Origin of the sequence: Kitasatospora saccharophila (assembly GCF_039529925.1) — a bacterium.
GTDB classification, from domain to species: domain Bacteria; phylum Actinomycetota; class Actinomycetes; order Streptomycetales; family Streptomycetaceae; genus Kitasatospora; species Kitasatospora saccharophila.
Window position 1 is genome coordinate 54,620 of record NZ_BAAANS010000001.1, and the last position, 109,825, is coordinate 164,444.

Sequence of the window (109,825 nt, forward strand, 5' to 3'; positions counted from 1 at the left end):
AGCGCGAGGAGACCGCCGATGTCACCGCGCGACTGTTCGCGGCGCTGATCACCAGCGACGAGGGTGCGCGCGCGGTCCTCCTCGCCCTCCCCGAGGTCTTCCCCTGGACCCGGCACCTGTCGGCCGAGGAGGTACGGGAGTTCGTCGTCGACCTCGTGGACGCCACCCGTGACGTGGTGGAGCTGGACGTCCACGGCAACCTGCACCGGGTGATCGTCGAGTGGCGGGCAACCGCGAGAATCCTGGCGGACCCCGAACTGAGCGCCCAGCTCACCGAGCCGCTCTCGGGCGAGGACCACGGCGAGGTACTCGCTCCATGAGCCCCAAGCGCGGGGACGACGTCCCGCCGCCACCGGTCGGTGACGAGTGGCGGCTGCGGTTCGCCACCAGCGAGGCCGCCAAAGGGTGGGGCGACCTCTGCGCGGAAGCGCCGGGGAACACCCGACGCTGCTTCGAAGCCCTCCGCGCCGACCCCCTGTCCGCAAGTGACCCCGATCGGCAGCACCGGCTCCGAGGCCGCCTTTCGACGCGCGTTCTCGGCGGGGACGAACTACCGCAGTGGGAGTACGAGGTGACCGCCGGCGGGCGCGTGCGCTACCTCGTCGACGAGCCGGGCCGGACCGTCCACCTCGTCTACGCCTCACCCTGGCATCCCAAGGACACGGACAGCTGACCATCAGCGGAGCGGATCGGTCCGGCTGTGGGCATCAGGCGACGTGGTCTCAGTTCTGGTCTCATTCACCACCGTCCGGGCAGGTTCAGCCATCGCCCAGTCGGTTACTCCGCCGCAGGTCAGGACGGGCGTGAACCCCGGCGGACGGCGCTGAGGAGAATTGGAAAGCGTGTTGGGGGCAACCCCTCACGAGTTCGAATCTCGTATCCTCCGCCTGATCGAAGGCCCGGACCGCTCAGCGGTCCGGGCCTTCGGCGTTTCCCGAGAGGCCAGGCCACCCTGGGATACGGCGAGTATGGTGGCTTGTATGGCATCCAAGAAGGTCACCGTCACCCTCCCCGAGGAACTGCTGGACGAGATCCGCGCGGACAGTGCCGACCGCGGCCTCTCCGCCTACGTCGCCGACGCCCTCCGGGCCAAGCGGGACCGTGACCGCCTGCAGGAGTTGGTCGTGTGGCTGGAGGAGGAACACGGTCCGGTCGGCAGCGATGAACGGGCTGCCGCCTACGCAGAACTGGACGACCTGGACGCGGAGCACGACCGACGCCGGGCGGCCCGCGGCAAGGGCAGCGAGGCGGCCGCGTGAAGAAGCGCGCCGAGGAGCTCCGGCGGCTGCGCGTCTTCGTGCTGGACAGCGAGGCGTTGTCGCTCGCGGTTCGCGGCGACCGAGTGATGATCGCCCGGCTCGATCTCGCTGCCCGCGGCGAGGCGGAGATCGTCACCTCACCCATGACCCTGGTCGAGGCGTACGACGCGCGCACCACGGAGCAGCGCTGGGACTGGGTCCTGTCGCGGGTGAACGTCACCGAACTCGGCAAGGACGAGGCGCGCCAGGCGCGTCGACTGCTGGCGGACGCCGGCCTGCACGGGCACAAGTACGCGATCGACGCCGTGCTCGCGGCGGTGGCACTGCGGCAGCGCGGGCAGGTGACGGTCTTCACCTCCGACCCGGAGGACCTGGAGAGACTGCTGCCGAACCACATCGTGGTGATGAAGGTCTAACTGCGCTTCCCTACCCCGTGGCACGGTGGAACGATCAGCGAATCTTCCTCTCGGCGGCCCGAAGTAGCGACCGATGCACCCGTGAGACCAACGAATACTGCGCCGGGTCCATCACTTCGACCGGGCGCGGCAGGAGAGGCAACGATGCAGCCAAGAAGCGCTGCTGCTGCGGGCAGGGACTTCCCTTACACAAGCCGAACCACCTGCTATATCGAGATTTCGGAAGACGGCACCGTCTCCCACGGCATCGACTCCGGAACCTACGAACGAGCGCGGAGCGGCAAGTCCTCCCTGTATGCAGTCTGGCCGGGCGAGTGGAGCAGCCACCTGTTCGTCATAGACGACCTGGACGAGTACGCCCGGGCCCACGGCATCATCCACGACCAGGGCCGCACCGGACTGGCCGAGCACGAACACCTGGTCCGCTGGAAGCTCTCACCCGACGAGACGAAGCCCAACGCCAGCTACGTCGACATCGAACTCGAACTGGACTGTGGTTGCGCCATCGAAGACCTACGGGCCTTTGCCAACCAGATGCGAACCCAACGCGGCTGGGACATCGCCACCTCCGGCAGCTGGAGCAGCAGCACCCGGCAGGGGCACAACACCACCTACTCCCTACGCGCCCGCCGGAAGAGCTTGAGCTAGATCGGGATGGGCGCCGGAGGACGATCCCTGGTCTCAGTTCTGGTCTCATTCACCCCCGTCCAACCGGGTTCAGCCGCCACCCAGCAGTGCGCTCCGCCGCAGGTCAGAACGAGCGTGAACCCCGGCGGACAGCACTGAGGAGAATTGAAAAGCGTGTTGGGGGCAACCCCTCACGAGTTCGAATCTCGTATCCTCCGCCTGATCGAAGGCCCCGACCGGTTTACCGGGCGGGGCCTTCGGCGTTCAGCCCCTGGCCCGCTCGATGGACGTACGCTATTCTGTACGCCATGAAGACGATGAGTGCTACCGAGCTCCGCGGCAACCTTGCCGCCGCGCTGGACGCCGTCGAGAGTGACGCCGAAGAGCTCGTCATCACCCGTGCCGGCCACGAGCCGCTGGTCGTCGTCTCGCTGGCCGAGTACGCCTCGCTCCGCGAGACCGACTACCTCCTACGGTCACCGGCCAACGCCGAGCACCTTCGCCACTCCCTGCAGGAGTACCGGGAAGGCCGTACGGCGACCCGCGAACTGATCGACCCCGAGGACCTCACCGAGCAGAGCGCGTGAAAGTCCAGTTCACCGAACGCGGCTGGGCCGACTACCTGTCCTGGCAGACGGACGACCGTCGACTCCTCAAGCGCATCAACCTGCTGATCGACGACATCCGTCGAAACGGCAACGAGGGCATCGGCAAACCCGAGGCCCTGCGGCACGAGCTCGCCGGCGCCTGGTCCCGCAGAATCGACCAGGAACACCGCCTGGTCTACGTCCTGGACGAGCAAACCGACACCTTGTGTGTCATCGCGTGCCGCTACCACTACGGCAAGTAGGTCGCGAGGTGCCGTGGTCTCATTTCTGGTCTCGTTCACCCTGGTCCAGCCGGGTCCGGGCGCCGTCCAACGGGTCACTTCACCGCAGGTCAGGACGACCGTGGACCCCGGCGAACGACACCGAGGAGAGTGGGAAAGCGTGTTGGGGGCAACCCCTCACGAGTTCGAATCTCGTATCCTCCGCCTGATCGAAGGCCCCGACCGGTTCGCCGGGCGGGGCCTTCGGCGTTCCGTCTCCGGTCCGCTCGGTGGACGTACGTCATTCCGTACGTCGTGAAGACGATGAGTGCCACCGAGTTCAGCGGCAACCTCGCCGCCGTCGAGCGCGATACCGAGGAGCTCGTCATCACCCGTGCCGCTGGTCGTGGTCTCGCCGGCCGCGTACGCCTCGCTCCGTGAGACCGACTACCTGCTGGCCGGACGCCTTCGCCGCTCCCTGCAGGAGTGCCGGGAGGGCCGTGCGGTGGCACGCGAACTGGGCGACCCCGAGGAGACCGCCGAGCAGGGCGCGTGCAGGTCCGGTTCACCGCACACGGTCGGATCGACTACGTGGCCGGCTCGGGCGACGCGACCGTCCGCGCGGTCAGCCGGCTCGCACTCGATGCCCGCTGCCTCCACGCCTGGCGCCACCTGCGGAACGACGAGCGGGTGTTCGCCCTCTCCCGCATCCACGCGGTGGTGCCGGTGGTGTCCTCGTATCCCGCGACGCGCGCCGTCGCGGTCGGAGGCCCGGGCCGCGGGTGCGGTCCGGGCCTGTGGAGGTCGTGGCGTGGCGGGTGCGTCGGGGGCCGGGTGGGGCGGTCAGAGGGGGAACATTCCGCGGTAGGGCTCGGCGATGCGTTCCTGGTGGGATCCGAAGTCGACCAGGACGGCGCTGTCGCCCTCGGCGGCGATGACCCGGCCGAGGCCGTAGGCGTCGTGGGTGACGCGGTCGCCGACGGCGAAGTGCTTCCGGGGGGCTTCGGCCTTGGCCTTGAAGGGGCTGGTGGGCAGGTGTCGGCGGACTGCTTCAGGCTTTTTCATCCAGTCCAGTATGCGCCGCGGAGCGGGGGTGGCGCCCCTTTCTGACGGCTCGAATTCTGGATGCCCGATATGCCGGATGTGTCGAACGGCACTCTCCGGCGGGGTGGCGGGCCGGTCGGGTGACGGAGGGTGGCCGCCGCGTCCGGCAGGCGGATGATCGGATCAACTATCTTGAGGGGACGGCGGGTTGGCGGCGGAGGCGGGTTCGGTCCGCCGAGGCGGCGCGTGACCCGGTCGAAAACTGGGGGGAAATGTCCCCCCACTACGGACTCCGGGCTGCTACAGTCGAAGGAGTTGCAGTAGTGGTTCCCATGAACTTGTGTGCGCCTGCTGATGAATCGCGGGCGCATTTTTGTTTTCCGGATGTTTTCCGGGCGGGCGCTCATCGCGGTGACTCGGTGCCCGTAACGTGCGGGTTCCGGAAGGTCCCTTGAAGGAGATTTTTTACATGGCTAATGGCACCGTGAAGTGGTTCAACGCGGAAAAGGGCTTCGGCTTCATCGAGCAGGAGGGTGGCGGCCCGGACGTCTTCGCCCACTACTCGAACATCAACGCCAGCGGCTTCCGCGAGCTGCTTGAGGGCCAGAAGGTCGAGTTCGACGTCACGCAGGGCCAGAAGGGCCCGCAGGCCGAGAACATTCGCCCGCTGTAGTTCCCACTGCCGCGGCGACCGCCCGGCAGCGAAGGGCCCGTACTGCGCACATCGTGCGCGGTGCGGGCCCTTTTCGGCTCTGGCAGCGGGAAAGGGCCGAGCGGGTCGGTCGGGTCAGTCGGGTGGGGTCAGGGGGCCGGCCGGTGGGGCGGGGTCTCCCGGGCGCCGACCCAGCCGGCGAAGTCTTCGATGCCGTCGATGAGGGCTTCGAAGCGGAAGGAGTGGAAGAGGTCGAAGGCGTGGTGGGCGCCGGGGAGCTCGGCGTAGACGACGGGGGAGGCGGAGACGGCGCGCAGGGCGTCGACGAGGGCTCGGGGGTTGTCCGTCTCGACCAGTTCGTCCAGGTCGCCGTGGGCGATGAGGAAGGGGGGCGCGTCCGGGCGGACGAGGTTGACCGGGGAGGTCGCGGGATTCCCGTCGAAGTAGGTCCCGAGGTAGCCGTTGAGGACGATGGCCGCGGTCACCGAGGTGTCCGCCCCCTCGAAGCCGGGCTGGTAGGCGGGGTCGTCGGCGGTGAGGGCGGCGAGCGCCGCCATGTGGCCGCCCGCGGAACTGCCCGAGACGTACACCGCGGCCCCGGGGTGCGCGCCGTACTCGGCGGCGTGCTCGCGGGCCCAGGCGATGACCTTCTTCGCGTCGATCAGGTGGTCCGGGTGCGAAGAGGCGGGCCGCAGGCGGTAGTTGGCGCTGATGCAGACCCAGCCCCGGCTGGCGAGGCGGTACAGCAGCGGGAGGGACTGGGTGTCCTTGCGGCCCTGGTCGTAGTGGCCGCCGTGGAAGTGGATCAGCACCGGGCCGCCCTCGGGGCGGGCGCGGTGGTGGTAGACGTCCAGCAGGTTGCGGACGCCCGCGTCGCCGTAGCCGAGGTTCGCCACCCGCCTGACCTCGCGGCGGCGGCGGAAGACCGGCCGGAGCAGGATGCGGGCCAGCGGCGGCCGGTGCCGGGTGGCCGCGCCGGCGCCGAGCGCCTCGTCCAGGGCCCCTTTGACCACGGCCGCGGTGCGCAGGCCGCGTCGGGCGACCACGGCGAGTCCGACGGCGGGGACGACGGCCAGGGCGACGGCGGCCCAGTCGGCCGCGGTGGTGATGTCGCCCTCCGCGAAGGCCAGGGCGGTGGCCGCCGCCAGGCCGTAGAGGGCGAGGAAGGGCAGCTCGTTGAAGACCAGCCCCAGCCGGTAGCTGAACCAGAACAGCGGGGCCGGCCCCCGGACCGGAACCAGGCAGAACACCGTGATCACGGTGGCCAGCACCACCGTCGTCAGATAACCCGCGGCCATCCGCGCCACTCCCCGTTCGACACTCGGTTCGTCCCACCCCGCCCGTGGTATCCCGTCCGTCCTATCACGGGCGGGCACCTCCGGACCGGGGAAGGGGAGAAGACAGGGGTGGGTGGGGAAGAAGGGGATGGGGGTGGGACGGGGGCGGAGGGACTGGGTGGGGAGGGCCGGGTCAGTGGCGCAGGGCGCGCCAGCCGAGCAGGGTGGTGGCGGCCAGGGCGGCGGCCGCCAGGGCGAAACCCGCGCGGGGGCCGGCGAGCTGGATGGCGGCGGAGAGCAGCAGGCCGGTGAGCGGGAGGGTGCCGGGCAGGGCCATCGACCAGGCGGCCATCACCCGTCCGCGCAGGGCGTCGGTGGAGCGGAGCTGGACCAGGGTGTTCGCGGCGGTGATGAAGCGGATGCCGGTGAAGCCGGCCGCCGCGATGGCGGCGAAGGCGACGGGCGGGTCGGGGCTGGCGGCCAGCAGGAGGACGGTCAACGCGGTGGCCAGGGCCAGGTTCCTGACCTGGCGGCCGGTGGGGTCGCCCCGGCCGGCGGCGAGGACCGCGCCGGGCAGGGCGCCGAGGCCGAACGCGGCCATCAGGGCGCCGTAGCCGCCGCCGTCCAGGTGCAGGGTGCGGGAGGCGAAGAGCGGGAGGGCGACGCCGAGGTTGAAGAGCATCCCGGCGGCGGCCGCGATCGGCAGGCAGGCCCGGATCGGTGGGTCGTCCCGCACGTAGCGCAGCCCCGCCCGGAGCGCCCCGGCGGTGCGGACCGCGGGGGCGGCGGCAGGGGCGGCCGCGGCGGTGGCGGGGGCCGCGGGGGCGGCCGCGGAGGCGGCGGGGCGGACGGCCAGCAGGACGGCCAGCGGGGGGAGGAAGGCCAGCGCGTTGGCGAGGAAGCAGGCCCAGGCGCCGACGGTGCCGAGCAGCAGGCCGCCGACGGCGGGGCCGAGGACCCGGGAGGCGTTCATCGTCACCTCGTACAGGCTCACCGCGCCGGCGATCCGTTCGGCGCCGACCAGGTCGACCACGTACACCTGGCGGGCCGGGGCGTCGAGGGCGGTGACCACGCCGCTGAGGGCGGCGGGCAGCAGCAGGACGGGCAGCGGGGGCCGCAGCGGGGCGAGCGCGGCGAGGGCCAGCCCCAGGGCGACGAAGGCGAGTTGGGTGGCGATCAGGAGCCGGCGCCGGTCGGTGCGGTCCACCAGGACGCCGGCCCAGGGGCCCAGCAGCAGGAGCGGACCCCAGGTGACGACCGTGATCACGCCCAGCCACCACGCGCTGTGGGTGCGCTGCAGGACGAGCCAGGACATCGCCACGGCCTGGGTCATGGTGCCGGAGGCGGACAGCACCTGGGCGCCGAACCACCAGCGGAAGGCGGGGGCGCGCAACGGCTGGCCGATCCGGGCCAGGGCGCCCCGGCGGGTGGTGGTGTCGGTGTGCCGCGGGGCGGAGCGGGTGTTCACGTGTCCTCCCTCGTCTCGGGTCGCCGCGCGTACGCATCGGCGGGGCGGATCGGCAGGGGGCGGTGCTGGGCGAGGTGGTACCTGGCGGGGGTGCCAGCAAAGCAGCGCCGGGGCGGGGTGCGCACGGCCTCCGGGGAGCGTCCGGGCGAATTTCGGCCGTGCGGTGGTCCGGCCGGGAGGCGCGGTCCCGCGACCGCCGCAGCCCCGGTTCGGCGTGCGCCCGGCGTGGACGGCCGTCGGCCCGTACGTCCGGGGGAAGGACGGACGGGCCGGTGGAACGGGCGTTGCCCGCGGCCGGTCAGGCCGTGTACGGGGTGTGCTCGCGGCCGGCCCGCAGGGTGCGGGCCCACCAGGTGAGCTGGTCGAGCATCCGCTTGGCGGCGCCGTTCGCGGTGGTGGCGTCGTGCGGCTGCCCGTCGGCGTCGAACTTCTCCCAGGCCATGTGGAAGCTGAGGCTGTCGCGGACGGTCGCGGCGTGCAGCTCGGCGAAGACCTGCCGCAGGTGCTCGACGGCGCGCAGGCCGCCGCTCATGCCGCCGTACGAGACGAAGGCGACCGGCTTGGCCTGCCACTGGCTGTAGTGCCAGTCGATCGCGGCCTTCAGCGAGGCCGGGTAGGAGTGGTTGTACTCGGGGGTGACGACGACGAAGGCGTCGGCGGCCGCGATCCGCGGGGTGAGTGCCGCGACCCCCGGGGTGGGTTCGCCCCCCAGCCGGTGCGGGACGTCTGCGTCCGCGAGGTCGATCAGGTCGACGCCGAACTCGCCGTAGCCGCGGGCCTGTTCGGTGAACCAGCGGGCGACGGTCGGGCCGAAGCGGTTCTCCCGGGTGGAGCCGATGATGACGGCGAGCTGCAGGGGGGCGGCGGTGTCGGTCATGGCGGTGTCGGTCATGGCGGGTGTCCCTTCGCGGTCGGGCCGCTCGCTGCGGCCTGGCTGACGTCGGGAACGCTACGGAGCCGGGTACCGGGCGCGCATCCGTCGGATGACCTGGTCCGGTCCGGGGGCGGTCCCCGGTCATCCGACGGATGCGCGGGGCCGCGGCCGGTTCCTAGCGTCGACGGCATGGATGACACGACGCAGGCCAGGCGGTCCGGGGCGGCCCGGAACGGGACGGAGCGGGGCGGGCGGCGGGCGCTGACCCTCGGGGTGGTGCTGCTGGGCATGCTCACCCTGGCGATGTCGATGTCGGGGACGACCGTGGCACTGTCCGACATCGGGGCCGAACTCGGCGCCTCCGGGCCCGCGTTGCAGTGGGTGGTGACCGGCTACTTCCTGACCGCGTCCAGCTTCATGCTGGTGTTCGGGGCGCTCGGCGACCTGTTCGGGCGGCGGCGCACCTACCGGGCGGGGGCCGCGGTGTTCGCGGTCGGGCTGGGGTTGAGCGCGCTCGCGCCCGGCGCCTGGTTCCTGGACGCGGCCCGGGCGCTGGCCGGGCTCGGCGCGGCGGGCGTGATGTCCGGCGGCGGCGCGCTGCTCGCCTCCGCCTTCGAGGGACCGGCCCGGACCAGGGCGTTCGCGGCCTTCGGCACCACCGGCGGGGTGGGCCTGGCACTCGGCCCGACGCTGACCGGCGCGCTGGTCGGGTCGGTGGGCTGGCGGGTCGCGTTCGGGCTCTTCGCGGCCGTCGGGGCGCTGGTCGCGGGCGGGGCCGGACTGCTCGCCGAGCCGCGCCCGGCCGGCCGGGCCCGACTGGACGTGCCGGGCGCGGCGCTGTTCGTGGCGGGCCTCGGCCTGCTGATGGCCGGGGTCACCCAGGGGCCCGCCAACGGCTGGACCAGCCCGCCGGTGCTCGGCGCGTTCGGCACCGGCCCGGTGCTGCTGGCGGCCTTCGCGCTGCGGCAGGCCCGGGCCGCCCACCCGGTGCTCGACCTGACGCTGGTGCGCGACCGCCGCTACCTGGCCTGGACGGTCGCGGGCCTGGCCTCGTCGGCCGGCTTCGCCGGGTCGCTGACCTACCTGCCGACGTACTTCCAGGGCGTCGACGGGGCCTCGGCCGGGCGGGCGGGCGCGACCATGCTGTGGCTGACCGCGCCGGTCCTGGTCGTGCCGCTGCTCAGCGGGCGGCTGCTGACCCGGGGCGTGCCGGCCCGGGTCGTCATCGCGGTGGCGCTGGCGCTGGTCGCGGCGGGCAACGCCTGGCTGACCGTCCTGGCGCCGGGCGCGGGCAGCGCCGTCCTGGCCGGGCCGCTGCTGGCCGTCGGCACCGGCACCGGGCTGGCCAACGGCATCGTCGACGGGCAGGCCATGAACCAGGTGGGCCCGGCCCGGGCCGGGATGGCCGCCGGGTTCCTCAACACCGTTCGCAGCGGCGGCCAGGCGATGGTGATCGCCGGGCTCGGCGCCGCCCTGCTCACCCTGGTCACCTCCCGGGTCGGCTCCGCGCGGGTGGCCGCCGAGGTGGTCTCCGGGCAGCTGACCGGCGGCGAACCCGCCTTCCTGGCCGAGCAGTTCACCTCGGCCTGGCACGTCGTGCTGTGGACCGTCGCCGCCCTGGTCGGCGCCGCGCTGGCCGCCGTCACGGCCCTGCTGCGCACCGGCCCGGCCCGGAGGACGGCCCCGAGCCGCCCGGCAGCAGCGGAGGCGGGGACGGAGGCGGAGGCAGGGGCAGGGACGGGGGCTGCGGGGGTCGTCCAGCAGGCGGGGTGAACTCCTGCCGCCAGCAAGGAATTTGGCCGATTCCACTGCCTGGATGGGTAGTTGGGCGACCGTCCGGGATGCGGTTCGCCACCCGGGCCCGGAGCGGGACGCCAACTAGGCTGGTTCGCATGCTGCATGGACGCACGACGGAGACCGCCGCGATCGACCGGCTGCTGGACGGGGCCCGGGAGGGGCGGGGCGGGGCCGTGGTCCTGCGCGGGGAGCCGGGGATCGGGAAGAGCGCCCTGCTGGCGTACGCCGCGCGGCGGGGCGAGCAGCGGGAGATGCGGGTGCTGCGCGGCGCGGGCGTCGAGGGCGAGGGTGAACTGCCTTTCGCCGGGCTGCACTTGCTACTGGCGGGGGTGCTCGACCGGCTGGGGTCGCTACCCGGGGCGCAGGCCGCCGCGCTGCGCGGCGCGCTCGGGCTGCGAACGGAGGCCGCGTCCGGCGACCGGTTCCTGGCCGGGCTCGGGGTGCTCACGCTGCTGTCCGAACTGGCCGCCGAACAGCCGGTGTTGGCGGTGGTGGACGACGCGCACCTGCTGGACGCGGAGTCGCTGCGGGTGCTGCTGTTCGCGGCCCGGCGGCTGGGCGCGGAGCGGGTGGCCGTGCTGCTGGCGGTGCGCGGGGGCACCGGCGACGGCGACGGCCCGGACACCCCCGGGCTGCCCGAACTGCCGGTCGGACCGCTGGACGCGGCCGCCGCCGAACTGGTCCTCGCCTCGGCCGCGGGGGCCGACCGGCTGCCCGGTCCGGCCCGGGCGCTGGTGCTCAAGGAGGCGATGGGCAACCCGCTCGCGCTGCTCGAACTGCCCGCCGCCCAACGGTCGTCGGAGCACTACGCGTCCCCGTACGGGGTGGCCTGCCTGCCCGCGCACAGCCGGCTGCTGCGCACCTTCACCGACAGCGTGGCGACGCTGCCGCCCGCCACCCGGACGGTGCTGCTGGTCGCGGCGACGGACGAGCGGGGGCGGCTGGACACCGTGCTGGCCGCGGCCGGACGGCTGGGCGCCGGGCTGGACGACCTGGAGCCGGCCGAGCGGGCCCGGCTGGTGCGGGTCGAGGACGGACGGGTCCGGTTCCGGCACTCGGTGATCCGGGCCGCCGTCTACCAGGGGGCCGGCACCGCCCGGCAGGTCGCCGCGCACCGGGCACTGGCCGAAGTCCTGGCCGAGGCGCCGGGCGGGGCAGCGGGCGGGGCCCTGACGGGCGGCGGCGGGAGCGACGGGAGCGGCGAGGACTGCGGGGCCGACCCCGAGCTGGCCCGGCAGCGGGCCTGGCACCTGGCCTCCGCCGCGACCGGTCCCGACGCCGAGGCGGCCCGGCTGCTGGAGCGCAGTGCCGAACACGCCCGCGCCCGGGGCGGGTTCGACGCCGTCGCGGCCGCCTACCAGCGGGCCGCCGCGCTCACCGCCGACCCGGCCGAGCGCGGCCGCCGGCTCTTCGAGGCGGCGTCGGCCGCCGCCGACGCCGGGCGGCTGGAGCAGGCCGACGGGCTGGCCCGGGAGGCCGGGCCGTACCTGGCCGACCCGGTGCGGCGGGCCCGGGCGGCCCGGCTGCGGGCCGCCGTCGCCGACGAGCAGGACCGCTCGCGCGACGCCCACGCCATGTTCACCGAGGCCGCCGGGGAGGTGGAGAGCGCCGACCCGGAACTGGCCGGGGCGCTGCTGTTCCAGGCCGCGCAGGCCGCCTGGCACGCGGGCGACCAGCAGGCGATCGAGCGCAGCGCCGAGCGGGCCGCCGCGCTCGCCCTGCCCGGCGCCGAACGGATCACCGCGCTGGCCCGGGTGGCCGCCGGCCAGCACCGGTTGGAGCCCGCCGCGCTCGCCGACGGCGCCGGTGCCGTCCGCGAACTCCTGTCCTCCGCCAGCGGGTCGGACTCCCCGACGGCGCTGCGCGAGCAGGTCCGGCTGGGCTGGTGGCACCTGTTCGACGGCCGGACCGACCAGGCCCACGAGCTGGCCGCCGCGGTCGAGCGCCGCTGCCGGGAGACCGGCGCGCTCGGCGTCCTGGCGGTGGCCCAGATGCTGCTGGCCCGCACCCAGCTGATGCTGGGCCGGCACCGCGACGCGCTCACCACCGCCACCGACGGGCTGCGCTCCGCCGAGGACAGCGGGCAGGCCCGGGTCCGGATCCACCTGGCCACCGTGCTGGCCCAGTTGGCCGCGCTGCGCGGCGACGAGGACGCCTGCCGGGCCCACACCGAGGAGGCGCTGGCCCGCGGCATCGCCCCGTCCACCGTGCACGCGGGCACCGCCCTGGCCGTCCTCGACCTCGGTCTGGGCCGCACCGAGGCCGCGCTGGACCGGCTGACCGCGCTCGCCGCGTCCCCCGACCGGCAGGGCATCATCGCCGCCCTGCCCGACCTGGTCGAGGCCGCCGCCCGGCTGGAGCGGCCCGAACGCGGCCGCACCGCCGAGGGCTGGTACCGGGAGCACGCCGCGCTCGGCGGGCAGCCCTGGGCCCGGGCGCTCGCGCTGCGCTGCCGCGCCCTGCTCACCGAGGACCCGGACACCGCCGCCGCCCACTACGAGGAGGCGCTGCGGCTGCACCAGCAGGACGGCGGCTCCCCGTTCGACCTGGCCCGCACCCGGCTGCTGTACGGCGAACGGCTGCGACGCCGGCGCCGCACCGCCGAGGCCCGCACCCAACTGCGGTCCGCCCTGCACGCGTTCGAGCAGCTGGGCGCCGCGCCCTGGGCCGAGCGGGCCCGCGGCGAACTGCGCGCCACCGGCGAGAGCACCGCCCAGGCCGCCGGTCCCGGCCCGCTGGACCTGCTCACCCCGCAGGAGCTCCAGGTGGCCCGGCTGGCCGCGGAGGGCCTCAGCAACAAGGACATCGGCAGCCGCCTGTTCATCAGCCCCCGCACCGCGGGCTACCACCTCTCCCACACGTACGCGAAACTCGGGATCACCTCCCGCACCGAACTGGCCCGGATCGCCTTCTGATCCGGCCGGGCGCGGGAGGACGGACACAGGAGGCGGCATGGCGACGGACAGCGGTCCCACCGAACGGACGGGGGCGCCCGGGCAGCCGGCGGGAGCCCCCGGGCAGCGGGCGACGGCGCCCGGGCAGTCGGCGGCGGTACCCGGGCAGCGGGCGGCGAGCGGGCGTCCCGCCGGGCCGCCGGTCGGGCGGCGGGTGGACCGGCGGCTGGCGATCCTGGTCGGCGTCCTGCTGCTGCTGTGCCTGCCGCCGTGGTGGACGCTGCTCGCGGCGGGCACCGGCTGGCCGCTGCCGGTGGTGCTCGCGGGCACGGCCGTGCTGCTGGCCTGGGCGGTCGGCTTCCCGGTCCTGATGGTCCGGGGCCACAGTCCGCGCAGCCGCGACGACCGGGCGGCCCGGATCGCGGACACCAGTCTCGGCGTGGTGTGGGTGCTGTGGACCTGCTCGGTGCTGGGCGCCCTGGCCGACCTGCTGCTGGCCGCGGCCGGCGTCGGCGGCACCGGCCGGGCCCGGCTGGTCGCGGCGGCGGTCGTGCTGCTGGCGGCCGGAGTGCTGGCGTGGGGCCACCACGAGGCGATGCGGGTGCCCCGGGTGCGGCGGCTGGACGTCCACCTGCCGCGGCTCGGCGCCGGGCTGGACGGCCTGCGGGTGGTGCTGCTGGCCGACACCCACTACGGGCCGATCGACCGGGCGGCCTGGTCGGCGGGCGTCACCGCGGCGGTCAACGCGCTGGACGCGGACGTGGTGGTGCACGCCGGTGACATCGCGGACGGCACGCCCGTCCAGCGCCGCGCCCAGTCCGCGCCGCTCGGGGCGGTCGAGGCCCGGCTGGCCCGGGTGTACGTGACCGGCAACCACGAGTACGGCAGCGAGGCCCAGGGCTGGCTGGACCGGATGACCGAGCTGGGCTGGGAGGCGCTGCACAACCGGCACGTGGTGGTGGAGCGCGGCGGCGACTCGCTGGTGCTGGCCGGGGTGGACGACGTCACCGCCGAGTCCTCCGGCCTGGCCGGGCACCGGACCGACCTGGACGGCGCGCTGGCCGGGGCGGACCCCCGGCTGCCGGTGCTGCTGGTCGCCCACCAGCCCAAGTACGTCCCGCAGGCGGCGGCCGCCGGGATCGACCTGCAGCTGTCCGGGCACACCCACGGCGGCCAGATCTGGCCGTTCCGCTACCTGGTCCGGATCGACCAGCCGGTGGTGCGCGGCCTGAGCCGGCACGGGGAGCGGACCTGGCTCTACACCAGCGGCGGCACCGGCTTCTGGGGGCCGCCGTTCCGGGTGTTCGCGCCGAGCGAGATCACCGTGCTGACGCTGCGCGCGGGCACGGGTAGCGCGGGCGCGGGCGGGTAGCGCGGGCGCGGGCGGGTCGCGGGTGGCGCTACCGGGTAGCGCGGGTGGCACTGCCGGGTGGCCGCGCGGTCGCTCAGCCCGCCGGGGTCCGGGACGGGGTCCGGGCGGGCGTCCAGGACGGCGTCCAGGCCCCGGCCGGGGTGGGGGCGGCGGCGGTCGCGGCGGCGAGGTGGGCGTGCAGGGCGGGCAGCGCCGGGTGCGGGTTGTCCCGGTGGTGCAGCAGCGAGTGCGGGTAGACCGGGACGGGGTCGGTGACCGGGACGCGGCGCAGGCCGTGGCCGGTGGGCCAGACCAGTCGGGTGTCCTCGCCCATGAAGGTGGCCAGCGCGGGGGTGTCGGCGATGGTGTCGAGCAGCACGTCGGAGCCGAAGTTGGGCCCGGTCGACTCGATGGTCAGGCCGAACTCGCCCGCCAGCGCCTCGTAGTAGGCGGCCCACTCGCTGCCGGGCAGCAGGCCGGGCATCCAGATCCGGTGCCCGGCGAGCTCGGCCAGCGGCACCGCGCGGGCGGCGGCGAGGGCGTGCCCCGGGCCGGTGAGCAGGTGCAGCGGTTCGTCCAGGACCCGGGTGGCGGTGAGGTCCTCGGGCAGCGGGCGGCCGGGCGCGCCGACGGCCCGGAACGAGGCGTCGACCGTGCCGGAGCGGATCGCGGCGACCGCGCTGTCGATGTCGAGCAGCATGACGATGTCCAGCTCGACGCCCGGGTGGGTGCGGTGGAAGGCGCGCATCAGCCGGGAGGCCGCGCCGCGCGAGTTGATCACGTCCACCCGCAGCGGCCGGGCGCCGGGCCGGACCGAGGCGGCGGCCCGGTCGGCGGCCCGCAGCAGCTCGCGGGCGTGCGGCAGGAACGCCTGCCCGTCGACGGTGGGTTCGGCCCCGCGCGGGGTGCGGGCGAACAGCCGGACGCCGAGGTCCCGTTCGAGCCCGGCGATCCGCTTGGAGACGGCCTGCTGGGTGATCGCCAGGTCGGTGGCGGCCTTCTGGAACTGGCCGGCCTCCGCGACGGCGACGTAGGTGCGCACGGCTTCGAGATCCATGACGGGCCACCCTACCGAACAATGGCTGGTTGTCGATGCGGCACATCAGCCCTGGTTCATGTGCCCCACCAGGGCTCCTCACACAACGGATGGTTGTGTGGTGGCCCGTTCGCGATCGTGCGCGGCACCGCGCCCGGCCGCCTCGGCGGCGATCCGCTGCAGGGCGGCCAGGTGCCCGGCCAGTGCCGCCCGGCCCTGCGCGGTCAGGCCCAGCCAGGTGCGCGGCCGCTTGCCGACGTAGCCGCGGCGGACCCCGACGTGGCCGACGGCCTCCAGGGCCGAGGCGATCTTGCTCAGTCCCGACTCCGACAGCCCGCAGCCCTCCCGGACGGCCCGGAACTCGGCCTCGGCGCAGCCCGACAGGAACCCCACCACGGCGAGCCTGGTGGGGTGGTGGATCGACTCGTCGAACCCCGGGAGCAGCCCGCCCCGCCCCGCCGCAGGCGTGCTGCGAGCCGCTTCGACCTCGTCTTGGTGCCGTTCCATCAGTGCTCCGAACCTCCCGACCCGGTAAGAACATTGCCAGCCTGGCAGGTGCTTTCCGCCGGGGCAATCACCCGCGCGGCGCGCCACCTCGCGCAGTGGCCGAACAGCCCCGGACCGGGGCGGCGTGAACCTGGCGTTCCGGCGGGAAGGGCCCGGGATTCAACCCGCGTACACGCTGTTTCCACGTCGTGTCGTCAGAGTTCCGGCCCGTGCCCACTACACACTCGCGTGTCGGCGTCGCCTCCGTGTGCGCCGCGTCCCTCACCTTCTCCGGCCTGATGGTCACCGGCCTGTTCGTCGCGCAGTCCGCGGCGGCGGCCGACCCGGTCGGCTACCAGAACGTGCGCGTCAACGAGGTCACCTCGGCCGGCAACGACACCGTCGAGCTCTACAACGCCGGTTCGGCGGCCGTGAGCATCAGCGGCTGGAAGATGTCCGACGACGGCTTCTCGCCGCAGACCTTCAGCCCGTCCGCGAGCAGCATCCCGGCCGGCGGCTTCGTCACCTTCAACTCGCCGAAGGGGCTGGGTGATTCGGACAAGGTGGTGATCTACACCGCCGACGGCACGGTGGTCGACCGGGTCGACTGGGCCACCGGCAGGGCCAAGCCCGCGATGGCCCGCTGCGGTGGCGACGGCACCGGCGCGTGGGTGACCACCACCACCGCCACCACCTTCGGCGCGGCGAACGCGGCCGGCTGCCCGTCCCCGCTGCCCGCCGCCGGCAAGGTCGTGGTCAACGAGGTCAGCTCGGACGGCTCGGACACCGTCGAGCTGTACAACGGCGGCACCGGCGCGGTCAGCATCGGCTCCTGGAAGTACGTGGACAACGACACCTCGCACACCGCGGCCACGATCTCCGCCTCCTCGCCGAGCGCGACCAGCATCCCCGCGGGCGGCTACGTCACGTTCAACTCCACCATCGGACTGGGCGGCAACGACTCGCTGTTCCTGATCGACGGCAGCGGCAACACCGTCGACTCGACCACCTGGGCCGCCGCGGGCGCCTCGCCCTCCGACGAGCGCTGCGCCACCGGCTTCCGGACCTCCGCGAGCGCGACCTTCGGCGCCGTGAACTCCTGCTCCGGCAGCACCCCCGGCGGCGGCACCGGCGGTACGGGCGGCACCGGCCAGCTGCTCGGCGGCGGCGGCTCGCTCACCAGCGGCTGCACCCCCGAGGCGCCCGGCGGCACCGGCGCCACCCCGTCCGGCACCCTGGCCTGGCCCGGCGGCCCCGACGTCACCATCGCCGACAACGTCTGCGCGTTCACCACCTCCACCGGCCCCGAGGGCCGCGACGTCAGCGGCCTGGCCTTCGACCCGGCCAACCCGTCCGTGCTGTGGGCCGCCAAGAACAAGAACTGGCTGTACAAGCTGGTCAAGAGCAACGGCAAGTGGATCCCGGACGCCACCTGGAGCGCCACCGGCAAGCAGATCCGCTTCGCGGGCGGCACCGGCCAGCCCGACTCCGAGGGCCTGACCGTCGGCGGCAACGGCCACCTCTACGTGACCTCCGAGCGCGACAACGGCAACAACACCGTGCCGAAGGACACCGTCATGGAGTTCGACCCGGCCGCCACCGGCAGCACCCTCACCCCGCTGCACCAGTGGGACATGACCGCGCAGTTCCCGCAGCTCAACACCGGCAACAAGGACGACGCCAACCTCGGCTTCGAGGGCGTCGGCTACGTCCCCGACAGCTGGCTGACCGCCAACGGCTGGACCGACCCGCTGACCGGCGCCGCCTACGACCCGGCGAACTACCCGCTGCACGGCTCCGGCCTGTTCTTCGCCGGCCTGGAGTACGACGGCACCCTGCACGTCTACGGCCTCAACTCGGACGGCACCTTCACCACCTTCGGCACCGTCTCCACCGGCAAGCCCGGCGTGATGGACGTGACCTACGACGCCGGCACCCAGCGGATCGTCGCCACCTGCGACAACACCTGCGGCGAGACCCACACCTTCCTGAAGGTCAACGCCGCCGGCGCGATCGTCCCGGACGTGACCTACACCAACCCGGCCGTCATGCCGGTCGACAACCTGGAGGGCTTCGCCCTCGCGCCGACCTCCACCTGTGCGGGCGGCTTCCGCGAGGCGGTCTGGAGCGACGACGGCATCTACGGCTTCGGCTCCGGCACCTCCTCGTACGGGCACGCCCTCTACAGCGGCACCTTCCCCTGCTGATCCCCGCTCCCGCCCGGGCCCCGGCCGCGCACCCCGCGCGACCGGGGCCCCGGCCGTCTCAACGCCGGGCCACGTAGTAGACGTTGAGGATGTCGCCCTCGACCCGCCGGGCGTCCACCCGGCCGAAGCCCGCCTCGGCGAGCATCCGGCGGGCGGTCTGCTCGCCCCAGACGGTGCCCAGGCCCTCACCGCCCTCGCCGAGCGAAACGCTGAGGCAGTAGAACACCGAGAAGGTGTAGAGCGCCGGGCCCAGCGGGTGGTCGACGTTCTCCTCCAGGCGGCTGGAGGCCGCGATGTCGCCCATCAGGAAGACGCCCTCCGGGCGCAGCGCCCCGGCGATCGCCGCCAGGGTGCGGGTGGGGCGGGCCAGGTCGTGGATCACGTCGAAGGCCGTCACCAGGTCGTGGGCGCCGGACAGTTCGGCGCTGTCGCCGACCTCGAAGCGGGCGTTCGACAGGCCCCGTCCGGCGGCCTCGGCGCGGGCCGCGGCGATGCCCTCCGCGGAGCGGTCCAGGCCCCGGAAGCGGCTGGCGGGGAACGCCTCGGCGAGCACGTTGACCGCGTGCCCCTGCCCGCAGCCGACGTCGACGGCGTCGATGCCCGCCCGCAGCCGCTCCGGCAGGCCCGGGACCAGCGGCACGATCCCGTCCACCAGCGCGAGGTCGTACACCTCGCCGGACTCCTCCGCCTGCAGCGCCTGGAAGCGCGGGTACGCCTCGTACGGCACCCCGGCGCCCGTCCGGAACGCCTCCACCACCCGCTGCTCGACCTCGGCCAGCATGCCGAGGTCCTGGGCGATCCGGGCCAGGTTGTCCGGCCCGGCGGCCCGGGTGAGCGAGGCCGCGTGCTCCGGCGGCAGCCGGTACGCCTCCCGCCCGGGGTCGTAGTCGACCACCCCGCCCGTCACCATCGCGCCCAGCCACTCCCGCACGTACCGCTCGTTCAGCCCGGCGGCCCGCGCGACCTCCCCGGCGGTGGCCGGCTCCAGACCCGCCATGACGTCGAACAGGCCGCTCTCGTGCCCGACCCCGGCCATCAGCCCCAGGCAGGCGTCGTTCAGCACCTGGACCATCCGGCCCGCGAACGCCTCCTGCTTCGCCCGGTCCGGTTCCACGGCGACAGCCATGACTCCTCCTTCCGCCACCGCGGCGGCCGGTCGCGGCCGCGCTCCGCACCGCGACGGGAACGCGCCGCGACGGGAACGCGCCGCCCCGAGGGCGCGTCACCACGGGAACGCGTCACCACGGAGGCCGCGCCACGGACCGCGGCCACGGCCGGCCGCCCGGTGGCTGCGCAAGCACCCCTTCTCCCGTCACGCTAGTCCTCCCGCCGCCGACCGCCCTGTTGAACGGGCCACCCCGCTCCCCCTCGCCCCGGATCCTCCGGAACGCTGCGGAACCCGCCCCGGGCGGCGGAGGATGGGCGCCATGCAGATGGACCGGACGGGGCTCGCCGACTTCCTCCGCCGCTCCCGCGAGCGGCTGCGCCCGCAGGACGCCGGACTGCCCGACGGGCCCCGGCGCCGCACCCCCGGCCTGCGCCGGGAGGAACTCGCCCAACTCGCGGGCGTCTCCGCCGACTACGTGGTGCGGCTCGAACAGGGCCGCAGCTCACAGCCCTCGCCGCAGCTCCTCGCCGCGCTCGCCCGCGCCCTGCGGCTGAGCACCGACGAGCGCGACCACCTCCACCTGCTGGCCGGCCACCGCCCGCCCGAAGGCCCCACCGCCGGGCCGCACGTCCGCCCCGCCCTGCGCTACCTGCTCGACCGGCTCGGCGACACCCCCGCCCAACTGCTCACCGACCTCGGCGACCTGCTCGCCCAGAACGCCCTCGCCGAGGCACTGTTCGGCTGCGTGTGCAAGGTCGCCGAACCCGACCGCAACATCGTCTGGCGCTGGTTCACCGACCCCGCCGTCCGGGAGGCGTACCCCGCCGAGGAACGCGACCCGCTCGGCCGCCTGCACGTCGCCGAACTGCGCGCCGCCGCCACCCGCCGCGGCTTCGACCCGCCCACCCGCGCCCTGCTCGACCGGCTCACCGCCGCCAGCCCCGAGTTCACCGCCCTCTGGCAGCGCCACGAGGTCGCCGTCCGCCGCACCAGCCGCCTCCGCGTCCTGCACCCGGCCGTCGGCCCGATCGAGTTCGACTACGAGCTGCTCCAGACCCAGGCCGCCGACCAGCGCCTGCGCCTGTTCACGCCCCCGCCCGACTCGACCGACCCCGGCCCGCTGGAACTCCTGCGCCGGCTCGGACCGGGGACGGCGCACCGCAGCCACCGCTAGCCTCCGCGGCGGCCGCCCGAACTCCCGGCGGCTCCCGGCAGCCCGCCCGGATCACCCCCGGGAGCCGCCGGCCCCGCCCCTCGCGTTCACCCTTGCCTTCACCCGGCCCCGAACTCCCCCGCCCGCACCCCCGCCACGAACACCGACCAGGCCCCGGCCGCGAAGACCAGCGCCGGCCCCTGCGGGTCCTTCGAGTCCCGGACGGGAACCACCCCGGAGAAGCCGTCGGCCACCTCCACGCAGTTGCCCTGGTAGCCGCTGAAGCTGCTCTTCCGCCACGCGGCGCGGCTCAGGTCCGTGTTGTCCCGGTCGGTGTGCATCACTCGAATTCCTTTGCCATCCGTGCGCCCGCCGAAGCGCGGCCCGCAGCGTCCTGCCCCCGTCCGAAAGGACACCCTCCCCTCCCCCGCCGCGCCGCACACCCGCAAAGCCCCTTCAAACATGGGAACTTCAAGATCGTCGGGCCACGACGGCGACCCGCGTTCCGGCCGGGAAGTCCTACGGCGTGTACTCGTAGCCGATCGTGAACCGGGCGGGGAGACAGGACTCCGTGTACTCGATCAGCCCCTCCTCGTCCGACCAGCGGTGCACGAGGGCGAGGATCGGACTGCCGACGGGAACGGCCAACGCCGACGCCTCACGCTGGTCGGCCTCCCGGGCGTGCATGTCGTCGCGCGCCGCCGTGACGGTCCGCCCGGTGGCTTCGAGGACCTTCGCGGTGATGCCGTCGTTGCGCCCGGGCGCCGTGTTGAGCAAGTCCGGTACGAGCGCCGCGAAGTGGGCCGGGTACCACGACACCGCGAAGAGGGTCCGCGACTTGCCCCGGCCCGCGACGTACTCGCGCCGGACGAGTTGCGCCCCGTGTTCGAGATCGAACAGGTCGGCCACGTAGAGCGGGGGAACCACCAGGCCCGCAGCCGTCACGCGGCTGGTCTCCCCCTCCATCAGGCTCGACCGCACACGCTGGACCCGCTCCAGCCGGTCGCGGCTGCTGGCCGTCACTCGGGGATCGTCCGCGACGAAGGTCCCCCGGGGAGACGTCCGGAGGTAGCCCTCCACCTGGAGGTGCTGGAGCGCCCGGCTCACCGTCGCGACCGCGACGTTCCACCGCCCGGCGATCTCCTTGTTGCTGGGGAGCTTGGAGCCGGGTTCGAGCTCGCCCGACAGGATGCGCTGCCGGTAGTGGTCCGCGATGACGGACCAGGTCTTCGGAGTCCTACTGGGCATGAGTCCTCACCATCGCACATGGGGGGCAAGTTCCCCTCAGAGCAGACTAGTTCACTCGAAACCGTTGCGGGAGAACTAGGCCACTCAACATGCTGGACTAGTTCACTGACTGAGCGTCACGAAGCGTTTCCGGATCGGCACCGAGGACGGCCCCGACTGGAACCTGCCGACCCGACTCCACGCACCCATCTCGCACGCACCACCACGGAGCACGACCCATGACGACACACCAACCCTTGCCGGAAAAGCCTTGCTCAGCAGCCAGGTTGACGATCCGGGTCTACCGGGTGGGGCCCGACGGGGTTCGGGTGCAGGTCTCCTCCTGTTTCTCGGACGAGGACCTGCACCTGCCGTTGGTCTCGGCGCTGACCTGGCCGCCCTGTGCGTGTCCGCGTTGCGCCGTCGCCGCCGACGCGGCCTGAACGCACCGCACCATCGAGGAGAGGAAGCACGTGCTGTACACCGGACAACCGCTGGTGGCCGTCGACGTCCTGCAGCGGTTCCTGCGCGGCGGGTTCACCGACTCCGAGGGGGCGGCGGACTCGCTGGAACGCGCCTTCCATGCCGCCCGCCTCGACCCGCCGACCGGGCTCTCGCCGGTCTACCGCGACGACGTCCCGCCGGAGCTGGCGGGCCTCGCGCTGGGGTGCGTCGGACTGCCCTGGGCGCAGCAGCTGGCGGAAGCGCTGCTCGAACTGGCCTTGCTGCGCAGCGAGTTCCCTCCCGCCGTCCGGCTCGCGACCCCGGAGCTGGGCGCCGAGAGCCGCTCCGCGCTGGGGGTGACCTGGTGAGTGGTGACGTGTTGCGGCAACGTGCCTGGGAGATCGCCGAACAGCTCGCCGAGGCGGGTGGCGGGGAGGCCCGACTGACCGTCATCCCCGACGGCTACCGCGTCGAACTACGCATCTTCCGACCCGAGGACGGCTCCCCCAGCCCCGAGGACCACCTGGCCGTCCTCAAAGCCCTCGCCCTGGGCGACCGCTGGGGCCACCGCTACTCGCCGCCCTCCCGCAACAACGGCACCGCCCGCGAAACCGTCTGGAGCGAAGTCCACCACAACCCACCCACCGAACAAGGAAGTTGAGCGAGGTCGAACCGGCGGAGGCCCGCTCCCCCGCCCGGGTGGACGAGAGAGCGGGCCTCGCAGTGGGATGGCGGGGGTCAGGCCGTGGGGGTCATCAGTGGTCGGCCTTGCCGCCGCGCACCACGCAGGAGGCGCTGTTCTCCCAGCCCCAGCCGTCACCGTCCGGGTCGGACGAGGCGGAGGCGCAGTACGGGTAACCGTTCGGCGCGGTGGTGGCGGTGGCGCCGGTGTCGGCCTTGCCGCCGCGCACCACGCAGGAGGCGCTGTTCTCCCAGCCCCAGCCGTCACCGTCCGGGTCGGACGAGGCGGAGGCGCAGTACGGGTAGCCGTTCGGCGCCTTGGACGCGGTCGCGCTCGGGGACGGGGAGGACGAGGCGGAAGCGGAGGCGGAGGCGGTCGGAGTGGTGTCGGCCTTGCCGCCGCGCACCACGCAGGAGGCGCTGTTCTCCCAGCCCCAGCCGTCACCGTCCGGGTCCGAGGAGGCGGAGGCGCAGTACGGGGAGCCGTTCGGCGCGGTGCCGGTGCCGGTGGAGGTGGACGGGGAGGCCGAGGTGGTGGGCGTCCCGCCGGTGTAGACGGTCGCGGGGCGGGCCGTGGCGGCGATGCCGTTGGCGCCGTTGAAGAAGCGGTTGCCCCAGGCGGTCAGCGAGTTCTTGTCGAAGTTGTTGACCAGGTCGAGGTACTCGACGCCGCCGCCGTTGCCGCTCCAGGACCAGCCGAGGTAGCCGATGCCCCGGGCCTGGGCGGTGGCCATGATGGCGTCCTCGTCCGGGTCGCCGTCGCTGTGCTGGGCACCGAACTCGCCGACCACGATGGGGAGTCCGGCCGAGGTGTAGGCGTTCAGGTAGTCCTGGACCTTGGCGGCGGTGTTGTAGACGCCGTACATGTGGATCGAGAAGATCGTGTTGCGGTCGGCGTCGGAGGCGAACACCGAGGCGGCGTTGTCGCGCATGGTGCCGGACCAGTCCTGGCCCCAGTTGGGGCCGTCGACCATCAGCGCGTTGTGGATGCCGGCGGCGCGGACCTTCGCGATCGCGCTCTTGGTGGCGGCGGTCCAGGCGGTGTAACCACTGTTGCCCCAGGGCTCGTTGGCGATGTTGACGACGACGTGGTTCTCCTGGCCGATGATCGCGCTCTTGTTGTCGACCCAGAACTGGGCGGCCGCGTCCAGGGTGCCGGCGGCGGCGTCCTCGCCGTAGCCGGTGGCGTCGTGCACCTCCAGCACGCAGATGACCTTGGCGGCCTTGCACTGGGCGATCAGCGCGGAGACCTGCGCGGTGCTGGTGCGGGTCCACCGCTGGCCGTCGCTGAGGACGACGCGGACGGTGTTGGCGCCCTTGGACGCGATGTCGGCGATCGCGGTGGTCTGGCTGGGGTACCAGGCGTACGCGTGGTTGACGCCGCGCATGACGAACTGGTTGCCGTTCGCCTCGTAGACGCGGCCGTTGCTGACGTGGATGCCGGAGGTGGCGGCTTCGGCGCTGCCGGGGGTGAACCCGAAGACGGAGAACAGCAGACCGAAGACGGCGGCGACTGCCGCGCCGACAGCCGTGAGCGCCCTGCGGCTCGGCGGCTTTTCCATGACTCTCCTCTGGGTGGGGGTAGGGAACGCGACCGGCCCGACACCCCGCCGCGGGCGGCCCCTCCGAGGGGGCGGGGTGGCCGGGCGGGTGGTGGAGGGAGTACGGGCGGCTGCGGCGACAAGGTCCTGGCAACGTTGTCTGCGGGATCCTGGCATGCCGCACCAACCCGGTCAATGCTTTGAACTTAACCGATTAATTTGCCATCGCAGCTGGCAATTACACCGAACATCGAGGTACGTGAAGTAAAGCGGTCAAGCTAAACCGAACTGACGCTCTGTCAAGTCGCTCCGCCTCGCTAGGCTGCCAGTGTGACCACGACCTTCAGCGAACCCTTCCTCCGCACCGCCGAACACCACGCCGCCTGGGGCGCCGAGCAGTTGGAGGCCCTGGGCCGTGTGCTGCCGGACGCTCCGTGGACGGCCGACCTGGAACAGGGCCTCTACCGGACCGGCGAGCTGACCCTGCGGGTCGGGCTGCTCGGGACGTTCGACCCGGTGGACGGGTCGTGGCTGTGGGGCTGGGCCAACCCGGGGTTCGCCGAGGCGCCGGTGGCGGCCGCCTCCGCCCGGATCGCCGAGTTCGGACGGGCGTACGGCGTACCGGAGTTGGCGGAACCGGGGGTCGACCTGTCCGACTTCGCGGACCCCCGGCACGCGGCCGAGGCACTGGCCTTCACCGGCATGGGCGTGCTCGGCGCGCCGGGCTACATCGGGCAGGCGGCCGGGCCGGACACCCGGGTGTACTTCGTGCCGCAGGACCCGGCCCTGCGCCCGGCGCCGCTCGACCCGGTCACCGTGCCGCGGATGCTGCTGACCGGCGCCGGACTGTTCGGGCGCGACGCCCGCGCCGTGGTGCGCGGCTACTTCGGCCACCACGGCGCGCCCGTGACCGAGGAGCCGGACGCGATCAGCGCCGGGCTGCCGGGCGGGCACAGCGTCCGGGTGTCGTTCGACCCGCAGGGGCGGATCGCCTCCGTGGACGGGGTGCTCGGCGGCAACTGAGCACCCACGAGGGGATGGACCACCCCCGGACCAGGACGGCCGCCGTGCTCGGCGGCGACTGAGCACCCCGCCCAGGGGGTTCACCGCTCGCCGGGTGCTCCCCCGTCGGCCTCGACCGGTCGACTGAGGAGCACCTCGCGCGCCTGCTCGGCGGCGCGCAGCAGCATCTCGGAGAGGTGGTCGAGGAACCGGGCGACGCTCTCCAGCCGCGCCCCGGCGGGGGTGGCCGAGCCGAGGACGGCGACGCCCTGCCGGGCGGTGGCGGCCACCGTGGCGTTGGCGTGGGCGCTGGCCACCGCCGACTGGTACCAGATGTCGTCGTCCACCGCGTAGCTCTCGCGGCGCCGCTCGTCGCGCTTCCGGCGGATCATCGACTGCTCGTCCAGGAAGGCGACGGCCTTGGAGACCGAGGCCGGACTGACGTCCAGTCGGCGGGCGAGTTCGGCGGCGCTCAGGCAGCCGGAGTCGGTGAGCAGCAGGGCCGCCAGCACCCGGGCGGGCATCCGGCTGAGGCCGGACTGCATGAAGACGGTGGTGATCGCCTCCTCGAAGCCGGCCACCGCCTCGGGGTCGCGCCCGTCGGCCGGGCGGTCGGCCGGGCGCGGGCCGCGGGCGGGGGCGTTCCGGCGGTGGGCGCGGTGTTCGGTGGCGCGGTGGGCCAGGTCGGCCCGGTAGCCGGACGGGCCGCCGTTGCGCATGACCTCGCGGGTGACGGTGGAGGTCGGCCGGTCGATCCGGCGGGCGATCTCCGCGTAGGCGAGGTCGTCGGCCAGTCCCAGGGCGATCTGCTGGCGTTCCTGCTGGGTGAGCCTGCCTCCCGGCATCGGGGCCCCCTTCTGCGATGTGCGGCGCGTGCTGTTTCCGCGCCCAGCATAGCGTTCACCCTCATTTCATTGCAACGAACGATCGGGCTGACGTTGCGTTAGGCGCAGAATCATTGCAACGATTTTCCCACCCCAACCTGTAGTGATGCACTTCGATTGCAACAAGTACGTTGCCTGATCCTTGAACGCAACGTAGCGTTTCCATCATCAGAAACAAGGCGGCGCACAACAGGGCGCCGCCCCCGACCCAGGGAGCGCACCATGCAGAAGTTCGCCACCCCCACCCCGGTCACCGTCGTCCTGGACGTCCCGGCCGGCCTGGTCCGCTTCATCGCCGCCGACCGCACCGACACCGTGGTCGACCTGCGGCCCGCCGACCCGGCGAAGAACCGCGACGCCGAGGCCGTCGCCCGGACCGAGGTCGGCTACGCCGACGGCGTGCTGCGGATCGTCACCGGCCCCGCCGCACGCCGCCTGCTCGGCCCGTCCGGCGCGCTGGACGTCACCGTGCAGCTGCCCGCCGGCTCGAAGGTCGAGGCGAAGAGCGCGGACGTCCAGCTCCGGGGCGTGGGGCGGCTCGGCGACGTCACCTTCGAGAGCGCCCGGGGCACCGTGAAGCTCGACGAGGCGTCCGCCGCCAGCCTCACCCTGCAGGACGGCGACATCGAGGTCGGCCGCCTCACCGGCCCCGGCGGGTTCAGCACCCGGCGCGGCGACCTGACCGTCACCGAGGCGGTGCGCGGCGCACTCGAACTGACCACCCTGTCCGGCTCGATCTCGGTCGGCGTGGCCCGCGGCGTCTCCGCCTCGCTGGACGCCGGCACCGCCCACGGCCGCGTCCACAACGCGCTGCGCAACGCCGACGACATCCCGGCGGTCACCATCCGCGCCACCACCTCGAACGGCGACATCTCCGCCCGCACCGCCGCCTGACCAGCCGTCCCTCCGCCGGCCCCGCACCGCCGCACCGCCCCGCACCGACCCCCACACCCACAAGGGAGCACCTCATGACCGGCCTGGCCATCGCGGCGAACGGGCTGCGCAAGTCCTACGGCGACAAGACCGTGCTGGACGGCATCGACCTCGCCGTCCCGAGCGGAACGGTCTTCGCCCTGCTCGGCCCGAACGGGGCCGGCAAGACCACCGCCGTCAAGATCCTCTCCACCCTGGTCCGCCCCGACGCCGGCCGGGTCACCGTCGGCGGCCACGACCTGGCCGCCGCACCGCAGCGGGTCCGCGCCGCGATCGGCGTCACCGGCCAGTTCTCCGCCGTCGACGGACTGATCACCGGCACCGAGAACATGCTGCTGATGGCCGACCTGCACCACCTGCCCAAGGCCGAGGGCCGCCGGGTCGCCGCCGAACTCCTCGCCCGCTTCGACCTCACCGACGCCGCCGACAAGCCCGCCTCCACCTACTCCGGCGGCATGAAGCGCCGGCTCGACATCGCCATGACCCTGGTCGGCGGCCCCCGGATCATCTTCCTCGACGAGCCCACCACCGGCCTCGACCCGCGCAGCCGCCACGGCATGTGGCAGATCGTCCGGGAACTCGTCGCCGACGGCACCACCGTCTTCCTCACCACCCAGTACCTGGAGGAAGCCGACCAGCTCGCCGACCGGATCGCCGTCCTGCACGACGGCGTGATCGCCGCCGAGGGCACCGCCGAGGAACTCAAGCGCCTCGTCCCCGGCGGCCACGTCCGGCTCCGCTTCACCGACCCCGCCGCCTACCGCGCCGCCGCCACCGCGCTCACCGAAGCCGCCACCGACGACGACGCCCTCACCCTCGCCGTCCCCAGCGACGGCAGCCAGCGCGCCCTGCGCTCCGTCCTCGACCGCCTGGACGCCGCGGGCGCCGAAGCCGAGGAACTCACCGTCCACACCCCCGACCTCGACGACGTCTTCTTCGCCCTCACCGGCGCCCCCGCCGTCCCCGCCCAGAGCACCGCCACCACCGCGCGGACCGCCACCGCCGGTACCGCCACCGCCGCTGAGGAGAACGCCCGATGAGCAGCCAACTCGCCCTCGCCGTCCGCGACTCGTCCACCATGCTGCGGCGCAACCTGCTGCACGCCCGCCGCTACCCCTCGCTCACCCTGAACCTGCTGCTCACCCCGGTGATGCTGCTCCTGCTCTTCGTCTACGTCTTCGGCGGCGCGATGAGCGGCGGCCTCGGCCGCTCCGCCTACGTCACCTACCTGGTGCCCGGCATCCTGATGATGACCATCGGCTCCACCGTGATCGGCACCGCCGTCTCGATGGCGACCGACATGAACGAGGGCATCGTCGCCCGGTTCCGCACCATGGCGATCCACCGCGGCTCGGTGCTGTTCGGCCGGGTGGCCGGCAGCGTGCTGCAGTCGGTGGCCAGCGTGGTGCTGGTCGGCGCGGTCGGGGTGGCGATCGGGTTCCGCTCGCACGACGCCACCGCCCTGGAGTGGCTGGCCGCGTTCGGACTGCTCGCCCTGGTCGCCCTGGCGCTCACCTGGATCGCCGTCGGCATGGGCCTGGGCAGCCCGAACGCGGAGGCGGCCAGCAACGCCGCGATGCCGCTGATCCTGCTGCCGATGATCTCCAGCGCCTTCGTCCCGCTGCACTCGATGCCCGGCTGGTTCCAGCCGATCGCCCAGTACCAGCCCTTCACCCCCGCCATCGAGACCCTGCGCGGCCTGCTGCTCGGCACCCACATCGGCAACAACTGGTGGATCGCCCTGCTCTGGTGCCTCGGCCTCACCGTCCTCGGCCACCGCTGGTCCCGCGCCCAGTACGACCGCGACCCGAAGTAGTCCGATCGGCGCCCCGGACCCTTTCGACGGCACGTCAAACCGCCTCGCCGCCACCGGATGCCGGTGCGCGGGACGAGGTGCGGGGATGACGGGCCGTCGAAAGGGCCGTTCCGCGTGCGCGCCCTCGAACCTCCGAGCCGCCGGACCCTCGCGCCCGGCACGTGCCGCGCCGACCCGACCGGAGCGGGAACGGTGGGCTGCGGGTGCCGTGCAGGCGGGCACGGTGAAGGCGGGCGCGGTGGAGGTGGGTGGCGCTGCGGCGCCGGGAGTCGGCCGCCCGGGCGCCCGGGCGCGGACCGCCGCCGCCGTTCCCACCGGGACCTTCGCGGGGAGCCGTCCGGCTGCCCGGCCCCGCGGGAGCGCGGGACGTCCTGGAACGGTCGGTGCGTACGCCGCCGACTCGTACTACGGGTGAACTGCTACTGCTGGCACGGGTGTTGGACGAGGAGACCCCGCCGCCACCGGTACCCGGCTCCGGCCGTCGGGCCGCCCCACCGCCGGTGGGGGTCGGGGCACCGACCGGTCCGGTTCAGGTTCAGTGGGCGGCTCCCTGGGTCCAGACCGGGTCGAGGGCGAGCGCGGTGAGCAGCTGGCCGTCCAGCGCGGGCGGTCCGGCGTACAGCTGCTGGCCCTGACCGGGCAGCGGGACGGTGCCCGACTCGGCCGTGATCGTGACGCCGTCGGTGCGGTAGAGCAGCGCCTGCCAGACCTGCGGGACCTCCGGCCCGTACGAGGGGAGGGTGACCACCAGGGTGCTGCCGTCCGGCTGCTTGGTGACGCTGCAGTACGGGATGGTGCACTTGGTCGGCGGCTTGACGACCGACCCGTGGCCGATGGTGATCTGCACGGTGCTGGTCTTCGACCCGTTGGCGATGGTGTACGCGGCGCCGATCGGGCCGCCGCTCCGGTCCTGCTCGGTGAGCAGCTTCCGCACGTCCTCGGGGAGGTTCGGGTTGGCCAGGCGCGGGTCGTCGCCCCGGGGGTCGACCAGGAACGGCTCGCCGACCGCCTGGTAGCCCTTCGGGAAGCGGCTCTTGAGCAGCGCGGCGACCTCCGCCCCGGTGGTCGGCCCCTGCCGGACCGCGCCGTCGGACGTCGCGGAGGCGGACGCGGAGGCGGAGGCGGACGCGGACGCGGTGCCCTGCGCGGCCGGCCCCGTGCCGGTCTCCGCCGGCCCGCCCGAGAGGGCGATCCCGCCGAACACCGCGACCGCGGCAACGGCAGCGACACTGCTCGTGACGGCGGCGGTGCGCAGCCCGCGACGGCGGCGGCCGCGGTGCATCAGCTCGGCGACCGGGGCGGGCCCGGCGGGACCCTGGCTGTCGACCAGGTCCCGCAGGACGCGGGACATCTCCTGGTGCTCGGTGTCGTTCATCGGGTGACACTCTCCTGGTTCTTCGTAGGGTCGTTCGACTGGTCCTGCGCGTACTCCCCCGCCCGTTCCTCGGCCCGGCTCCGGGCCAAGGCGGTGCGCAGCCGGGCCATCGCCCGGGAGTGGTGGCTCTTGACGGTGCCGACCGAGCACCCGAGGATCGCGGCGGTGTCCTTCTCCGTCAGGTCCTCGAAGTGCCGCAGCACGATCACCGCCCTTTGCTTGAGCGGGAGTTCGCGCAGCGCGCGGTACAGCTCGTCCGCGGCTTCGATCCCCGCCGCACCGCCGGAAGGCCCGTCCGGCGGTTCGGCGATGAGCAGTTCCCGGCGACGACGCCGCCACCAGCTGATGTGGTTGTTGACCAGCATCCGCCGCAGGTACGCGTGCGGGTCGTCGGTCCGCGCCCGCCGCCAGCGCACGTACAGCTTGACCAGGCAGTCCTGGAGCAGTTCCTCGCCCCGGTACCGGTCGCCCGCGATCAGCGTCGCGGTGCGCAGGTGCCTGGGCCAGGCGGCCGCAACGAACTCGGCGTAGGCGTCGTCCTCGGTTTCTCGGCTCACACCGACCAGACGTCCGGGTCCGGCGAAAGGTTGTCAGCGATTCCCCCGCCCGAACCGACCCGCGGGGCCACGGTGGGTGCCCATTAGCTTCGGGGTGCTCGGCGACCGGAAATGACCCTTCCGTACCGGTGTTGAGCTTCACCGTCCAAGAGCCGTGCTGTGCACCTACTCTGAGTGAGCATCAGATTCCGTTGCCGGTCATGCCACCGGAAGGAGCCACAGTGAGCCGTCGGGAAGCCACCCGGACGCGAGCCTTCTGTTCGCCGGAGTTCTTCGCCGGAGAGTTGACCCTGGCCCGCGAACGGGCCGGGCTGTCGCAGGGCGACCTCGCCCAACTGACCCACTGTGACAGGTCGTTGATCAGCCGAATCGAGTCGGGCGAGCGCGTGCCGCAGGAGGACTTCGTCCGGGCCTGCGAGCAGTTGCTGAACACGGACGGCCAACTGCTGCGCTTCTGGCGGCAGGTTCCCTGGCACCAGGAGTCCGACCATCCGGACTGGTTCCAGCGCTTCTTCAAGATGGAAGCCGAGGCGACCATGCTCCGCGAGTACCACGTCTCGCTGGTGGGCGGCCTGTTGCAGACCCCTGCCTACGCCCGCGCGCTCTTCACCCACAACATGGTGGTGCCCGACCCGGCCCAGATCGAGGAGCGGGTGCAGGCCCGGCTCAGCCGCCAGCGCCGGTACCTCGAAGACCCCAACGGGCCGATGCTGATCGTCGTCCTCAACGAGGCGGTGATCCACCGGACGATCGGCGGACCCGCCGTCATGGCGGAACAACTGCGCCACCTGCTGGACGTCGCGCAGCGCCCGAACATCATCCTCCAAGTAGCGCCGTTCTCCCTGGGCGAGAAGACTCCGGCGAACACGTCGATGACCCTGATCAGCCTGCCCGGCGGACGGGAATACCTGTACTCAGAGAGCCTGAGCAAGGGGTACTTCATCAACGACGAGCAGACGGTCGCCAAGCACTCCCGACGTTATGATCGGGTCCGAGCCGACGCCCTGTCATCCTCGGAGACAGCCCGACTGATCCAGCGCGTCTTGGAAGGACTGCCGAACCATGAGCCCGAAGATCTCCCTGTCCTCCGCCCAGTGGATCAAGTCGTCCCACAGCGACGGCGACGGCGGCCAGTGCGTCGAAGCAGCGTTCAACTTCACCTCCGCCGGGGTCGTCCCGATCCGGGACAGTAAGGACCCGGCGGGCCCCGCGCTGACCGTCCCCGCCGATGCCTGGCAGGCGTTCGTCACCGGCGTCAAGGCCGGAATCTTCCCCACCCGCTGACCGTCCGCACCGACGCCCGGCAGAGCCCGTGGCCGTGGGCCGAGGGCAGCATGGTCTCCACCGCGCCCGACCTGGACCGCTTCCTGTCCGCCCTGCTGCGCGGCGAGCTGCTGCCGCCCGCCCAGCAGGCCGAGCTGTTCGCCGTCCCGGACGTGCCGAACTTCCACAACCAGAACTGCGACATCGGCCCGACCGTCGGCCGGGCCTGCTTCAGCACCGGCCTGATGCGCTTCACCCCGGCCCCGGGCATCGAACTGTGGGGCAAGACCGGCAGCCGCCCGGGCTACACCAGCGCGGTGTTCGCCACCCGGGACGCCTCCCGCGAGCTGGTGTACTCCTTCACCCCGACCTCCCGCCGGGGCGCGTCGTTCGCCGCCCAGTACCGGGTCGCCGCCGCCGCGTTCGACCTGCCCGCGCTCTGACGCACGCGGCGGGGCCCGGACCGGTGAACGGCCCGGGCCCCGCCAGCGCGGCGTCAGCTCGCGGCGAGCAGCTCCAGGGTGTCGATCACCCGGTTGGAGAAGCCCCACTCGTTGTCGTACCAGGCGACCACCTTGACGTGGCGGCCGTCGACCCGGGTCAGCTCCGAGTCGAAGATCGAGGAGGCCGGGTTGCCGGTGATGTCGGAGGAGACCAGCGGGTCGTCCGAGTACTCCAGCACGCCCGCCAGCTTGCCGGCCGCGGCCTCGCGGTAGGCGGCGAGCACCTCCTCGCGGGTGACGTCGCGGGCGACGACGGTGTTCAGCTCGACGATCGAGCCGACCGGCACCGGCACCCGGATCGAGTCGCCGGACAGCTTGCCGTCCAGCTGCGGCAGCACCAGGCCGATCGCCTTGGCGGCGCCGGTGGTGGTCGGCACGATGTTGACGGCGGCGGCGCGGGCCCGGCGCGGGTCGCGGTGCGGGCCGTCCTGGAGGTTCTGCTCCTGGGTGTAGGCGTGCACGGTGGTCATGAACCCGTGCTCGATGCCCGCGAGTTCGTCGAGGACGGCGGCCAGCGGGGCGAGCGCGTTGGTGGTGCAGGAGGCGTTGGAGACGATGGTGTGCGCGGCCGGGTCGTACGCGTCGGTGTTGACGCCGTAGGCCAGCGTCACGTCGGCGCCGTCCGAGGGGGCGGACACCAGCACCTTCTTGGCACCGGCGGTGAGGTGGGCGCGGGCGGCCTCGGCGGAGGTGAACCGGCCGGTGGCCTCCAGCACGATGTCGACGCCGAGCTCGGCCCAGGGCAGGTCGGCCGGGTTGCGTTCGGCCAGGACCTTGATCCGGCGGCCGTCGACCACCAGGGTGTCGCCCTCGACGGTGACCGGGCGGCCGAGCCGGCCCGAGGTGGTGTCGTAGGCGAGCAGTCGGCCGAGCGCGGTGGGCTCGGTCAGGTCGTTGACGGCGACGACCTCCAGCTTGCTGTCGCGCTCCAGCAGGGCGCGCAGCACGTTGCGGCCGATGCGGCCGAATCCGTTGACGGCGATGCGGGTCATGGGTGGTGCCCTTCTCTGCGGCTCTCCTACGGGGTGGTGCTTCCACTCTCGCTCGCCGGGAGGGCCGTCGGCAGTGGCGTCAGTGCCACGGTTCGCAAGGATCGTGCCAGCCGGTCACCGCCCCCTGGTGAACGTCCTGCGGTACTCGCTGGGCGTGGTCCCGAGGATCTGCTGGAAGTGGGCGCGCAGGTTCGTGCCGGTGCCCAGGCCGGTCTCGGCGGCGATCCGCTCGACGCTGTACTCGGAGCGTTCCAGCAGCTCACGGGCCAGGTCGACGCGGGCCCGGAGCACCCACTGCATCGGCGTGTAGCCGGTGTCCTCGACGAAGCGGCGGGAGAAGGTGCGCGGCGAGACGGCCGCGTGCCGGGCCAGGGCGCGCACCGTCAGCGGCCCGTCCAGCCGGTGCAGCGCCCACTCCCGGGTGGCGGCGAACCGCTCGCCGACCGGCTGGGGCAGGCTGCGCGGCACGTACTGCGCCTGGCCGCCGCTGCGGTACGGCGCGGCGACCAGCCGGCGCGCGGTGTGGTTGGACGCGGCCACCCCGAGGTCGCCGCGCAGCACGTGCAGGCACAGGTCGATGCCGGACGCGGCGCCCGCCGAGGTGAGCACGCTGCCCTCGTCGACGAACAGCACGTTCTCGTCCACCCGCACCTTCGGGTACTTGGCGGCCAGCGCCCGGGTGTAGTGCCAGTGCGTGGTGGCCCGGCGCCCGTCCAGCAGCCCGGTCGCGGCCAGCGCGAACGCCCCGGTGGAGATCGCCGCCAGCCGGGCCCCGCGGGCGTGCGCGGCGCGCAGCGCCTCGACCACGGCGGGCGGCGGGTCGTCCCGGTCCGGGTGCCGGTAGCCGGGCACGAACACCGACTCCGCCCACTCCAGCGCCTCCAGCCCGTGCGCCACGTGGTACGACAGGCCGTCCCCGCCCGCGACCAGCCCGGGCGCGGCCCCGCACACCCGCACCTCGTACGGCATGCTGCCCCGGGTGGAGAACACCTGCGCGGGGATGCCGACGTCGAGCGGTTTGGCGCCGTCCAGGACCAGCACGGCCACCCGGCGCAGGCGAGGGGCTGACATCCCTTCAGCGTAGGCGCCGTCCGTGCCGTGCCGTAGCCTCACCGGCAGTCTCACCGGCAGCGCAGGAAGGGAACAGGCATGGCCAACGCCGCACACCCCGAGCAGTCGTCCGAGCAGCCGCCCGAGCGGCCGTCCCGGCTCGACCCGGAGCAGCGCCGGTTCGCCCCGGAGACCGGCACCGGCCTGGCCGCCCTGCGCGTCCTGGTCGAACCGCCGGCCCGGCCCTACCTCGGCAGCGGCCGCACCTGGGCCGACCTCGCCGCCGACCTCGGCACCGAACTGCCCACCGAGTACCGGGCGTTGATGGAGCTGTACGGCTCCGGCCAGTGGGGCGGGCACCTGCGCTTCCACACCCCGCTGCGCAAGGGCGGGCAGGACTTCGTCGAGCACCAGCGGGGCACCTGCGAGGACTACCCGATCCTCCGCGAGGACTTCCCCGAGCAGTACCCGCTCGCGGTCTGGCCGGAGCCCGGCGGCTTCCTGCCCTTCGCCACCTCCACCTACGGCGACGAACTGGGCTGGCTCGCCGAGGGCCCCGACCCGGACCGCTGGCCGCTGATCGTCTACCCCCGGAACGTCGACCAGGGCCCGCCGCTGGAGGGCGGCCTGGTCGACGTCCTGCTGGCCTGGCTGCGCGGCGCCCTCGAAGCCCCCGGCCTGCCGCGGTTCGGCCCGGACGACGACCCGGCCGAGTACGCGGTCTTCGAGCCGTTCGACGACAACGCCTACTGGTGACGCACCCCCGGCGGGCCCGCCGTCGGTCCGCCGGCCCACCGCCGGCCCGCCGGTCAGTCCGCGGGCCCGCCGCTCAGTACGCGATGCCGAGGATCCGCCCGGCGGTGTCCGGGTCGCCGACCGAACGCAGCATGCAGTGCGCGACGTCCGCCCGCGACACCTTCGAGCCGCCGCGCAGGTTCTGCCCGTACGCCACCCGGTAGTCGCAGGTCAGCGGCCCGTCGGTGAGCCGGGGCGGGCGCACCACCGTCCAGTCCAGCCCGCTGCCCAGCACCGCGTCCTCCATCCGGGCCAGGTCCGCGTAGTGCGCCCGCAGCACCCGCTTCACCGCCGGTGTCAGCACGTACCGCATCACCGGCCCCTCCCCCGGGTCGTGCCGCGGCGGGTGCGGCCGCTCCGGTGAGGCCACCGTCCCGATCGGCGCGGCGCTGACCACCACCAGCCGCCGCGCCCCGGCCTCCCGCATCGCCCCCACCACGGCCCGGGTGCCGGCCTCGGCCACCCCGAGCCCGGCCTTCCCCACCGCCCCGAGCCCGGACAGCACCGCGTCCGCCCCCGCCACCGCCTCCCGCAGCTCCGCCGCCCCGGCCCGCGCCAGGTCCGCCCGCACCACCCGGACCCCGGCCACGTCCCCCAGCTTGCCCGGATCGCGCACCACCGCCGTCACCTCGTGCCCGGCCCCCACCGCCTGTTCCAGCACCTGCCGCCCGATCCCTCCGGTGGCGGCCACCACGGTCAGCTTCATCGCTCTCGCCTCGTCTCTCTCAGTTCTCTTCTGCGGCAATGGAGTTCACGCCCTGCAGCTTGTCGGGGTTGGTCACGAAGTAGATGTCCGTGACCTGCTCGCCGTCCGCCGCGAGGTCCAGCACCAGCACCGCGAACGGGGCCTCGCCGAGGAACAGCACCGCCGACGGATCGCCGTTGGCGGTGGCCCAGCGCACCCGCACGCCCCGCGCCCGCCCGGCGCTGCCGACCAGCAGCCGGGCGACCTGCCCCCGGCCGTGCACCGGTCGGGCCCCGGCGGCGGTCGCCTTGCCGCCGCCGTCCGCCCAGAGCGTGACGTCGGGGGCGAGCAGCCGGAGCAGCGCGTCGAGGTCGCCGCCGCCGACGGCGGCGGCGAAGCGTTCGGTGGCCTGCCGCCGGACGGCCGGATCGGCGCGGTAGCGGGGCCGTCGGGCCTGGACGTGTTCGCGGGCCCGGTGGGCGAGTTGGCGGACGGCGGCGGGGCTGCGGCCGAGGATCGCGGCGGTCTCGGGGTGGCTGTACCCGAAGACCTCGTGCAGCACGAAGACGGCGCGTTCCAGCGGGGTGAGCGTCTCCAGCACCACCAGCAGCGCGATCGACACCGCCTCGGCCCGTTCGCCCGCGTCCTCCGGCGTCTCGGCGCCCGCCGTCCCGGCCGGGGCCCCCGCCGGGGCGAGGAGCGGTTCGGGCAGCCAGGGCCCGAAGTAGCTCTCTCGCCGCCGGCTGATCTCGGCGCGCCGGGCGAGCGCGGTGTTCACGGCGGTGCGCACCAGGTAGGCGCGCGGGTGGAGGACCGGCCCGGCGTCGGCGGACCGGTGCCGCCCGGACCAGGCGAGCCAGGTCTCCTGCAGGACGTCCTCGGTGTCGGCGACCGTGCCGAGCAGGTTGTAGACCATCGAGAACAGCAGTTCCCGGTGCCCGGTGAACACCTCGGTGGCCTCGTCCGTGCCGTCCGCCTCGTCCATGCCGTCCGCCTCCTCCGCCGCCCGCTTTCCGGGCCGTCCGCTTCCGTCCGCATCCCGAGAGTGGCGGATCCCCCGGGGTGTGACACGGATCCGGGGGAGAACGAGAAAAGGGGCCCGCACCGCCACCGGCGGCACGGACCCCTGCGCGAACGGACCGGGCGGTCAGCCCATGCTCTTCTGCCCGTCCAGGGACTCCCGGATGATGTCGGCGTGCCCGGCGTGCTGGGCGGTCTCGGCGATGATGTGCATGGCGGTGCGCCGGGCGGACCAGCTCACCCCGGCGGCGAACCAGGGCGCCGCGGGCAGCGGGTGCGAGACGCCCAGGTCGTCCAGGCCGGCCAGCAGCTCGTCGGTGCCGCGGGCCACCGCCTCGTACGCGGTGAGGACGCCGAGCAGGGTCTCGCCGGGCAGCAGCCGGAACTCGTCGGCGCGGGCCTGGATGTCGGCCTCGGTCATCGCGTTGAAGTCGGGCATCGCCGAGGTGCCGACCGCGATGAACGCCGCCCAGGTCCGCTCCACCGAGGTGACGTGCTTGATCAGGCCGCCGATGGTGAGCTCGCTGGCGGTGGTGCGCTGCCGGGCCTGCTCGTCGGTGAGGCCACGGGCGGTGAACCGCAGGAAGTGCCGACCGGCCCGGAGCTGCGCGATCAGGTCGGCGTGCTCGGGGGTCGGGCCCTCGGCGGGGGCGACGGGGTACATGCCCTCCTCGGTCTCGACGCTCCCGGCGGTCTCGACGGTCTCGACGGTCTGGGCGGTCTCGATGCTCATGGCGTGCCTCTCTGTTCCCCGGTCACGGTGCGCTGTCCTGCTCGCTTCGTGTTCCACGTTACGGACCATTGCGGCCACTTTCCGTCCGCAATTGCGGAAGGATGGGAGCCATGGCCGACACCAGCGCCCGCACCCTGCGGCTGATCACCCTGCTGCAGTCCCACCGCTTCTGGCCCGGCGAGGAGCTCTCCGCCCGGCTCGGCGTCTCCCCGCGCACCCTGCGCCGGGACGTCGACCGGCTGCGCGAGCTCGGCTACCCGGTGGAGGCCCGGCGCGGCGTGGACGGCGGCTACCAGCTGGCGGCGGGGGCCGCGCTGCCGCCGCTGGTGATCGACGACGAGGAGGCGGTCGCACTGGCCGTCGGCCTGCAGGTGGCGGCGGACCACGCGGTCGAGGGTCTCGCGGAGGCGTCGGTCCGGGTGCTGGCCAAAGTGGTGCAGGTGATGCCCGCCCGGCTGCGCCGCCGGGTGGAGGCGCTGCGCTCCGTCACCGTCCCGATGAGCTGGCGCACCGACACCGCCGCCCGGATCGACCCGGACGCCCTGACCGCGGTGGCCCTGGCCTGCCGGGACACCGAACGGCTGCGCTTCCGGTACGAGTCGGCCGACGGGACCGCCACCGAACGGCACACCGAGCCGCACGGCCTGGTCCGGCTCGAACGCCGCTGGTACCTGGTCGCCTACGACCTCACCCGGCAGGACTGGCGCACCTTCCGCCTCGACCGGCTGGCCGCCCCCGCGCCGACCGGCGCCCGCTTCCTGCCCCGCGCCCTGCCGACCGCCGACGCCGCCGAGTTCGTCCGGGCCGGCCTGCAGGGCCAGTCCCACCCGTACCGGGTCGAGGCGCTGGTCGACGTCCCGGCGCCGACGGTCCGGCAGCGGATCGGCAGCTGGGCCGAGGTCGAGGAGGTCGCCCCGGGCCGCAGCCGGGTGCGGATGAACGCGGACTCGCTGGAGTGGCCCGCGATGGCGCTCGGCTCGCTGGGGGCCGACTTCCGGGTCCTCGCCCCGCCCGAACTCACCGCCCTGCTGGCCGCCTGGGGCGAACGCTTCACCCGCTGCACCACCCCCGGCGACGACGGCGACGGCGGAGGCGATCCCGGCGGGCCCAACCAGCGGGCAGAATCGGAACGGTGACGACTCAGCAGCTGCTCACTCCCGCCGAGGCCGCCGAACGCTCGGGGTTCAGCCTGGACACCCTGCGCTACTACGAACGGATCGGCCTGCTCACCTCCATCACCCGCGCCACCAGCGGCCACCGCCGGTTCAGCCCGGACGACATCGGCTGGCTGGGCATCCTGCGCTGCCTGCGCGACACCGGCATGCCGATCGCCGACATGCGCCGCTACGCCGAACTCGCCCGCGTCGAGGGCCCGGAGAGCCTGCTCGGCCGGATCGAACTGCTGGAGCGGCACGACACCGCCGTCAACGACCGGATCGCCCTGCTGGAGCGCCAGCGCTCCCACCTCCGCGACAAGATCGACTACTACCGGAGCGTCCTCCCCGCCGACCCGACCCCCGACCCGGCCCCGGCCCCGGCCCCCGACCCGATCCCGGCCCCGGACCGCAGCACCGCTCGCAGCACCGCTCGCAGCACCGCTCGCAGCACCGCCCCCGGCACCGCCCGCCGCGCCGACTGAGCAGCCGCGCGGGGCTCCCGTCCGGAAGCCCCGCGCGATCGCCCCGCCCCCGCCCCCGCCCCGCCCCTACGGCGTGACCATCGGGAAGTTCGGGTCGAACTCGTCCAGCAACTCCCAGTACCGGTGCAGCAGTTGCCCGTCCCCGTCCAGCTCGGCCGCCTTCGCCGCCGCGGCCTGCCCGAGCAGCACCCCGGCCAGCACCGCCTTCGACCCGGAGACCGTCAGCCCCGCCGCCCCCCAGGCCCCCGGCCGGGCGTTCAGCACGCCGTGCCGCACCCGCATCGCCCAGGTCTCGTCCAGGTCGGTGAACCGGAAGTCGACGGCCAGGTCGACGGCGGCCGCCCGGTCGCCGACCACGTGCACGGCGGCGAAGTCGAACAGGATGTCCACCGGCATGGCCAGCACCGTGTCCTGGCTGGCGGTGGCGAACCGGGCGGGCTGCACGCCCTCGCGCAGCTCCTTCGCGGCGGTCAGGTAGATGCCGCGCCACTGCGGGCCCTCCGCCTGGTAGCCGAGCTGCTCGTACGCGTCCGCCTGGAGCTCGCGGGCCTCCCGGTGCTCCGGGTCGGCGAACACCAGGTCGTGCAGCAGCTGCACCGCCCACCGGTAGTCGCCCGCCTCGAACGCCTTCCGGCCCTCCGCCAACACCTTCTCCGGGCCGATCAGTTCGACGTACCGGCGGGCGGTCTCCACCGGCGGGTGCGGGTGCAGCGAGACCGGGTCGCCGTCCCACAGGCCCAGTTCCTTGTGGAACACCGCCCGCACGTCGTGGTGCAGCGTCCCGTGGTAGCCCCGGTTGTGCCAGCGCCGGCCCAGCGCCTCGGGCAGCTCGACCTGCTCGGCGGCCTCCAGCGGCGTGGCGCCCTTGTTGGCCAGCCGCAGCGCCTGGTCGTGGATGAACTTGTAGGTGTCGCGCTGCGACTCCAGCAGGTCGACCACCGCGTCGTTGCCCCACACCGGCCAGGTGTGCGGCCCGTAGTGCACCTGCGCGGCGTCGCCCCAGCGCTGCAGCGTCTCGTCCAGGTAGCGGGCGAAGTTGCGGGCGTCCCGGGTGCGGGCGCCGCGCAGGGTCTGGATGTTGTGCAGCGTGTGGTTGGCGTTCTCCGCGCAGGTGAGCGCCGCCAGTTCGGGGATCCAGATGTGCATCTCCTCCGGCGCCTCGGTGTCCGGCGCGTACAGGAACTCGAACTCCAGGCCGCCGAGTTCGCGCTTCTCCCCGGTCCGGGTGATCCCGTCGGTCGGCGACAGGTACGACACCGTCACGCCCGGCACGGTCTGGATCCCGATCCCGCAGGTGACGTGCCCGCACGGGTCCAGGTCCAGCAGGCTCCCGAACGCGTACGCGGCCCGCCGCGACATCGCGTTGCCCGCGATCACGTTCTCGCCCAGCGCGTGCTTGTCGAAGGACTTCACCGTCCCCGGCGCGACGATCGGCACCCGCCCGGACGCCACCTCCTCGGCCGTCACCACGCCCTTCACCCCGCCGTAGTGGTCGATGTGGGTGTGGGTGTAGACGACCGCCGCCACCGGCTTGTCGCTGACGTGCTCGCGGATCATCGCCATGCCCTGGGTGGCGGCCTCCACCGAGGCCATCGCGTCGATCACCACCAGGCCGGTCGGCCCCTCCACCACCGTCAGGTTGGCGATGTCGTTGTTGCGCACCTGGTAGATCCCGTCCACCACCCGGTACAGCCCGCCCCTGCGGATCACCTGCGACTGCCGCCACAGGCTCGGGTTCACCGTGTCCGGCGCCTCCTGCTGACCCTCCAGGTAGTCGAACGCCGCCGGATCGAAGATCACCTCTCCGCCCCGCCCGTACAACTTGTCCGGCAGCGGCGCGATCAGCCCCCGGTCCGCGTCCGCGAAGTCCCGCCGGTCCTCCATCGGGTAGCGCCCCACCGCCGCCCGGTTGACCGCCGCCGTCTCCCCCGTGGCCCCCTTGCCCCGGTACGCCATGCCCGTCACCCTCCGTCGCTCGGCACCCACGCCTCCCGCCACCCTCACCACCCCCGCCGTCCCCCGGCAAAGCCGCCTACGCCGTCCGGGTGACCCGTTCCCGTGCCGCCGCGGTCCCCCGCCGCTCCCAGCTCTCCGCCCGGGCCATCACCTCACCGACCCGGTCGATCGCCCGGGCGATCTCCTTGGCCGGCTGCCGGAGCGGCGCGCTCATCCCGGCGAGCACGGCCAGCAGCGCCCGGAACTGCTCCAGCACCGCCAGCCCCTCCCGGATCGAGACCGCCATGCCCACCAGTTCGCCGACGAACGAGTCCGCGCCCGGCAGGTCGCCCAGCTCCGACGCGCGCTGGAGCAGGTCCAGCGCCGCGCCCACCGCCTGGTCGATCTGCTCCATGTGGGTGGCGAACCGGTCCGCCCGCACCCGCAGTTCACCGGCCGGCGCGTTCAGCGCCGCCGCCATCCGCTTGGTCACCGCGAGGTTCGCGGACGCGGGCGTGCCGGGGCTCCACGCCTTCTGGATCTGCGGGCCGAACTGCTCCATCACCTCGGCCAGGTCGTTGATCGAGCGGGTCATCGCGTTCATGTCCTCGCCCATCAGCTCCATGTCCGCCTCCACCGCGGCGAACCGTTCGAACAGCCCGGGGGCGTCCGGATCGCCCTGGTCGTCCGGGTCGTCCGGGCCGGTCCCCGGCCCGTGGTCCGCGGGCGCCCACGACGCGGTGCCGCTGAGCACCCGGGCCGGAGTCGGAAGGCCGAACCCGTCCCGCAGACCGCTGCGCAGCGCCTGTTCCAGCTCCTTGCGCGCGTCGACCAGTCCGCTCCTGGAGCGTTTGAACTGGATGGTCCTGATCAACGAGATGTCGAACGGCAGCCGTCCGTGCTCGCCGAGCTGGACGGTCGGCCGTCCCAGCAGGTGCCGGATGCCGAGCTCGTACATGACGTTCGGGTTCCCGCCCGTGACGTCCGCGATCACCACGTCGGCGTGCATGACGTGCCGGCAGACCTGTTCGGTGATCTCGCCGGGCTGGGCGATCAGGTCGGCCCGGGTCGGCTCCAGGCCCACGCTGCCGCAGGCCGGCAGGACGACCTTCTCGTAGATCTCCAGCGCCTCCTCGTACGAGAGGCGCTCCGGGCTCCCGTCGTCCTTGTGGCGGTCGCCGATCGGGCCGATGACGAAGCAGCTCAGCGCGGGCGCGCCCTCCTGGGCGGACCGGCCGGGAACGGGGGCGTTCATGTCCGGTCCTCCGGATCGGCGTCCTCGGCGGCCGCGTACCCGGCGCCGCGTTGCAGGTCCTCGGCGTGGACCGGGACCTCGTCGATGCCCATCGCCCGGAGCATGCCGGCGGTGGGGATGCGGTACTGCCGTCCCGGGCGCAGCACCGGGCAGGGGAAGTCGTCCTCCTTGAGCCGGCGGTACACGGTGGCCGGGCAGAGCCCGAGCATCCGCGCCGCGGTGCGCACGTCGATCGTCAGCGGCAGGTCGAACACCTCGCTGAACCTCATCCCGCCCCCCGTTCCGCTCATCGCGCCGCCCCCGCCGGACGCAGCGAGAGGGTGCCGACCACGGGGCCGCGCGGCCTGCGGGCCCGCCACACCACCTCGGCCAGGCCCATCCGCTCGGCCAGCGCGCCGAGCCGCTCCCCCTCGCGCACGGTGGGCGAGACGGTGAACCTGAGCTGCGCCGCGAGTCCGTCCGACCGGTCCGGCGGACTGATCGCCAGCTCCCAGTCCGGTTCCCAGGGCCGGGCCGGCGCCGGAGTGCCGTCGCGCAACGCCTTCCGGTCGGCGATCAGCACCGCCTCCTCGTCCGGCCGCTCCGGCCAGGCCGACTTCGCCGCGTCCCAGGCCCGGCGGGCCGCCCGCCGGGCCAGCCAGCGGGACGCCTCGGGGTGGTCCGGGTCGGCGTCCGGCACGGCGTCCAGCAGACCGGTGACGGCCTCGGCCTCGACGTCCCTGCGGTCCGCCGCGAGCCGGCCGGAGACCTTCCAGACGGTGCGCCGCAGGACCGGCGAGCACAGCCAGACCAGGTAGGTCGACCACTCCCCCTCCGGCCGCTGGGAGCGCTGGGCCCGCCGGATCGCCCCGGCCCACACCTCCCGGCCCTCCTCGGGAGCGGGCCGGTAGGCGAGGTCGCGGGCGGCGAGCGGGTCGAGCAGCCGCCGGCCCCCGGCCGGGCCGGGGACCTCCAGCCGCAGCCGCCGGTCCGGGTCGGGGTGGAGCACCCGGTGGTGGATGCTGTCGAGCAGTCCGGTGAAGACGAGGGTCGTCACGGGTCCGTTCCTTCCGCTGCGGGCTCGTCGGTCGGACGGCCCTGCTGTGGTGTGTGTCGGTCGAGGAAGTCGGCGGTGGCGCGGGTCACCCGGGCGAGGCGGCCGGCCGCCTCGCCCAGCCCGCTCCGCATCAGGGTGCCGAGGCCGGGGAACACCCGTACCTGCCCGATGTAGACGTTCAGCTCCCCGATGTCCCCGCCGACGGCGAGGCCGCTGCCGACCTGCTGGTGCTCGCGGTCGGCGCGGGCGCGGGCGGGTCCGGGGCCTGGTTCGGGCCCGTCGGTCACGGGCGGTGGACGATGGTCAGGCCGCCGTACACGTCCCCGGCGACGGCGGTCCCGTTCCCCACGCTCTGGCTGAGCCGGGGCCGGCGCGGGAAGCGCCACGGGCCGTCCGGCGCCCCGCCCGCGGCGGGCGCCGCCGCCCCGCCGTCCGAGGGCGAGGGGACGTACAGCCAGGCCGTCTGCCGGAAGGCGGCCTTCCCGCTGACGGTGGCCTCCACCCGGGTGCACGCCCCCGGCCGCAGCTTGCTGTAGCCGCCGACCAGGACGTCCTGGTACACCCGGTCGGAGAGGACCGAGACCAGGTGGGTGACCTCGGGGTCGGACTCGTCCAGCACCCGCTTGAGCGGTTCGCTGTCCAGCAGCCGGTGCAGGTCGTTGCGGGCGGTGCCGTTCGCGTCGGGCGGGTTGCCGTCGATCGTGACCGGCCCGAGGTGCAGGCTCATCCGCAACCGCACCGGCGCGTCCCGGTAGCAGGCGTTGTACGCGGCGGCGGCCCGGTCCAGGAGCGGGATGAACCAGTCGATCACGGCGGGGAGGTACTTCGGTGGGAAGCCCATCGCGAGGCCGTCACCGCGCGGGGCCGTGAACGACCGTTCGTCGAGCACCTGTTGGAGTCCCGCCTCGACGAAGCTCTCGTCGACCAGTTCGGCGATCAGCCGGCTCGCCCCCGGCTGGGTCAGGGACGGCAGTTCGGAGAACCCCTTCGCGTCGAACGCCGCCATCCCCTGGGTGTCGGGCATCGGAACGGTTCGGTGTCCGGGCGCAAGCGGTGGAGTGGGCACTGGCACTCTCCTCGTGGTCGGCGGCCTCGTCGTCCCCACGAGCATGCGCGGCGCGGGCCGGCCGCGTCCGTTCCCGGGGCCGGACCAGAAGTGGCGGAGACGACAAATCGAACGCCGTTACCGTTGCCCGTCAACCGGCGTTCCGGCCCTTCCTCCCTTCGGGAACCCCGGCCCGCGCACCGTCCGCCACCCCGTAGCCTCCCCGGCATGGACAGGACGCCCCCGCCCTCCCGTTCCTTCGAATTCGGTCCCTGGCGCGCGCTGGTCGGCGAATCGACCTGGCACGCCGTGACGACCGGGTTCGAGCGGATCGTCCGGGCACCGCGCCACCGGCTGCTGAACCAGGGCGAACCGGGCCCCCACGTCTTCCTCGTCCTCACGGGCCTGGTCTGGATCGAGCAGTGCGTCAGGCACGGCGGCACCTCGTGCCACCTGCGCGGACCGGGCGACCTGCTCGGGGAGGCCGCGCTGTTCGACGCACCCCGCACCGCCACGGCCGTGACGCTGACCGACTGCCAGCTGGTCCGGGTTCCGGTCACCGAACTGCGCGCGTTCCTGCGCCGGCCCGGTCTGGAGCACTCGGTGGCCGCCCTGCTCCACCACCGCCAGCACGTCGACCAGCTGCTCCGGCAGTTCAAGGACCCGCTGAAGCGCCTGGCGGTCGGGGTCCACCCGGCGGTGCGGGTGACCGACGGCACCTCCCGGGACTTCCGCGCGACCAAGCTGGCGCTGAGCAACGAGCAGGTGAGCCGCTGGCTGGGCCTCCGGCGGGCGACCCTGGTCCGGGCCCGCGACCGGCCCGAGTTCGTCCAGAACTTCGCCAGCCACCGCGGCGCGCTGGAGGTCCTGCGGCGGGACTGGATCCTGCGGACCGCGTCCCTGGAGTGCCGCTGACCGCGCTCACAGCCGGGTGACGAGGATCGCCGCGACCAGCAGCGCCCCCTTGTGCAGCGCCTGGTCGGCCAGGTACATCCCGTTCATCCCGGCCGCCCGCAGCTCGGCGAAGGCGGCGGAGCCGACGCGCCGCAGCAGCCGGCGCACCGGCCAGCGACGGTCGAGCCAGGCGTGCGTGGTCATCGACCAGGCGAACCCGGCGGCCGTCCCGACCGGTGACAGCGGCAGCGGGATGAACAGCCGCACCAGCACCAGCAGGGCCGCCATCACCAGGTGGTACTGGGCGACGTGCGCCAGGCAGGCCCGCCAGCCGCGGCGGGGGTCCGCACCGGCGGCGACCTCCTCCGGGGTCGGGGCGGCCTTGTTGGCCGCCTGGTGGTCGGTCTGCCCGAGGACGTGGTCGGCGAGGGCGTGGCCGGTCGCGAGGACCGCCCACACCGCGCCGAAGGCCGCCAGCGTCTCGATCCGCTCGATCCCGTTCACCGCTCACCACCGCGGTGCCGGGCCGCGGACGCGTCCGCGGCGGTGTTCCGGAGGTCGTGTTCTGTCATGTCGTCTCCTGGTGCTGGGGCCTGGGCAGCGGTCCTACTCGGCGGTAGGGTCACCGGCACGCGCGGGCTGGGTGATCTCTCGGAGGGTTGCGGTGGAGTACGGCGAGTACCGGCGGTACGACGCGGTGGGGCTGGCCGCCCTGGTGGCGGGCGGGGAGGTGTCGGCCGGGGAGCTGCTGGAGACCGCGATCGGGCGGGCCGAGCAGGTCGGCGGACGGTTGAACGCGGTGGTGCGGCCGATGTACGAACCGGCCCGGGCCCGGGCGGCGGGGGAGCTGGCCGGACCGTTCGCCGGGGTGCCGTTCCTGGTCAAGGACCTGATCCAGGACTACGCGGGCCTACCGACCGGCAGCGGCTGCCGGGCCCTGCAGGACGTCCCGGCGGCGGCGCACAGCGAGTCGGTGCGGCGCTGGCTGGACGCCGGGCTGGTGGTGTTCGGGAAGACCAACACGCCGGAGTTCGGCAGCAAGGGCGTCACCGAGCCGGAGGCGACCGGCCCGGCCCGCAACCCGTGGGACACCGGGCGGACGCCGGGCGGCTCCTCGGGCGGTTCGGCGGCGGCGGTCGCCGCGGGCGTGGTGCCGGTGGCGGGGGCGAACGACGGCGGCGGGTCGATCCGGATACCGGCGGCCTGCTGCGGCCTGTTCGGGCTGAAGCCGGGCCGCGGCCTGGTCCCGGCCGGTCCGGCGGCGGCCGAGCACCTGCACGGCGCGGCGACCGACGGCGTGCTCTCGCGCAGCGTCCGGGACACCGCCGCGATGCTGGACGTGCTGGCGGGCGCCCCCGACCCGGCCGGCCCGTACCTGCCGCACCGCCCGGACACCCCGTACGCCGAACTGGCCCGCCGCGCCCCGGGCCCGCTGCGGATCGGTTTCAGCACCCGCTCCCCGCTGGGCACCGCGGTGCACCCGCAGGCGCTGGCCGCCGTCGCGGACGCCGCGGCGCTGCTGGAGGGGCTCGGCCACCACGTCGAGGAGGCCGACACCGGCATCGACGAGCGCGGCCTGGCGCTGGACTTCCTGGCCATGTGGGCCACCGAGACCGCCGCCACCGTGGACGAGGTCAAGCGCCTGACCGGCTCCGGCGACGCGGGCTTCGAACTGGACACCCACGTGCTGGCCGCCGCCGGCCGCCGGATGCGCGCCCCCGCCTACTACGCCGCCCACCAGCGCTGGAACCTGTACAACCGGCAGCTCGCCGCCTTCCACACCCGCCACGACCTGCTGCTGACCCCGACCCTGGCCGAACCCCCGGTCCGGATCGGCCGGTTGGACACCCCGCCGGCCGTCCGGGCGCTGGCCCGGCTGCTGCTGCCGCTCGGCCTGCTGGGCCTGCTCAGCCGGACGAAGGCGTACGAGAAGGCGGTGATCACCAACCTGGCGCCGGTCCCGTTCACCCAGCTCGCCAACATCACCGGCCGCCCGGCCGCCAGCGTCCCGCTGTACCGCACCCCGGACGGCCTGCCGCTGGGCGTGCAGTTCGTGGCGCCGCTGGGCGGCGAGGGCACCCTGCTCGCCCTCGCCGCCCAGCTGGAGTCCGCCCGGCCCTGGGCCCACCTGGAGCCCGCGCTCTGAGCGGCCGTCAGCCCATCGTCCGCTGTCCGTCCAGCGCCTCGCGCAGGATGTCGGCGTGCCCGGCGTGCTGCGAGGTCTCCGCGATGACGTGCAGCAGGACGCGCCGCACGCTCCAGGCCGCGTCCGGCTCGAACCAGGGCGCGGCGGGCAGCGCCCGCTCGCTGTCCAGGTCGAGGGTGGCGACCAGGTTGTCGGTGTGCTCGGCGACCGCCCGGTAGCGCTCCAGCAGGACGTCCAGGGTCTCGCCGTCGGTCATCCGGAACTGCTCGGCCCAGGATTCGGCGTCGTCCGGCGCGCCCTCGGCGCGCATCGCCTCGGCGCCGCCGACGGCGAACCGCAGCCAGCGCTCCTCGACCCCGGCGACGTGCTTGATCAGCCCGCCGAGGGTGAGTTCGCTGACGGTGGTGCGCCGCTGGGCCTGCTCGTCGGTGAGGCCGCGGGCGGTGTAGCGCAGGAAGCCGCGCTGCTTGTCGAGCGCGGCCAGCAGGTCGGCGCGTTCGCCGGTGAGTTCGGGGAGCGGGGTGACCATCGTTCAGGCCACCTCCACCGTGCTCGGCGGTTCGCCCTCGGCGGCGCCCGGGTCGATCAGCGAGAACGCCGCGCCCTGCGGGTCGACGAAGGACGCGGACCGCCCGAACGGGGTGGTCATCGGCCCGAACACCAGCTGTCCGCCGGCCTGGACGGCCCGCCCGGCCGCCGCGTCGCAGTCGTCCACCACGAAGTACACGCTGACGTACGGCGGCACCTGGACGGGCACGTCCGGCCCCATGCCCATCGCGCCGAGCGCGGGCTCGTCGCCCAGGCTGTAGACGCTGTAGTCCACCCGGTCGTCGACGATCCTGCGCACCCGGTACGGGAACACCTGCGGGAAGAAGGCGTTCGCGGCGGCGGTGTCCCGGGTGAACACCTCGGCCCAGCCGTAGCCGCCGGGCGCGTCGCGCAGCTCGAAGCCCCGGTGGGCGTCGGCCTGCCAGAGCCCGAACACCACGCCCGCCGGGTCCCGGGCGATCGCCATCGTGCCGGAGTCGCCGACCTTCACCGGCTCCAGCGGCACGCTGCCGCCGGCCGCCCGGACCCGCTCCGCGGCCGCCGCCGCGTCGGCCGTGGCCAGGTAGAGCACCCACGCCGAGTGCCGCTCCTGGCCGGGCGCCGGCGGGACGACCGCGGCCACCGCCCGGCCGTCCTTCAGCGCCCGCGTGTAGCCGCCGAACTCGGACGCGGCCTCGTCGAACGTCCAGCCCAGCACCTCCCCGTAGAACGCCTTGGCGCCCTCCGGGTCGGCGAACGCCGCGTCCGCCCAGACGGGGGTGCCTTCGGGTCGTGCCGTCATCGTGCGTCTCCCTCCGCTGTCGGGCCCCGGGGCGCCGCCCCGGGGGAAAGCACGTGCGCTGCCACGCTAACCAGTGGCCCCGACGGCCGCCCGGCGACGCGCTCGGGCGGCCGTCGGACGTGCCCGAACGCCTGTTGCCCCGCAGTGACAATTCGCGCACCCTGCGGGGTCATTGGAGCGCGAAGCTTGAGTCATCGCCCCGGGGGACGGAACGCAGAAGCCGGCCGGGACGACCACCACGACCGCTGTTCCTGGGGGGAACCATCCATGTCCGCGCACGCCCGCCTCCGCCGCTCCGCCGCCGTCGCCTTCGTCTCCGCGATCACCGCCGGCTCCGCCCTGCTGCTGACCGCCTGCGACCCGTCCGACGCCGCCGACGCCGCCAAGGCCGGCACCGCCACCCCGTCCCGCACCGCCGGCCCGTCGCACACCGCCACCGGGTCCGCCGCCCCGTCCGGCTCCGCGTCGACCCCCGCCGCGCCGACCTCCGCCGCCACGCCCACCGCCTCGGCCCCGGCCCAGCGGCCCTCCGCGTCCGCCTCGGCCCCGCAGCCCTCCGCCACGCCGGTCAAGGCCGCCCTCGACCTCACCAAGGGCACCGGCCTGACCATCAGCAACGGCACCCGCTACGTGGTGATGGACGGCAAGGTCGTCGACTTCGGCACCGTGGTCCGCGACCTGGCCTGGTCCCCCGACGGCAAGCACGCCGCCTTCGTCGACGGCAACGGCAACCTGGAGACCTCCGACCCGGACGGCAGCCACCAGGTCCTGGTCGCCACCGCCCCCTCCGGCGTCACCTGGTCCCACCCGACCTGGCAGGTGTTCACGCCCAACGCCGACGAGCAGCAGAGCGGCCTCCGGACCAAGAACGACCTGCTGTTCACCGCGGACGACCACGGCACCCTGCGGCTGCTCGGCGTCCCCGCGACCGGCGGCACCCCGGCCCCGATCCGCCTGGGCAACTCCAGCGGCGAGGACGTGGAGGCGAACCCGGCCACCGGCAACCTGTGGGCGAACGTCGGCAACCGGATCGGCTCCGCGGTCTACGCCAACAAGGACGACGGCAAGGTGTACTACCGCGACGACTACCTGCGGCAGCAGGGCGGCCCGGTCACCGAGGGCTCGCAGCCCGACCTCGACGACGAGGGCGACATCGTGTTCGTCCGCTCGGTGGACGGCCACAGCCACCTGTTCACCAAGTCCGGCGACCAGCGCTCCCCGGAGCGCGACCTGACCCCGCACGCCACCACCGACTACACCGAGCCGGCCTTCTCCGCCGACGGCGGCACCATCGCCTTCCGCGCCCCCGACGGCATCTACACCGTGCCCGCCAAGGGCGGCGCCCCCACCAAGGTCTCCGACACCGTCGGCCTCCCGGCCTACCGGGGCTGAACCACCGGCACCACCCCCGTCGGCCCGCCCGGAACCCTCCGGGCGGGCCGCCGCCGTTCCGTCATCTCCCGCTTTGCACAAGGGAATTGAGCTCACCGGGCGCTGTTGCCCGGCGGTGACACGGCCCGCACGCCACCAGGTCATCCGGCTGCGAGGCTTCTCCTGCCGCCCCGTCCGCCGCCGCGTTCCCGACGGGGCGTCACCGGCCCGTCCCGGTTCGCGAATTCAGGGTCCGCGAACCGGGACCACCGAGACGACAGCCCGGACGGCCCCGCCGTCCGGGCTGTCGTCCGCCACTGCCAGGATGTGTCCGTCCCGCACGCGGCGGTCGAGCACCGGCCCGGACCGCTCCCGCCGCCCGAATTCCGTTCCAGGGGGAACCGTCCATGAACGAACGCGCCCGTCTCCGCCGTTCCGCCGCCGCCCTGCTGGTGGCCGCGGTCACCACCGGCTCGGCCCTGCTGCTCACCGCCTGCGACCCGGAGGACGGCTCCACCGACGCGGGCGGCGGCACCTCCGCCACCGGCAGCGCCACGCCCGGCAGCGCCGCCCCGACCTCCTCCGCCGCGCCCGCCAAGGCCGGCACGCTGAACAGGACCGCCGGCACCAAGCTGACCGTCAGCACCGGCACCAGCACCGTGCTGATGGACGGCAGGTCCGTCGACTTCGGCACCGTGGTCCGCGACCTGGCCTGGTCCCCCGACGGCAAGCACGCCGCCTTCGTCGACGGCAACGGCAACCTGGAGACCTCCGACCCGGACGGCGGCCACAAGACCGTCGTCGCCAAGGCCCCGTCCGGCACCACCTGGTCCCACCCGACCTGGCAGGTCTTCGGCCCGGACGAGGTGCACGGCGCGGGCACCTACCTGCTGTTCACCGCGGACGACAAGAAGAGCCTGCGCCTGATGTCCGCCGAGGCCAAGGCGAACGGCACCGTCGAGGAGCTGCACCTGGGCGACTCCGAGGGCGCGGACATCCCGCAGACCGGCAACCAGTGGCCGTACTCCAACGGCCTGTCCGGCATGACGGTGTACGCCAACAAGGACGACGGCCAGGTCTACTTCCACGACGTGGTCAGCCGGACCAACGGCGGTGCCATCGGCAAGGGTTCGCAGCCCGCGCTGGCCGATGAGGGCGCGCTGGTGTTCGTCCGCTCCGCCAAGGGGCACAGCCACATCTTCGCCAGCCCGGGCGACGAGAACGCCGACCAGCAGATCGACCTGACCCCGGACGCGACGGTCGACTACACCGAGCCCGCGATCAGCCACGACGGCAAGACCGTCGCCTTCCGCGGCCCGGACGGCGTCTACACCGTCCCGTTCACCGGCGGGAAGCCGGAGAAGGTCACCGACACCGTCGGCCTGCCCGCCTACCGCTGAGCAATCCGCTCCAACTCCTGCACCAGGTTCGGCAGTTGCTGATCGGCGTCGTCGTGCGGCAGCCACTCGACCGGGTCCAGGAAGCGGAACAGCACCTTGGTCGGGGTGACCGCGAACTCGTACTCGGCGAAACCGACCACCGCACCCGCCTCGCCCCGGGCGGCCCCGCGCACCACGTGCGCGGTGAGCTCGTCCGGGGTGTCGCCCTGCGCCGCCGTCACCCGGCGGCGGGCGTTCGACCGGGCCAGGTACGGGCAGACCATCGAGGCGTACAGCATGCACGCCCGGTGCCCGGGGCCCTCCGTGGTGGGCGCCATGTTCCGGTACGGCCGGCCGGTCGCCAGCGCCTCGCCGATCGCCGCCGCCTCCGCGCCGCCGACCACCCGCCACACCGGCCCGAGCGGCATCAGCGTGTTGCACACCGAGCACAGCCGCTCCCGGGCGCAGGCCGCCGACCGCTCGTGGTCGGTCAGCGCGAACTGCGGCCGCCCGTCCTCCCACGGGGTGATCGCGGGCACCGGGTAGCCCCGCCCGTCACGCGGGCGGTCCGCCACGGCGGGCGGCTTGGGAACGGCATCGAAGCGCATCCCCCATGCCTATCACGCCCCCGCGCTCACCCGCGCGGCACCGCGTAGTCGGTCAACTCGGCTCCTCGCGGCGCGAGTTGTCCCCATTCACCCGGCACGTCCAGCACCGCGATCCCGGCCGTGGCGAACTTCTCCCGGAGCCGCTCCAGCGCCTCGCTCCCGCTCTCCCGGGCCAGCCCCAGCACCAGTTCCTGCACCTCGGGCCGGTGCCCGACCAGCATCACGGTGCGCACCACCGGGGGCGACTCCCGGAGCAGATCCACGAGTTCGTCCGCCTCGGCGCGGTACGCCCGTGGTTCCAGGACGAGTTCGGGCGCGCCGCCGAGCTCCGGCTCGGCCAGCTCCCAGGTCTGCCGGGTGCGCACCGCGGTGGAGCACAGCACCCGGTCCGGCACCAACCCGTGCTCCGCCAGCCACCGCCCGGCCGCCGCCGCGTCGGCCCGGCCGCGCTCGGCCAGCGGACGCAGCTCGTCCGGGACGTCCGGCCAGTCCGCCTTGGCGTGCCGCAGCACGATCAACCGCCGCTGTTCCGTCATCCCCCCAGTGTGGCCCGCGCCGCGAACCGCGCTCCACCCAACGCGCGGACCGGATCCGATACCGGCGGAAAACCGGACGACGCGCCCACGCCCGCTCGGCTAGCGTCACGGGCATGCGTGCCCTGACCGAGTCCGAGATCCGCGCGTCCTTCGTCAACTGCTCCAAGGGCGAGGCCAAGCGCCTGCCCGTCCCGCGCGGCCTGGCCGAACAGCGCTGGGACGAGCTGGACTTCCTCGGCTGGCGCGACCTCGGCGCCCCCGACCGGGCCTACCTGGTCGCCGTCCTGGACGGCGCCCCGGTCGGCATCACGCTCCGCTCGCCGAACGTGCGGCGCAGCCTGACCCGCACCAACGTCTGCTCGGTCTGCATCACCGCGCACGCGGGCAGCGGCGTCTCGCTGCTCACCGCCCCCCGGGCCGGCGCGGCGGGCCGGGAGGGCAACTCGGTCGGCACCTACCTCTGCGCCGACCTGGCCTGCTCGCTGTACGTCCGCGGCCTGCGCCGCGGCGCCGCGGTCAGCCGCCCGGACGAGTCGCTCCCGCTGGAGGAGCAGATCGCCCGGACGGTCACCAACCTGGAGGCGTTCCTGCGCCAGGTGCTGGCCTGAGCCCGGCCGCCGTCACGGCGCCGACCGGTACTCCACGGTCAGCACGGCCCGCCCCAGCGCGTGCGCGGTCAGGTTGAACCCGACCTGCGCCGCCGGGGTGTCCGGCCCGAGCTCCAGCGCCGGCACGTCCAGCGCGTGCACCACGAACACGTACCGGTGGGCCGGTCCGGGCGGCGGCGCCGCCCCGTCGTAGCGGTGCCCCGGGAAGTCGTTGCGCACGTGGAACGCCCCGCCGGGCAGCCCCCCGTCCCCCGACCCCGCGCCGCCCGCCAGCTCGGTGACCTCGGCCGGCAGGTTCACCAGCAGCCAGTGCCACCACCCCGCCGCCGTCGGCGCGTCCGGGTCGTAGCAGGTCACCGCGAACGACCTGGTCCCCGCCGGGAACCCCGACCAGGACAGCTGCGGCGAGGTGTTCCCCAGCGCGTGCACCTGCGCGTCCGGCATCGTCCCGCCGTCCACCAGGTCGGTGCTGCGCAGCTCGAACGCCGGCACCGGCGGCAGGAAGTCGTACGGGAGCGGAATACGCCCGGTCATCGGTCACCATCCCCATCGAAGGCTCTCGGTATACCGCCCCAGCCTATCCACCGCCGGGCCCCGCCAGGGCCCGGGGAACGGCGGGTCCGAGCTGCTGACGGCCGGATCCCACCGATGGCGTCCGAGCCGCTCCGGGTCTTCGGCACAGCGCCCCGGAGCCGCCGCAGGCTCTCAGCTCCGCCAGAGCGCCTCGACCGCCGCCCCCAGCACCGTGCCCACCTTCCCCAGGTCGAAGACCAGGTCGAAGTGGTTGCGCCCGCCCACCAGCAGCTCGTGCACCGGGACGCCCGCCTCCCGCAGCGCCTCCGCGAACCGGGCCTGCTGCCGTCCGAACTCGTCCGTCTCGTGCTCGCCCAGCGCCAGCACCACCGGCGGCAGCCCGGCCAGCGCGGCCGCCCCGGCGTGCAGCGGGCTGAGCCGGCGGGCCCGGTCGGCGTCCAGGCCGAGCGGCTGGTTGACGTAGCTGAGGGCGACCGGCTCCAGGTCGTAGACGCCGCTGAGCAGCGCGGCCCCGCGGATCCGCCCGCGCAGCCGCCCGTCCAGCAGGGCCGACGCGGCCAGGTGCGCCCCGGCGGAGCTGCCGCTGAGCACGATCCGCTCCGGGTCGGCGCCGAGTTCCGCCGCGTGGTCGACCAGCCAGCGCACGGCCGAGGTGGTCTGCTCGACGATCCGTTCGAGCGTCCAGTGCGGGGCCAGTCCGTAGCCGACGGCGGCGAACGAGGTGCCGAGCGGGACGAGGTCCAGCGCGGGGAAGGCCGAGTCCTCCTTGCCGAGCTCCTGCCAGAAGCCGCCGTGCACGAACACGTGCAGCGGCGCGCCGGTCCGGGCGGCGGGGAAGAAGTCGATCAGCTCGGGCGCGTCGGGCCCGTACCGCAGCTCCCGGTGCCCGGGCAGTTCCCGGAGGGCCCGGCGGCTCTCGGCCGCGTAAGCGCCGAGCTCGGCGTCGAAGTCGGCGACCTTGCTGCTGGGCGAGTACTCCCGGTCGAGTTCCCGCTGGTCGAAGCCCCGGTAGACCGCCATGACGCCGTTCTCCTCACCCAACCAGGTATAGACCAATACGGGAGCGCACGGTTAGCGTGGTCACTCCCCGTACTTCCTTCTCCGGAGTTGCCCCGTGGAGACGTCCGTCCTCGCCTTCGCCACCGACCTGCTCGACGAAGGGGCCGACACCTTCTTCGGCAACCTTACCGACCGGGCGGGCGTCGGCGGCGTCACGCTCGCGTCCGTCTACCACGAGGCCCGGGACGTCTTCCCGCACAACCCGCGCCGGGTGCTGCGCTACCTCGAACCGGGCGCCGCGTACTTCCGGCCCGACCCGGCGCGCTGGGCCGGGCGGCGGCTCGCCCCGCTGCCCTCCACCGCGATCGGCGCGCGCGACCCGTTCGCCGAGGCCGCCGAGGAGACCCGCCGCCGCGGCCTGAAGCTGCACGCCTGGACGGTCTTCTGCCACAACGACCGGCTCGGCTTCGCGCACCCCGACTGCGCGCCCGCCAACGCCTTCGGCGACCGCCACCTGACCGAGCTGTGCCCGGCCAACCCGGAGGTCCGGGAGTACTGCCGCACCGTGGTCGAGGAGCTGGGCCGCTACGGCGTGGACGCGATCCGCGCCGAGTCGCTGCACTTCCACGGCCTGGCGCACGGCTACCACCACGAGCGCTACTTCGAGGAGCTCGGCCCGGTCACCGAGGCCCTGCTGTCGGTCTGTTTCTGCCCGCACTGCCTGGCCGCCGCGACCGCCGCGGGCGTCCCCGCCGAGCACGTCCGCGACACCGTCCGCGCCGAACTGCGCGCCCGGCTGGCCGACGAGTCCCGGGCGCTGGCCCCCACCGCGCTGGACGAGCTGGCCGGCGGTGCGTTCGCCGCCTACGTCGACGCCTCGGCCCGCACCGTCACCTCGCTGGCCGCCGAGCTGGCCGCCACCGCCGCCGACCACGGCATGCGGCTGACCTTCATGGACGGCGGCGGCCCCGGCACCGGCTGGCTGTCCGGCATCGACCTGCCCGCGCTGGCGGGCGCCGCCCACCAGATCGAGACCCTCGGTTACGCCCGGACCCCCGAGGAGGTCCGCGAGAAGGTGGCCGCGTTCGCCCTGCACGGCGTCCGCCCGCAGGACATGGCGGTGATCCTGCGCCCGATGGCCTCCGACTGCGACGGCCCGGCCAACCTCACCGCCAAGATCGACGCCCTGCGCGAACTGGGCGTCCCCGAGGTCGAGTTCTACAACTACGGCCTGATGCGGCTGTCCTCGATGGACCGGATCGGCCAGGCCCTCCGCTAGCCGCCGGACGCCCGGAACGCACTGTTCCTCTGCATTGCTCCCGCTCCGTCCCCACCCCCGGGCAACGCACCGGTCGCCCCCGCCTGCTGCGCCCGGTGCGTCCCGAACGGTAGGCTTTCCGTGTGATCTTCAAGCGCATCGGCAACGGGCGGCCGTACCCGGATCACGGCCGGACCAGCACCCGCCAGTGGGCGGACGTCGCACCGCGTCCGGTGCGGTTGGACCAGCTGGTGACCACCAAGGGCCAGTTGGACCTGGAGACCCTCCTCGCGGAGGACTCCACGTTCTACGGGGACCTGTTCGCCCACGTGGTGAAGTGGCGCGGCGACCTGTACCTGGAGGACGGCCTGCACCGCGCCGTCCGGGCCGCCCTCCAACAGCGGCAGGTCCTGCACGCCCGCGTGCTGGAGATGGACTGACGCCGGGTCACCCGGGGACGGGTGCAACCGGCGGCGGTGCCGGTACGTCCTTTCGAGTGCCGTCGTCCCCCGGATGATGATCGTTTAGTACCTGGGCACCCGTTGTCGGATTAGTCTGCTGACTACAGCGGTCACGCGGCCCGTTCCCACGGCCGTTCCGCGGTCACCGACACCCCACCCTGGCATCTAGGGGGAGACAGACCATGAGCATGTTGACTCCCCGGGGTTTGAAGGGGAAGCAGTACCGCGTCACCGGGAACGCCTACCCCCGACTCGGCCGTCCCTCCCGCCGCGGCCGGAAGGTCGCCATCGGGCTGGGCGGCGTCCTGACCCTGACCCTGGTCTCGGTCGGCGGCGTCCAGCTGTACGACGTCTTCAGCGGCAAGCACAAGGGCGCCACCGCCCAGGCGTGCTCGGGCGCCTCCGGCACGCCGCTGGCCGCCCCGGAGAACTCCGCCCCGGCCGGTGCCCCCGCGTCCGGCGCGGCCGCCTCCGGCGCCCCGGCGCCCGTCCCCAGCGACACCGCGGTGCCGCAGCCCGCCGCCGTCAAGGTGAACGTCTACAACGCCACCGACAAGGCCGGCCTGGCCGCCCGCACCGCCGACGAACTGCGCAAGCGCGGCTTCGTGGTCGACAAGGTCGGCAACGCACCGGCCGCGCTGGCCAACAAGGTCCCGGGCAGCGCGCAGATCCTCAGCGGCCCCGGCGGCCTCGGCGCGGCCACCCTGCTGCTCTCCCAGGTCGCCGCCGCGACCTCCACCGAGGACGGCCGCGCCGACGCCACCGTCGACTTCGTCATCGGCGACACCTTCAACGCCCTGGCCGACCCCGCCCAGGCCGCCGCCGCCCTCGCCGAGCTCACCAAGCCCTCCCCCTCCCCGGAGCCCGGCCACTGCTGAGCCGGTTCGCCGCGCCCCGCCCGGGGCGCGGCGAACCGTGCACGCACGAAAGAGGTCCGGTCCAGGGCGGGAACCCCCGCCCCCGACCGGACCTCGCCGCGGGTACCGCCGTCCGCCGTGCGGACCCGCTCAGCCCGCCGTGCCGTACAGCCGGTCGCCCGCGTCGCCCAGGCCCGGCACGATGTAGCCGTGCTCGTTGAGCCGCTGGTCGACCGCCGCGGTGACCACGGTGACCGGCCGGCCCGCCAGCTCGCGCTCCATCACCTCGACGCCCTCGGGCGCGGCGAGCAGCACCACCGCGGTGACGTCGGTGGCGCCGCGCTCCAGCAGCATCCGGATCGCCGCGACCAGGGTGCCGCCGGTGGCCAGCATCGGGTCGAGGACGTAGATCTGCCGCCCGGAGAGGTCGTCCGGCATCCGGGTCGCGTAGGTCGACGCCTCCAGCGTCTCCTCGTTGCGGACCATGCCGAGGAAGCCGACCTCCGCGGTCGGCAGCAGCCGGGTCATGCCGTCCAGCATGCCCAGCCCGGCCCGCAGGATCGGGACCACCAGCGGGCGCGGGTAGGACAGCCGGGTGCCCCGGGTGACGGCGACGGGGGTGGTGATCTCGACCGTGTCGGTGCGGACGTCCCTGGTCGCCTCGTACGCGAGCAGGGTCACCAGCTCGTCGGTGAGCCGACGGAAGGTCGGCGAGTCCGTGCGCTCGTCGCGCAGGGTGGACAGCTTGTGGGCGACCAGCGGGTGGTCGACGACGTGGAGACGCATGGGACCAACGGTAACGGCCACCGGCACGTGTGTACGACTCCGTACGAACCGGGACGACCGGGACGACCCGCCGGGCCGGCCGGGGATCCGCCCGGAATCACGGAAGTCGGACCGCTCCTGTGGTATCACCGGGGCCGATCTGGGAAAGTCGGGACCTATGAAGAGCAACCCGACGCGGGCGACCACCGCCGGCGCGGGCGGGTCCGGCTCGACAGACGAGTCCCGTCCGACCGCAGAGACCGACGCGGAGACCGACGCGGCCCGGCGCAAGCGCCGGGCCGTGTTCCTCCGCGAACTGGCCGAGGCCCGGGAACTGCGGGCCCGGGTGCAGCCGAGACGGACCAAGGAGCGCCGGATGCGCGAGGCCCTGCGGATGCGGACCTTCCGGACCTGACGGCGCCGACCCGCCCCCGGGCACCGCGCCCCGCACCGGAGTTGCGCCCCCCGGAGCGTCCCGGCGCCCCCGCCGCAAGGCGTCCGGCGGTCAAGATCCGCGGCCCGGGCGGCCGGAAGCCGACCTTTCCGACACGACCTGCGAAGACGCGCTGCCGAACACCCCCCGCAGCGGCGGCCTTTCTGTCACGATGCGGTGGGACGGTCCGAACGGCGGACCTCCTTCTGGCGCGGGGGCGGCCGGACCGCACCCGCCCGAGATCGCCGACAGCCGAGACCAATCTTGGGAGTGTCCCTGGTGGCGTACTTCGCTGCAGTGCTTGCTCGCACCGGTGCCGGGTGGGACGTGAGCGAAACCGAACTCGACGACGTAGAGACCCTGGCCGACCTGACCGACCTGGCCCGCGAGGCGGCCGAGGACGAGGACACCGTGCTGGTCTTCATCGAGCAGGAGGACGCGTGGTTCGCCGTCCTGCGCATCGACGGTGAGGACGACCCGCGGATCTTCGTCTCCGACGCGGCGGCCGCGGCGCGCAGTTCGTACGGCGCGGTGCTCACCGACGAGTTGATCGAACAGGACGGGGAGGCCGACTTCGACGACCTCGACGGGCTCGTGGCCGGGCTCGACGACGAGGACGGGGCCGACCCGGACGACGAGGCCGTGGGAGCGGACGACGAGGAGCCGGCCGGCGGGCGGGGCGCGAGCCCGGTCGGGCCGATCGGCGACAACGAGCTGCTGACCGAGTTCGGGATGACCGCCGCCGACCTGCTGGAACTGGCCGGGGAGGGCGCGGCGCCCGGCGACGCGCTGGGCGAGATCGCCGAGGCGCTGGGCTGCGGCGAGGTCCTGGAGGCCGTTCGGTAGCGGCGGGCCCGGTGCCCGACACTGGGTCCATGCAGCCCCCCGTCCCCCTTCCCGCAGACACCCCGGGCGAACGGCCGCGGATCGTCCCGCTGCCCGCCCCCGAACGCCCCGATCCGGTCCGCGACCGGTGGACGGGCCGGATGCGCCTCGCGATCGAGGAGGCCGCACTGGCCACCGCCACCGGTGACGTCCCGGTCGGGGCGTTCGTCCTGGGCCCGGACGGCACGGTGCTCGGCCGGGGCCACAACGTCCGCGAGGCGGTGGGCGACCCGACCGGCCACGCCGAGGTGGTGGCCGTCCGGCAGGCCGCGCGGGCCGTCGGGGAGTGGCGGCTGAGCGGCTGCACCCTGGTCGTCACCCTGGAGCCCTGCACCATGTGCGCGGGCGCGATCGTGCTCTCCCGGCTCGCCCGGGTCGTCTTCGGCGCCTACGACCCGAAGGCCGGCGCGGCCGGCTCGCTCTTCGACGTGGTCCGCGACAACCGGCTCAACCACCGCCCCGAGGTGGTCGGCGGCGTCCTCGCCGACGAGTGCACCGCCCAGCTGCTGGCCTTCTTCGACACCCAGCGCTGAGCCGCCCCGGAACGGATTTCGCCCCGTCCCCCCGATCCGGTAGAGTTCCCCTCGGTAGCGTGTCCGAGCGGCCAAAGGAGCACGCCTCGAAAGCGTGTGTGGGGGCAACTCCACCGTGGGTTCGAATCCCACCGCTACCGCCACTCGAAGGGCCCGACCGGTCTCCGGTCGGGCCCTTCGGCGTTCCCGACTTTCCTCCCCGAAGCGGACAAACCACCGCTGAGCTGGGATTTTACCTGGCCTTGAGTCAGCGTCGGGCACTAGTGTGCGAGCTCCTCCGCAACCGGAACCAGGAGTTCAGCATGCCTTCCCCAGCCGTCTACCGGTCCCCGCGCGGGCTGGCCACCGCCTCCACGGTGCTGCTCGCCCTGAACGGGGTGATGGCCGTCGGATCGGTGGCCGTGCTGCTGTACCTGTACACGGTGGAGCCTGGCGACGACGTCTCGCTGCTGGTGGACCTCTTCGGGGCGGGCACCACGACCAACGCCGGGCTGGTGCTGTCACTGGCCACCGCGGTGCTGTTCCTGATGTGGCTGTACCGGGCGCGGGTGAACGCCGAGGTGATCTACCCGCACGGGCACCAGCACGCGCGCGGGTGGGCGGTCGGCGGCTGGTTCGTGCCGCTGGTCCAGCTCTGGTTCCCGTGGCAGATCACCACCGACGTCTGGAAGGCCAGCGCCCCGGCTGGCGAGCACGGGATCCCGAGGCCCGTCTCCGCCTGGCCGGTGCACTCCTGGTGGGCCACGATCCTGCTGAGCAGGCTGGTCTACTTCATCGGCGCCCAGAGCCTCGGCTCCGAGGCCGCGCTGCACTACACCGACTCGTACCGCCAGGCCCTGCTCCTGCTGATCGCCGCCAGCCTGATGACGCTGGCCGCGGCGGTGCTCGCGATCCTGGTGGTCCACCGGCTCACCGCGATGCAGGAGGCCCACGCCGCCCGCGCCTGGGCGGCCTGGACCCCGCCGGTCGCCGCCTGAGGAACCCCGGAGGGCCCCGACCGCCCGGCGCGGTCGGGGCCCTCAGTCGGTCCTCGGGTCAGCGGCGGCGGGCCAGCCGCAGCGTCACCACCCCTGCGAGCACCAGCCCGGCGGCGGCCAGCAGCGGCAGCACCGGCGCGCTCCCCGTCCCCGGCAGCGCCCCGCCCGGCCCCGGCCCCGGCACGGACGCGGACGCGGACGCGGACGCGGACGGCACCGGCGGCGGCTCCGGCGAACCGGACGGCTCGGGCGACGACGGCGACGGCGATCCGGTGGGCTCCCCGGACGGCGAGGCGCTCGCGCTCGGGCCGGGGCTCTCCGTCCCGCCCAGCTCGGGCTCGACCGCGATCACCTCCTCGTCGGGCGGCGAGCTGACGGTCCGCTCGGTGGTGCGGCCGGTCGCGGTCGCGGTGTTGCGGACGCTCCCGGCCTCGGCGTCGGCCGCGGTGACGGTGTACGAGGCGGTGCAGGTGGTGACCGCGCCGGGGGTGTCGCGCGGGGTCAGGGTGGTCGCGGCGCACCGCACGCCGGTGAGCCGGTCGTCGGTGACGGCGAGGTCGGTGACCTCCCGGCCGGTGGTGTTGGTGACGGTGTACGTGTAGGTGGCCCGCTGGCCGGGCCGGTAGACCCGGGCGTCGTCCACCTGCTTCTCCAGCAGCAGCCCGTAGTCGTCGTTCAGCGGCAGCTCCTGCCGGGCCTCCGGCGACTCGACCGGCCCGCCGTCCGAATCCCCGTGCGCGACGGCCACGTTGGTGAGGTAGCCGCGCCGCACGTCGGCCTCGGTGACGGTGTACGGGGCGGTGCAGGTGACGGTGGCGTCGACGGCCAGGACGGTGCTCGGGCAGCTGACCGGGCCGACCGTCGGGTCGGTGACGGCGAGGTCGCGGATCTCGGTGTCGCCGCCGTTGGTGACCACGAACTGGTACGGGACGACGGTGCCGGCGGTGACCGGGTCGGGCAGCGGGTGGGCCCGGTCGATCTGCTTGACCAGGTTGAGCCGGGGCAGCGGGGCGGCGCTGCGCGCGGTGACGTGCCGCAGCAGGTGCACGTCGGTGAACGCGCCGGTGGACGAGGCGAAGCCGAACTTGTAGGTGGCGGGCACCGGTTGGGGCGCCGGCTGGCTGAGCACCCGGACCGGACCGGCGCCGAAGTCGACGTCCACCTCGATCTGCGGGTCGGGCCCGGGCGTGACGGTGACGGTGACGGTCCGCCGGCTGGGTTCGAGCGCGGCCTCGGCCTGCGCGGGGGTGGTGCCGGGCGGCAGGTCGGCGGCGGTGGCGGGACCGTGCAGCTGCCCGGGCAGGGTGGACGGCCACGGGCCGGTGGTCCCGGTGTTGCCGGTGGTGGCACCGAGGAAGCAGTAGCCGCTGGTGCCCTCGCCGGGCCCGCGCAGCGTCACCATGTTGGCGCCGGGCGCGGGCGCCCGGAAGGCGGTGCCGGCCGGGGAGCGGGTGGCGCAGCCGTCGCCGCGGTGCTCCCAGTCGCCGAAGTAGTTGCCCAGCACGTCCAGACCGACACCCAGGTAGCCGCCCTCGACGCCGGGCAGGAAGGCGTTGGCCGGGTTGTCGTCCGGGAGCTTCTGCGCGTACCCGAGGCTGCCGCCGAACGCGCCGGGGCGGGTGAGCGAGGCGGCGCCGTCGACCAGGAAGAACGCGATGCCGTCGGCGGGCGAGGGCTTGGTGGTGTCGCCGCCGTACTGCCACTGCTCGAAGGTGACCCGGATGCCCTCGTTGGCGGGCAGCGGGCGCTCGTACAGGACGGCGGCGGCCCGGTCGTTGCCCGCGTCGGTCATCCGCAGGTAGCCGTGCGGCGCGGCCGCGTTCGGCGGGACGGGGCCGACCGCGCCGCCGCCCGGGCAGCCGGTCAGCGCGCGCGGTTCGGCGACCGGGAGGAAGGGGACCTCGGCGGCGCCGGTGAGGCAGGCGCCGTCGGTGGCGACGAAGCCGCTGTCGGCGCTCGCCCCGGTGAAGGTCTCGTCCACCAGCGGCGTGCCGGTGGCGGCCCGGGGCGCGGTGGGCGCGGCCGCGGCGAGCGGCAGCGCGGCCGCCCCGAGGACGGTCGCGGCGCAGAGCGCCGCGGCGGCGAGTCTGCGCCCGGCCCCGGGGGCCTGTCGTTCGGTCACGTTCGTCTCCGCCTCTCCGGTCGATGATTCGTAGTCGACCTTCATGGCGGGCGAAACCCGGCGCGAACACGCGCACAACCGCGGGTAAGCACCCGCCCGGCGCAGCGCCCGTTCCGGGAGCCGGACGCTTCGCCCGTCCATCTGCGGTTGGCGGTGGGCGAGTTGAGGGGATGATGCCCGCATGGGGAGTGCGCGGTGGCGGGTGCTGGTCTGGGTCGGGGCGGGGGTCTCGGTGGCGGGGCTCGCGGTGTTCCTGTGGGGCGAGGGGCTGGACCGGGCGAACCAGTGGGCGGGCGTGCTGGGCCTGTTCGTCGGCGTGGCGGGCCTGCTGCTGTCCCTGCTGGGCGGGATCGGGGGCCGTTCCGGCGGCCAGTCGGCGGACGGGGCGGCGGCCGGCGGCTCGGTGCGCCTGGTCCGGAACGTGCGGGGGGACGTGCTGCTCGGTTCCGGCTCCGGCCCCGCCGCCGTCCCGGAGCCCGGTCCCGTCCCGGGAGGGGCCCCCGGCGGCGGCCAGTCGGCCCGGGGCGTGCGCGCGGGCGGGGAGGTGGAACTGGTGGACGGTGTGGCGGGCTCGGTGCGCTTCGACGACCGCCGCCCCGCCGGCGGCCCCCAGCCGCCCGACGAGCCGTGGCCCCCCGGCACCCCCCGGCTGCTCGACACCCCCCGATCCACCGACACCTCCCACCCGTCCGACAGCACCCGCCCCTCCGACGACCCCCTCCCGCCCGACACCCCCCGGCCTCCCCGTACCTCCCGACCCCCCTCCGAGGTCCCGCATCCGTCCGACGGGCCGCGGCCGTGACCGGCTTCTGGCGGCGGCTGTTCGGCGCCGAGGCGGACGGCGGCACCCAGTCCGCGGCGGGCGCCCGGGTCGGCGGCGACCTGACGCTGGTCCAGCGGGCCGGCACCGTGCAGATCACCACCGGCCCGAAGCCTCCCCCGCCGGGCGACCTGGACGGGGCCCGGCGGCGCTACGCGCTGCGGCTGCGCGAGCGCTACCTGCGGCTGGACCTGGAGGTGCTGACCCCGCTGTCGGAGCAGGACGAGCACCCGGCGGTGCACCTGCGCGAGGTGTTCGTGCCGCAGCTGGTGCGCTCCGACCCGCCGCCGGTGGAGCTGCCCCGGGAGCTGCTGAAGCGGCTGACCGAGCCGGGCGAGCTGGACCCGGGACGGCTGCCCCCGGGCGTCGAGCGGGACACCGTGCGCCGGGTCCGCGAGGCGTACCGGCAGCGCCCCGCGGTGCCGGTGCTGCCGCTGCTGTCCGGCCCGGACGGCCACCGGGCGGTGCTGCTGGGCGACCCCGGCTCGGGCAAGTCGACGCTGGCCAGGTTCCTGTGCCTGGCGCTGACCGAGCCGCTGCTCGACCCGGCGGCCGACGTCCCGTCCGAACTGGCGCCGCTGGCCGGCCGGCTGCCGCTGATCGTGGAGCTGCGCCGGTACGCGGACCCGGCCTGGCGCGAGCGCACCTTCGAGGAGTTCCTGGCCCACCTGCACCGCACCGAGGGCCTGGGCCTGCCCGGGGACCTGCTGGCCCGTCAGCTGGCCGAGCACCCGGCTCACACCCTGGTGCTGTTCGACGGCCTGGACGAGCTGTTCGACCCACAGGTCCGGGAGAGCGCCGCCCGCCGGATCGGGGCGTTCGCCGCCCGCCACCCGCAGGTCCGGGTGCTGGTGACCTCCCGGGTGATCGGCTACCGGCGCGAGCCGCTGGACGCCGCCGGGTTCGGCCACTACACGCTGCAGGACCTCGACACCGGCCAGATCGACGCCTTCGCGGCCCGCTGGTACGCCAACGCCTGCCCGGGCGACCCGGCGGAGGCCCGGCGGCTGCGCCGCCGGGTGACGGCCGCCGTGGCCGGCTCCGCCCCGGTCCGGGACCTGGCGGGCAACCCGCTGATCCTGACCATCCTGGCGATCATCGGCCGCCGCCGGGAGCTGCCCCGGGACCGCCGCTCGGTGTACGAGCACGCGGTGGCGGTGCTGGTCGAGCACTGGGACCCGAGCAAGTACCTGCAGGACCGGCGGGTGGACGGCGGCATGCCGTACCTGGCCTCCGAGGACCGGCTGGAGCTGCTGCGCCTGGTGGCCCGCCGGATGCAGGAGGGCGGCGACGGCATCGCCGGCAACCACGTCCCGGGCCGGGTGCTGCTGGCCTCCTTCGAGCGCTACCTGCGCGAGCGCTACGAGCTGCCCGCCGACCGGGCCGCACCGGCCGCCCGGGCGATGCTGCAGCAGTTCCGGGAGCGCAACTTCATCCTGAGCCGGTTCGGCGGCGAGGTGTACGGCTTCGTCCACCGGGCGTTCCTGGAGTACCTGGCGGCCTCCGACATCGCCCACCGCTTCAACCGGGAGCGCTCGCTGACGGAGGAGCAGTTGCTGGAGGGGGTGTTCGCGGCCCGCTGGCACGACCCGGCCTGGCGGGAGGTGCTGCTCCTGCTGGCCGGGGAGCTGGACGAGCGGTTCGTCGGCGCGGCGGTGTCCCGGCTGCTGGCCCGGGCCCCGGTGCTGCCGGGCCCGCCGGGGGCGCGGGACGCGGTGCCGGAGTGGCTGGTGCTGGCGGTGCGCTGCCTGGGCGAGGTCCGCAAGCTGGGCCTGGTGACGGCGCAGTCCGAGGCGGCGGTGACGCCCTGGTGGCGCTGTTCGAGGCGTTCGCCGCGGAGGGCTCGGCCTACCTGCCGGGCGAGACCGCGGAGGCGCTGGACGCGCTGCGCCCGGTGCTGGCCGGGCTGGGCCCGCACTGGGTGGGCCGGGAGCGCTTCCTGCGCTGGTACCTGGTGCACGGGCACCAGCCGGAGCGGGAGTCGCCGACGCCGATCGAGGCGGGCGCGGTGGCGGCCCGGCTGGCCTGCGCGCTGCACCTGAACGCCCCGGACGGCCCGGCGGTGCTGCGTTCCTGGGCCGAGCACGGCTGGTCCCCGGCGCAGCGGGCGGCCGCGTTCGGGGCGCTCGCCGAGGGCTGGCCGGGCGATCCGGACACCGGCGCGTTCGTCCGGGCCCGGGTGGAGCGGGAGGCCGACCCGCTGACCCTGGAGGCCGCGGTGGCGGCGCTCGCCGAGGGCTGGCCGGGCGACCGGGCGACCGGCGCGTTCCTGGCGGCCCGGGTGGCGGACGCCGGGGGCGTGAACCGGCTGAACGAGATGCTGGCGCTCGGCAAGGGCTGGACGGAGGACGGCCCGGCGCAGTTGCTGCTGCGGGGCATCGCGGCGGCCGAGGAGCAGCCGGAGCTGCGCGGCCTGGCGGTGTTCGCGCTGACCGTGAACGGGCGGATGGACGGGCCGCTGGCGGCGTTCCTGCGCGAGCGGGTGCGCACCGACCGGGCGCCGGGGGTGCGCCGGATGGCGCTGCAGGCGATCTGCCTGCAGCCGGCCGAGGACCCGGGCAACGCCCCGTTCCTGCACCGGCTGGCCGAGTCGGACCCGGATCCGCAGGTGCGGGTGTCGGCGCTGGCGGGCCTGGCCCGCGGCTGGACGGGCGACCCGCGGGTGGCGGAGTTCCTGCGCCGCCGGATCGCCGAGGACCGCGATCCGCTGGTGCGGCTGCGGGTGCCGCCGGTGCTGGCGCTGCGCTGGGCGGGCGACCCGCAGGTGGCCCGGCAGTTGCGCGACCTGGCGGTCGAGGACGCCCTGCCGGACGTCCGGGCGGGCGCGCTGGCGCTGCTCGGGCAGGTCGGGGCGGGCGATCCGGAGGTGGCGGCGTTCCTGCGCGAGCGGGCGGAGCAGGAGGGTCCGGGCCGGGCGGCGGCCACCGGCGAGCTGGCCGCGCACTTCGCGGACGACCCGGAGCTGGGGGCGTTCGTCCGCGACCGGGCCCAGAGCGCGTCGGACCCGCTGGTGCGGGCCGCGGTGCTGACCGCCCTGGCGAACCGTCAGGACCCGGGCCCGGCGGCCCGGGCGCTGTTCCTGGAGCGGGCGTCCGCCGACCCGGACCCGCGGGTGCGGGAGGTGGCGCTGGCCGCGGTGGTGCGCTGCCACGACGGGGAGCAGCGGGCCGCCGCGCTGCTGCTGGAGCGGGTGGCGGGGCTGCGCGACGCGGACGTGCGGCTGTCGGTGCTGCGCGCGCTGCTGGCGCACCGGCCGGACGACCCGGCGGTGCGGGCGCTGCTGCGGGAGCGGGCGGAGCGGGACGCCTCGGGCCCGATCCGGGCGGTGGCCCTGCACGCGCTGGCCCGGGCCGGGGCGGACGGGGCCGGCGACGGGACGGTGGCCGAACTGCTGCGCGGACGCGCGGTCGCGGACCCGGACCCGCTGCCGCGCCGGGTGGCGCTGCGGGCGTTGGGCGGCTCCCCGGACCGGGCGGCGGTCGAACTGCTGCGCTGGCGCGCGGTGGAGGACCCGGACGAGGGGGTGCGGATCGCGGCGCTGCGGGCACTGGCGTTCGGCGCCCCGGGTGCCGCGACGGCCGCCCTGCTGGCGGCCCGGGCGCGGGCCGAGCTGGTGCCGGCGGCGGCCGCGGAGGCGGCCCGGCTGCTGGCGGCGGGGGAAGGGGCGGGAGCGGGAACGGCGAGGGGCTCCGCACTCCGGGGCGGTTGACCACCGTGCCCTGGGGAGTGCGGAGCCCGGCCGGAACCTCTCGGTCCGCGGTGGGGGCGGCAGCTCCGGGGGGACGAGCTGCCGCCCCGGGCGGAGGTCCCACAACCGGGGCCGCGTCGGGGGGAAGCCGCGGCACCCGGTCCCACAGCGGGGACCTCCGGATCGCCGTACCGGGGATTCCTGCCAGATCCTCGGTACATCAACCATCCTGCCGCGCCGCCCCGGTGGACACATCCGGAGAAAGCCCCGTCCGCGCGGGACCTTCGTCCCAGCGGGTGAACGCGCCCCTCACCCGTTGCGCCGTCCGGTGGATAAGCTGCCGGGTGGCAGGGCCGCACGGGGAGAGGAAGGCGGCCCGACTCAGGGAGGCAGGCGCGTTCGATGGCTCAGGCGAAGAAGGTGGCCATGTGGATCCTGGTCGTCTTCGTCATCTACACGATCATCACCTCACCGGAGCGCTCCGCGGACCTGGTGAAGTCCGGCTTCGTCGGCATCTCGGACGCCGCCAAGGCGGTGGGGTCGTTCATGACCGGACTGGTGCGCTGAGCCGCCGCTGAGCCCTAGTACGGTGGCGGGGTTCGTCCTTCGGGGGGCGCTCCCCCGAACGGGCACGCCCTCCCCCCACCCGCGAGGAGCGGCATCGTGATCCGGCACCTGGTCCTGTTCAAGCTCAACGAAGGCGTCACCAAGGACGACCCGCGGGCCGTCGCGGGCGCCGCGGCGTTCGCGGAGCTCGGCGCGCTGGTCCCCGAGCTGCGCGAGTGGGAGTGCGGCTGGAACTTCACCGACCGGGACATCGCCCGGGACTTCGCGATCAACAGCCTGGTCGAGGACCGCGAGGCACTGGCCGCGTACCTCGGCCACCCGGCCCACCAGGCCGCCGCCGCGCAGTGGCGCGAGTTCGCCACCTGGGTGATCGCCGACCTGGAGGTCTGACCCTCCCGCAACACCCCTCGTACACGCACGACCCGGCGGCCCCCGCCTTCCGCCCGCGGGCGGGGGCCCATGCACACTCCGCCGAATGCTGGACGGTCCGTCAACACGCCTCCGCCGGGTACTTGCCCGGCCACAGAGCCACTTGTGATGCTATGACCGGTTTTGCCGGAATTTGGCGAGGTGGTTCTCAAGGGAGGGTGAGGTGTCCGTGCGGACGCAGCAGGGCAGTGCGCCCGAGGACCGGGTCGAGGAGCCGCCGGACCCGGTCGAACTGGCCTCCCGCCGCCCCGGCGCGCGCGGCGCGGTGGACGTCCGCACCCTCACCCGGGTGCTGTTCGAACGGCTCGCCGAACTGCCGCCGGACGCCCCCGAGCGGGTCCGGGTCCGCTCCGCCCTGATCGAGGTCAACATCCCGCTGGTCCGCTACGCCGCCACCCGGTTCCGCAGCCGCAGCGAACCGATGGAGGACATCGTCCAGGTCGGCACCATCGGCCTGATCAACGCGATCGACCGCTTCGACCCCGAGCGCGGCGTCCAGTTCCCCACCTACGCGCTGCCGACCATCCTCGGCGAGATCAAGCGCTACTTCCGCGACAACGTCCGCACCATGCACGTCCCGCGCCGCCTCCAGGAGCTCTGGGTCCAGGTCAGCGGCGCCATGGAGGAGTTGACGGTCACCCACGGCCGGGTCCCCAAGGTCCCCGAGATCGCCGCCAACCTGCGCATCCCCGAGGAGGACGTCCGGGCCTGCCTGGACGCCGGCCGCGCCTACAACGCCGCCTCCCTGGAGGCCGCCCAGGAGCACGAGGGCGGCCTCGCCCTGCTCGACCGGCTCGGCTACGAGGACTCCGCCCTCACCGACGTCGAGCACCGCGACATGGTCCGCCACCTGCTGGTCCAGCTCCCCGAGCGGGAGCGGCGGATCATCATGCTGCGGTTCTTCGCCAACCTCACCCAGTCGCAGATCTCCACCGAACTCGGCATGTCCCAGATGCACGTCTCCCGGCTGCTGTCCCGGATCCTGTCCCGGCTGCGCACCGGGAACTCCTGGGAGGAGTGAGTCGCCTCCTGTTTCCCCGCGTCACCGGCGAGTGACGAGTCGAGACGTTCGGGTTTGCCGGGGCCGGTGGGCCGGTATTGAGGAGTCAGACCCGTCAGCCGGGAACCACTGTGCGGTGGCGCCCGTTCGACAGACAGTCACGAGGGGGTGGGCGCGTGTTCACAGAACCTGGCAGTGCGGTCATCGAAGTCGAAACCCAGGCCGAAGCCGTCGTCGTATCGATCCCGGCCCAGGCCGGTCCCGTCGAGGCCCCCGACCGGGCCCTCGACACCCGCACGCTGTCGCGCGCGCTGTTCCGCCGGCTCGCCGGGCTGGAGTCCGGCAGCGCCGAGCACGCCTACGTGCGGGACACCCTGATCGAGCTCAACCTGCCGCTGGTCCGGTACGCCTCCGCGCGCTTCCGCAGCCGCAACGAGCCGATGGAGGACATCGTCCAGGTCGGCACCATCGGCCTGATCAAGGCCATCGACCGCTTCGACCCGGACCGCGGCGTCGAGTTCCCGACCTTCGCCATGCCCACCGTGGTCGGCGAGATCAAGCGCTTCTTCCGGGACACCAGCTGGTCCGTGCGCGTCCCGCGCCGCCTCCAGGAGCTCCGCCTGGCCCTCACCAAGGCCGGCGACGAGCTCTCCCAGCGGCTCGACCGCTCCCCCACCGTCCCCGAACTCGCCGCCTACCTCGGCGTCTCCGAGGACGACGTGGTCGAGGGCCTCGCCGTCGGCAACGCGTACACCGCCAGCTCGCTCGACTCCACCCCCGCGGAGGACGACGGCGGCGACGGCCCGCTCGCCGACCGCCTCGGCTACGAGGACCTCGCCCTCGAAGGCGTCGAGTACCGCGAGTCGCTCAAGCCGCTGCTCGCCAAGCTCCCGCCCCGCGAGCGCCGGATCATCATGCTGCGCTTCTTCGGGAACCTGACGCAGTCCCAGATCGGCGAGGAGATCGGCATCTCCCAGATGCACGTCTCCCGGCTGCTCACCAAGACGCTCGCCCACCTCCGCGAGGGCCTCACGGCGGAGTGAGCGGGGCCGGCGGGCCTGGTCAGACCGTGCAGGCCCGCCGCAGCCGCAGCAGGTGCTCCTCGGTCAGCCCCAGTCCGTCCTGCCAGAAGTGCTCGAAGCCCGACCAGCCGAGGGCCAGCTCCTCGAACGCGGCCTCCAGGTAGACCGCCTCCGCCCGGGCCAGCGGCCGTATCAGCGGGTCCACCCGGGCGATCAGGGCGGCCGCCCGCTCGTTGGTGAGCAGGTAGTCCGCCAGGACGCTCTCCCGGTCCACGCCGAGGGCGGTGAGCAGCAGGGCCGCCGTCCAACCGGTGCGGTCCTTGCCGGCCGTGCAGTGGAAGAGCAGCGGCGCGCCGTCCGCCTCGGCGGCCAGCCGCAGGACGGCGGCGAAGCGGGAGCGGGCGACCGGGTCGGTGACGAACCAGCGGTACATCGAGACCATCATCGCGGTGCCCCGCCCGTCGCCGAGGACCGCGTGCATCGCCACCGGGTCGGCGCCGCCGCCCAGCACCCGGCGCAGCTCCACGTACAGGTCGAAGTCCTCGGAGAACACCGGCAGGTGGTGCAGGGTCGGCCCGAGGCCGTCGAGCGCCGGGACGGTGAGCGGCTGCGCCGCGTCCGCCGGCAGCAGCGCCGGGGGCAGCCCGGGGACGAGGTCGGCGCCCAGGTGGCGCACCTCGTCGAGGCTGCGCAGGTCCACCACGTGGCGCAGCCCGATCGCGCCGAGCAGCGCCCGGTCGCCCTCGCCGAGCCGGCTGAGCGCCTCGGTGCGCAGCAGCGCGCCGCCGCGCACGGTGCGGCCGTCCGCGGTGCGGTAGCCGCCCAGGTCACGGGCGTTGACGGCGGCGGCCAGGCCGAGGCTCCTGGCGGTCTCGGTGGGCGGCGCGGTCACGGGTGCCTCCTGGCGGCGGTGCGGCGGACCCGGACAGTGTAGGCGCGCCCGACGGCGGGACCGCCCGGACGTCCGGTCGGCCCCGTGCGGGCGCGCGGAGTGCTACTTGACGGCCAGCCAGATCACGCCGGCGATGACCACCAGGGCCACGATCGCGCCGATGACGATCACCGGGGTGCGGCTCGACGAGGAGCTGCTGCTGCCGTAGGTGGTGACGGTGCCCGGGGCCTGCGCGGCCGGGGCCTCGTCGACGAACGCCCGGAACATCTGGGTCGATCCGGCGGGGTCGTAGTCGTTGTCAGCCATGGAACGGGACTCTAGCCGCCCCGGGCCGCCCCCCGACACCCCGGTCCCCGTCCCGGAACGGGTCTGCACGGACCCCTCACCCCGGACGGGCCGGGCGTGGACGCACGGCCCGGCGGAATCAAGCCCGACCCGAACGGGTTGTCTCCGTTCATGACCAACAGTGACGCCCCCCGGGTGCCCCTCGGCCCCTCCGACCTCGCCGTCTCCCCGCTGTCCCTCGGCGGCAACGTGTTCGGCTGGACGGCCGACGCCGAGCAGTCCTTCGCCGTGCTCGACGCCTACGCGGCGGCCGGCGGCAACTTCATCGACACCGCGGACGTCTACTCGAACTGGGCGCCGGGCAACTCCGGCGGCGAGTCGGAGACCGTGATCGGCGACTGGCTGCGCAGCCGCGGCAACCGCGAGCAGATCGTGGTCGCCACCAAGGTCGGCATGCTGCCGGGCCTGGACAACCTGCGGCCGGAGACCATCCGGCAGGGCGCCGAGGCGTCGCTGCGCCGGCTCGGCGTGGAGCGGATCGACCTGTTCTACACGCACAAGGACGACCCGGACACCCCGGTCGAGGAGATCGTCGGTGCGCTGGACGCACTGGTCCGCGAGGGCAAGGTGCGCGAGGTCGCCGCGTCCAACATCGGCCCGGAGCGGCTCGCCGCCTCGCTGGAGTTCGCCGCCCGCGAGGGCCTGGCCAAGTACGTCGCGGTGCAGCCGCACTACAACCTGGTCTCCCGCGACACCTACGAGGGCCCGCTGGCGGACGTCGTCGCCGAGCACGGCCTGTCCGTCGTCCCGTACTTCGCCCTCGCCGCGGGCTTCCTGACCGGCAAGTACCGTCCGGGCGCGAGCGTCGACTCGGCCCGGGCCCAGGGCGCCGCCAAGTACCTGGACGACCCGCGCGGCCCGCGGGTGCTCGCCGCCCTGGACCAGGTCGCCGGGGCGCACGGCGTGCAGGTCGCCACGGTGGCGCTGGCCTGGCTGGCCGCGCAGCCGACGGTGGCGGCCCCGCTGGCCAGCGCCCGCACCGTCGAGCAGCTGCCGCCGCTGCTGGCCGCCGCCGCGCTGGAGCTGACCGAGGCGGAGCTCAAGCTGCTCTCCGAAGCCTCCGCCTGACCGTCCCGGCAGCACGACGGCGCCCCTCCCGCCGCACTGCGGGAGGGGCCCCGTCGTTCCCGGGCCGCCGTCAGGGGCGGCCGAAGAAGTCCGGGTAGTAACCGCTGTTGAGGCGGGAGACCCGGACGTCCTTGCCGGGGCGCGGGGCTTCCACGTACGTCCCGTCACCGAGGTAGATGGCCACGTGGTGGATGCCGGAGACCCGGCCGTTGCTGGACCAGAACACCAGGTCGCCGCGCTGGAGCTGCCCGGAGCCGATCGGGGTGGCGGCCCGGTACTGGTCGTCGGCGACCCGCGGGGTGGAGACCCCGGCCCGGCGGAACGCCTGCTGGACCAGGCCCGAGCAGTCGAACCCGTTCGGCCCGTTGCCGCCCCACACGTACGGCTTGCCGACCTGCGCCAGCGCGTAGGACACCGCCGCCTCGACCCCGCTCGCGGCACCCTGCCCGGCCGACTGCCCCGCCGACTGCCCGGAGGAGCCGCGGTCGCCGGTCCGGTCCACGTAGACGTCGTGGTGGCTGGTGTAGCGCCACTGGCCGGCCTCGTTCTTGAACCAGTAGACCTTGCCGTCCCACCCCTGCCGGATCCCTCCGGAGGACTGCGCGGGCTGCTGCGGGCGGGCCTGCGGCTCCGCGCTCCCCGAACCGCCGGTGCGGGCGAGGTAGACGTCGTACCACTTGGTGTAGCGCCACTGGCCGGCCTCGTTCTTGAACCAGTACACCTTGCCGTCCCAGCCGGGGCCGGACGGCGCGGGCATCGCCTGCGCGGTGGTCGCGCCGACCCCGAGGCCGACCGCTCCCACCCCCGCCAGCACCGTGGTGGCCAGGCAGGCCGACCGCACGGCGCGGTGTATTCGGCCCGACCGCTCGGCCGCGGCGGACCCGCCGGTGCGGGCCGCCGGCCGGGCGCACGCGGCGCACCGGCAGGCTGACGCACCGTCGGATTCGGCGAAGCCCAGCAGCGGGGCCCCGGAGAAGTCCGGGAGGTCGGCGGGGTCGGTGGATATCGAGGCGAGCGCGGTCGTCACGCGGGCTTCCCTTCCTTGCGGTTCGGGCGGGCTGCCGGGGCGGGCACCGAAGCGGTGACCCCGGCCGGGGCGACGAACGCGACCAGCAACTGCTCCATCAGGGCGCTGCGCGCGCTGTCGTCCAGTTCGTGCGCGGTGGCGCGCTCCAGGCGCCGCACCGCGAGGGCCGCGGCCTCCACCGCGTCGTCCACCAGGACGGTCCGCAGCCCGGCGTCCAGGTCCGCGAGCCGGCGGCGGCGCATCGACTCGGCGACCTCCGGCGCGTAGTCCAGGGCCAGCGGCTGCACCGAGTACACCTCGACCCCGGCCGGGGCGGTCTCGGCGGCCAGCGCCCGGGTCAGCTCGTCGGCGAACCACTGGCCGTCGCGCAGCGCGGGCCCCGGCGCGGAGTTCGAGTCGCACGGCAGCAGGGAGGCGGTTCGGGTGAGGACGGCCTGCACCTGCTCGCGCAGATACGTTTCGTGATCGGCGATGCCCAGCGTCACCCGCGCGGTGTCCTTGACCCGCCACACGATCAGCAGCCGCACCACCAGCGGCGTCCCGGCCCGGTCGGTGACCCGCACCGGCTCGCTGCGCCAGTGCCGCAGCCGGACGTCCACCCGGTGGCGGCGCAGCATCGGGTTCACCCAGAGCAGGCCGGTGCGGCGGACGGTGCCCCGGTAGCGGCCCCAGCGGGTCAGCACCCGGGTCTCGCCGCCCGGGTTGGACAGCAGGCCGCCGAGCGCGGCCAGCACCGCCAGCCCGATCCCGCTGACCGCGGCGAGCGTCCCGTCGCCGACCTCGGCCCGGCCGCTCGCCCTCGCCGCCGCGCCGCGCAGGTCGGGCACCCCCGGCAGGTCGGGCAGCGCCCCGGCCCGGGCCAGCACCAGCAGCGCCCCGGCCGTCCCGGCCAGCAGCACCAGCAGCGGCAGCCAGCCGGGCAGGGCGAACGCGCGCCGCTCGCGCAACGACTGGTCCGCGCGCGGCGGTCGGCGGTGGGTCGCGGCGTCCGCGACCGTCGGGTGCGCCGCCTGCCGCTGCGCGGTGGCCGCGCTGAGCCGGCGCAGCCCGGGGGCGGCGGGCGCGGGGGCGGCGGTTTGCGTGCTGTCGGGTTCGACGGTGCCGCGCGGCCCGGGCGGGAACGCGGACGGCTCGTCCGCGCCGACCGGCAGCAGGGCGACGGCCTCGGCGGCCGCGCCCACCACCGGGATCGGCTGGGTGGCCGGGCCCCGGTCGAGGGCGTCCTCGGCCGGGGCGGCCGTGATCAGCGGCTTGGTCACCGCCTTGGCGACCGCCTTGGTGAGTTGGGTCGCACCGACCGGGGGCTCGGGTGCGGCGGGGGGTCGGGAGTTGGGTCGCGGCGAGGAGTCGCGGGTGACGTCCATGCACGTGTCCTAAGGGTCAGAGTGTCGCGCAACGGGCGGCCCGGATCTGACGGGCAGTGCCAGACTCAGGCTAGGTTGATAAGTCATCAAATGCGACATTTACCAGGCGGTGTGTCGATTTGTCCGCTATGCGGATGCGAGTCGGCCCGCCCGCCCTGAACTGCGGGAACGAGCGGGCCGACCGGGAACGGGGACCGATCGAACGGTCCGTCAACGGCGCCGGGTGCCACTCCCCCGGCCGAACACCCGGCGGGTCAGCAGCCCGACCGCCGCCGCGATCAGCAGCGCCCCGCAGGCCAGCCCGCGCCACCCGGTGGCCGCCGCCCGGTGCGCCGCCGCCACCGCGTCCGGCGGCGGAGCGGCCGGCGTCCGCGACTGCGCGGCCGCCTCCGCCGGAACCCGCGCCCCGGGCTCGGCGGCGGGCTCCGCCGCGGCGTCGTCCGCCGCCGCACCTTCCGCCGCAGCACCGTTCGCCGGGGCCGGAGCGGACGCCCCCGCGACGGGTGACGGAGCGGCGGACGGCACCGTCGCGGCGGCCGAAGCCTTCCGGGTCGCCGTCGGCACCACCGGCGACGGCGTGCCGACCGGCGGCGTCGCGACCGGCGGGCGCGTGGTCGCGGGCGCCGACCGGGTCGGCGCGGCCGTCCCGGGCACCACCTGCCGCGCCGGCACCCCGGGCGGGGCCGGCTCCGGCGCGGCCCGCCCGTCCACCGGCTCGACCGCCGACGGCGGCTCCGGCGTCCCGGGTGCCTCCGGCGCGGGCGACGGTGCGACCGGGACCAACGGGCTCGGCACGTCCACCGGCTGATCCCCCGTCGGAGCGGCGGACGCCACCGGCACCACGATCGGCAGCACCTCCGACGGCACCGGCAGCGTCAACGCGGGCTCGACCGAGGTGTCCGCGGCGGACGGCACGGCGGAGGGAGACGGCGACGCGCTCACCGACGCGGACGGCGCGGGTTCGGGCGTGGACCCGGACACCGGGCTGACGACCGCACCGCCCTGCCCACCCGCCGGCGGCACCACGACCGGCAGCAACTCCGGCGGCACCGTCACCGTCACCTCCGGCTCCACCGGAGACGGCGGCACCGGGGGCGCGACCGACGGAACGGGGCTCGCCGACGCACCGGAGGCCGAAGCGGACGCGGACGCCGACGCCGAAGCGGACACGCTCGGACTCGGACTCGCGCTCCCGGCCACCCCGCTCTGCCCACCCGTGGACGGCACCGGCACGGTCGCCGAAGGCTCCACCGAGGGGGCAGCGCTCGACGGCACCCCGGACGGGCTCAGGCTCGCGTCAGCACTCGCGCTCGGGCTGGGACTCGGCGCACCGCCCTGGTCGCCCGTCGGCGGCACCACGACCGGCAGCACCTCCGGCGGCACCGACGGCACGTCAGGCACCGAAACCGACGCCAACCCGGACGGGCTCGGGCTCGCGTCAGCACTCGCGCTCGGGCCGGGACTCGGCGCACCGCTCTGGTCGCCCGTCGGCGGCACCACGACCGGCAACAGCTCCGGCGGCACCGGCACCGTCACCTCCGGCTCCACCGGAGGCGGCGGCACCGACGGCACCTCGGGCACCGAAACCGACGCCGCCCCGGACGGGCTCAGGCTCGCGTCAGCGCTCGCGCTCGCACTCGCACTCGCACTCGCACTCGCACTCGCACTCGCACTCGGGCTCGCCGTACCACTCGTACTCGGGCCGGAACTCACCGTCGTACTCGGGCTCGCGTCAGCACTCGGGCTCGGGCTCCCCCCGCCCGGTGTCGCGGCGATGCGGACCGGCACCGGATCGCCCGGGGTGCCGTTGCCCGCGGGGTCGGTCGCGGTGGGGAGGAGGGTGAGGCCGCCGGAGGCGAGGTCGCGGGCGGGGGTGCAGGACCAGGTGCCGTCGGGGGCGGTGACGGCGCTGCAGACGGTGGTGCGTTCGTCGCCGTGGCCGGTCGCGGCGGTGACGGTGACGGTGGTGCCGGGTTCGGCGCGGCCGGAGAGCTTGGGGCGGGCGGTGTGCAGGAGTTCGCCGCTGCCGGGGGTGGTGAGCTGCGGGCGGTCGGGGGCGGTGGTGTCGACGGTGAGCGTGACCGTCTTGCCGTCCGAGCGGTTGCCCGCGCCGTCGTCGGCGTGCGGGGTGAGCCGGTAGCCGCCGTCGGCGAGGTTCTCGACCGGCAGGCAGGACCAGGTGCCGTCGGCGGCGACCGCGGTGGAGCAGAGTTCGCCGCCGCTGCGGTCGGGGGCGTCCGCGGTGACGGTGACGGTGGAGCCGGGTTCGCCGAGGCCGGTGAGCAGCAGGCCGGGGTCGTTGGTGTAGGCGGGCAGGGTGAGCACGGGGGCGGTGGGGGGCGTGGTCCTGACGGTCAGGCGGAACTCGTCGCCGCGCAGCACCATGCCGCTGCGGGTGGTCTCCACCGGGACGAGGGTGTGGGTCCCCTCGTCCAGGGCCCGGTCGGGGCGGCAGCTCCACGAGCCGTCGCTGCCGGCCTTGGCGGTGCACAGAGTGGTGCCGTTCTCCTGGACGGCGACGGCCGCTCCGGGGACCGCGCCGTCGCCGCGGAACTCGGGGCGGGTCTCCCGGGTGGTGCTGCCGGGGACGGGGAGACCGACCTGGGGTTTGGCGGCGCCGATCGAGATGCCGGTCTTCTGGTCGACGACCTGCCCGGAGTCGGCGAAGCCGCCGGGGGCGACGAGTTGGGAGCCGTTGCGGGCCAGCCGCAGCCGGACCCAGGTGTCGCCGCTGGTGGCCCCGGCCGGGACCTGCCACTCCAGGGCGGCGCGGTCCGCCCCGGCGGGCACCTCGGCCTGGACCCGCTCCAGCGGGTCGAAGCGGCCGTTGTGGTCGAAGTCGATCCAGCCGGCCAGCACGGCGGGGGCGTCGCCGGCGTTCACCGGCACGTCCAGGTGGTAGTAGCGGCCGACGGCGGTCTCGGCGGGGAAGGACAGCGTCGGGTCGGCGCCCTGGTACTCGGCGCGGCCGGGCTGGAGCAGCGGCGGGGGCGGGCTGGCCCAGGGGCTGCGGCGGCTCTCCCCGCCGTCGACCTCCACGCTGGGGGCGACCGGGCCGGCGTCGGGGGACGGCGGCGGCGGGGCCGCGGGCGGGCCGGGCAGCAGCGGCTCCTCGACGGACTGGGCGAGGCCGGTGCGGGCCCGGGTCGCCGAGGTGGCGGCGTCCTGCCCGAGGAAGAGGTCGGACACCAGGTGGGAGACGTTCCCGTACTCCTGCGGGGCGCTGCCGAGGCCCTCGTCGAGGGTGACGGTGTACGCCTGGCGGGGCGGGGCGGGTGGGGTGGTGGAGCCGTTCTCGGCGGTGGAGCGCTGCTCGACGCGCAGCGACACGGTGGAGACGGTGCCGGCCAGTTCGAGGGTGCCGGAGCCGTCGGCCGGGCCGGCGGAGCCGCCGTCGGGGCCGGGGGCGAGCTCGCCGGAGCCGACCGTCCAGCCGTGCCAGCCGGTGCGGCCGACCAGGGCGGGGGCGGCGGGGCTGCCGCCGGTGACGGTCAGCCGGGTGCCGGTGGTGGTGCTGCCGTCCTTCGAAGTGGCGGTGCCCGCGAGGCCGCTGACGTGCAGTCGGGGATTGCGGACCGGGCGGGAGAAGGAGAGCTGGAGGGTGCCGAGGGTGTGCCAGGAGCCGTCGGCGCGGGGGCGGCGCTCGGCGGCCAGGAAGGTCTCGGCGGGGTCGCCGGGGCGGATGCCGTCGGTGTAGGGGCTGCCGCTGCCGCCGGGGAGGTCGGCGAGCTTGCCGGGGGCGGTGTCGACGCTCACGCCGGGGACGGCCGCGTAGTCGAACTGGACGGCGAGGCCGGAGGGCAGCACGGCGCGCCGCTCGGCGGACCAGGCGTCCGGGGTCTGCTGGGCGGCGGTCGGCGGGGCGAGGGCGCCGGTGAGCAGGCCGGTGGCGATCAGGACGGCGGTGCGGCGGCCGATCCCGGGCCGCGGCCGTTCACCGTCGGCCGGGCGGACGTCGGGGGCCGGGGCCCGGTGGGGGGACTGTCGGCACATCCGGCTCTCCTCTCGGTGTCGTCGGCCGCCGGAATCGCGGTCCGACCGCCATGCACCCGAATGCTCATGACGATCCGACAAAAGGGAATCACGATCTGGTTTCGGTCATACCGCGACACCTGGTCATTTCATCCGACACCACTCGATTGGTGGGCACTCGGTCAGCAGCATCGGGATACCCGCCCGACCCACCGTCAACTCCCATGAAAGTGCATCAATCGGACGCTACTGCCCAGTTGTTGACCATTGGTCACGCTTCCCTGTTCGGATTGATGGGTTTATCAGTAGAGTCGGCGGGCGTGACGATCGATCCCACTCTCATCAAGACCAGCTTCGCCGCCGTCGAGCCGCACGGCAGCGAGGTCACCGCCTACTTCTACGCGCACCTGTTCGAGCACCACCCGGACGTGCGCAAGCTCTTCGCCGAGCACATGAACGAGCAGCAGGACCGCCTCTGGGCCGCCATCGGCACCCTGGTCAACAGGCTCGACGACACCGACACCGTGGTGAACGTGCTCCAGGGCCTCGGCCGCCGGCACGTCGGCTACGGCGCCCTCCCCGAGCACTTCCCGGCCGTCGGCGCCAGCCTGCTCGCCTCCCTCGCGCACTTCGCGGGCGACGCCTGGACCCCGGAGATCGAAGCCTCGTGGACGGCGCTCTACGGCGTCATCACGGATGTCATGAGCGCGGCAATGGCCGAAGAGACCACGGGCTGAGAGCCCCCCGGTGCCCTTCGACCCCGCGGTCATCCGCGCCAGCTTCGCCGTCGTCGAGCGCCGCGCCGATCAGCTGACCAAGTTCTTCTACGCCCACCTGTTCACCAACAACCCCGGTGTCGAAGAGCTCTTCCCGGCCAGGCTCGCCGAACAGCGCGACCGCCTGTTCGCCGCGCTCACCCAGCTCGTGGTGCGGCTGGAGGAGCCGGAGAAGCTCACCGGCTACCTGGCGGCACTCGGGCGCGACCACCGGAAGTTCCAGGCCGCGCCCGAGCACTACCCCGCCGTCGGCGCCAGCCTGATCGCCGCGCTCAAGCACTTCTCCGGCCACTACTGGACCCCCGAGATCGAGAAGGCCTGGCTGGAGGCGTACACCGTCATCTCGCAGGCCATGATCGACGCCGCCGCGGCCGTCCCCGAGTCCACCCCGCGCTGGTGGGACGCCGAGGTCGTCGGCCACCGCCGCGCCGCCCCCGACCTCGCGGTGCTCACCCTGCGGCCCGACCGGCCGTACCCGTACACCGCGGGCCAGTACCTGACGGTCTGCTCCGACCGTCGCCCGCAGGTCTGGCGGCCCTACTCCGTCGCCTGCGCCCCGCGTCCCGACCACACCCTGGAACTGCACGTCCGCCGGGTCCCCGACGGGCTGCTGTCCACCGCGCTGGTCGACGAGGTCCGGCGCGGCGAGCGCCTCCGGCTCGGGCCGCCGCTCGGCGAGGCGGTGCTCGACCCGCACTCCGAGCGGCCGCTGCTGATGGTCGCCGCCGGCACCGGCTGGGCCCCGGTCAAGGCCCTGCTGGAACGGCTCGCCCAGGACGGCGGACGGCCCGCCACGGTCTTCGTCGCCGCCCGCGGGGACGAGGACCAGTACGACCTGGACGCCGTGCACGACCTGGTCAAGGAGCACGCCTGGCTGCACGCCGTGCTCTCCGCGCCCGAGCGCGGCGCCTCCCGCAGCGAGGCCGCCCGGCTGCTGCGCGAGGGCCTGGCCGGGTACGGGGACTGCTCCGGCCACGACGTCCACCTGGCCGGGCCGCCCGACCTGGTCCCCGCCGTCCGCGCCCAACTCCTGCAGCAGGGCGCCGAGTCCGAGCACGTCCGGCACGACCCCGTCACGGCCAGCTTCAACCGCAGCCGCCCGCTCACCCCCGCGGAGTGGTTCCTGGAGGAACGCGACGTGCCCTGGATCAACCGGACCGAACTCGGCTGACGCCGGCCCTGCCGCCCCCCGACCACCACAACGGGGGGCGGCAGGGCCGACGACACCCGCTCAGGCTCCCCGGGAACGACGAAGGCCCCGGGCGGAAACCCGGGGCCTTCGGCTGGTGCGCTCAGCAGGATTCGAACCTGCAACCTCTTGATCCGTAGTCAAGTGCTCTATCCGTTGAGCTATGAGCGCTCGGACGGCCCCTTGCGGAACCGCGAGCGGAGTTTGGTGCGCTCAGCAGGATTCGAACCTGCAACCTCTTGATCCGTAGTCAAGTGCTCTATCCGTTGAGCTATGAGCGCTCGCCCCGGCGGACTGGCCTCCTGGGCGGTGCGGGGACAACATTACATGACCGTCGACCTGGGGCGAAATCGATTGCCACCGGCCCCGTCCGGCCCCGTCAAGGGCACCGCCGGGGGAAGCCCGGGTGAACATTCGGCCGAACGTCCGGCGACCGCCCCGGCCCCGGACAACGCAGGAGCCCCGCCGGTCAGTGACCGACGGGGCTCCCGGTGAGCGGAGGCGGAGGGATTTGAACCCTCGATGGGCGGTAAAACCCAAACCGCATTAGCAGTGCGGCGCCATAGACCGGACTAGGCGACGCCTCCAACACCCGGACCGCGACCGGCACTCCGGCTGCGTTCCGTGCGACTGCGATGATGCCACAGCCAACGGCCCCGGCACCAACCACCACAACGATACTGGCCGGGTCGTCCACGGCGCAAAGAAGAATGAGATACTTCCCTCTCCGAGGAGAGCCAGAGCCGCCCGTCGCAGCGGCGGCCCGAAGCCGTGAGGAGACCTGTCGACGTGAGCAGCAGGCCGACCCGAGGCGCTGCTCGCCTCGCCGCGATACTCGATGCACTGCCCGAACCGCTGCTGCTGGTGAACAGCAACGGCACCGTGGTCGACGTCAACAAGGCCGCCGTGGAGAGCCTGCAGGCACCCGGCACCTCGTTGGTCGGCATGGGCGTGCTGGACCTGCTGCCGGAGTTCGACCCCAGTCGGATCCCGGGTTCAATGCGGCCCCCCGCGAGCGAGACCGAGAGCCTTGACCGACCGGTCCGAATGACCGCCCGCCGCACCGACGGCACCGCCTTCACCGTCGAGGTGTCCGGCAACGACTTCACCGACGAGGGCGGCGGGGAGGCGCACGGCTTCCTGTCCTTCAGCACCAACGACCGGGACCTGCTGCTGCTCCTGGTCCGCGACATGTCGGACCGGCTCGGCGTGGAGTCCGAACTCCGCCGCCAGCACAAGCAGACCGAGATGATCCTGCGGGCCGCCGCCGAGGGTGTCCTCGGCGTCGACCTGGAGGGCCGCGTGGTGCTGGTCAACCCGGCCGCCGCGCACATCCTGGACTTCCGGGCCAGCGAACTCGGCGGCCGCGAGCTGCACCCGCTGATCCAGCACTCGCAGCCCGACGGCAGCCCGCTGGCCGCCGAGAGCTCCGCACTGGTGGACACCCTGCACTCCGGCCGCAAGCACCGGATCCGCAACACCGTGCTGTGGCGCAAGGACGGCCGCCCGGTCACCGTCGACCTGACCACCGCCCCGGTCCGGGACGGCGAACAGCTGGTCGGCGCGGTGATGACCTTCACCGACCGCACCCACGAACTCGCCCTCGCCGCCCGCAACGAGCACCTCACCGCCGTCCTGGAGTCCGAACTCGGCGGGGCGCTCACCGCCCTGCACGGCCGGATCGACGCGCTCGCCGCCGACCCGGCCGGCCAGCTGTGGCCCGAGGCCAACTGGACGCTGCGCCGGCTCGCCGACGAGTGCCGCCGGTTCGGGAAGCTGATCGACGGCGTGCTGGAGCACCAGCGCTTCGAGGACGCCGCCGACCGCGGCAAGGCGTCCCTGGAACGCGAGCGGATCGGCCTGGACGAGGTCGTGCAGCTCGCCGTCGACCGCGCCGGGGAACTGGTCGGGCCCGGCCGGGTCCGCTACTCGGTGCACGCCGCCGCCGTGAAGGTGCTCGCCGACCGCGAGCGGCTCGCCCGGGCGCTCGCCCACCTGGTCGCCGACGTCAGCGGCGTCACGCCCGTCCCCGAGCCCGCCCGGGCCGAGGGCGAGGCCGCCCCCGCCGGGGTGCCGTTCGCCGGGCCCGCGCCGGCCGGCGAGCAGCCCCCGATGGTGGTGCTGGCCGCCGCCCGGCGCGGCGACGTGGCCCGGGTCGAGGTGCGCGGCCCCGCCCGCAGCTCCAGCAGCGTCCACCTGCCGATCGCCCGCGCCGCGGTCGAGCGGCACGGCGGCGTGCTGCAGCGCCACGACCTGCCCGCCGGGGCCGGCGCCACCTACGTGGTGGAACTGCCGCTCGACCCCGACGGCGACGCGTCCGGCGGGCCGGACAAGCAGCAGCACGTCCCGAAGGACTCCGACACCGCGATGATCCCGGACCTGCCGGGACAGGCCGCCCCGGTCGAACCGCGGCCCGCCGACGACGCCCCGGCGGCGGACCCGGCGGGGCAGGCCGCCGAGGCGCGCGCCGACGACACCCAGGGCTCCGGCCGGCGCCGGGCCCGGACCGCCGACGCCCCGGAGGCGCCGCGGCCCGAGCAGGCCCCGCGCGGGCCGATCGCGCTCGGCCCGGGCCCGGTCGACACCTCCGGCGGCGGCGTCGCCGCCGCCGGTGCCGCCGCCGACCAGGCCGAGGGCGCCGAGGGCGGCCCCCGCTCCGGCCGGCGGGCCCGCCGGGCCGCCGCGCAGGGCGCGTCCGGCGACAGCTCCGGGGCGCTGCACATCCCCGGCGTGCCCGACCCCGGGACGCCGGTCTACCCCGGCCTGGAGAACTCGCTGGCGGTCTCGACGCCGGAGCCGGTCACCCCGACCGCCCAGCCCACCGGGCGCCGGCGGCGGCTCGCGCTGCCCGCCGACCTGGCGGAGAGCGCCGAGGAGGTCACGGCGGTCCTGCCGCCCGTCCCCGCCGCCGACCCCGCACCGCCCACCGAACCGCCCGCCGGGGCGGCGCAGTCCGCCGCGCTGGAGGTCGCCCGGCCCGCCGCGCCGGCGCTGCCCGCCGCCGACCCCGCCGCCGGGGAGGACCGCCCGCAGCCGGTCGGCAGCGGACTGGGCGAACTGCTGCCACCGCGCCCGCTGGGCGGCTTCCAGGCCGCCTTCCCGGCCGCGTTCCCCGGCACCCCGGTGCCCGGCGCTCCGACCCCCGGCGCTCCGACCCCCGGCCAGGCGCCCGCCGCGAACGCACTGCCCGCGGGCGGGAGCACCCCGTCCGCGGTCGACCCGACGCTGCTGAACGGGCAGCGCCTGAACGGGCAGGCCCCGCAGGGCGCGCCGGGCGAGGGCGGCCCCGGGGCGGCCCTCGCGCTGCCCGGCGGCGCCCCGGTCGAGGGGCGCACCCCGCCCCGGCCGGTCGCCGAACTCGCCCCGGCCCGCGGGCAGGCGCCGGACGGCCCGCGCCCGCTGCTGGTGTGGCCCGAGCCCGACCCGTCCACCCGGGGCGCGCTGGAGGCCCGCGGCTTCAGCCCGGTCGTCGTCGCCTCCCGCGAGGAGGTCGACGCGCAGGTGCCGCAGACCCCCGCCGCGCTGTTCGTCGACCCGCTGACCGGGCCGATCACCCGCACCGCGCTGCAGTCGCTGCGCACCGCCGCGCTGGCCGGACGGGTGCCGGTGCTGCTGGCGGCCGGCCTCGGCCAGGCCACCCGGGACGCCGCGTACGGCGCCGACCCGGCGGTGCTGCTGCGGGCGCTCGCGCCCCGGGACGGCGAGAACCACGCGGCCCGGGTGCTGCTGGTGGAGTCCGACCCGGAGGTCGCGGCGGCGCTGGTGGCCAGCCTGGAGCGGCGCGGCATGCACGTCGAGCACGCCGCCGACGAGAACGAGGCGGTGGCCCGGGCCAGCAGCATCCAGCCGAACCTGGTGGTGCTGGACCTGCAGCGGATCGAGCGCCGCGACCTCGGGCTGCTCGACTGGCTGCGCGCCAACGACCGCCTGCACCGCACCCCGCTGGTCGTCTACACCTCGGCCGACCTGGATCCGCAGGCCCGGGCCGGACTGCGCACCGGCGAGAACGTGCTGTTCCTCGCCGAGCGCTCCACCACCGAGGACGTGCAGGGCCGGATCGTCGAACTCCTGGCCCGGATCGGCGCGTTGGGCCAGGTCGTGGCGGCGGGCAGCGGCGCCTCGTTCTGACCTTCCGTCAACTCGCCCGTGAGAGTGGCCCGGCCAGTGGGAGGCGGGCCACCAGGCGGGCGCCGCAGGGGAGTTCGGCGCCGTCCGGCTGCCCGGCGGCGCACAGGGTGCCGCCGTGGTGCTCGACCAGGTCCCGGGCGATGGCCAACCCCAGCCCGGCGCCGCCGAGTTCGCGGCTGCGGGCGTCGTCGAGCCGGGTGAAGCGCTCGAACACCCGCTCCCGGTCCGGCTCCGGGATGCCCGGGCCGTCGTCGCGCACCTCCAGCACCGCCGCGCCGTCCTCGACGGCGAGGCGGACCTCCACCCGGCCCTCCGCGTAGCGCTGGGCGTTGTCCACCAGGTTGGTGAGCAGCCGGGTCAGCCAGGTGCGGTTGCCCAGCACCCGGACCCCGTCGGCGAGTTCGGCCCGGACCGGGACCCGGTCGGCCGGGCGGGCGTCCAGCACGTCGGCGAACAGCACGTCCAGGTCCAGGAGTTCGGTGGCGACCGGGTCGGCGGCGTCCAGCCGGGCGAGCAGCAGGAGATCGGCGGCGAGGTCCTGCAGGCGGACGGTGTCCTGCAGGGCGTCGGCGAGCAGTTCGGGCCACGACTCCGGGTCGGGGTGGGCCAGCGCGACCTCCAACTGGGTGCGCAGCACGGCGATCGGGCTGCGCAGTTCGTGCGAGGCGTCGGCGATGAAGCGGCGCTGGCGCTGCCCGGCGTCCTCCAGCCGGTCCAGGGTGGCGTTGACGGTGACGGCCAGCCGGGAGACCTCGTCGGCGGTGCGCGGCACGGGCACCCGGCGGTGCAGGTCGTGGCCGGTGATCTCGGCGACCTCGGAGCGGATCGCCTCCACCGGGCGCAGCGCCCGACCGGTCACCCGCCAGGTCACCAGGGCCACCAGCGCCACCAGCAGCGGCAGGGCGACGGCGAGCGCGGCGGCGGCGGTGCGCCCGGCCGCGTCCACCGTGCCGGTGGGCGCGGCCGAGTAGATGGTGAGCTCCCCGTCCGGGCCGTTGACGGTCACCGAGACCACCCGCTGCTCCGGGTCCCGCACCAACGCGCCGACGTACGCCCGGCCGTCCGGTTCGAAGGTCTGCCGGTACGAGAGCGGACCGCCCGGCGGTTGGGGCGGTTCCGGGGCCTGCGGCCGGGGGAGGACGACGCCGTAGGAAACCGCCAGGTCGGGGGTGGTGGAGACCAGCTTCCCGTCGGAGTCGACCACCCGGACGATCGTGCCGCCGGGGCCCGCGATGACCGGCGGCAGGTGCTCGCGCTCGGCCAGCGCGGCCACCTTGTCGGCCTGCCGGACGGCGGACTGCTGGACGTCCCGGGACAGGTTGGCCTGCAGCACGCCGAGCAGGGCCACCGCGGTGCCGCTCAGGGCGAGGGCCACCACGGCGGTGGCGGCGAAGGTGGCCCGGGCCCGCACCGAGCGCGGCAGCAGGCGGCGCAGGGCGCGGTGCGGGCGGCGCGCGGCGCGGGGCGGGCGGCGGCGCGGGTGAACCCGCTCCTCGTCGTGGTCAGCCACCGTCCACCGCCAGCCGGTAGCCGGCCCCGCGGACCGTCCCGACCGCGCTGCGGCCGAACGGGGCGTCGATCTTCCGGCGCAGGGCGCTGATGTGCACCTCGACGATGTTGGGGTCGCCGTCGAAGGCGGAGTCCCAGACGCTCTCCAGGATCTCCCGCTTGGACACCACCCCGCCGGACGCCCGGGCCAGACACTCCAGCACCGCGAACTCCCGTGTGGTCAGCCGTACTTCGGTACCCGCCCGGGTGCAGGTCCGGCGGGCCGGGTCGATCGACAGGTCACCGAACTCCAGGGTCTGCGGCAGTCGGCGCCCGGTGCGGCGGACCAGCGCGCGCAGCCGGGCGACCAGCACCACGTACGAGAACGGCTTGGAGAGGAAGTCGTCGGCGCCGGTGTCCAGCGCCTCGGCCTCGTCGAGTTCGCCGTCCTTGGCGGTGAGCATCAGGATCGGCGTCTCGTCACCGGCCGCGCGCAGCCGGGAGCAGACCCGGTAGCCGTTCAGCCGGGGCAGCATGATGTCGAGCACGATCACGTCGTAGTCGTGCTCGGTGGCCAGCCACAGCCCCTCCTCGCCGTCGTGGGCGAGGTCGACGGCGAAGCCCTCGGCCCGCAGCCCGCGCTGCAGCGTGGCGGCGAGCCGCCGTTCGTCCTCCACCACCAGTACGCGCATGGCAGACAGCGTCGCAGGCGTCCGGCCCGAGCGGTGGGGCGGCTTCAGCCTGGCTTCAGGCGGGCGGCTGCATGCTGGGCGCCCGGCCGGACGGGACCGTTCCCCGGCCGCTTTCCCACGAGGGGGTCCACCCAGATGTCCGCACCGCAGTCGCCCGAGCCCGGGGCCGGGTCCGCGTCCGAGCCCGCGTCCGAGTCCGTTACCGCTCCGGCTCCCGCCGCCGCTTCCGCGCCCGCCGCCGCTTCCGCCTCCGGTTCCGAACCGACCGACCTGACCAAGCTCGCGCCGCCGGAGCCCGGGACGGCCGCGCCCGCGTCCCCGCGCCCGCGGCGACTGCTGCCCCGGCGGCGCGGGGCCCGCTGGCTGCTGGGCGCCGCCGTGGTGGTGGTGCTGGGCGCGGTGGCCGTCGGCGCGGGTGCCGCGCTGGAGCGCCACCACGACCGGTCGGTGCCCGTCTTCGACCGCGCCCACGCGGGGTGGGGCCCGGTCCGCGCCCCGGGCGTCCCCGAACTGCCGGACGGGGTCGGCAAGCTGGTGATCCGCGGTGAGGACGGCTCGGTCAAGGTCGTCCCCGGCGACGGGGCGCTGCCGCCCGGCGTCTCCGTCGGACAGGACGCCGGCCCCGGGGACAGCGGGAAGCTCGCGCCCGCCGCGCTGCCCGCCGTCCCCGCCGACCAGGCCCTGGCCAAGGCCCTCGCGGCCGTTCCGGACGGCAAGGCCGCCGCCCTCGCGGTGGTCGGCCGCGAGGGCGGCGGGAGCTCCTGGTCGGTGGAGGTGCTCGGCGCGGACGGCGTGCGCCACCTGGTGACGGTGGACGGCACCGACGGGTCGGTCACCGGCAACACCGTCGCCGCCGGGCGCTGAGGCCACCGGTGGCCTCAGCGCCCGGCGGCGACGGGGTCAGTGGTAGGCGTGGACCACCGCGTGGCCCCGGCCCCGGCCGATCAGCCAGCGGTTGACCGGGACGGTGACCAGGAAGGCCAGCACCAGGGAACCGGCCAGCGACGCCCAGAACAGGAGTTGGCCCAGGCCCGCGTCCATCGCTCCCGGCACGGCCACCATGACGCCGTTGTCGATCAGCTCCATGACCACGATCGACACGGTGTCGGCGGCCAGCGCGACCTTCAGCGCGGCCCGGAAGGACAGGCCGGCCCGCAGCACGCCGCGCATGGTCAGCGCATAGCCGAACACGAAGGCGAGCGCGATCGACAGCACCACGGTCGCGCCGTTGTGCAGGCCGAGGCCGACGCCGATCACCTGGCCGAGCACCTCGCCGATGGCGCAGCCGGTGAGGCAGTGCAGCGTCGCCTGCGCGGCGGTGCGCCAGCTGCTGCCGCCGGCGCCGGGGCCGTGGTGCGCGTGGCCTCCGTGGCCCGTGTGCTGCTCGTGCCCGGGGTGTCCGGCGTGCTCGTGCCCGGGGTGCTCGTGCCCGGGGTGCGCGCTGTGCTCCATGACGGCCCTCCTCGTCCGGTCCGGCGGGTTCTCCCGGTCGCAGGGAACTTTATACCCCCCTGGGGTATTCCGAACCGGCTTCCGGGAACCTCCCGGGGAAGGCCGTCAGGAGTCCCGGCTCAGCCCTGCTCGGCCCGGCCGCCCTGCTCGCCCTGCTCGCCCTGGCCACGCTGCTCGCCCTTGCCGAGCAGCGTCACGGCGAGGCGGTCGGCCGCGTAGTCCGCGCGGATCACCTTCTTGTCGAACTTGCCGACCGAGGTCTTCGGCACCGACTCGATCACCGACCAGCGCTCCGGCAGCTGCCAGGAGGCGACCCGCTCGGCCAGGAAGGCCCGCAGCTCGGGGAGTCCGGCCGTGGCGCCGGGGCGCAGCACCACGGTGGCCAGCGGGCGCTCGCCCCACTTCTCGTCCGGGACGGCCACCACGGCGGCCTCGGCGACCTCGGGGTGGGCCATCAGGTGGTTCTCCAGGGCGACCGAGCTGATCCACTCGCCGCCGGACTTGATCACGTCCTTGGCGCGGTCGGTGAGCGTCAGGTAGCCGTCGGCGGTGATGGTGCCGACGTCGCCGGTGCGCAGCCAGCCGTCCGGGCTGAACTTGTCCTCGGGCGCGTCGGCCTCGTGGCCCGCGCCGCCGAAGTACGCCCCGGCGATCCACGGGCCGCGCACCTCCAGCTCGCCCTCGGCGACGCCGTCGTGCGGCACCGCCTCGCCGCCGGGGCCGATCAGCCGGGCCTGCACGGAGGACGGGAAGACGCCCTGGGTGACCCGGTAGGCCCACTCCTCCTCGCCGGTGACGCCGGCCGGCGGGTGGGCGACGGTGCCCAGCGGGGAGGTCTCGGTCATGCCCCAGGCGTGGATGACCCGGATGCCGTGCCGCTCCTCGAACGCCTTCATCAGCGCGGGCGGACAGGCCGAGCCGCCGATGACGACGGTCTCCAGGGTCGAGGTGTCGTAGTCGCCCGCGTCCAGCTCGTCCAGCAGGCCGGTCCAGATGGTCGGGACGGCGGCGCCGAAGGTCGGCTTGACCCGGTCGATCATCGTGGCGAGCGGCTCGGGCTGCAGGAAGCGGTCCGGCATCAGCAGGCTCGCGCCGGTCATGAACGCCGCGTGCGGAATGCCCCAGGCGTTCACGTGGAACATCGGCACGACCGGCAGCACGGTGTCGCGGGCGGTCAGGCCGAAGCTGGAGGCGGCGATGATCTGCATCGAGTGCAGGTAGATCGAGCGGTGGCTGTAGACCACGCCCTTGGGGTCGCCGGTGGTGCCGGAGGTGTAGCAGAGCGCGGCGGCCTGCTTCTCGTCGATGTCGGTCTGCCACGGGTAGTCGGTCGGCCGGCCCGCGAGCAGGTCCTCGTAGTCGTGCACCGTGCCGCCGAACCCGGCCAGCAGCGCCGGGTCGTACCCGCCGGACACCACCACGTGCTCGACCGTGCCGGCCAGCTGCGGCAGCACGGCGGCCAGCAGCGGCAGCACCGAGCCGTTGACGATCACCACCCGGTCCGCGGCGTGCTGGACGATGTAGACCAGCTGGTGGGCGGGCAGCCGCAGGTTCAGGGTGTGCAGGACGGCGCCCATCGACGGTATCGCCAGGTACGCCTCCTGGTGCTCGGTGTTGTTCCACATCAGGGTGCCGACCGGCTCGCCGTCGACCACCCCGAGCTGCTCGTGCAGCGCGTGCGCGAGCTGGGCGGCGCGGGCCCCGACCTCGGCGAAGGTGCGCACCACCGGGCCGTCCTCGGTCCAGGTGGTGACGGTCGACCGGCCGTGGATGGTGGACCCGTGCTGCAGAATTCGGGCGACTGTGAGCGGAACGTCCTGCATCGTGCTGTACACGGGTCCTCCTTGACCGGCCGGCACGTTGCTACCGGCAGGTAGCAACCGATGCTTTCGATTGTTTCCCCGCTCCTCCCCCGCTGTCAGTAGTCGCAACCGAGATGAGACCGACGGCTCCCGCCCAGGTCGCGGGACGTGCACGCCCGAGTCCGGGGCGTGGCGGAACCCCGGTCGGCGGCCCCACCGGGCCGACCGCTTCGAACGGCGGAGGACCACCCGTCCGTCCGCTCCCCCGGCGACCCCGCCGACCTCGGGCCGTGGCCGCGCCGGTCGCTCAGCGGGCGACCGGACCGTCCAGCTGGTCGCGGTCGATGGTCAGCGCGGCGCCGCCGTACGTCTCCTGGGCGTTGCCGTGGTGCTGGTGGATCCGGGCGTGGTCGGCCCACAGGTCGTCGCCGAGCCGGCCCGCGCCGTCGGTGGTGGTGGCCCGGTCGTCCCAGCGGGCGTACCAGACCGCGTCCGGCAGCGGCGCGCTGCCGGCCCGGGCGGCGGCGGCCAGGTCGGCCACGCCCGCGTCGGTGGAGGAGTAGAAGCCGGAGCGGTAGCCCGCCCGGTGCAGCGCCTGCGTCCAGCCGACGGTGAAGTCCATCACCGCCTGGCTGCACGCCGAGTCGCCGCGCGGGTACGCCTCGACGTCCAGGTAGACGGGGGTGCCGGTGCGCAGGCCGAGGTCCTTCACCGCGCGCACCGCCTCGGCGGCCTCCTCCTTGCCCTGCTGCACCGCCTTCGCCGGGTCGATCCGCTGCGCCTTCCCGGCCGCCGTCATGCACGGGGCCTGCCGACCGACGTGGGTCGGCACCACCCGCCAGCCCATCGCCCGGACCTCCCGCACCCAGGCCGCGGTCAGCCGGGGCTGGGTGCAGGCCCGCTGCCGTCCGCTGGTGTAGATCCCGACCGCCCCGTACGGGGAGGTGCCCCACCAGGCGCGCATGGTCTCCAGCGGGGGCGCCGTGCAGGCGTCGAACCCGGCGCCGGTGAACACCTCCACGGGCAGCGGGGAGCGGCGCGAACGCAGCGGATCGGACAGCACCGTACGGCTCAGTCGGACGGGTGGCGGCTCGGCGGCGGTCTCGGTCGCCGTCCCGGTCGCGGCTCCGGTCACGACCCCGGTCGCGGCTCCGGGGGCCGTCCGGGCGGCCGTCCCGGCGGCCGTCCCGGCGGCCGTCAGCGGGGCGGCCTGGTGGGCCACGGCGGGCAGCCGCTGGGCGGTGAGCTCGGGGGTGAGCTGCTGCTGCCCCTGCCCCTGCTGCCGTGCTGCGGCCGGGGGCGCGGGGCGGGCTTCGGCCCGGGCGGGGGTGGCCGACGGGCCGGCCGCCAGCATTCCGACGGCGTCCTGGTCGGTGGCGAGCAGCAGGACGAGGGACGCGGCCGTCAGGGCCGCCGGGCCGAGGTAGCGCATCCCTCCAGGACTACCGACGCGGCGCCGGGTCGTCCGGCAGGACACGCCGCCGGTGCCGCCGGGTCACCCGGGCGGCTCCGTGCCGCACCCTGCCGGTAACCGGCTTTGACCATTTGTGCTCCTTACGCCAGACTCGATCCCATGTCAGGCGCACCCCTCACCGTTGAAAGAACAAGCGAAATCCCGATCGCCCCCTCCATTTCGAAGGTCGATACCGGATCCGGTCGAACCCGCCCGGCCGAACGCGGCATGCGGCGACGACTGGGGAGCGTTCCGGCACCGGTGCTGTGCCTGGTGTCGATGCTGGCGGTGCAGCTCGGCGTGGCGGCGTCCAAGCCGCTGTTCGGCGTGCTGGGCGTGGCGGGCGCGACCTTCCTGCGGATCTCCTTCGCCGCCGTCGTGCTGCTCGCCGTCACCCGGCCCCGGCTGCGCGGCCGCAGCCCCCGCGACCTGGCGCTGGCCGGGCTGCTGGGCGTCGCCTCCGCCGGGATGACGCTGCTGTTCGCGGCGGCCGTCGACCGGCTGCCGATGGGCACCGCCGCCACCATCGAGTTCCTCGGCCCGCTGGCCGTCGCCCTGGTCTTCGCCCGCCGCGCCGGGCACGTGCTGTGGGCGGTGCTGGCCGCCGCCGGGGTCGCCCTGCTCACCCTGCTCGGCGGTGGCGGCTCCGGCGGCCTCGACCCGGTCGGCCTGGCCTGCGCGTTCGGCGCGGCCGCCTGCTACGCGGGCTACATCCTGTTCACCGACAAGGTCGGCGCGGCCTTCCAGGGCTTCGAGGGCCTGGCGGTCTCGTTCACCATCGGCACCGTCGTGCTCGCCCCGTTCGGCGCCGCCGCGGCGGTGCACGGCCTGTCCGGCTCCTCCTCCCCCGTCCTGCTGCTGCTCGCCGTCGCGGGCGTCGCCCTGCTCTTCCCGGTGCTGCCGTACGCGCTGGAGATGACCGCGCTGCGCCGGATGACGCAGCGGGTGTTCAGCGTGGTCGTCAGCCTGGACCCGGCGGTCAGCGCCCTGGTCGGGTTGCTGGTGCTCGGCCAGGTGCTGGGCCTGCCGCAGGTGCTCGGCATCTGCTGCGTGGTCGTCGCCAGCGTGGGGGCGACGCTCACCGCGCGCCGCTGAGCCCCGGCGGGGGCCGGACTCCGCTCCGGCTCCGTTCCGGTTCCGGTTCCGCTCCTGCTCCGCTCCGGCTCCGCTACGGACCGGGAAGCGCCTCGGGGGCGCGGCGGCCGCCGTAGCGGCACCGCGCCCCCGAGGGGTGCTGATCGTCGTTCGTCGTGTGCCTCGAGGCGGTGACCCTTTCCGTTCCCGGGCGCTCCGGCGGTCCGTGCTCCGTCCGGTCCGGCGCCCCCGCCGGTCCGTCCGCACCTCCCGCCGGGAGGTCAGTACGAGTAGACCGGCGCGAAGACGAAGTTGAAGTTCTTGTTGGACTGGTCCGCGTAGACGACGCCCGAGTTGCCCTTCACCCCGAGGGTGTTGTTCTGGTTCGACGCACCGGCGCCGGTGGCCGTCTGCTGGGTGGAGTTGTAGTTGCCGTCGACCGACCCGAAGATGTTGCCGCTGCCGAAGTCCGAGACCGCGCCGCTGTTCGAGCCGTGGTCGGCAGCCGCACCGTTGTCGGCCGCCGCGGCACCCGCTCCGGCCACCAGCAGGCCGGCGGCGAGCGGGACGGACGCGACCAGCGCGGCCAGACGTGTGGTGCGGAAGCGCGCCATGGGATTCCCTCCGTTGGTACTTACCGGTCATTGCGAGATGGAAAGTCGTTTCCGGAGTCCGTGGCCAGACGGGGCTCCGGGGGCTGCGACGCCGAGGAACAGACTTCCGCAACAAATCGACAAAGCACCAGCACCGCTGAGTCTTTTCCCCCATTAGCGTGACGCGGGGGCAAGGGCGCATAATCCCGGGACGATCGGTTCGTCGGCAGACACACCGCTCACCAGCTGCGACTTGGCCCGAACGGCGGCGCCCGGTGCCCCGTCCGGGCGGGGGCGCGGCCACCGGTTTCCGGCGAGTCGCGCGAGCCCCGGGGCGCACGAACGGTCGGCCCACGCCCCTTTCGGGTCGAATGACCGCGCCAAGTCGATATTTCAAGCCACCCGGCCGGATTTCTCCTATCATGCGGATGCCGGATCATGATGATCAGGTAAATTGCGCGCGAATTTCCCGACCATCATCTTGTGATGGTCGGGAAATACCTCCGCCGGTCCGGGGCGGTGCGGCCGCCGCCCCGCCGGCCCCCGTCAGAGCACCTTCCCGGGGTTGAGGATGCCCAGCGGGTCGAACGCCGCCTTGATCTGCCGCTGCAGCTCCAGCCCGACCGGGCCGAGCTCCCGGGCCAGCCACTCGCGCTTCAGCAGGCCGATGCCGTGCTCGCCGGTCACCGTCCCGCCCAACTCCAGGCCGAGCGCCATGATCTCGTCGAAGGAACTGCGGGCCCGGGCGGTCTGCTCCTCGTCCTTGGCGTCGAAGATCACCACCGGGTGGGTGTTGCCGTCGCCCGCGTGCGAGACCACGCCGATGGTCAGCCGGTGCCGGTCGGCGATCTCCGCGACGCCGCTCAGCATCGCGGCCAGCGCGCTGCGCGGCACCGCCACGTCGTCGATCATCGTGGTGCCCAGCCGTTCCAGTGCTGGCAGCGACAACCTCCGTGCCTGCAGCAGCAGTTCGGACTCCGCCCGGTCCTCGGCGGGCACCACCCCGGTGGCCCCGGCCGCGGTGCACAGCTCGCCGACCGCGGCCAGCCGCTCCCGCTGGTCCGGGCCGTCGAAGGCGACCAGCAGCAGCGCCCGGGTCGACTCCGGCAGCCCCATCCGGGCCATCTCGTTCACCGCCCGGACGGTGGTGGCGTCCATCAGCTCCATCAGCGAGGGCGTGTGCCCCGCCGCCATCACCTCGCACACCGCCGCCCCCGCGGCGTCCACCGAGTCGAACTCCGCCGCCAGCACCAACTGCGGCCCCGGTGCGGGCCGCAGCGCCAGCACCGCCTCGACGACCACGCCCAGCGTGCCCTCCGAACCGACCAGCAGCCGGGTCAGGTCGTACCCGGCCACGCCCTTCGCGGTGCGCCGCCCCGTCCGCAGCAGCCGCCCGTCGGCCAGCACCACGTCCAGGCCGAGCACGTACTCGGCCGTCACGCCGTACTTCACGCAGCACAGGCCGCCGGCGCCGGTGCCGATGTTGCCGCCGATGGTGCAGGACTCCCAGCTCGACGGGTCCGGCGGGTAGGCCAGCCCCAGGGCCTCGGCGGCGCGGGACAGTTCGGCGTTGACCACGCCCGGCTGCACCACGGCGATCCGGTCGACCGGGTCGAGGCGCAGGATCCGGTTCATCCGGGTCAGCGACAGCAGGACGCAGCCGTCCACCGCGTTCGCCCCGCCCGACAGGCCCGTCCGGGCGCCCTGCGGAACCACCGGCACCCGCAGCTCGGTCGCCGTCCGCAGCACGAACTGCACCTGCTCGACCGTCTCCGGGAACACCAGCACCGCGGGCTCGCCCGCCGCGCAGAACCCGGCCATGTCCCGCGCGTACGCGGCCGTCACGTCCGGATCGACCGCGACCGCCCCGTCCGGCAGCCCCGCGCGCAGCCGTTCGACCAACCCACCCACGACAACCTCCACTCGTCTCGTCCGGCACTCTCCTCCCCCTCCGCCGTCCGGACAACCTCCCGCCGCCCCTCCCGCCGCCCCCTCCCGCGGTGTCGGTCCGATCGGGCACCCTGGGCCCATGCGCGCACCACGGATCCAGTGCCCCGACTGCGACCGCCCGGTCGCCCTCATGCCCACCCGCCGCACCGGCTACGGCGTCGTCCACGACCACAAGCGCGACCGCCGCTCGCTCGCCCTGTGCACCGGCAGCATGCGCCAACTCCCCCTCAGCGAAGCCACCCTCTGGCAGGACGCCCTCCCCGGCCTCCCCGGTCCGGAGGCCCCGCCCACCCTGTTCTGACCCCGGCCCGTCCGGCTCCGGTGGAGCCCGGCCCCGGCGGAAGCTGGCCCCGGCGGAGGCTGGCCACCCTCCGCCGCTCCGGGTAGCGTCCCGTCCCGCAGGCCGGCATCCAGGGGGGACACGCATGGCGCAGCACGGCACCGCCCGGTACCAGTACTTGGAGTCGCTCGACTCCTGCCGCACCCTGCGGCCCGAGCCCGGGGAGCCGGACGGCGAGTACGCCGAGGAGGCGCACCTGCAGGTGTTCACCGAGGTGCTGATGACGCTGGCGCTCGGCCGCACCGTCGTCGTGCCGCAGTCGTACGCCTTCGACTCGTACGCGTTCCTGCGCGTCGCCACCGACGTCCTGCGGGCCAGGACCGGCGCCGCCGTCGACCACCACCCGTTCCGGGTCCACCTGCACGGCGCCCGGTCGTACCGGGAGGCCGTGGACCTGATCCTGGCCCGGGCCCGGACCGCCGACCCCGCGCAGCCGTTCCTCAGCCGCCTGCTGCCCGAACTCAACGACCCCGCCGCGTACGGCCTCGACCCCGGCGAACTCCGCGAGCACGCCGCCGACTTCGAGCGGCTGCGCCGGGCGCCGTGGCTCGACGACGAACGGGCCGCCGGGCTGCGGCTGATCGCCGACGAGTTCGACTGGCCGCCGGTCGCCGCCAGGCCCGCCGCCCGGACGTACCGGCTGGGCGAACTGGTGGTCGGCGCGGCCGACCCGTCCTCGCCGATGGGCCGCTCCGCCGCGCAACTGCCCGAGCACCAGCGGGACGTCCACGCCACCCTGGCCACCGCGATCCGCCGCCTCGGCACCGACCACCCTGAGCACTTCGACAACCGCAGCCGGCTGCGCCTCCCGCTCCCCTGGCCCGGCGACCCCGACGGGCGCAGCCCCGCGCAGATCATCGACGACCCCGAGACGCTCGCCCTGCTCGTCGAGTTCGTCGACACCCTCTACAACGTCATCGTGGTCGACTCGATCGGCGTCGCCGACGCCACCCTCTCCACCGACCTCGCCGCCGACGAGCACCGGCTGGCCGGTCGCGCCGTCGCCCAGGAACTCGCCCTCGCCCAGTACCGCTCCCGGGCCCGCCCCGCCGCCTGGCTGCCCCCGGCACCCGCCCCGGACGGGACGCCCCCGCTGTTCAGGATCGAGGTCGACGCCGCCGCCGCGCTCACCGACGACCGGGCCCGCACCCGGCTGGCCGCCCTGCGCGCGAACGCCACCGACGCGGTCGCCGCCCTGCTGCAGGCCCGGGCCGAACCCCGCGCCAAGTCCCCGTTCTGGCAGGGCGTCGACGCGCTGCGGGCCGCCGAGGACCCGCGGGCCGCCCGCGCCGCGCTCGACGCCCACCTGGCCCGGGTCGCCGCCCTCGTCGGCAGCGGAGTCACCGTCTCCGGCCGCGGCGGCTCCCTGGTCGAGATGGTCCTGACCGCCGCGGGCGCCGTCGGACCCACCCTCGCCACCGAGGCGTGGCACCTGCCCGGCCTGCTCAGCTACTCGGCGACCGCCGCCGGCGCGGTCGGCAGCCTGGTCTACGGCCGGACCAAGCAGGCCGCCACCGGACGCCGCACCACCCGCCGGACCGCGTGCGCCCTGGGACGGGTCGTCGACGTGAGAGGCTGACCGCCATGACGGACAGCGACGACGGCGCGGACGGGAACGCCATCCGGCGCACCCGCGAGGTGCTCGCCTACCGCAACCGCTTCGTCGACGTCTACGACGACGAGGTGACCTTCCCGAACGGCGCCGACGGACGCTACCTGCGGATCCGGCACCGCGGCGAGGGGCTCGGCGTGGTGGTCCTGCCGGTCCGGGACGGGACCGTCGGGCTGGTGCGCACCTACCGCTACCCCGTCGGCCGCCTCCAGTGGGGCCTGCCGCGCGGCTTCTCGCACGGCGCCGACCCGCTGGTCACCGCGCGCACCGAACTGCACGAAGAACTCGGCGTCCCCGACGCCGAGTTCACCCTCCTCGGCACCATCACCCCCGACTCCGGCCTGCTCGCCGACCCCGTCGCCGTCGTCCACGCCGCCGTCACCACCGCCCCCGGCACCCCCCTCACCCCCGAGGAGGTCACCGAGTCCCACTGGCTCCCCCTCCCCGACCTCCCCCACTGGATCACCGCCGGCCGCCTCGACGACGCCATGACCCTCGCCGCCCTCACCCTCGCCCGGGCCCACCAGCACCTCCCCACCTGACCCACCCGGCCCACCCGGCCCGCCGGCCCCGCCCCGGAACGGCGACGGCCCCCGACCGCATCGCTGCTGGTCGGGGGCCGTTCCCACGCGGAGGGTGTGGGATTTGAACCCACGGTGGCGCGAAGCCACGACAGTTTTCAAGACTGGTCCCTTAGGCCGCTCGGGCAACCCTCCTCGGTGGGGGTCAGCCTAACGGGTCGGAGCGGCCCGGGTGCACACCGTTTCCGGGGCGGGGTGGGCGGGGTCAGTTGTCGCCCTTGCGTTCGCCGAGGGTGACGGTGGTCTTGGCGGCCTTGCCGTCGCGCTTGTACTCGACCTCGACCTTCTCGCCGGGCTTGTGCGTCCAGATCTCGCTGACCAGGGTCGGGCCGCTGTCGATGGCGATGCCGCCGAGCTTGGTGATGACGTCGCCGGCCTTGAGGCCGGCCTGGTCGGCGGGGCCGCCGGGGGTGACGGCGGGGGTGCCCTGGACGGCGGTGGTGGAGATCTGGGCGCCGTCGCCGGTGTAGTTGTCGTTGCGCAGGACGCCGAGGATCGCGTAGACGGGGGTGCCGTCCTTGATCAGGGTCTGGGCGACCCACTTGGCCTGGTTGATCGGGATGGCGAAGCCGAGGCCGATGGAGCCGGCCCGGCCGTTGCCGCTGGTGTTGGACTGGATGGCGGAGTTGATGCCGATCACCGAGCCGGAGGCGTCGAGCAGCGGGCCGCCGGAGTTGCCCGGGTTGATCGAGGCGTCGGTCTGCAGGGCGTTCATGTAGGAGGCCTGCGCGCCGGTCTCGTCGCCGGAGGCCACCGGGCGGTCCTTGGCGGAGACGATGCCGGTGGTGACGGTGCCCTCCAGGCCGTAGGGGGCGCCGATGGCGATGGTGGCGTCGCCGATGGCGACCTTGTCGGAGTCGCCGAGCGGCAGCGGGGTGAGCTTGTCGGTCGGCGGGTTGTCGAGGCGGACGACCGCGACGTCGTAGCCCTGGGCGCGGCCGACGACCGAGGCGCCGTAGGAGGAGCCGTCGGAGAACTTGACGGTGAGCTTGCCGCCGTTGGCGGCGGGGGCGACCACGTGGTTGTTGGTCAGGATGTGGCCCTCGGTGTCGAAGACGAAACCGGTGCCGGTGCCGGACTCGCTGGAGCCCTCGGCCTTGATGGTGACGGTGGAGGGCAGCGCCTTGGCGGCGATCCCGGCGACCGAGTCGGGGGCCCGGTCGAGGTTCTGGTGGGTGTCGCCGACCGAGACGGTGGTGCTGCTGTGGCCGGCGCTGCTGCTGCCGCCGTTCTTGTCGTGGTCGGTGACGGAGGCGCCGATCGCGCCGCCGACCAGGCCGGCGACCAGGGCGACGGCCGCGACCAGGGCGACCAGTCCGCCGCGCTTGCGCTTGCCGGGGCCGCCGTCGCCGGGCTGCGGGGCGCCCCAGGGGCTGCCGGGGCCGCCGCTGCCGGCGCCGCCCGCGGGGTCGCCGCCGGTGGGGTGGCCCCAGCCGCCGACCGGCTGGCCGGCGCCGAACGGGTGCTGCGGGTGCTGGGGGGCGTTCGGGTCGCCGGGGGCGGCCGGGCCCTCCTGGAGGACGGGCGCGGGCAGGGTCGGCAGCGCGGTCTCGGTCACGGCCGGGGCGGGCGCGGCGGCGACCGGGGCGGCGGCCTCGTCCGGGCGGGCGAACGGGCCGGCCGGCTCGGAGACCGAGCCGTACGGGTTCTGGAACGGCGGCGGGGTGTCCAGCGGAGCCGGGACCGGGGCGGCGGGGGCGGTCGCGGGGGCGGCGGGCACCTTGCCGAGCTGGATGGTCTGGTCGGCCGCGGGCGCCTCCGGGGCCGGAGCCGGGACCTGGGGCAGCACCGGCGGCGGCGCGTCCAGGTAGGCCGGGGCGGCGGGCGCGGCGGGCGTACCGGAGCCGGCGGCCACCGCCTCGGTGCCGGTGGGCCCGGTGGCCTTCTCCGGCTGGGTGGTACCACTCGTGTGCTCGGTGCTCACGGACGACCTCCATCGCTGAACAGAACCTTCGGCCGCGAACCGCGGCGCCGGGATCACGCTTCACAACCTCGGGGCACAGTTTTTCCTATGCCGGATTCGGACACCGTAAGCGGGGCCCTGAAGAAATCATGAGAAGCCTTAGGCCGCCCTGACATGCACACCAGGACGTGCGCGCCGGCAGTCCCGCGATGCGGACGCCCCGCCCCCCGGTCTTGGCGTTCCCCCGGCCGGAGGCTAGCCTGTCGCTCCTGTAAACCGAAGAACGTCGCGGGAGCTTGGACCAGCCAGGCTGAGAGTGCGCCGGTTCGACCGTAGGGCATGGCGGTGACGCCACCACGGCCGAGGGGGCGCTGACCGCCGGAACCTGTCCGGGTAATGCCGGCGTAGGGAGTATCGGCCATGACGGCTGTTCCGTCTGCCCAAATTTCCGATGGCGCGCCCGGGGCGCGTCCCGAGGCCCCGCTGACCCTCGACACCGCCCCGCCGCGCACCCTGGACTTCCGGGCGCTGTTCGCGCTCTGGGCCAACCTCGGGGTGAGCCTGATCGGCTTCACCAGCGCCGCGACGGTGCTCGGCGAGCCGGGCGGGGAGCTGGGCTTCGCGGCCGCCGTGACGGCGGTGGTCGCGGGCACCGCGATCGGCACCGCGATGCTGGCGGTGGCGGCCCTGGTGGGCGCCCGGACCGGCGCCCCGGCGATGGCGGTGCTGCGCGGCCTGTTCGGCACCCGGCTGTCGTACCTGCCGACGGTGCTGAACATCGTGCAGTGCGTCGGCTGGGGCGTGTACGAGCTGACCGTGGTGGCCTGGGGCGCGCAGACCGTGTCCGGCACCGCGGGCTGGCGCTGGCTGTTCGTGCTGCTGGCGGGCGTGCTGACCACGGTGCTGACGATCTGGCCGCTGGGCGCGATCGCGGTGCTGCGCAAGTACGTGGCGGTCGCCGTGGGCGTGGCGATGGTGTACTTCACGGTGCAGTTCGCCCGGCGGGGCTTCCCGGACCCGGGCGCGGGCAACTGGCACGGCTTCCTGCACGCGACGGACGCGGTGATCGCGGTGTCGGTGTCCTTCGTGCCGCTGGCCGCGGACTACACCCGGCACGCGCGCAGTTCCGCGAAGGCGTTCTGGGCGACCTTCTCCGGCTACACGGTGGCCCAGGTGTGGTGCTACGTGCTGGGCATCGTCGCGCTGCTGCAGTCGGGCGGCGACGAGAGCCGGATCTTCGAGTCGTTCACCGGCGTGGCGGCGGGCTGGGCGTTCCTGCTGGTGCTGGTGCTGCGGGAGACCGACCAGTCGTTCGCGAACGTGTACTCGACGGCGATGTCGATCCACAACCTGTGGCCGCGGGTGGACCGCCGGGTGCTGACCGGCGCGATCGGCGTGCTGGTGACGGTGCTGGCGCTGCAGATCAAGGAGTTCACCGACTCGTACTACGGGTTCCTGGGCCTGATCGGCTCGGTGTTCGTGCCGCTGTTCGCGGTGCTGGCGGCGGACTACTTCCTGGGCGCGGGCCGGCGCGGCTGGAACCTGGGGCAGGACGCCCCGGCGCGCTGGTCGATGCTGCTGCCGTGGGCGGTGGGCTTCGCGGTGTACCAGCTGCTCGCCCCGTCCGACATCGGCGGCTGGTGGACCGGGTTCTGGGAGGGCGTCCAGCGGGCGGTGCACTTCACCCCGCAGGCGTGGTCCTCGGCCTCGCTGTTCTCGTTCCTGGTGGCGGCGCTGGCCACCCTCGCGGTGACCGCGCTGGAGCGCCCGGGGACCGCGGAGCCCGCAGGGCGTTCCTGAGGGGCCGCGGGAGGCCGCCGGGGGGAGCGGCTGTTCACCCGCCCGCCACCGCGCCGGGGGACGGCGGCCACCGGGCGCCGCGTACGGTGGTCGGCGTGGACACCCAGCACAGCTCGGCCGGTTCGCCCGCCGCCCGGACGGACCGCACGGACCGCACCGACCGCTCGGCGGTCAAGGTGATCGCCCACCGGGGTTCCTCGGCGGCGCTCCCGGAGCACACCGAGGAGGCGTACCGGCGGGCGCTGGAGGAGGGCGCGGACGGGCTGGAGTGCGACGTCCGGCTCACCGCCGACGGGCGGTTGGTGTGCGTGCACGACCGCACGGTGGAGCGGACCTCGGACGGGCGGGGCACGGTGTCGGCGATGACGCTGGCCCAGCTCTCGGCGCTGGACTTCGGTTCGTGGAAGCACCCGGGGGAGCCGCGGCGCAGCCCGGTGCTCACCTTCGAGCGGCTGCTGGAGCTGGTCGCGGACGCCGGGCGCCGGGTGGAGCTGGCGGTGGAGACCAAGCACCCGGTGCGGTACGCGGGCCGGGTGGAGTCCGAACTGCTGCGGGTGCTGGGCCGGTTCGGGCTGCTGCCGGCCGCCCCGGAGGAGTCGGCGGTGCGGGTGATGAGCTTCTCGGAGCTGGCCCTGCACCGGGTCCGGCGGGCCGCCCCGGCGGTGCCCCGGGTGTACCTGTGGGAGCGCCGGCTGCCGGTGCTGGGCCGGACCAGGTCGCTGCCGGGCGGGGCGTCGATCGCCGGTCCGGGCATCGAGCTGGTGCGGCGCGACCCGGGCATGGTGGCGGCGCTGCGCCGGGCCGGGCACCGGGTGCACGTGTGGACGGTGGACCGGCCGGAGGACGTCGAACTCTGCCTGGAGCTCGGGGTGGAGGCGCTGATCACCAACCGCCCGGCGGAGGTGCTGGCCCGACTCGGCCGCTGAGCGCGCGACCGACCGGCCGACGGGCGCTCTGTCCGCCGGTGGCACCCGAGACGGCCCCCGGGGTGGCACCCGAGGTCCAATCGCGTGACAGAAATACCGAACGGGGTATTTCCGGACGGTGTTTCCCGCAGATCACCGCCGCCGAACGTGAGGCGGACCTCACCTTTTGCCCGCGGTCCGTGCGGATGTCGTTAATGCCGCCATCGGATCGTCGAACGTCCGTTTCCGACGCATTACCTGCGGGCATCCATCCCTCGGCAGAAGCTGAAGGAGGTCCGGGGGTGGCGTTGATGGTGGCGCGAGCTGTGCCAGTTCAGGCCGGGTCGACCTCATCGGCCATGGCGGTTCCGCACGGGCCGGCCAGTGTTTCGACCGCGCGGCGCAGGCTGCGCAGCGATCTCGGCGACCGGTCGATACCGGAAGCGGTGATTGACGACGCGGTGTTGATCCTCTCCGAACTGCTCAGCAATTCCTGTCGGCACGCGAGACCGCTGGAAGCCGAGGGCGGCGCGGCCGACGCGGAGCCGGACGGCGGGACGGTGCTGGTGAGTTGGCAGATGCGCGGGGACGGCCTGCTGACCCTGGAGGTGACGGACGGCGGGGCGGTGACCCGGCCGGTTCCGGCCAGTCCGTCGGTGTCGGCGCACGGCGGCCGGGGCCTGAGCATCGTGGGCAAGCTGGCCCGGGAGTGGGGCGTGCGGCACGCACCCGGTCAGGTGACGGTGTGGGCGCAGCTCCCGGCGTCCGGGCAGGTCGCGGGCGGCCGGCGGCGGCGCAGCGCCTGAGCGGGGCCCGGGCCGGGCCGCGCGGGCGAAGTAGGCTGCCCGGTGCAACGTCCGACGTCTCCGGGAGAGCCGCACCATGGCCAAGAAGGCCGCGAAGAAGCAGCCCAGCCAGTCCACCGCCGTCGAGGGCGAGGTCCCGGTCGTCGGGGCGCGCGAGGCGTGCCCGTGCGGTTCGGGCCGCCGGTACAAGGCGTGCCACGGCCGTCAGGCGGCGCACGCGGTGCAGGAGTTGGTGCACCGCCCGTTCGAGGGCCTGCCGGGCGAGGCCGACTGGGTGGCCCTGCGCGAGCTGGTCCCGGCCGCCACGGTGCCGCTGGCGCTGGCCGCCGGGGTGGCGGACGGGGCCGTCGGCGACGTCCCGTCGGTGACGCTGGCGACGGTGCTGCCGCTGGCCTGGCCGGCGCTGCGCCGCCCGGACGGGTCGATCCTGCTGGGCCTGCAGACCCAGTCCTCCTCGGGCGACCTGAGCCGTGACCTGGCGGACGCGCTGGAGCTGGCGCTGGCCACCGAGCCGGGCACCCCGGTGCCGGCCCGCCGGACCAACCCGGGCGGCCGCCGCCTGCAGGAACTGCTGGACACCTCGGCCGCGTTCGAGCCCGAGGTGCACACCGGCTTCGAGTTCTGGCTGGAGGACGCCGAGTCGGCGACCGGGGAGGTGGCGGCCTCGCTGGAGCGGGCCAACGCCTCGGCGATCCCGACCGAGAAGCTGGCCGGGGTGGACTCCGCGTACTGGTGCGGCACCCCGGACAAGAACCACCTGCGCTGGGTGATGACCGTCCCCGAGGAGCAGCTGCTGGACGCGCTGGCCCGGCTGTCGGCGGCCGGTGACAGCTCGCTGGGCGAGGGCACCAAGCTGGTGGGCTCGTTCCGGGCGCACGGCCTGACCGTCCCGGTGTGGGACCTGCCGGTGGAGATGACCGCCGCCGAGGTGGAGAAGCCGGCCGTGGAGTTCGCCGCGAAGCTGGCCGAGGTGCTGGCCGCGCCCGCGCCGCTGACCGCCGAGGAGCGCCGGGCCCGGGCCAACCTGGTCAGCCGTCAGGTCACCCTGAACTAGCCGGGAGTGACCCGCGTCACGTTTCACGCCGTCCCCCGGGAGGCCGTGAGGATTCCCAAAGCCCTTTCGGCGTGGACAAATTGGCGCGGAGCCGGATCTTTGTTACTGTTTGGAACGTCCGACCGCTGGTGCATCCCCCGTCGCCAGCGGTCGGACATTTCTCGTTCCGGGCCGCTCCGCGCAGCCTATCTGACTGAGCATCATCAAAACAGGCCGGACGGGCGCCGGGTCAGCGCTGCGGCAGCGCGACCGCGCTGGCCGTGATCAGCCCGCCCAGCAGCGTCCCGACCTCCGGCAGCCACGGCCGCCCCGGCCCCGGCCGGCGCACCCAGTGCACCGGGCCGGCCCCCGTCCGGGACGGCGGCAGCACCAGGTAGCCGCCCGGCCCGTGGTAGCGCAGCACCCCCGGCACCCACGGCCGCTCGGCCAGCTGCCCGCCCAGCTCGGCCAGCGTGTACGGCGCGGTCAGCAGCACGAACCGGCCCGGCGTGCCGAGCACCGGCCCGTACGGGACGCCGATCTCGTCCAGGTGCCGCAGCAGCCACGGCCCGGCCGGGCGCGGCAGGCTCACCGCGCCCAGCGCCCGCCCGGTCGCCACCAGCACCGGGGCGCCCGGCGCGCGCCGCTCCCACCACCAGCGCACCATCCGCGGATCGGTGGTGGCCGCCTCCAGCGGCGGGTCGTGCGGGTGCCCGCCGGGCATCGCGCAGGCCCGGTCGCCGCACGAGCACGGCCCCGGCGCCCCGCGCAGCGCCCGCGCGCCCGGCACCACCGGCCAGCCGCACCCGGCGGCCTCCAGCGCGGCGGCCAGCGCCAGCACGCGGCTCCGGCGGCCCGGCCACCACCGGCCGGCGCGCTCGGACAGCAGCTCTCGGCGGGGTGGGCGCATGGCAGCTCGTTCCTTTCCGCGTTCGCATCGGGGCGCACGGCACGGCCGGTGCGATCGTCTGACCGGTTGGACGGCGTGGTCGGGGGCGCGGGCGGTGCGTGTGCGTCTCGGCTACCCGCTGCTGGAACGAGAATCCCCCATACGTCCGGATGGACGCGGCCGCCCGGCCCCCGGTTCCACCGTACGAGTGAGTGCGTTCCGCCCCGGGTGGCGGCCCGGCGGCCCGCACGTACGATCCCTGGCACGTTCGGCCGCCGCACTCCTGGACATGCCCCGATCGGCCTGTGTACAAGTGGGGGAAACATGCCGAGTAGTGAGTAAAGACATCGTTTCGGTCGGTCTCGGTGGTCTTGCGTGACAGGTTCCGGATTGTGGGGAGTTGCGACATGACCGACGTCCACCCGTTGACGTCCACGGCGCCCGCGGCCACGGCGCTGACACCCGCCCCGGCGGGCGCTCCGGTGCCGCCGGAGGGGCCGCCGGAGCCGCTGCCCGACCCGCTGCCCGAGCTGCTGTCGGTGCTGGGCGGGGCGCCCGCCGCCGACCTGCAGGACCGTTTGGCCGGATGGCTGTCCGATTTCACCAGCCTGCAGGAGCACCTGGAGCTGCTGGCCCGGGCCGACGGCCTGACCGGCACCCTGGAGGCGGTGCTGGACTCCGGCGCGGCCCTGCTCGGCGCCCGCCGCGGCCTGGTGGTGACGCTGCCGCCCGGCCCCGACCGCCAGCCGGCCCGCCCGGTCGGGCTCGGCCTGGACCGGGCGATGCTCGGCGCGCTGGAGACCGTCCCGGTCGAGCACGGCCCGTTCGCCGGGCTGCTCGGCCGCCCCGGGCCGGAGGGCCGGCTGCTGATCGCCGACCTGGCCGCCGACCCGGCGGTCGGCCCGCGCTTCCGCGAGGTCGCCGGGCAGCTCGGCCTCGGCGCCTGCTACGCGCTGCCGCTGACCTCCGCCGACGGGCCGCCGCTCGGCGCCGCCGCCTGGTTCTACGACGAGCCCGGCAGCCCCGACGAGCGCCGCGAGCACCTGGTGCGCCGCTACTGCGAGTTCGCCGCCCCGCTGCTGGCCCGCCAGCTGGAGGCGGACCGGGCGGTGCGCGCCGCCGAGGCGCTGCGCCGCTCGCTGCTGCCCGACCACCTGCCCGCCCGCACCGGGCTGAAGGTCGCCGTCCGCTGCGTGCCCGCCGCGCTGGAGCGGGCCGCCGGGAGCGACTGGTACGACGCGATCGCGCTGCCCGACGACACCCTGGGCCTGACCGTGGGCAGCGTGCTCGGCGGCGGCCCGAGCGCCGGGCCCGGCGCGGGCGTGGGCGCCGCCGCCGCGATGGGCCGGGTGCGGGCCGCGCTGCGCGCCTACGCGGTGCTGGAGGGCGAGGACCCGGTCTCGGTGCTCGGCGACCTCGAACTGCTGCTGAAGACCACCGAGCCGACCCGCTCCGCCACCGCCGTCTACGCCTGCGTCGACCCGGCCGAGCGCCGGATCGCGCTGGCCGGGGCGGCCAACTGCCCGCCGGTGCTGCTCACCCGCTACGGCGCCAACTTCGTGGAGACCTCGCTGTCCGCGCCGCTGGGCATGCTGAGCTGCTGGGAGGCGCCCGGGGTGGAGCTCACCGCGGAGCGCGGCGACGTGCTGGTGCTGTACACCGAGGGCCTGGCCCGCCGCTTCGCCCCGAACCTGCACGCCGGGCAGAGCGCGCTGCGCCGGGCCGCCGCCGACGCCCCGCGCGACGTCCGGCTCGACCCGGACCGGCTCTGCGCCCACCTGCTGGAGCGGGCCGGCGGCGGCGAGCCCGGCGTGGACGACCTGGTGCTGCTGGCCGTCCGCTTCGAGTAGGCCGCCCGCTCCGCGCGGGCCGGTCATCCCGCGCGGGCCGGTCATCCCGCGCGGGTCGGTCGGGCCGGGTCGGTCGGACGGGCCCGACCGGATACCGGACGCCCCTCTTCCGCTCGAACGGGCGCTACGTACCATGGGGGCGACATCCGCCCGCACGCCCCGCGACCCGGGGACGGGCGGGCGGCAGCGCGCGCGAGGAGGCGACGTAGTGACCGAGGACCGCAGCCCGGCGGTGTCCGAGAACCCCGAGGGTTCCGCCGAGGGCGAGGAGGAGCAGCCGGTCAAGAGCCGCAAGAACGGGCTGTACGACGGCGTCTCCGACGAGCTGGCCGCGTCCATGCGCACCGGCTGGGCCGACACCGAGCTGCGCGACCTGCGGCCCGACGTCCAGGCCCCGTACGCGGCCGCGCGCCGCGCGAAGCTGTCCGCCGCGTTCCCCGGCGAGCGCCTGGTCGTCCCCGCGGGCAACCTGCGCACCCGCGCCAACGACACCGAGTACGCCTTCCGGGCCGCCAGCGAGTACGTCCACCTGACCGGCAACCGGACCGAGGACGCCGTCCTGGTCGGCGAGCCGGTCGACGGCGGGCACGCGTTCGCGCTGTACCTGCTGCCGCGCTCCGACCGGGAGAACGGCGAGTTCTGGCTGAGCGGCCAGGGCGAGCTGTGGGTCGGCCGCCGCCACTCGCTGGCCGAGTCCGAGCAGCTGTACGGCCTGCCGGTGCGCGACGTGCGCAAGGCCGCCGAGGAGCTGGCCGCGGTCGACGTCCCGACCCGGATCGTCCGCGGCTACGACGCCGGCCTGGAGGCCGCCCTCGCCGAGCGGCTCGACGAGGAGAAGGACGACGAGCTGAAGGTCTTCCTGTCCGAGCTGCGGCTGGTCAAGGACGCCTGGGAGATCGGTGAGCTGCGCGCCGCCTGCGACGCCACCGTGAACGGCTTCACCGACGTGGTGCGCGAGCTGGACCGGGCCGTGGCCACCTCCGAGCGCTGGATCGAGGGCACCTTCTGGCGCCGCGCCCGGGTCGAGGGCAACGACGTCGGCTACGGCTCGATCGCCGCGGCCGGCCCGCACGCCACCACCCTGCACTGGGTCCGCAACGACGGCGACGTGCGCCCCGGCGAACTGCTGCTGCTGGACGCGGGCGTGGAGACCCACACCCTCTACACCGCCGACGTCACCCGCACCCTGCCGATCAACGGCACCTTCTCCCCGCTGCAGCGCAAGGTCTACGAAGCGGTGTACGAGGCCCAGGAGGCCGGCATCGCCGCGGTCGGGCCGGGCGCGAAGTTCCGCGACTTCCACGACGCCGCGCAGCGGGTGCTCGCCGCCCGCCTGCTGGAGTGGGGCCTGATCGACTCCGCGGTGTACGACCTGGAGAAGGTCCTGGAGCTGGGCCTGCAGCGCCGCTGGACCCTGCACGGCACCGGCCACATGCTCGGCCTCGACGTGCACGACTGCGCGCACGCCCGCCGCGAGCAGTACGTGGACGCGCCGCTGGAGCCCGGCATGGTGCTGACCGTCGAGCCCGGCCTGTACTTCCAGGCCGACGACCTGACCGTCCCCGAGGAGTACCGCGGCCTGGGCGTGCGGATCGAGGACGACATCCTGGTCACCGCCGACGGCAACGAGAACCTCTCCGCGGGCCTGCCCCGGCAGGCCGACGAGGTCGAGTCCTGGATGGCCTCGCTGTCCTCCTGACCCGGGGCTCCGGGCCGGGGCCGGTCGCGCTCAGTGGCGCCGGCCCCAGCCC

105 protein-coding genes, 5 tRNA genes and 1 pseudogene (1 of these 111 only partly in view) are annotated in these 109,825 nt (G+C 74.7%); 60 read left to right on the top strand and 51 right to left on the bottom strand.

Annotated elements, in window-relative coordinates:
- The 7 genes from ABD345_RS00290 to ABD345_RS00320 all read left to right on the top strand — a co-directional run.
- On the top strand, positions 1 to 320 hold the 3' portion of the coding sequence (locus tag ABD345_RS00290; protein ID WP_344549580.1) for a prevent-host-death family protein. It extends 142 nt beyond the left edge of the window; the window shows 320 of its 462 coding nt (coding positions 143–462); the start codon falls outside the window, past its left edge; the stop codon is at positions 318 to 320.
- A complete protein-coding gene (locus tag ABD345_RS00295) occupies positions 317 to 673 on the top strand; it encodes a hypothetical protein (RefSeq protein ID WP_344549581.1) in 357 nt (118 codons plus the stop codon). Before ABD345_RS00290 ends, ABD345_RS00295 begins: the two co-directional genes overlap by 4 nt.
- A 307-nt stretch (positions 674 to 980) precedes the next feature.
- A complete protein-coding gene (locus ABD345_RS00300; RefSeq protein ID WP_344549582.1) occupies positions 981 to 1,259 on the top strand; it encodes a ribbon-helix-helix domain-containing protein in 279 nt (92 codons plus the stop codon).
- On the top strand, positions 1,256 to 1,675 hold the full coding sequence (locus tag ABD345_RS00305) for a PIN domain-containing protein (protein WP_344549583.1): 420 nt from the start codon (positions 1,256 to 1,258) through the stop codon (positions 1,673 to 1,675). The genes ABD345_RS00300 and ABD345_RS00305 overlap by 4 nt, the downstream gene beginning before the upstream one ends.
- Before the next feature lie 144 nt (positions 1,676 to 1,819).
- Positions 1,820 to 2,323: a hypothetical protein gene (locus tag ABD345_RS00310; protein ID WP_344549584.1), complete on the top strand. Its 504-nt coding sequence runs from the start codon at positions 1,820 to 1,822 to the stop codon at positions 2,321 to 2,323.
- Between the two features lie 287 nt (positions 2,324 to 2,610).
- Positions 2,611 to 2,889 (top strand): type II toxin-antitoxin system Phd/YefM family antitoxin, encoded by a 279-nt coding sequence (locus tag ABD345_RS00315; protein WP_344549585.1) that lies wholly within the window; start codon positions 2,611 to 2,613, stop codon positions 2,887 to 2,889.
- Positions 2,886 to 3,152, top strand: coding sequence for a Txe/YoeB family addiction module toxin (locus ABD345_RS00320; protein ID WP_344549586.1), 267 nt, complete (start codon positions 2,886 to 2,888; stop codon positions 3,150 to 3,152). The genes ABD345_RS00315 and ABD345_RS00320 overlap by 4 nt, the downstream gene beginning before the upstream one ends.
- A gap of 801 nt (positions 3,153 to 3,953) precedes the next feature.
- Here the strand turns inward: ABD345_RS00320 and ABD345_RS00325 are convergent.
- Positions 3,954 to 4,175, bottom strand: a complete 222-nt coding sequence (locus ABD345_RS00325) for a hypothetical protein (RefSeq protein WP_344549587.1) — start codon at positions 4,173 to 4,175, stop codon at positions 3,954 to 3,956.
- A 448-nt stretch (positions 4,176 to 4,623) separates the two neighbouring features.
- Here ABD345_RS00325 and ABD345_RS00330 point away from each other — a divergent pair, with 448 nt between their 5' ends.
- Positions 4,624 to 4,827, top strand: a complete 204-nt coding sequence (locus tag ABD345_RS00330) for a cold-shock protein (protein WP_030916923.1) — start codon at positions 4,624 to 4,626, stop codon at positions 4,825 to 4,827.
- A gap of 128 nt (positions 4,828 to 4,955) precedes the next feature.
- Here the strand turns inward: ABD345_RS00330 and ABD345_RS00335 are convergent, their stop codons facing one another.
- From ABD345_RS00335 to ABD345_RS00345, 3 genes are all read right to left on the bottom strand, one after another.
- Positions 4,956 to 6,104, bottom strand: coding sequence for an alpha/beta hydrolase (locus ABD345_RS00335; RefSeq protein WP_344549588.1), 1,149 nt, complete (start codon positions 6,102 to 6,104; stop codon positions 4,956 to 4,958).
- Positions 6,105 to 6,276: 172 nt separating this feature from the next.
- Positions 6,277 to 7,551: an MFS transporter gene (locus ABD345_RS00340; RefSeq protein WP_344549589.1), complete on the bottom strand. Its 1,275-nt coding sequence runs from the start codon at positions 7,549 to 7,551 to the stop codon at positions 6,277 to 6,279.
- Positions 7,552 to 7,849: 298 nt separating this feature from the next.
- A complete protein-coding gene (locus ABD345_RS00345; protein ID WP_344549590.1) occupies positions 7,850 to 8,443 on the bottom strand; it encodes an NADPH-dependent FMN reductase in 594 nt (197 codons plus the stop codon).
- A gap of 171 nt (positions 8,444 to 8,614) precedes the next feature.
- On the opposite strand from ABD345_RS00345, the gene ABD345_RS00350 reads away from it, so the two are divergent.
- The 3 genes from ABD345_RS00350 (at position 8,615) to ABD345_RS00360 (ending at position 14,488) form a co-directional block, all read left to right on the top strand.
- Complete coding sequence (locus tag ABD345_RS00350) at positions 8,615 to 10,198, top strand: MFS transporter (RefSeq protein ID WP_344549591.1); 1,584 nt, start codon at positions 8,615 to 8,617, stop codon at positions 10,196 to 10,198.
- Between the two features lie 119 nt (positions 10,199 to 10,317).
- Positions 10,318 to 13,137, top strand: coding sequence for a helix-turn-helix transcriptional regulator (locus tag ABD345_RS00355; RefSeq protein ID WP_344549592.1), 2,820 nt, complete (start codon positions 10,318 to 10,320; stop codon positions 13,135 to 13,137).
- 37 nt (positions 13,138 to 13,174) lie between these two features.
- A complete protein-coding gene (locus tag ABD345_RS00360; protein WP_344549593.1) occupies positions 13,175 to 14,488 on the top strand; it encodes a metallophosphoesterase in 1,314 nt (437 codons plus the stop codon).
- A gap of 73 nt (positions 14,489 to 14,561) precedes the next feature.
- On the opposite strand, the gene ABD345_RS00365 is transcribed toward ABD345_RS00360, so the two are convergent.
- Both ABD345_RS00365 and ABD345_RS00370 read right to left on the bottom strand, forming a co-directional pair.
- Positions 14,562 to 15,524, bottom strand: a complete 963-nt coding sequence (locus ABD345_RS00365) for a LysR family transcriptional regulator (protein ID WP_344549594.1) — start codon at positions 15,522 to 15,524, stop codon at positions 14,562 to 14,564.
- Between the two features lie 78 nt (positions 15,525 to 15,602).
- Positions 15,603 to 16,010 carry a transcriptional regulator gene (locus ABD345_RS00370; protein WP_344549595.1) on the bottom strand — a complete coding sequence of 136 codons (408 nt, stop codon included), beginning with the start codon at positions 16,008 to 16,010 and terminating at the stop codon, positions 15,603 to 15,605.
- A gap of 209 nt (positions 16,011 to 16,219) precedes the next feature.
- Here ABD345_RS00370 and ABD345_RS00375 point away from each other — a divergent pair, with 209 nt between their 5' ends.
- Positions 16,220 to 18,196: a lamin tail domain-containing protein gene (locus tag ABD345_RS00375; protein WP_344549596.1), complete on the top strand. Its 1,977-nt coding sequence runs from the start codon at positions 16,220 to 16,222 to the stop codon at positions 18,194 to 18,196.
- 58 nt (positions 18,197 to 18,254) lie between these two features.
- Here ABD345_RS00375 and ABD345_RS00380 read toward each other — a convergent pair whose 3' ends face one another.
- Positions 18,255 to 19,322, bottom strand: a complete 1,068-nt coding sequence (locus tag ABD345_RS00380; RefSeq protein WP_344549597.1) for a class I SAM-dependent methyltransferase — start codon at positions 19,320 to 19,322, stop codon at positions 18,255 to 18,257.
- 301 nt (positions 19,323 to 19,623) lie between these two features.
- Between ABD345_RS00380 and ABD345_RS00385 the strand changes: the two genes are divergently transcribed.
- A complete protein-coding gene (locus ABD345_RS00385) occupies positions 19,624 to 20,478 on the top strand; it encodes a helix-turn-helix domain-containing protein (RefSeq protein WP_380273891.1) in 855 nt (284 codons plus the stop codon).
- A gap of 98 nt (positions 20,479 to 20,576) precedes the next feature.
- On the opposite strand, the gene ABD345_RS00390 is transcribed toward ABD345_RS00385, so the two are convergent.
- Together ABD345_RS00390 and ABD345_RS00395 are read right to left on the bottom strand one after the other, a co-directional pair.
- Positions 20,577 to 20,798: a DUF397 domain-containing protein gene (locus tag ABD345_RS00390; protein WP_344549598.1), complete on the bottom strand. Its 222-nt coding sequence runs from the start codon at positions 20,796 to 20,798 to the stop codon at positions 20,577 to 20,579.
- Positions 20,799 to 20,976: 178 nt separating this feature from the next.
- Positions 20,977 to 21,705, bottom strand: a complete 729-nt coding sequence (locus tag ABD345_RS00395) for a GntR family transcriptional regulator (protein ID WP_344549599.1) — start codon at positions 21,703 to 21,705, stop codon at positions 20,977 to 20,979.
- A gap of 452 nt (positions 21,706 to 22,157) precedes the next feature.
- Between ABD345_RS00395 and ABD345_RS00400 the strand changes: the two genes are divergently transcribed.
- Positions 22,158 to 22,496 (top strand): hypothetical protein, encoded by a 339-nt coding sequence (locus ABD345_RS00400; RefSeq protein ID WP_344549600.1) that lies wholly within the window; start codon positions 22,158 to 22,160, stop codon positions 22,494 to 22,496.
- Positions 22,493 to 22,789 carry a hypothetical protein gene (locus tag ABD345_RS00405; protein WP_344549601.1) on the top strand — a complete coding sequence of 99 codons (297 nt, stop codon included), beginning with the start codon at positions 22,493 to 22,495 and terminating at the stop codon, positions 22,787 to 22,789. Before ABD345_RS00400 ends, ABD345_RS00405 begins: the two co-directional genes overlap by 4 nt.
- A 94-nt stretch (positions 22,790 to 22,883) precedes the next feature.
- On the opposite strand, the gene ABD345_RS00410 is transcribed toward ABD345_RS00405, so the two are convergent.
- Entirely contained in the window at positions 22,884 to 24,371 is a 1,488-nt protein-coding gene (locus ABD345_RS00410; RefSeq protein WP_344549602.1) for a cellulase family glycosylhydrolase, read from the bottom strand.
- Between the two features lie 309 nt (positions 24,372 to 24,680).
- On the opposite strand from ABD345_RS00410, the gene ABD345_RS00415 reads away from it, so the two are divergent.
- Entirely contained in the window at positions 24,681 to 25,373 is a 693-nt protein-coding gene (locus ABD345_RS00415) for a DUF6882 domain-containing protein (protein WP_344549603.1), read from the top strand.
- Between the two features lie 80 nt (positions 25,374 to 25,453).
- Here the strand turns inward: ABD345_RS00415 and ABD345_RS00420 are convergent, their stop codons facing one another.
- Positions 25,454 to 26,197 (bottom strand): helix-turn-helix domain-containing protein, encoded by a 744-nt coding sequence (locus ABD345_RS00420; RefSeq protein ID WP_344549604.1) that lies wholly within the window; start codon positions 26,195 to 26,197, stop codon positions 25,454 to 25,456.
- A gap of 261 nt (positions 26,198 to 26,458) precedes the next feature.
- Between ABD345_RS00420 and ABD345_RS00425 the strand changes: the two genes are divergently transcribed.
- From ABD345_RS00425 to ABD345_RS00435, 3 genes are all read left to right on the top strand, one after another.
- Entirely contained in the window at positions 26,459 to 27,130 is a 672-nt protein-coding gene (locus ABD345_RS00425) for a DUF4097 family beta strand repeat-containing protein (RefSeq protein WP_344549605.1), read from the top strand.
- Between the two features lie 74 nt (positions 27,131 to 27,204).
- Positions 27,205 to 28,209 carry an ATP-binding cassette domain-containing protein gene (locus tag ABD345_RS00430; RefSeq protein ID WP_344549606.1) on the top strand — a complete coding sequence of 335 codons (1,005 nt, stop codon included), beginning with the start codon at positions 27,205 to 27,207 and terminating at the stop codon, positions 28,207 to 28,209.
- Positions 28,206 to 28,985, top strand: a complete 780-nt coding sequence (locus tag ABD345_RS00435; protein WP_344549607.1) for an ABC transporter permease — start codon at positions 28,206 to 28,208, stop codon at positions 28,983 to 28,985. The genes ABD345_RS00430 and ABD345_RS00435 overlap by 4 nt, the downstream gene beginning before the upstream one ends.
- Positions 28,986 to 29,520: 535 nt before the next feature.
- Here ABD345_RS00435 and ABD345_RS00440 read toward each other — a convergent pair.
- Both ABD345_RS00440 and ABD345_RS00445 read right to left on the bottom strand, forming a co-directional pair.
- The gene (locus tag ABD345_RS00440; protein WP_344549608.1) at positions 29,521 to 30,360 is read right to left on the bottom strand and encodes a hypothetical protein; all 840 of its coding nucleotides are present in this window, start codon (positions 30,358 to 30,360) and stop codon (positions 29,521 to 29,523) included.
- Positions 30,357 to 30,917, bottom strand: a complete 561-nt coding sequence (locus ABD345_RS00445; protein WP_344549609.1) for a SigE family RNA polymerase sigma factor — start codon at positions 30,915 to 30,917, stop codon at positions 30,357 to 30,359. Before ABD345_RS00445 ends, ABD345_RS00440 begins: the two co-directional genes overlap by 4 nt.
- A 200-nt stretch (positions 30,918 to 31,117) precedes the next feature.
- Between ABD345_RS00445 and ABD345_RS00450 the strand changes: the two are divergent.
- The 3 genes and pseudogenes from ABD345_RS00450 to ABD345_RS00460 all read left to right on the top strand — a co-directional run.
- Positions 31,118 to 31,945 (top strand): annotated as a pseudogene (locus ABD345_RS00450) (helix-turn-helix domain-containing protein); the annotation flags it as partial.
- Positions 31,946 to 31,979: 34 nt separating this feature from the next.
- Positions 31,980 to 32,201 carry a DUF397 domain-containing protein gene (locus tag ABD345_RS00455; protein ID WP_344549610.1) on the top strand — a complete coding sequence of 74 codons (222 nt, stop codon included), beginning with the start codon at positions 31,980 to 31,982 and terminating at the stop codon, positions 32,199 to 32,201.
- Entirely contained in the window at positions 32,198 to 32,623 is a 426-nt protein-coding gene (locus ABD345_RS00460; protein ID WP_344549821.1) for a serine hydrolase, read from the top strand. The genes ABD345_RS00455 and ABD345_RS00460 overlap by 4 nt, the downstream gene beginning before the upstream one ends.
- Positions 32,624 to 32,676: 53 nt before the next feature.
- Here the strand turns inward: ABD345_RS00460 and gap are convergent, their stop codons facing one another.
- Together gap and ABD345_RS00470 are read right to left on the bottom strand one after the other, a co-directional pair.
- Positions 32,677 to 33,675 carry a type I glyceraldehyde-3-phosphate dehydrogenase gene (gene gap / locus ABD345_RS00465; protein ID WP_344549611.1) on the bottom strand — a complete coding sequence of 333 codons (999 nt, stop codon included), beginning with the start codon at positions 33,673 to 33,675 and terminating at the stop codon, positions 32,677 to 32,679.
- 114 nt (positions 33,676 to 33,789) lie between these two features.
- Complete coding sequence (locus ABD345_RS00470) at positions 33,790 to 34,746, bottom strand: GlxA family transcriptional regulator (RefSeq protein ID WP_344549612.1); 957 nt, start codon at positions 34,744 to 34,746, stop codon at positions 33,790 to 33,792.
- 78 nt (positions 34,747 to 34,824) lie between these two features.
- Between ABD345_RS00470 and ABD345_RS00475 the strand changes: the two genes are divergently transcribed.
- The gene (locus tag ABD345_RS00475; RefSeq protein WP_344549613.1) at positions 34,825 to 35,481 is read left to right on the top strand and encodes an SMI1/KNR4 family protein; all 657 of its coding nucleotides are present in this window, start codon (positions 34,825 to 34,827) and stop codon (positions 35,479 to 35,481) included.
- Between the two features lie 73 nt (positions 35,482 to 35,554).
- On the opposite strand, the gene ABD345_RS00480 is transcribed toward ABD345_RS00475, so the two are convergent.
- The 3 genes from ABD345_RS00480 to ABD345_RS00490 form a co-directional block, all read right to left on the bottom strand.
- Complete coding sequence (locus ABD345_RS00480; protein WP_344549614.1) at positions 35,555 to 36,226, bottom strand: NAD(P)-dependent oxidoreductase; 672 nt, start codon at positions 36,224 to 36,226, stop codon at positions 35,555 to 35,557.
- Between the two features lie 19 nt (positions 36,227 to 36,245).
- Positions 36,246 to 37,190 (bottom strand): sigma-70 family RNA polymerase sigma factor, encoded by a 945-nt coding sequence (locus ABD345_RS00485; protein ID WP_344549615.1) that lies wholly within the window; start codon positions 37,188 to 37,190, stop codon positions 36,246 to 36,248.
- A gap of 162 nt (positions 37,191 to 37,352) precedes the next feature.
- A complete protein-coding gene (locus ABD345_RS00490; RefSeq protein ID WP_344549823.1) occupies positions 37,353 to 37,889 on the bottom strand; it encodes a DinB family protein in 537 nt (178 codons plus the stop codon).
- A 179-nt stretch (positions 37,890 to 38,068) separates the two neighbouring features.
- Here ABD345_RS00490 and ABD345_RS00495 point away from each other — a divergent pair, with 179 nt between their 5' ends.
- Positions 38,069 to 39,094, top strand: coding sequence for a helix-turn-helix transcriptional regulator (locus ABD345_RS00495; protein ID WP_344549616.1), 1,026 nt, complete (start codon positions 38,069 to 38,071; stop codon positions 39,092 to 39,094).
- Positions 39,091 to 39,597: a MerR family transcriptional regulator gene (locus ABD345_RS00500; RefSeq protein WP_344549617.1), complete on the top strand. Its 507-nt coding sequence runs from the start codon at positions 39,091 to 39,093 to the stop codon at positions 39,595 to 39,597. Before ABD345_RS00495 ends, ABD345_RS00500 begins: the two co-directional genes overlap by 4 nt.
- Positions 39,598 to 39,663: 66 nt before the next feature.
- Here the strand turns inward: ABD345_RS00500 and ABD345_RS00505 are convergent, their stop codons facing one another.
- The 6 genes from ABD345_RS00505 to ABD345_RS00530 all read right to left on the bottom strand — a co-directional run bounded on the left by ABD345_RS00505 (position 39,664) and on the right by ABD345_RS00530 (position 44,847).
- Positions 39,664 to 41,553: an alkyl/aryl-sulfatase gene (locus ABD345_RS00505; protein ID WP_344549618.1), complete on the bottom strand. Its 1,890-nt coding sequence runs from the start codon at positions 41,551 to 41,553 to the stop codon at positions 39,664 to 39,666.
- A 76-nt stretch (positions 41,554 to 41,629) separates the two neighbouring features.
- Positions 41,630 to 42,787, bottom strand: a complete 1,158-nt coding sequence (locus ABD345_RS00510; RefSeq protein WP_344549619.1) for a hypothetical protein — start codon at positions 42,785 to 42,787, stop codon at positions 41,630 to 41,632.
- Positions 42,784 to 43,056, bottom strand: coding sequence for a helix-turn-helix transcriptional regulator (locus tag ABD345_RS00515; RefSeq protein ID WP_344549620.1), 273 nt, complete (start codon positions 43,054 to 43,056; stop codon positions 42,784 to 42,786). The genes ABD345_RS00510 and ABD345_RS00515 overlap by 4 nt, the downstream gene beginning before the upstream one ends.
- A gap of 17 nt (positions 43,057 to 43,073) precedes the next feature.
- Positions 43,074 to 43,823 carry a hypothetical protein gene (locus ABD345_RS00520; protein WP_344549621.1) on the bottom strand — a complete coding sequence of 250 codons (750 nt, stop codon included), beginning with the start codon at positions 43,821 to 43,823 and terminating at the stop codon, positions 43,074 to 43,076.
- The gene (locus ABD345_RS00525) at positions 43,820 to 44,110 is read right to left on the bottom strand and encodes a hypothetical protein (RefSeq protein WP_344549622.1); all 291 of its coding nucleotides are present in this window, start codon (positions 44,108 to 44,110) and stop codon (positions 43,820 to 43,822) included. The genes ABD345_RS00520 and ABD345_RS00525 overlap by 4 nt, the downstream gene beginning before the upstream one ends.
- Positions 44,107 to 44,847, bottom strand: a complete 741-nt coding sequence (locus ABD345_RS00530; protein ID WP_344549623.1) for a hypothetical protein — start codon at positions 44,845 to 44,847, stop codon at positions 44,107 to 44,109. The genes ABD345_RS00525 and ABD345_RS00530 overlap by 4 nt, the downstream gene beginning before the upstream one ends.
- A 249-nt stretch (positions 44,848 to 45,096) precedes the next feature.
- On the opposite strand from ABD345_RS00530, the gene ABD345_RS00535 reads away from it, so the two are divergent.
- The gene (locus ABD345_RS00535) at positions 45,097 to 45,783 is read left to right on the top strand and encodes a Crp/Fnr family transcriptional regulator (RefSeq protein ID WP_344549624.1); all 687 of its coding nucleotides are present in this window, start codon (positions 45,097 to 45,099) and stop codon (positions 45,781 to 45,783) included.
- A 6-nt stretch (positions 45,784 to 45,789) separates the two neighbouring features.
- On the opposite strand, the gene ABD345_RS00540 is transcribed toward ABD345_RS00535, so the two are convergent.
- The gene (locus ABD345_RS00540) at positions 45,790 to 46,266 is read right to left on the bottom strand and encodes a hypothetical protein (protein ID WP_344549625.1); all 477 of its coding nucleotides are present in this window, start codon (positions 46,264 to 46,266) and stop codon (positions 45,790 to 45,792) included.
- Positions 46,267 to 46,426: 160 nt separating this feature from the next.
- Between ABD345_RS00540 and ABD345_RS00545 the strand changes: the two genes are divergently transcribed.
- Complete coding sequence (locus ABD345_RS00545; protein WP_344549626.1) at positions 46,427 to 47,908, top strand: amidase; 1,482 nt, start codon at positions 46,427 to 46,429, stop codon at positions 47,906 to 47,908.
- Between the two features lie 7 nt (positions 47,909 to 47,915).
- Here ABD345_RS00545 and ABD345_RS00550 read toward each other — a convergent pair whose 3' ends face one another.
- Complete coding sequence (locus ABD345_RS00550; protein ID WP_344549628.1) at positions 47,916 to 48,437, bottom strand: DinB family protein; 522 nt, start codon at positions 48,435 to 48,437, stop codon at positions 47,916 to 47,918.
- A 3-nt stretch (positions 48,438 to 48,440) separates the two neighbouring features.
- Positions 48,441 to 49,238, bottom strand: coding sequence for a VOC family protein (locus tag ABD345_RS00555; protein ID WP_344549629.1), 798 nt, complete (start codon positions 49,236 to 49,238; stop codon positions 48,441 to 48,443).
- Positions 49,239 to 49,505: 267 nt separating this feature from the next.
- Here ABD345_RS00555 and ABD345_RS00560 point away from each other — a divergent pair, with 267 nt between their 5' ends.
- Both ABD345_RS00560 and ABD345_RS00565 read left to right on the top strand, forming a co-directional pair.
- Positions 49,506 to 50,630 (top strand): TolB family protein, encoded by a 1,125-nt coding sequence (locus tag ABD345_RS00560; RefSeq protein ID WP_344549630.1) that lies wholly within the window; start codon positions 49,506 to 49,508, stop codon positions 50,628 to 50,630.
- A gap of 386 nt (positions 50,631 to 51,016) precedes the next feature.
- On the top strand, positions 51,017 to 52,009 hold the full coding sequence (locus tag ABD345_RS00565) for a TolB family protein (protein ID WP_344549631.1): 993 nt from the start codon (positions 51,017 to 51,019) through the stop codon (positions 52,007 to 52,009).
- On the opposite strand, the gene ABD345_RS00570 is transcribed toward ABD345_RS00565, so the two are convergent.
- Together ABD345_RS00570 and ABD345_RS00575 are read right to left on the bottom strand one after the other, a co-directional pair.
- Positions 52,000 to 52,596 carry a hypothetical protein gene (locus ABD345_RS00570; protein WP_344549632.1) on the bottom strand — a complete coding sequence of 199 codons (597 nt, stop codon included), beginning with the start codon at positions 52,594 to 52,596 and terminating at the stop codon, positions 52,000 to 52,002. The two genes, ABD345_RS00565 and ABD345_RS00570, sit on opposite strands and share 10 nt — an antisense overlap.
- A gap of 26 nt (positions 52,597 to 52,622) precedes the next feature.
- The gene (locus ABD345_RS00575) at positions 52,623 to 53,132 is read right to left on the bottom strand and encodes a SixA phosphatase family protein (protein ID WP_344549633.1); all 510 of its coding nucleotides are present in this window, start codon (positions 53,130 to 53,132) and stop codon (positions 52,623 to 52,625) included.
- Positions 53,133 to 53,245: 113 nt separating this feature from the next.
- On the opposite strand from ABD345_RS00575, the gene ABD345_RS00580 reads away from it, so the two are divergent.
- A complete protein-coding gene (locus tag ABD345_RS00580; RefSeq protein WP_344549634.1) occupies positions 53,246 to 53,740 on the top strand; it encodes an FBP domain-containing protein in 495 nt (164 codons plus the stop codon).
- Positions 53,741 to 53,752: 12 nt separating this feature from the next.
- On the opposite strand, the gene ABD345_RS00585 is transcribed toward ABD345_RS00580, so the two are convergent.
- A complete protein-coding gene (locus ABD345_RS00585) occupies positions 53,753 to 54,274 on the bottom strand; it encodes a YbhB/YbcL family Raf kinase inhibitor-like protein (protein ID WP_344549635.1) in 522 nt (173 codons plus the stop codon).
- A gap of 171 nt (positions 54,275 to 54,445) precedes the next feature.
- Positions 54,446 to 55,294 carry an alpha/beta hydrolase gene (locus ABD345_RS00590; RefSeq protein ID WP_344549636.1) on the bottom strand — a complete coding sequence of 283 codons (849 nt, stop codon included), beginning with the start codon at positions 55,292 to 55,294 and terminating at the stop codon, positions 54,446 to 54,448.
- Positions 55,295 to 55,388: 94 nt separating this feature from the next.
- Between ABD345_RS00590 and ABD345_RS00595 the strand changes: the two genes are divergently transcribed.
- The 3 genes from ABD345_RS00595 (at position 55,389) to ABD345_RS00605 (ending at position 57,870) form a co-directional block, all read left to right on the top strand.
- A complete protein-coding gene (locus ABD345_RS00595) occupies positions 55,389 to 56,552 on the top strand; it encodes a hypothetical protein (RefSeq protein WP_344549637.1) in 1,164 nt (387 codons plus the stop codon).
- Between the two features lie 122 nt (positions 56,553 to 56,674).
- Positions 56,675 to 56,971: a type II toxin-antitoxin system VapB family antitoxin gene (locus ABD345_RS00600; RefSeq protein ID WP_014136828.1), complete on the top strand. Its 297-nt coding sequence runs from the start codon at positions 56,675 to 56,677 to the stop codon at positions 56,969 to 56,971.
- Between the two features lie 203 nt (positions 56,972 to 57,174).
- Entirely contained in the window at positions 57,175 to 57,870 is a 696-nt protein-coding gene (locus ABD345_RS00605; protein WP_344549638.1) for a LytR C-terminal domain-containing protein, read from the top strand.
- Positions 57,871 to 57,999: 129 nt separating this feature from the next.
- On the opposite strand, the gene upp is transcribed toward ABD345_RS00605, so the two are convergent.
- Complete coding sequence (upp, locus tag ABD345_RS00610; protein WP_344549639.1) at positions 58,000 to 58,635, bottom strand: uracil phosphoribosyltransferase; 636 nt, start codon at positions 58,633 to 58,635, stop codon at positions 58,000 to 58,002.
- A 157-nt stretch (positions 58,636 to 58,792) separates the two neighbouring features.
- Here upp and ABD345_RS00615 point away from each other — a divergent pair, with 157 nt between their 5' ends.
- The 5 genes from ABD345_RS00615 (at position 58,793) to ABD345_RS00635 (ending at position 61,442) form a co-directional block, all read left to right on the top strand.
- Entirely contained in the window at positions 58,793 to 59,029 is a 237-nt protein-coding gene (locus tag ABD345_RS00615; protein WP_344549641.1) for a hypothetical protein, read from the top strand.
- A gap of 297 nt (positions 59,030 to 59,326) precedes the next feature.
- Positions 59,327 to 59,893, top strand: coding sequence for a tRNA adenosine deaminase-associated protein (locus ABD345_RS00620; protein ID WP_344549642.1), 567 nt, complete (start codon positions 59,327 to 59,329; stop codon positions 59,891 to 59,893).
- A 29-nt stretch (positions 59,894 to 59,922) separates the two neighbouring features.
- The gene (gene tadA, locus ABD345_RS00625) at positions 59,923 to 60,465 is read left to right on the top strand and encodes a tRNA adenosine(34) deaminase TadA (protein ID WP_380273909.1); all 543 of its coding nucleotides are present in this window, start codon (positions 59,923 to 59,925) and stop codon (positions 60,463 to 60,465) included.
- A 53-nt stretch (positions 60,466 to 60,518) separates the two neighbouring features.
- Positions 60,519 to 60,608: transfer RNA gene (locus ABD345_RS00630), tRNA-Ser, on the top strand.
- Between the two features lie 159 nt (positions 60,609 to 60,767).
- On the top strand, positions 60,768 to 61,442 hold the full coding sequence (locus tag ABD345_RS00635) for a DUF4328 domain-containing protein (protein ID WP_344549643.1): 675 nt from the start codon (positions 60,768 to 60,770) through the stop codon (positions 61,440 to 61,442).
- 58 nt (positions 61,443 to 61,500) lie between these two features.
- On the opposite strand, the gene ABD345_RS00640 is transcribed toward ABD345_RS00635, so the two are convergent.
- The gene (locus ABD345_RS00640) at positions 61,501 to 63,564 is read right to left on the bottom strand and encodes a DUF7507 domain-containing protein (protein WP_344549644.1); all 2,064 of its coding nucleotides are present in this window, start codon (positions 63,562 to 63,564) and stop codon (positions 61,501 to 61,503) included.
- A 181-nt stretch (positions 63,565 to 63,745) separates the two neighbouring features.
- Between ABD345_RS00640 and ABD345_RS00645 the strand changes: the two genes are divergently transcribed.
- The 7 genes from ABD345_RS00645 (at position 63,746) to ABD345_RS00675 (ending at position 71,111) form a co-directional block, all read left to right on the top strand.
- Positions 63,746 to 64,366, top strand: a complete 621-nt coding sequence (locus ABD345_RS00645) for a hypothetical protein (protein ID WP_344549645.1) — start codon at positions 63,746 to 63,748, stop codon at positions 64,364 to 64,366.
- A complete protein-coding gene (locus ABD345_RS00650) occupies positions 64,363 to 66,426 on the top strand; it encodes an NACHT domain-containing protein (protein ID WP_344549646.1) in 2,064 nt (687 codons plus the stop codon). The genes ABD345_RS00645 and ABD345_RS00650 overlap by 4 nt, the downstream gene beginning before the upstream one ends.
- A gap of 404 nt (positions 66,427 to 66,830) precedes the next feature.
- A complete protein-coding gene (locus ABD345_RS00655) occupies positions 66,831 to 68,093 on the top strand; it encodes a HEAT repeat domain-containing protein (protein ID WP_344549825.1) in 1,263 nt (420 codons plus the stop codon).
- A gap of 381 nt (positions 68,094 to 68,474) precedes the next feature.
- Positions 68,475 to 68,639: a hypothetical protein gene (locus ABD345_RS00660; RefSeq protein ID WP_344549647.1), complete on the top strand. Its 165-nt coding sequence runs from the start codon at positions 68,475 to 68,477 to the stop codon at positions 68,637 to 68,639.
- Between the two features lie 96 nt (positions 68,640 to 68,735).
- Positions 68,736 to 69,029, top strand: a complete 294-nt coding sequence (locus ABD345_RS00665) for a Dabb family protein (protein ID WP_344549648.1) — start codon at positions 68,736 to 68,738, stop codon at positions 69,027 to 69,029.
- A gap of 202 nt (positions 69,030 to 69,231) precedes the next feature.
- Positions 69,232 to 70,089 (top strand): RNA polymerase sigma factor SigF, encoded by an 858-nt coding sequence (locus tag ABD345_RS00670; RefSeq protein ID WP_344549649.1) that lies wholly within the window; start codon positions 69,232 to 69,234, stop codon positions 70,087 to 70,089.
- A 155-nt stretch (positions 70,090 to 70,244) separates the two neighbouring features.
- Positions 70,245 to 71,111, top strand: coding sequence for an RNA polymerase sigma factor SigF (locus ABD345_RS00675; RefSeq protein ID WP_344549650.1), 867 nt, complete (start codon positions 70,245 to 70,247; stop codon positions 71,109 to 71,111).
- A 19-nt stretch (positions 71,112 to 71,130) separates the two neighbouring features.
- Here ABD345_RS00675 and ABD345_RS00680 read toward each other — a convergent pair whose 3' ends face one another.
- On the bottom strand, positions 71,131 to 71,982 hold the full coding sequence (locus tag ABD345_RS00680; RefSeq protein WP_344549651.1) for a tyrosine-protein phosphatase: 852 nt from the start codon (positions 71,980 to 71,982) through the stop codon (positions 71,131 to 71,133).
- A gap of 102 nt (positions 71,983 to 72,084) precedes the next feature.
- Positions 72,085 to 72,288, bottom strand: coding sequence for a hypothetical protein (locus tag ABD345_RS00685; protein ID WP_344549652.1), 204 nt, complete (start codon positions 72,286 to 72,288; stop codon positions 72,085 to 72,087).
- 150 nt (positions 72,289 to 72,438) lie between these two features.
- On the opposite strand from ABD345_RS00685, the gene ABD345_RS00690 reads away from it, so the two are divergent.
- Positions 72,439 to 73,395, top strand: coding sequence for an aldo/keto reductase (locus ABD345_RS00690; protein ID WP_344549653.1), 957 nt, complete (start codon positions 72,439 to 72,441; stop codon positions 73,393 to 73,395).
- A gap of 70 nt (positions 73,396 to 73,465) precedes the next feature.
- Here ABD345_RS00690 and ABD345_RS00695 read toward each other — a convergent pair whose 3' ends face one another.
- The 3 genes from ABD345_RS00695 to ABD345_RS00705 form a co-directional block, all read right to left on the bottom strand.
- Positions 73,466 to 74,422, bottom strand: a complete 957-nt coding sequence (locus ABD345_RS00695) for a C40 family peptidase (RefSeq protein WP_344549654.1) — start codon at positions 74,420 to 74,422, stop codon at positions 73,466 to 73,468.
- Positions 74,419 to 75,786, bottom strand: a complete 1,368-nt coding sequence (locus ABD345_RS00700) for an SPFH domain-containing protein (RefSeq protein WP_344549656.1) — start codon at positions 75,784 to 75,786, stop codon at positions 74,419 to 74,421. Before ABD345_RS00700 ends, ABD345_RS00695 begins: the two co-directional genes overlap by 4 nt.
- Positions 75,787 to 75,996: 210 nt before the next feature.
- Positions 75,997 to 79,779 carry an Ig-like domain-containing protein gene (locus ABD345_RS00705; protein WP_344549657.1) on the bottom strand — a complete coding sequence of 1,261 codons (3,783 nt, stop codon included), beginning with the start codon at positions 79,777 to 79,779 and terminating at the stop codon, positions 75,997 to 75,999.
- 299 nt (positions 79,780 to 80,078) lie between these two features.
- On the opposite strand from ABD345_RS00705, the gene ABD345_RS00710 reads away from it, so the two are divergent.
- Positions 80,079 to 80,495, top strand: a complete 417-nt coding sequence (locus tag ABD345_RS00710; RefSeq protein WP_344549658.1) for a globin domain-containing protein — start codon at positions 80,079 to 80,081, stop codon at positions 80,493 to 80,495.
- A 10-nt stretch (positions 80,496 to 80,505) separates the two neighbouring features.
- The gene (locus ABD345_RS00715) at positions 80,506 to 81,705 is read left to right on the top strand and encodes a globin domain-containing protein (RefSeq protein ID WP_344549659.1); all 1,200 of its coding nucleotides are present in this window, start codon (positions 80,506 to 80,508) and stop codon (positions 81,703 to 81,705) included.
- Between the two features lie 113 nt (positions 81,706 to 81,818).
- Here the strand turns inward: ABD345_RS00715 and ABD345_RS00720 are convergent.
- From ABD345_RS00720 to ABD345_RS00730, 3 genes are all read right to left on the bottom strand, one after another.
- A tRNA-Arg gene (locus tag ABD345_RS00720) sits at positions 81,819 to 81,894 on the bottom strand.
- 34 nt (positions 81,895 to 81,928) lie between these two features.
- Positions 81,929 to 82,004: transfer RNA gene (locus tag ABD345_RS00725), tRNA-Arg, on the bottom strand.
- A gap of 215 nt (positions 82,005 to 82,219) precedes the next feature.
- Positions 82,220 to 82,310: transfer RNA gene (locus ABD345_RS00730), tRNA-Ser, on the bottom strand.
- Positions 82,311 to 82,512: 202 nt separating this feature from the next.
- On the opposite strand from ABD345_RS00730, the gene ABD345_RS00735 reads away from it, so the two are divergent.
- Positions 82,513 to 85,851 (top strand): PAS domain-containing protein, encoded by a 3,339-nt coding sequence (locus tag ABD345_RS00735; RefSeq protein WP_344549660.1) that lies wholly within the window; start codon positions 82,513 to 82,515, stop codon positions 85,849 to 85,851.
- 7 nt (positions 85,852 to 85,858) lie between these two features.
- Here ABD345_RS00735 and ABD345_RS00740 read toward each other — a convergent pair whose 3' ends face one another.
- Together ABD345_RS00740 and ABD345_RS00745 are read right to left on the bottom strand one after the other, a co-directional pair.
- Positions 85,859 to 87,361 carry a sensor histidine kinase gene (locus ABD345_RS00740; protein ID WP_344549661.1) on the bottom strand — a complete coding sequence of 501 codons (1,503 nt, stop codon included), beginning with the start codon at positions 87,359 to 87,361 and terminating at the stop codon, positions 85,859 to 85,861.
- Positions 87,354 to 88,031, bottom strand: a complete 678-nt coding sequence (locus ABD345_RS00745) for a response regulator transcription factor (protein ID WP_344549662.1) — start codon at positions 88,029 to 88,031, stop codon at positions 87,354 to 87,356. Before ABD345_RS00745 ends, ABD345_RS00740 begins: the two co-directional genes overlap by 8 nt.
- A gap of 135 nt (positions 88,032 to 88,166) precedes the next feature.
- Here ABD345_RS00745 and ABD345_RS00750 point away from each other — a divergent pair, with 135 nt between their 5' ends.
- On the top strand, positions 88,167 to 88,895 hold the full coding sequence (locus tag ABD345_RS00750) for a PepSY domain-containing protein (protein ID WP_344549663.1): 729 nt from the start codon (positions 88,167 to 88,169) through the stop codon (positions 88,893 to 88,895).
- A gap of 36 nt (positions 88,896 to 88,931) precedes the next feature.
- Here the strand turns inward: ABD345_RS00750 and ABD345_RS00755 are convergent, their stop codons facing one another.
- The 3 genes from ABD345_RS00755 to ABD345_RS00765 form a co-directional block, all read right to left on the bottom strand.
- The gene (locus ABD345_RS00755; protein WP_344549664.1) at positions 88,932 to 89,483 is read right to left on the bottom strand and encodes a DUF4396 domain-containing protein; all 552 of its coding nucleotides are present in this window, start codon (positions 89,481 to 89,483) and stop codon (positions 88,932 to 88,934) included.
- Positions 89,484 to 89,602: 119 nt separating this feature from the next.
- Complete coding sequence (locus ABD345_RS00760; RefSeq protein ID WP_344549665.1) at positions 89,603 to 91,318, bottom strand: long-chain fatty acid--CoA ligase; 1,716 nt, start codon at positions 91,316 to 91,318, stop codon at positions 89,603 to 89,605.
- A 274-nt stretch (positions 91,319 to 91,592) separates the two neighbouring features.
- Positions 91,593 to 92,717 (bottom strand): DUF1906 domain-containing protein, encoded by a 1,125-nt coding sequence (locus tag ABD345_RS00765; protein ID WP_344549666.1) that lies wholly within the window; start codon positions 92,715 to 92,717, stop codon positions 91,593 to 91,595.
- Positions 92,718 to 92,966: 249 nt separating this feature from the next.
- Here ABD345_RS00765 and ABD345_RS00770 point away from each other — a divergent pair, with 249 nt between their 5' ends.
- Entirely contained in the window at positions 92,967 to 93,833 is an 867-nt protein-coding gene (locus ABD345_RS00770) for an EamA family transporter (RefSeq protein WP_344549667.1), read from the top strand.
- Between the two features lie 260 nt (positions 93,834 to 94,093).
- Here ABD345_RS00770 and ABD345_RS00775 read toward each other — a convergent pair whose 3' ends face one another.
- Positions 94,094 to 94,426 (bottom strand): hypothetical protein, encoded by a 333-nt coding sequence (locus ABD345_RS00775; RefSeq protein WP_344549668.1) that lies wholly within the window; start codon positions 94,424 to 94,426, stop codon positions 94,094 to 94,096.
- Positions 94,427 to 94,951: 525 nt separating this feature from the next.
- Positions 94,952 to 96,316: an FAD-binding oxidoreductase gene (locus ABD345_RS00780; RefSeq protein WP_344549669.1), complete on the bottom strand. Its 1,365-nt coding sequence runs from the start codon at positions 96,314 to 96,316 to the stop codon at positions 94,952 to 94,954.
- A 118-nt stretch (positions 96,317 to 96,434) separates the two neighbouring features.
- On the opposite strand from ABD345_RS00780, the gene ABD345_RS00785 reads away from it, so the two are divergent.
- The 3 genes from ABD345_RS00785 (at position 96,435) to ABD345_RS00795 (ending at position 98,849) form a co-directional block, all read left to right on the top strand.
- A complete protein-coding gene (locus ABD345_RS00785; RefSeq protein ID WP_344549670.1) occupies positions 96,435 to 96,656 on the top strand; it encodes a hypothetical protein in 222 nt (73 codons plus the stop codon).
- A gap of 124 nt (positions 96,657 to 96,780) precedes the next feature.
- A complete protein-coding gene (locus tag ABD345_RS00790; protein WP_344549671.1) occupies positions 96,781 to 98,274 on the top strand; it encodes a hypothetical protein in 1,494 nt (497 codons plus the stop codon).
- Positions 98,275 to 98,279: 5 nt separating this feature from the next.
- Entirely contained in the window at positions 98,280 to 98,849 is a 570-nt protein-coding gene (locus ABD345_RS00795) for an NUDIX hydrolase (RefSeq protein ID WP_344549672.1), read from the top strand.
- A gap of 88 nt (positions 98,850 to 98,937) precedes the next feature.
- Here the strand turns inward: ABD345_RS00795 and ABD345_RS00800 are convergent.
- Positions 98,938 to 99,023, bottom strand: a tRNA-Ser gene (locus ABD345_RS00800).
- Between the two features lie 70 nt (positions 99,024 to 99,093).
- Positions 99,094 to 100,812, bottom strand: a complete 1,719-nt coding sequence (locus ABD345_RS00805; RefSeq protein WP_344549673.1) for a S1C family serine protease — start codon at positions 100,810 to 100,812, stop codon at positions 99,094 to 99,096.
- 399 nt (positions 100,813 to 101,211) lie between these two features.
- On the opposite strand from ABD345_RS00805, the gene ABD345_RS00810 reads away from it, so the two are divergent.
- From ABD345_RS00810 to ABD345_RS00825, 4 genes are all read left to right on the top strand, one after another.
- Positions 101,212 to 102,591, top strand: a complete 1,380-nt coding sequence (locus ABD345_RS00810) for a purine-cytosine permease family protein (protein ID WP_344549674.1) — start codon at positions 101,212 to 101,214, stop codon at positions 102,589 to 102,591.
- Positions 102,592 to 102,686: 95 nt separating this feature from the next.
- The gene (locus tag ABD345_RS00815) at positions 102,687 to 103,517 is read left to right on the top strand and encodes a glycerophosphodiester phosphodiesterase (protein ID WP_380273933.1); all 831 of its coding nucleotides are present in this window, start codon (positions 102,687 to 102,689) and stop codon (positions 103,515 to 103,517) included.
- Positions 103,518 to 103,807: 290 nt separating this feature from the next.
- A complete protein-coding gene (locus ABD345_RS00820) occupies positions 103,808 to 104,302 on the top strand; it encodes an ATP-binding protein (RefSeq protein WP_344549827.1) in 495 nt (164 codons plus the stop codon).
- A gap of 76 nt (positions 104,303 to 104,378) precedes the next feature.
- Positions 104,379 to 105,356, top strand: a complete 978-nt coding sequence (locus ABD345_RS00825) for a DUF5926 family protein (RefSeq protein ID WP_344549675.1) — start codon at positions 104,379 to 104,381, stop codon at positions 105,354 to 105,356.
- Between the two features lie 229 nt (positions 105,357 to 105,585).
- On the opposite strand, the gene ABD345_RS00830 is transcribed toward ABD345_RS00825, so the two are convergent.
- Entirely contained in the window at positions 105,586 to 106,245 is a 660-nt protein-coding gene (locus ABD345_RS00830) for a bifunctional DNA primase/polymerase (protein WP_344549676.1), read from the bottom strand.
- A 386-nt stretch (positions 106,246 to 106,631) separates the two neighbouring features.
- On the opposite strand from ABD345_RS00830, the gene ABD345_RS00835 reads away from it, so the two are divergent.
- Together ABD345_RS00835 and ABD345_RS00840 are read left to right on the top strand one after the other, a co-directional pair.
- Positions 106,632 to 108,074 carry a PP2C family protein-serine/threonine phosphatase gene (locus ABD345_RS00835; RefSeq protein ID WP_344549677.1) on the top strand — a complete coding sequence of 481 codons (1,443 nt, stop codon included), beginning with the start codon at positions 106,632 to 106,634 and terminating at the stop codon, positions 108,072 to 108,074.
- A gap of 208 nt (positions 108,075 to 108,282) precedes the next feature.
- A complete protein-coding gene (locus ABD345_RS00840) occupies positions 108,283 to 109,773 on the top strand; it encodes an aminopeptidase P family protein (RefSeq protein ID WP_344549678.1) in 1,491 nt (496 codons plus the stop codon).
- The last annotated feature ends 52 nt before the right edge of the window (positions 109,774 to 109,825 follow it).

What these genes read in the sequence shown, in the direction of transcription:
- ABD345_RS00570 (WP_344549632.1), bottom strand. Translation starts at nt 52,596, where the DNA reads ATGCGCTTCGATGCCGTTCCCAAGCCGCCCGCCGTGGCGGACCGCCCG.
- ABD345_RS00690 (WP_344549653.1), top strand. Translation starts at nt 72,439, where the DNA reads ATGACCAACAGTGACGCCCCCCGGGTGCCCCTCGGCCCCTCCGACCTC.
- ABD345_RS00825 (WP_344549675.1), top strand. Translation starts at nt 104,379, where the DNA reads ATGGCCAAGAAGGCCGCGAAGAAGCAGCCCAGCCAGTCCACCGCCGTC.
- tadA (WP_380273909.1), top strand. Translation starts at nt 59,923, where the DNA reads ATGCAGCCCCCCGTCCCCCTTCCCGCAGACACCCCGGGCGAACGGCCG.
- ABD345_RS00380 (WP_344549597.1), bottom strand. Translation starts at nt 19,322, where the DNA reads ATGGCTGTCGCCGTGGAACCGGACCGGGCGAAGCAGGAGGCGTTCGCG.
- ABD345_RS00765 (WP_344549666.1), bottom strand. Translation starts at nt 92,717, where the DNA reads ATGCGCTACCTCGGCCCGGCGGCCCTGACGGCCGCGTCCCTCGTCCTG.
- ABD345_RS00790 (WP_344549671.1), top strand. Translation starts at nt 96,781, where the DNA reads ATGGCGCAGCACGGCACCGCCCGGTACCAGTACTTGGAGTCGCTCGAC.
- ABD345_RS00510 (WP_344549619.1), bottom strand. Translation starts at nt 42,787, where the DNA reads ATGAACGCCCCCGTTCCCGGCCGGTCCGCCCAGGAGGGCGCGCCCGCG.
- ABD345_RS00325 (WP_344549587.1), bottom strand. Translation starts at nt 4,175, where the DNA reads ATGAAAAAGCCTGAAGCAGTCCGCCGACACCTGCCCACCAGCCCCTTC.
- ABD345_RS00660 (WP_344549647.1), top strand. Translation starts at nt 68,475, where the DNA reads ATGGCTCAGGCGAAGAAGGTGGCCATGTGGATCCTGGTCGTCTTCGTC.
- ABD345_RS00455 (WP_344549610.1), top strand. Translation starts at nt 31,980, where the DNA reads ATGAGCCCGAAGATCTCCCTGTCCTCCGCCCAGTGGATCAAGTCGTCC.
- ABD345_RS00515 (WP_344549620.1), bottom strand. Translation starts at nt 43,056, where the DNA reads ATGAGGTTCAGCGAGGTGTTCGACCTGCCGCTGACGATCGACGTGCGC.
- ABD345_RS00425 (WP_344549605.1), top strand. Translation starts at nt 26,459, where the DNA reads ATGCAGAAGTTCGCCACCCCCACCCCGGTCACCGTCGTCCTGGACGTC.
- ABD345_RS00605 (WP_344549638.1), top strand. Translation starts at nt 57,175, where the DNA reads ATGAGCATGTTGACTCCCCGGGGTTTGAAGGGGAAGCAGTACCGCGTC.
- ABD345_RS00535 (WP_344549624.1), top strand. Translation starts at nt 45,097, where the DNA reads ATGGACAGGACGCCCCCGCCCTCCCGTTCCTTCGAATTCGGTCCCTGG.
- ABD345_RS00755 (WP_344549664.1), bottom strand. Translation starts at nt 89,483, where the DNA reads ATGGAGCACAGCGCGCACCCCGGGCACGAGCACCCCGGGCACGAGCAC.
- ABD345_RS00370 (WP_344549595.1), bottom strand. Translation starts at nt 16,010, where the DNA reads ATGGAACGGCACCAAGACGAGGTCGAAGCGGCTCGCAGCACGCCTGCG.
- ABD345_RS00550 (WP_344549628.1), bottom strand. Translation starts at nt 48,437, where the DNA reads ATGGTCACCCCGCTCCCCGAACTCACCGGCGAACGCGCCGACCTGCTG.
- ABD345_RS00750 (WP_344549663.1), top strand. Translation starts at nt 88,167, where the DNA reads ATGTCCGCACCGCAGTCGCCCGAGCCCGGGGCCGGGTCCGCGTCCGAG.
- ABD345_RS00705 (WP_344549657.1), bottom strand. Translation starts at nt 79,779, where the DNA reads ATGTGCCGACAGTCCCCCCACCGGGCCCCGGCCCCCGACGTCCGCCCG.
- ABD345_RS00335 (WP_344549588.1), bottom strand. Translation starts at nt 6,104, where the DNA reads ATGGCCGCGGGTTATCTGACGACGGTGGTGCTGGCCACCGTGATCACG.
- ABD345_RS00770 (WP_344549667.1), top strand. Translation starts at nt 92,967, where the DNA reads ATGCGGCGACGACTGGGGAGCGTTCCGGCACCGGTGCTGTGCCTGGTG.
- ABD345_RS00495 (WP_344549616.1), top strand. Translation starts at nt 38,069, where the DNA reads ATGGCCGACACCAGCGCCCGCACCCTGCGGCTGATCACCCTGCTGCAG.
- ABD345_RS00835 (WP_344549677.1), top strand. Translation starts at nt 106,632, where the DNA reads ATGACCGACGTCCACCCGTTGACGTCCACGGCGCCCGCGGCCACGGCG.
- ABD345_RS00530 (WP_344549623.1), bottom strand. Translation starts at nt 44,847, where the DNA reads ATGCCCGACACCCAGGGGATGGCGGCGTTCGACGCGAAGGGGTTCTCC.
- ABD345_RS00310 (WP_344549584.1), top strand. Translation starts at nt 1,820, where the DNA reads ATGCAGCCAAGAAGCGCTGCTGCTGCGGGCAGGGACTTCCCTTACACA.
- ABD345_RS00655 (WP_344549825.1), top strand. Translation starts at nt 66,831, where the DNA reads ATGGACGGGCCGCTGGCGGCGTTCCTGCGCGAGCGGGTGCGCACCGAC.
- ABD345_RS00410 (WP_344549602.1), bottom strand. Translation starts at nt 24,371, where the DNA reads ATGGAAAAGCCGCCGAGCCGCAGGGCGCTCACGGCTGTCGGCGCGGCA.
- upp (WP_344549639.1), bottom strand. Translation starts at nt 58,635, where the DNA reads ATGCGTCTCCACGTCGTCGACCACCCGCTGGTCGCCCACAAGCTGTCC.
- ABD345_RS00420 (WP_344549604.1), bottom strand. Translation starts at nt 26,197, where the DNA reads ATGCCGGGAGGCAGGCTCACCCAGCAGGAACGCCAGCAGATCGCCCTG.
- ABD345_RS00435 (WP_344549607.1), top strand. Translation starts at nt 28,206, where the DNA reads ATGAGCAGCCAACTCGCCCTCGCCGTCCGCGACTCGTCCACCATGCTG.
- ABD345_RS00810 (WP_344549674.1), top strand. Translation starts at nt 101,212, where the DNA reads ATGACGGCTGTTCCGTCTGCCCAAATTTCCGATGGCGCGCCCGGGGCG.
- ABD345_RS00295 (WP_344549581.1), top strand. Translation starts at nt 317, where the DNA reads ATGAGCCCCAAGCGCGGGGACGACGTCCCGCCGCCACCGGTCGGTGAC.
- ABD345_RS00555 (WP_344549629.1), bottom strand. Translation starts at nt 49,238, where the DNA reads ATGACGGCACGACCCGAAGGCACCCCCGTCTGGGCGGACGCGGCGTTC.
- ABD345_RS00590 (WP_344549636.1), bottom strand. Translation starts at nt 55,294, where the DNA reads ATGGCGGTCTACCGGGGCTTCGACCAGCGGGAACTCGACCGGGAGTAC.
- ABD345_RS00645 (WP_344549645.1), top strand. Translation starts at nt 63,746, where the DNA reads ATGGGGAGTGCGCGGTGGCGGGTGCTGGTCTGGGTCGGGGCGGGGGTC.
- ABD345_RS00475 (WP_344549613.1), top strand. Translation starts at nt 34,825, where the DNA reads ATGGCCAACGCCGCACACCCCGAGCAGTCGTCCGAGCAGCCGCCCGAG.
- ABD345_RS00505 (WP_344549618.1), bottom strand. Translation starts at nt 41,553, where the DNA reads ATGGCGTACCGGGGCAAGGGGGCCACGGGGGAGACGGCGGCGGTCAAC.
- ABD345_RS00635 (WP_344549643.1), top strand. Translation starts at nt 60,768, where the DNA reads ATGCCTTCCCCAGCCGTCTACCGGTCCCCGCGCGGGCTGGCCACCGCC.
- ABD345_RS00490 (WP_344549823.1), bottom strand. Translation starts at nt 37,889, where the DNA reads ATGTACCCCGTCGCCCCCGCCGAGGGCCCGACCCCCGAGCACGCCGAC.
- ABD345_RS00350 (WP_344549591.1), top strand. Translation starts at nt 8,615, where the DNA reads ATGGATGACACGACGCAGGCCAGGCGGTCCGGGGCGGCCCGGAACGGG.
- ABD345_RS00830 (WP_344549676.1), bottom strand. Translation starts at nt 106,245, where the DNA reads ATGCGCCCACCCCGCCGAGAGCTGCTGTCCGAGCGCGCCGGCCGGTGG.
- ABD345_RS00345 (WP_344549590.1), bottom strand. Translation starts at nt 8,443, where the DNA reads ATGACCGACACCGCCATGACCGACACCGCCGCCCCCCTGCAGCTCGCC.
- ABD345_RS00585 (WP_344549635.1), bottom strand. Translation starts at nt 54,274, where the DNA reads ATGACCGGGCGTATTCCGCTCCCGTACGACTTCCTGCCGCCGGTGCCG.
- ABD345_RS00745 (WP_344549662.1), bottom strand. Translation starts at nt 88,031, where the DNA reads ATGCGCGTACTGGTGGTGGAGGACGAACGGCGGCTCGCCGCCACGCTG.
- ABD345_RS00355 (WP_344549592.1), top strand. Translation starts at nt 10,318, where the DNA reads ATGCTGCATGGACGCACGACGGAGACCGCCGCGATCGACCGGCTGCTG.
- ABD345_RS00480 (WP_344549614.1), bottom strand. Translation starts at nt 36,226, where the DNA reads ATGAAGCTGACCGTGGTGGCCGCCACCGGAGGGATCGGGCGGCAGGTG.
- ABD345_RS00430 (WP_344549606.1), top strand. Translation starts at nt 27,205, where the DNA reads ATGACCGGCCTGGCCATCGCGGCGAACGGGCTGCGCAAGTCCTACGGC.
- ABD345_RS00365 (WP_344549594.1), bottom strand. Translation starts at nt 15,524, where the DNA reads ATGGATCTCGAAGCCGTGCGCACCTACGTCGCCGTCGCGGAGGCCGGC.
- ABD345_RS00795 (WP_344549672.1), top strand. Translation starts at nt 98,280, where the DNA reads ATGACGGACAGCGACGACGGCGCGGACGGGAACGCCATCCGGCGCACC.
- ABD345_RS00470 (WP_344549612.1), bottom strand. Translation starts at nt 34,746, where the DNA reads ATGTCAGCCCCTCGCCTGCGCCGGGTGGCCGTGCTGGTCCTGGACGGC.
- ABD345_RS00390 (WP_344549598.1), bottom strand. Translation starts at nt 20,798, where the DNA reads ATGCACACCGACCGGGACAACACGGACCTGAGCCGCGCCGCGTGGCGG.
- ABD345_RS00330 (WP_030916923.1), top strand. Translation starts at nt 4,624, where the DNA reads ATGGCTAATGGCACCGTGAAGTGGTTCAACGCGGAAAAGGGCTTCGGC.
- ABD345_RS00820 (WP_344549827.1), top strand. Translation starts at nt 103,808, where the DNA reads ATGGTGGCGCGAGCTGTGCCAGTTCAGGCCGGGTCGACCTCATCGGCC.
- ABD345_RS00440 (WP_344549608.1), bottom strand. Translation starts at nt 30,360, where the DNA reads ATGAACGACACCGAGCACCAGGAGATGTCCCGCGTCCTGCGGGACCTG.
- ABD345_RS00395 (WP_344549599.1), bottom strand. Translation starts at nt 21,705, where the DNA reads ATGCCCAGTAGGACTCCGAAGACCTGGTCCGTCATCGCGGACCACTAC.
- ABD345_RS00565 (WP_344549631.1), top strand. Translation starts at nt 51,017, where the DNA reads ATGAACGAACGCGCCCGTCTCCGCCGTTCCGCCGCCGCCCTGCTGGTG.
- ABD345_RS00485 (WP_344549615.1), bottom strand. Translation starts at nt 37,190, where the DNA reads ATGGACGAGGCGGACGGCACGGACGAGGCCACCGAGGTGTTCACCGGG.
- ABD345_RS00300 (WP_344549582.1), top strand. Translation starts at nt 981, where the DNA reads ATGGCATCCAAGAAGGTCACCGTCACCCTCCCCGAGGAACTGCTGGAC.
- ABD345_RS00560 (WP_344549630.1), top strand. Translation starts at nt 49,506, where the DNA reads ATGTCCGCGCACGCCCGCCTCCGCCGCTCCGCCGCCGTCGCCTTCGTC.
- ABD345_RS00685 (WP_344549652.1), bottom strand. Translation starts at nt 72,288, where the DNA reads ATGGCTGACAACGACTACGACCCCGCCGGATCGACCCAGATGTTCCGG.
- ABD345_RS00700 (WP_344549656.1), bottom strand. Translation starts at nt 75,786, where the DNA reads ATGGACGTCACCCGCGACTCCTCGCCGCGACCCAACTCCCGACCCCCC.
- ABD345_RS00775 (WP_344549668.1), bottom strand. Translation starts at nt 94,426, where the DNA reads ATGGCGCGCTTCCGCACCACACGTCTGGCCGCGCTGGTCGCGTCCGTC.
- ABD345_RS00315 (WP_344549585.1), top strand. Translation starts at nt 2,611, where the DNA reads ATGAAGACGATGAGTGCTACCGAGCTCCGCGGCAACCTTGCCGCCGCG.
- ABD345_RS00385 (WP_380273891.1), top strand. Translation starts at nt 19,624, where the DNA reads ATGCAGATGGACCGGACGGGGCTCGCCGACTTCCTCCGCCGCTCCCGC.
- ABD345_RS00785 (WP_344549670.1), top strand. Translation starts at nt 96,435, where the DNA reads ATGCGCGCACCACGGATCCAGTGCCCCGACTGCGACCGCCCGGTCGCC.
- ABD345_RS00575 (WP_344549633.1), bottom strand. Translation starts at nt 53,132, where the DNA reads ATGACGGAACAGCGGCGGTTGATCGTGCTGCGGCACGCCAAGGCGGAC.
- ABD345_RS00580 (WP_344549634.1), top strand. Translation starts at nt 53,246, where the DNA reads ATGCGTGCCCTGACCGAGTCCGAGATCCGCGCGTCCTTCGTCAACTGC.
- ABD345_RS00615 (WP_344549641.1), top strand. Translation starts at nt 58,793, where the DNA reads ATGAAGAGCAACCCGACGCGGGCGACCACCGCCGGCGCGGGCGGGTCC.
- ABD345_RS00360 (WP_344549593.1), top strand. Translation starts at nt 13,175, where the DNA reads ATGGCGACGGACAGCGGTCCCACCGAACGGACGGGGGCGCCCGGGCAG.
- gap (WP_344549611.1), bottom strand. Translation starts at nt 33,675, where the DNA reads ATGACCCGCATCGCCGTCAACGGATTCGGCCGCATCGGCCGCAACGTG.